Genomic DNA, 115343 nt, shown 5'->3' on the forward strand with positions numbered 1-115343 from the left:
AATTATATAAATGCCCTAGGGAAAATAATTAAATGCCCTAGGGGAATTGGTTTTATTCTAGTTTATATTGGATTTTGTTCATTTCATGTGTGTAGAAATAGTTCGATGAAAATTGTGATTTAAAAATATTTTCTATATTTGTATTATATAAGCCATTCATTATGAATTACAAAGCCAAAACAATACTACACAAAGGAACGCCAAGAATTGCCGTTTACTTTGAAAAAAATGCTGCTTTAATTGCACGTATTAAAACTTTTGAAGATGCGCGCTGGAGTGCTTCTAAACAATATTGGCACTTACCCGACACAGCAGCCAACCGCTTGCATTTTAAATTACCCTTAGCCCATACACTAGTGCCTAATGCCGAAGGAATAGCGAGTATTGAAACTTTCAAACGCTACCTTTTATCTAAAAGATACAGTCCCAATACAATAAATACCTATAGTGATGCTTTAAAATCGTTTTTAACGTTTTGTAATACCAAAGCTTTAAAAGACATTAACAATCAAGATGTAATTGCCTACAACAACGATTACATTTTGAAGAACAAATTTTCTTCTTCCTTTCAGAATCAGACAGTCAACGCCATCAAGTTGTTTTTTAAGATAGTAAAAGAGACCTCGATTGAAACAGACAAAATACATCGTCCTAAACGAGAAAAAGTGTTGCCGAATGTTTTGAGTAAAGAAGAAGTGTTTAGAATACTAGATGCTACCGAAAATTTAAAACATAGAACTTTACTAGCTTTAGTATATTCTGCTGGGCTTCGCATTAGTGAAGCATTAGAGATGAAGCCAAAAGATATCGATAGTATTCGCATGTTGATACATGTAAAAAATGCCAAAGGAAAAAAAGACAGGTATACACTTTTATCAGAAAAGGTGTTGTTGTTACTTCGTGAATATTATATGGTTTACAAACCTAAAGAATACTTATTTGAAGGGCAATTTGGAGGCATGTATAGCAGCAGAAGTGCTCAAATTGTATTAAAAAAAGCTGCAGAACGAGCAGGAATTAAAAAATCTATCACCCTACACACCTTACGACATAGTTTTGCTACCCATTTATTAGAAAGTGGTACAGATTTGCGCTACATTCAAGACTTATTAGGACATAGTAGTCCAAAAACAACTATGATTTATACACATGTTAGTAACGATAGTTTAAAAAAAATAAAAAATCCTTTTGATGTGTAAGTTTTTTAAGTTAGCTTTGAATTTATATAAAACGAAACAAAACATGAAAAACTTTCGCCAATCTTGCCAATAAGGTATAAAAGTGGTTTGAAAGTTTCGCATATAAACGAGTTATGCAACAGTTAGCTCACTTCCTGTTAAAGCGAAATGTAAATTTTGAAGTTGATGAACGTAATTAATACTGTTTAAAAATTCTAAATATTCGTCATCGTGAGAAACACCTAAATTAAAAACATCAACTTTATTATTAATAAATCTCAACACTATAAAAGTGTTAAAATAACGTTCGCGTTCTTTTTTAAAACCTAATTTTAATAACCATTCTTCTGTTAATGGTATTGCTCTGAAATATTCATCTTTTGTATCAACTTTTGATAACCAATGAATATCTTCTGCATCTATTTCAGAAACTTCCCACCATTCTTTTCTTTCATCTAATTTGTCGGTAATTCTATATTCTACTAAATTACCAATTCTTAATTCTTTTGCGTTTATCATATTTTTTAATTTAAAACCGTTGCATAACAAGTGTTTGTGTTAATAGCTACGGCAGTTATTTATTTGATGTTTTTTTGTGTCTATGAGTTATTTCCATTTCGGAAACAAGTCGCTTACTTGTACGCTACTGAACACAAGCACTCGACCGTTAGCAGTAATTTTCCATAAAACGAGAACCAATGGAAATCAAGAACTTTAGTTATATAATCTCATCCGACAATTTTGACATTATTCATAGAGAAAAAATATATCTTAATGAAGAAATAACACAATCTTCTGAAGTGATAATGGAAAATAATGGAATAAAAACTCGGATAAAATTTGAGCTTGCAACAGGGCATGAAATTGACAAAAGTGATTTTTTATTTATTCCAGAAACTAATTTTTTATTCTATCGTGGAAACATCGAATGGTGTGCCTTTGATTTAACAAATAAAAATATTTCGAGAAATGAAAGTGCAACTCAATTACCCTACATAGAAAAACGAAATAATATAATCTTGATATTCGACGATTTGTATGCAGAATGCACTGATTTAAAAGCAGAACGAATAGACAATGTTCCAATTGACCCGCCAACTGAATCAGTAGAATATGAAGATAGAATTGAATTTAACAGTCCAATTTTTGGGAAACAAACTTTGAAATTAAACAAATAAAAACTACTGCTAACAGCGGTTTACTTCAATGGCTACTTCCGGATTTTCCTACGGAAAATCCGCTGCTGAATGGAATGTTTTATTATATTTGTAATGGCTTGGTGTTGGTGCAACGCCACTGAGAGCAAGCCGCAGAACGTTAGGTGTAATTTAATGACAGACATTCAAACCATATTGACGAGCAAATTTCCGAAGACAGAAGAGCGGGTTGAAGGTCGACTTGTTTTTCTAGACCAACATGAAATTATTAGACTAGACAGTCCGAGACTTCAGGCAATTACAAAGCTCGCCTTTTATAAGACGAAATTTTTTACTGGTTATCGCAAATTTACAATAATTGACACTGTAGTTGGACTCTCAAATGATAACGAAGTGTTTTTATTGACCAACCCACTTTTCTCAGACAAATATTCAGACCTTATCAAAATATTTGAGAACGTAAAATCCGCACACGTTGACAAAGGCTTCGTTTCTGACTTAGTTGACTTGTATCGAGCGACCGGAGCAAAGATTACTGAGATTGGTGCTGACAAGTATCAAATTTGGTTTGGCGACAACAAGTGGAGAATACTAGATTTTGAAATAAACGGATCTTTGAAAATAAAAACTACACCTAACAGCACCTTGCCAAAAGCGGGGCGTTCGTGGTGGCAGAAACTTCTCGGCTCCGAATAAACTTTAATCGTAGCTTGACAGATGGTGCTCCGAAAGCCCCGCCTTCGGCAAGCTGCAAAACGTTATAAACAATTATTCAGAAACTTCACGCTTAAAAATACGATTTGCGTCTGAAATAATTTTAGCAGCATCTTTTAAGTCAAATTTGCCTTTTTTCTTTTTGAATAATTCTAATGCTTTATCAATTTTGTAGTAAACTTTTTTACTTGTAAACCCTACTTCTACCATTCTTAAAACAAGCTCTATTTCTTTATATCTTTCTTTTGCTTGTATTTCTTCGTCTGTTTCAGGATATAGTTCTTTTTCTAATCTTCTACACTCAGCTCCTAATTCGTATTGCCCTAACTTAACAGCAAGGTTTTTTAACTCGTTAAGTGTTTTCATATCTTTTGAAGCACTTTCTAATAAATTTTGTAATTCCATAAAATAACTGTTTATAACAATGGTTTGTAGCAAAACTACTTTAGGCTACTTTGCCATTGTTGGTTAATAATTCTTTTGTGTTTGTAATCTTTGTTTATAATTCTACGTTCTGCTACAAGCCACCAAACGTTATAAGAAATATCTACTATTTGTTTTTATAAGAATTTATAGCTTCCCTTACTTCAACCCAATATTCTTTATTAAATATTAAATTATTACTATCAAGAATTAAATCAACTGATATTAATGCACACTCTATCGCTTGTTCATAATCATCATCATAATCAAAACCAACTTGCCAAGTAAATGGATATAGTTTTTCAATTAATTCTTTAGCTTGTTCTTTTGGTGTATTTTTCATAATTACTTTTAGTGTTTATACCCGCTACTTCTTATAACAGCAATTTGTATAAATGGCTTGTTTAGTGTGTGTCGGATAGTTAGTTAATATTATTTTTTATTTGTTGTGTTTTCGCTTAATTTACGCCACTTATACAAGTTGCAAAACGTTAGTAGCTATGTTACTAAATAAGCTGTTCAAGTTCATTTTTCGGTAAATCAGTTATTCTTTTTGAATTATTTACGCTTAATATTTTAGCACGAAAATTATCTGAAGAAACATAACCATATTTTTTATATTTTGAAGCAAATAAAAATAAAGTATTGTAAGTTGATTTATCTTTTTGAGTTCCCATCCAAGTAGCTGTATCAAACATACTTCTAACTACTTCTAACTCTCCTTTTTTCACTCCTTTTTTATACGCATTATCTTTGATATACCAAATGATAATATAGTTTAAAAAAAGTAAACCTATAATAATAACTGATAATTTTTCTGAAATCATAATTGTTAATTTTAAAAACACAGCTACTAACAAGTGTTTTGTTCAATAGCGGTGTATGGTTAATATTTAATGTTAATTTTGTACTTGTAAGCGGTTTTGTTTAATTAAAAGGTAGTGAGTCTTTGACCGCTACTAAACAAAGCACTCGAACGTTGTATGTCATTATGAAAGAAGAAACGCAGAAAAACCCAAACGAAGTTGCAAACGAAATATTAACGCAACATCTCGAAGGAAAATCGTATGGGTTTATTAAGGCAACTTGTAAAAGTATATTATCAGTTTTTGACGAAAAAGAATTAACAAAAACTGAAATAGAAAATCACAAAACTACTTCAGAAAGTTTGTTAGCACTTCATCAACTTGTTCACGGGAAAGTTTTAACTCAAGTAAAATAGGTTTAAGTTTCTCTGCTTCATCTAATAAATGATTATGATAAACTTCTAATTGTTTATCTGTTAAAGTTAATTTTAAAGCGTTAAGTTTTGAACCTATTAAAATTTGATTGATTAATGTGTTTATTTCTTGTGTCATAGTAAATTAGTTCTTTGAAATTTTACGTTTGTTAAATTTGTTAATAAAATTTGGTAGATATAAAAATGTTTATATCTTTGCACCCTAGAGAAACAAGAAACCCAATACTAAGTGCTGAGTTTCAAGTTTTTAAGAGGTTCTTAAATTAGTGTTGTGAATATCCACTTTATCAATTCAGTTATAGCTTGCCCGCTTACTTTAATGAAAAGTTCAGAATCCCACCACTTTTTAGGTTTTGGTTTTTCTTCCATTTCTGATTAAATATTAGAAGGTTATAGAAAAGTTTACCGAAGCCACCTCGGTTGGTGTGTAATAAAACTACATTTTTCATAATTAATTAGTTTTAGTTATACATAATTTATCACTCAAAGTTTAGCCCTCTTCCGTTAGGAAAGTTTGGGCAATAATTTTTTCAAATGCAAAGAAACGAAAAAATACCGAGTCTACAAAGCAATTTAACAGTAAGTTATTAACAAACGTAAATTTCACCGAACTGAGCCGAAAAAACGAAGTGGATACAATAACGCCATACAACAATCGTTTGCTTCAATGGCTACGCTTGGGAATTGTAAAAAACAGTAGAGAAAAAACAAACAGAAGGAAAAAATTAAACATCAGTGCTGATTCAACGCCACTGAAAGCAAGCGATGGAACGTTAGCGGTAATTATAACGGACGACACTACAACACATAATTTGACAAATGACACTACCGAAAGACAGAGTAATAATTGCTAGTGATGTAAGCGACAGAGACGGAGTTGGCGTTGAAATTTACCGTGACGACAAATTAGTAATTGAAATATTCCGTGACGACACAAAACGCACAAGGACTGTTACGCTTTACCAACAAGACATTTCATTAGACTTGCTTGAAGAAAGTATTCAAACTTTTAAGAAAGAAATTCCTTGGGACTTTATTGATTATGACAACTTAAAATAACTCGACCAATGCCTTTTCCAGTAGACATAAAATATATTAATGAAACGGAGCAAGAACTCGGACTAATGTTTCCAGACAAATTCAAGTCGAAAATGACAAAAGAAAATGGTGGAGAATTAATGACAGAAGATGATGATTGGCAATTATTTCCGTTTTTTGATAAATCAGACAACAAAAGAATTAGTAGAACTTGTAACCATATTGGCTTAGAAACAAAACAAGCAAAAGAATGGGAGAACTTTCCGAATAATGGTGTTGCAATTGCCTCAAATGGTTGTGGTGACTTTTTAGTATTACTGCCGACAGAAGAAAATGGGAAAAAATTAAGTGACGAAATTTTTATGTGGTTTCACGAGACTGGACAAACAGAAAAAGTAGCAGACAATATTGACGAACTAAATGAAGACTGAAAGAATAACTACCGCTAACAGCACCTACACGCAAGTGGGGGTTCAGTACTTCTACGAAAGTGAAGTGCTAAATCCAAGTTCTGTACATTTAATGAAGTTCAGTGCTAAAAATCCCCACCTGCGTGTAGCTGCAAAACGTTGTATGTAATTTTAAAAAATCATCATGAAAAAAACACTTTTAATTTTATTTTTGAATCTTAATTTAGCTTTATTTTCTCAAGAATCGAAACTTAGCATTGAACTTAATTATCCAATTCCTGCAGACAATAATTTTATTGGAAAAAATTACACTGGAATAGTTGATATTGGGGGAAAATATAAAATTATTGACAAAGACGTTTTAGATTTTGGAATTGCTTTAAATGCTGGACTTTTGACATTTAATAATTCGCAAATTAATTCACCACAGAATTACAAAATTTATGCTTACCCAATACAACCAAAAATATTTTGTGAGTTTAACATCAAAAATATTAAAAAGCTTCATCCATACACTTCTCTTGGATATAGTTTCATAATATTTAAAGCAACTGGAACCAATAATGGATATGATATTTCAGACCTAAACGATACTCAAGCTGGGATTAACTTAAATTTCGGTTTATCTTATGATATTACAAGTAAATTTTTTGTTAATGGACAATTTGACTTTACAAAACTTCAAGAAGAAAATGGAATTCCAAATACTACATTTAATACAAATGTTAATTTAGTAAAACTTGGTGTTGGTTTAAGATTATAAAAAACTACATACAACAGCGGTTTGCTTCAATGGCTACTTCCGGATTTTCCTGCGGAAAATCCGCTGCTGAATGGAATGTTTTGTTATATTTGTAATGGCTTGGTGTTGGTACAACGCCACTGAGAGCAAGCCACAGAACGTTAGCTGCCATTAATAAAAACTAATCGCTTAAAAATGAAAAAGTTTATAATTATTAGTTTACTTTCAATTTTATTTTTTTCATTCTCAAAAGATTGTCAAAATTGCAATATAGGAACTTTTGAATGGAAAGATAAAAATACTATTTATACTATTATTAGAACCAAACACAAATTAATTTCAAAAAGTAAATACGGAATTGTAAAAAATAAATTAAAATGGACTTCAGATTCTACTTACATACTTTATGATATGAAAATTGTGAAGGGAAAAGTAGAAAAGAGTGACTTAAAAATTGGAAATGAAAAAGATATGGATACTCTTTACGTTCAAATTATTCAAATTGATAATGAAAAACATAAATTACTTTCAAAATTTAAAAATTCAGAATTTGTAACCGAATATATTCTGACAAAAGTAAATCCAAAAAATAAATTTTAACGTCAGCTAACAGGCGTTTGGCAAGATTGCGAATTTTGTAGTAAATTCACGTTTACTTTTCGCAAGAAATTTTATCTTTAACAGAAAATAATCGGTTCCGAAGTTCGCAACCTCGCCAAGCGCCGGAACGTTGTGTGTCATTTTAGCCGAACGAAAACAGAATTAAATGAGAAACATTCTCCTACTTTTTATACTTTTTTGTGGAAATTATATATTCTCACAAAACTTTGAAAATATAAGCAAAATTAAATTTTCATACATATACGGAGGTTCTTCTTGGGGGAAAAATGGTATTTACTCAAGAAGTGAAATATTTGAATTAACTAAAACTGAGAATGGAGATTTTAAAATTTCACAACATCTTAAAATAAACCAAAAAGTATACAATAAAGTCTTCTCAGAAGATTCAATAACAATAAATACATCAAATTATAAAACCATTCCAAAAAGTGATGTTGATTATCTTTTAACTTCACTAAACACAAACAAAGAAAACTTTACTGAAGAATTTTTAATACAAAATTTCACAAAACCAACTAAAAAAGAAATTTTAAAAATTGCAAAGCAAAATGGTGATAAAAACTATTTAAAAAATGATTACGACGAAAAAAATGATACTGAAAAAAAATATTCTGAAATTCAAAACTATAAATATTTTGATGAATATTTAAAACTTAACAAACCTATTTTAAATGTAATTACTTTAACATTGGATGCATGGAATAGTTTAGGAATTATTACTTTTTCAAAAGAAGAAACTAAATTATATGATTTAGATTTTCCTAAATATTGCGGACATCCGATTTCCGTAAATTATATCGAAATTAAAGAAAAGGATAAAAAAATAAATATCATAGAAAACAAAAGTTCTTCAATAATTAATTTAAATGTGAATTTAATTTTATTGAAAATATTACCAAAAAACACAAAATTAAGTGTCGAGTTAAATTTAAATAATATTCGAGATGAATATATAAATTGGTTTTTAGAAAATAAAAGAACCGAATTTGAATATTAAAAAACGAACACACAACAGGCGTTTGGCAAGATTGCGAATTTTGTAGTAAATACACGTTTACATTTCGCAAGAAATTTTATCTTTGATAGAAAATAATCAGTTCCGAAGTTCGCAACCTCGCCAAGCGCCGGAACGTTAGCAACAATTTTGTGATGAAAAGACTTCTTACAATATTATTATTTTTGAAAGTTACTTCAAATTTTTTAATTGCTCAAACAAATGAAATTTTTGAAGAAAAGAATGTTAAAGGTGTAATATTCTCTAAAGACTATATTAACAAAGCTCATAATTGGCTGGATAACAGCTACAGATTTACGCCAACTCGTGAAGAAATTAAAGCATTTGAAAAAAACTTAAAATTAGATTTAAAAAGAATAAACACTAATCGTTGGAACCAGAAAGGTTCTTGTCCTATAATCCACAAAAACTTAAAAAAATACGTCAGACAATATCTAGGTTTTATTGATGATTCTGGAAAAAAATATCTATTGATAAATTTCCTTTGGCAGGATAATGTCGAAGAAAATGAAAATGATGAATTTTATAACGAATTGGGAGATTGGAAAAAACATTGGCAAGTTTGGTTTGACGGTTGCAGTCATTTTTGGAATGTAAAATATTATATAGATTCGGAACTTTTATTTGATTTACAAATAAACGGATCGTCATAAAAACTGTTGCTAACAGCGGTTTGGCGCCATTGCGGGTTTTGCGAATATTTGGAAAGTTATTCGTTAAACCAAAATTTGTTTATATTTGTCATGTTCCGTGTACTAATGCCGCAACAGCAGGCCAAGCCGGCGGGACGTTAGCAACAATTTTGAAAAAAAATATGGTAAAATCAATTATAATAATGGTCAGTGTATTTTTTATACTGAATGGTTTCAAAGCATATAAGTTCATCCAAGAAAATGTAAAAAAAATACCAAAAGCAACATTTGAACAACAATTGGATTCTTTTCAAAAGTTAGGTTTTAAATTTAATAATGGTATTACCAAAGAAAGTCTATTGGAATCTTTTGATAAATCAGAATTTGAAAATGACCCGTGGAATTTGATGTATGTTTGTTTAGGTTCTACAATTGAAAAAGAACCTTACACTCCTATTACTGACGATTGTTGGCATTTTGATGCAGAATGTATTGAAGACCATGGTTCGTATGTAGATATTCTTGAAAACTTAAAAAGAATTTCAAAAGGACAATTAAACCTTGAAAATATAAAAGATTACGTTGATATAGAAAATGAACAAGCTTGGGTTTCTTTTGATTTTGAAGGTAAAAGTTATAAATGGAATTTGAGAATTGACAATGATTGGGTTGACGGAGAGTTATTTGACAAAATTCAAGAAGTAAATTCCGTAAATAAAAACACTAAAAAATTTACAGTTTATGTTCTCGGACAAGATGCAGTAATCGGATATATGAATGATAAAGAAATATCTGAATTCAAAAAGACAACTAAAATTGAATTAAAATATCTCGAAGGTATTAATGATATTGGACAATAAAAAACTGTTGCTAACAGCGGTTACAAGTAATGGCTAGTTCAGTACTATTCCGAAAATTCTCCGAATTTTCTAAAATAAGTTTATATTTGTTATGGCTTGGTTATGGTTTACGCCACTACTTGTAGCCGCAAAACGTTGTGTGCAATAATAACAAAATTCTAATCAAGAATATAAATAATTTAATCCAGATGCAAGAAGAAAATCAAGAATTAGAAAAATTAGAAGAAGAGTTATCTTATGAAGATAATTATAACGAATTACCTCCAAATGATATAGTTGCATTTAATGAATTACGTTCTTGTGCAGATTTATTGAGAATGTATGAAACCAACCAATTAGAAATCCAACCTGATTTTCAAAGAGATGTAGTATGGTCTAAACCAGACCAAACTAGATTTATAGATAGTTTAATTAAGCAACTTCCTATTCCAAGCATGTGTATTAGTTTAGACTATAAAACGGATAAACGTCAAATTATTGACGGTCTACAAAGGATGAGCAGTATTATTAATTTCCTATCAAATGATGAATGGAAATTATCACAACTAGAAGATATTGACGAAAATTTATCAGGTAAAACTGTACATACTATAAAAACAAAATTCAAAGATTTATATTCAAGAGTCCAAAATGTTGTAATTCCTATAACTGTAATTCGATGTGATTATTCTAAAAAATCGCATTCAGAATATTTATTTACAATATTTCATAGATTAAATTCCGGAGGAATAAAATTGAATAATCAAGAAATTAGAAATTGTATTTTCAATGGTAATCTCAACACTTTATTAAAAGAACTTTCAAAATCAAATATTATAGTTAATACTATTGGTGAAAAATCAAGATTTGCAAATGAAGAATTATTATTAAGGTTTTTTGCTTTCAATGATAATTTGAATTCTTATTCTGGAAAATTATCTACTTACTTAAATTCTTACATGCATACAAATCGCAATTTAACTGATGAAAATATAGAACAAAAAAGGAGTTTAGTAACTGAAACCTTTACCATAATTTATAATCAAATTTTTGATGAAAAATCAATTAAAGGAATTGGAAAAACAGTATTAGAAGGATTATTATTTGGGATTTCACAAAACATAGAAACTCTAAAAATTAAAGATAAAGAACACATTAAAAATTTATATGCTCAATTTCTACAATTGGAAGAATTTAGTTTAGTAAACTTAAAAGAAGGTTTAGCACAAAAAGAAAAACTAACTAATAGATTAATAGCCTCAAAAAATATATTTTCTAATTAATGTTGCCAAAACAGCCAATAAAAGATTTACTAGATGAATTAAAAACACTTTATGATTCAACAACCGACACTAATCATAAAGTATATTATTCAAAGTTAGCTCTAATGGAGCTTTGCGGATGGATTGAGCTATGTATTGATGAAATACTGGAAAACTATATTGATACAAAATTAAGTCTTGCAACTAATTTAAATCTTGCAAAAACAATTTATGTTAAACAAACTTATGGTTTTGAATATGATAAAAACCTTCGACCATTATTAATTAAGATAATTGGATTAATTAATGTTGAAAAAGTTGAAGATTTATTAGATTTTGACGGTGGAACTTTTACTTTATTAAAATCACAGTTAAACAATTTAGTTTCATTAAGAAATGCAGCAGCACATACTACAATTGTTGGTGTAACTCACACGTATCAAGCCCCACATTCAATGTTAACAAACTTAAATAATATTTACAATCATTTATCTAAACTTGAATTAACATTATCAATGATATAATTACTGCACACAACAGCGGTTTGGCACAATAGCTGTTTTTATCTTAAATAGAACTTTTGATTTTCCGCAGGAAAATCTTATCTTAGCAAGAAAATATACGTTCACGCAGCCGCTACTGCGCCAAGCCGCGGAACGTTACCAGCAAGTTTACCGCAGACTCAAGAATCTAGAATGATGTCAGAAATATGAAATACTTAATAAAATTAATAATATTCTTAATTTCATTAAATCTAAATGCCCAAATAGAAGGCAAATTCAAGCATAAAATATGTAAGCACGGACCCAATTGTTTTGTTTTTAAATTTGACAAAAACGGTACTTTTGAATTTATTTACAATCAAGATATTTTAGGTAGTGGATCTTTAACTGGCAAATATACAGTAGTAAAAGACACCATTAAATTGACAACTGACAAAGTTTTTTTTTCGCAGCCAACCAGAATAATAGAAACAGAAAATTCGGATTCAAAGACAACTAAAATAGCCGTAAAGATTCAAAGAGCATCAAAAAAAGGAGAAGAAGAAACTGAAAGTATGGAATGCTATATATCAATAAATGATGGAGATTTTTTTAAAACTGACCACAACGGGATGTTAATCATCCCTAAAATGAAAATCAACAAAATCCAAATAAAAGATATTTTCGAAATAGAATTAAAAAGTGAGCCTTTAATAAAATTAACTGAAACAATTTTTTATCCAAAATTCGATAAAAATAGTATTGAAATATTTACTTCTGAAAATGACGAAGGAATTGATTTAGCAATGTCAAGTTGGATGACAAAATTGCTATTAATCAAAGGGAAAAAATTATTTCCTTTAACTTTTGAACCTGAAGAAGTATATTTAGGTAAGGAAAAAACATACTATGAAAAATTTAATTAGTAATCTGTGAAAATAAAACCTGCTGGTAACAGCGGCTTGCTTCAATGGCTATTTCCGGATTTTCCTACGGAAAATCCGCTGTTGAATGGAATGTTTTGTTATATTTGTAATGGCTTGGTGTTGGTGCAACGCCACTGAGAGCAAGCCGCAGAACGTTGTAGGCAATGTTACTCCAAAAAACGAATTAGATGAAAAAGACATTAATTTTCTTATTTTTAGGTTTAATTAGTTGTAATTCAACCAAAGTAATTTCGAATTCAGAAAAAGAAAATATAATATCTGAATTGAATTATATATTTAATATTGACCAAAAATATGCAGGAGGTCCTTTTGATTACCTATTTAAAAAACATGAGAAAAAGGAAGCTTGGAAAATTTTTGAAATGATGAGAGATAGTGTTGGTCTTGAGAATCAAAAAAAAATAAAAAAGATATATTCAAAATATGGTTATTTGGGATATGATAAAATTGGTAAAGAATACTCTCGAAAATTTTGGATTACTATCCAACACGCAGACAATGATATTAAGTTCCAACAGAAAATGCTTAAAGAATTAGCAAAAGAAATCGATAAAAATAACGCAGAAAGATCTAATTATGCAATGCTCGAAGACAGAATTGCAATTAACCTAAACCAAAAGCAGAGATTTGGTTCGCAAATTACTTACAATAAATCAGGACAAGCAATTCCAAAAAACGGATTAATTGACTCATTAAATGTTGACAATTTGAGAATTAAATATAATTTACCTCCTTTTAAAGAATATTATAATTCGATGACAACTGATCATTTTGAAATGAACAAAGATTATTTTATCAAGCAAGGAATGAAAGAACCAAAACTCTATGAATAAAAACACTGCCTACAACACACGCTACAAGCAATTTGGGGATTTGGCTTTATGGAAAAATTGGTTTGTATTTGGAAGATTTGGCAAATCCGAATAATGGGCTTAATTTAACCCCAAACTGCTTGTAGCGCGAGAACGTTGTAGGTAATTTTATAAAAAATGTCAACAGACCTAATAAGTAGAATACATTTTAATGAATCTTTAGGAAATTCAGAACCTAAAGAAAGAGTTTATGAATGGTTAAAAGAATCTGAAAAAAAATTTACAACAGAATTTTATGTTAATGATGAAAATTTTCATTGGAGAATAATTTCGTCAAAAGATTTTGTGGATATAATCCATGAAGACGTAACAGATTGGTTATACATTAATTCAGAAAATAATGAATTTAAAGCAATAGGTAAAATTCAAAACGGATTTGAAAATCTAATCGGAGAAAAAAATCAACTTGGTGTTTTTACAATTTGGATATTGAAATCAGATATTGAAACTCTAAAAGTATCTGAAAAGCCAATTTTGATCTGGACACCTCATAATTTTGAATCTAAAATCGAAAATATTGAATATGATTTAAAAAAACTTATTATGAAACTTCAAAATCCTAAAATAAAGATTACCGAATTTGTTAGTTATAAAGAATCAAAAGAATTGAAAAAACGAATTAGATAAAAAAACTACCTACAACAGCGGTTTGCTTCAATGGCTACTTCCGGATTTTCCTACGGAAAATCCGCTGCTGAATGGAATGTTTTGTTATATTTGTAATGGCTTGGTGCTGGTTCAACGCCACTGAGAGCAAGCCGCAGAACGTTGTAAACAATTCTATGATCGACGAAAATAAATACAAATTTAATTGGGGTGACAATTTAGTCAACATAAATACTTTAAGCCCAAATAAAAAATATTTTTACCAAATTCAAAAACCATTTGACTTTTATTGGGGTTGGTTTGTAGCAAAAATTTCATTTCTAGATATTAAAAAAGAAATTATTTACTACAATAACCAATATTACGCATGTCCTATAAATTCTTCAGAGGAAAATGATTTTAAATATGTCTCTTATTCTGAATGTGGAAATTACGCATACTTTTGTGAATTTAAAGATTTTAAAAATGTTTATCATATTTTAATTAATTTCAAAGAAAGGAAGTTTAAACGTATAAAAAAGAAATCCGAAAAAGAAATAATTACGACAAACTTGACAAAAGACGGATTTAATACAGAAGACTTAAAAATATTCGAATACACGAAATGGGAATTAACTCAAATAAACAAAAGATTTGAAAGGAATATATTCTTTTGTAAAATATGGTTTCCGAAAATTTAAAAACTGTTTACAACAGCGGTTTAAAAATATGGCTGGTTTCGGGAAAATCCAAAATGAAGTAGTTGTTTAATTTAAAGTTTTGGTTATATTTGTGAAGGCTTGGTGTTGCGTTTTCGCCACATTTTTAAGCCGCGAAACGTTAGCCGTAATTTTAAAAAAAATAGTAATGAAATCAATTTCTCTCTTTTTAGTTTTCTTTGTACTTTTTGGATGTGATAAATCTCGAACTAATAATGGTCAAGATTTTATTGGAATTTGGGAAAGCAATGACGAACTTAAAATAAAATTAGAAATTAAAGAACAGTATAGAGGAGGAAAAAAAGTTGAAGATAGGTATGAATTGAAAATCATTAAAGGTAAATCAAAACTACCAAAATACTATATTCAAGAAGGGCAATACAATTACCAACTCGTTACAGCAGATCCGCAGTACAATTTCCATCCTTTTATGGAGTTCATTCATAAAAACTCTTTTGGCGATACCATTCCCTACTTAGGACTTGACAAGAAAAATAATGTCTTAAAAAGAAGATATCGCATAAAAGAGATTCCTGAAATTGAATTTAACAGAGTCGAGTAGTTTCATTTTGAAATTTATAAAATAATCAAATTAAAAAACTACGGCTAACAACGGTTTGCTTCAATGGCTACTTCCGGATTTTCCTACGGAAAATCCGCTGCTGAATGGAATGTTTTGTTATATTTGTAATGGCTTGGTGCTGGTTCAACGCCACTGAGAGCAAGCCGCAGAACGTTGGTGGTAATTTTGACCAACGAAACGAAAAAAAACTTAAAACAATTAAATAAATGAAAAAAATAATTCTTCTAATTACTATTCTATTTAATTATAACGTAATGGTATCGCAAACTTACACTTCGAATAGTGGTTTAATAAATTTAAATTTAGGCAACAAATATGAAGAAGCAGAAATTACATACTCTGACAATACAAAAGTCAAGGGTTATATTAATGGCTTTATCGAGAATAATTCAATAGAAGTTGGTTTGGGTTTAGATTATTTTGACAAGCTTGAAGACCAATTAAACCTTGATGACAAAAAATTTCATTTTAAAAAAGAAATTAATGACAAACCAATTATATTAACCCAAGATAAAATAAAAAGCATAAGTGTTGTTGTTAACAATGTTACCAAAACTTACTATTTACTTAAAATTAAGAGTGTAGATAAGAAAAAAAATATTGTTGATTTAGATAGAAAAGTTTGGTTGCCATTGTTAAAGGATAGTGAGAAAATTAAGATTTTTGGTTTTAATCTGTTTATAAATAATAGATATGTACATACTTATACGTATTTGAGTAATGATGATGAATACGCTTTAAAGCCAACAGACAAATCATTTATTAGTTCTGATGCAATAATTGAATCTTATCAAATTATGTTAAAATTTATTTTTAACGATTGTGACAAAATAAAACCCTTGATTGAAGAATTTACCAACAAAGAAAATGCAAAGAAAAAATATGCAGAATTGCAACTTCAAATTAAAGCAGTCAAAAAGGAAAAAGATTTAACAAAAGTTGAAGAGAAAAATAAAATATTAAAATTAAACGAAGATTATTTTACAGAACCATATGTAAAAATGATTGAAGAATATAAAAAATCTTGTAAATAAAAACTACCACCAACACAGGTTTTACGCTATTGCGGGTTTCGGGCTAAATTTAAAGTTAGTTTTGTATCTTTAAAGTCAGTGCAAAACCGAAAGTTTCGGCTTACTTAATCCGCAACAGACGTAAAGCCTGGGAACTTTGTGCGTAATTATAACAAACTAAATCAAATCAAAATGGGATTATTTGACAGAAAAAAAGAAGAAAAATTAACAGGTGAACCAGCATTATTTTTAATGGCTGCTTCTTTACTTCAAAATGGCGAACACCAAAAATCGCTTGAAGTTTTCAACAAGTTGATTTCGGAATATGTTTCAAATCGAGTAAATTTTAATGACGCTGAAATTGCAGAGCAAGATGCTATGATTTATTACAACAGGTCATTAGCAAAATATTATCTCAATGATATGCAAGGAGCAATTGATGATTTAAAAATTTCTGTAAGCATAAGCGAATTAAATCAAGCATATTACCAGTTATTTGTGATTTACCACAATCAAGATAAACCACAAGAAGGAATTGACTATTTGGTAAAATCATATAAGCTCGGGAATAAAGAAGCGGAGAACATTTTAAGGCAAAACACTAATTATTTCAATCAATAATGAGAATAGATTTAAGAAATCAGCTTGCAGAAGGAATGAACAACTTGCAAGCTTGGCGAAGTAGATATAGTAAAAGTGAATATGGAGAGAAGGTACTTCTAAATGTATTCTACAGAAAGTATTCAACTTTATTTATGTGGGACAAAATTCAAAATTCATTTCAAAAGAAAATGTTTGGTGGAAATAAAGTTTTGTGGAGTGACTTCAATGAGGGCTTTCGTGAAATGATGACTTTATACCAAAATCAATCAATGAAAACACAGCCAATATTGTTACAATTGCTATCTGAAAAAAGCAGCAATATGGTTGGTAGTGTTTCCTATGCTGGATTCGCTGATAAAATTAAAGGAGCAAGACAAGGTAACAATTCTGACATTGAAGAAATAGAATTTACATATTTACACTACCTATTGAATGACCAACTTATTTTGATGTGGAGTGCGTTTGGAGGAACAGGACTTTCTAAAATAGATGCTTTGGCTCAAATGTCAGGAGTTATAATTGCTGAAACCGATATGTCAGAATATGGAAAAGTTGAAAACATAATTGGTCAATTATGTACAGGTCCATATTTACACGAAAATTATAATCCATTACCACCATTATAATGGATGAAACAGTTGACAAAGGTCTAAAATTAAGTCTTGGACTACTCTTCTCGATTCCAGAATTTGAGGATTTCTACAAAAACTATTCTCAAGAAAAAAAGATTGAGGGTAAAAATGGTTTTTATTTGTTAATTGAATTTTTTAGAGAAAATCTATCCCAAAAGAGAGAGTTATCGCCAGAAGAAGATATACTGCTAAAACATATTTTTGAATGCACGGAAAATGAAATTTATGCGAATAGTGCTTTAAAAATTTCAATTGTAAATAAGTTGCAAATACCCAATGAAGATTTTCTAAAAGAATTTCAAACTGACTTTCAAGCAATAAAAACAGGCGACTTATCTTTTGAAGAAATAAATAAAGGGAAGTACAAAACAGTAAAAGAATATATTTCTTTACACGGTGTTGATGGAAAAGGATTGTCAGAATTATATGAAAAATATAAGGACTTTAATCACCCATATATTTATGATTTAATCTCAGAACCAATTATTCAAGCAAAAAACTACTCGAATGGAATAGCGGTTCTAAAAAAATCTCTTAAATACGCTTTACGTTATCCAAATTATTTTTGGCATAGTTTGCGAGGTGTAGATGCGTGTGCTACGTCTTTATATCGAATTCAGTTTTTATTGGGATATGACGGTTTTAGGGAAATTGAAAAGTCAATTGAAAACTTCGAAATCAAATTATTAAAATTAATCTTCCTATACCTTTCAAGAGTTATCTATATGAGTGAGGGCAATTTACTCTCTATTGATGCATATTCAAACAGGGCAAGAATTGTAAGGGATTATGGCTACCAATTTATGGTAATTTTTGGAATAGGTGTGATACCAGATATTCAATATATTTCTGATAAATATTTGGCTTACACAACAGCAACAAAAAATAATTTAGTCGGACAACCCTTTATTCAACTAATGTGGGACAGTATGAAAATGTATCGACACGGTTCACATATTCCAAATAATTCAGGAGGATATCAAGAAACTGAAGATGCAACGTGGATGCAGTTAGTACAAAGAGGACATTTGAGAAGTATAAATCTTTCCGAGAAAATTTTGAAAGAATTTGAAAATTTTGAACTGAATTTTACGAACTCAGAAATTGATTTAATCTGTGAAGTAGCACTAAAAAAGAATATAATAACTACGCACAACAGTGGTTTTGCGTAATGGCGGGTTTAGTGCGAAATTCAAGTTCAGTTTTTCAATTGAACTTTAGTGCGAAATCGAAAGTTTCGTCTTCGAAATCCGCCACTACGCAAAGCCACAAAACGTTATAGGGCATTATAAACCTACACACAGATAATGAGCTTGAAAGGACAAACGGTTAGAATAATAGTAAGTGAACCTTGGGATTGGGAAGAAAATCTTTTTGGGACTATCTTATCTGACCGTGGCGGTGATAAGTTATTGGTTAAGTTAACTAAACCTATAAAAGGCAACAAATTGACAAGCGACTTAATAGAACTTAAACCAAGATATGAAAAGGAAACATTTAAACCGCTTGGTCAATATTATTCGGTGACTGTCGGTGGTTCATTAGTAAGAGAAGAGAATGATGAATTTGACTACATAATTATTGGCAGTGTAACACTTGATTAAAATGACAATACTTGAACTACATACAAAATTGAAGAGCGTTGGAATTAATGATAACCAATACTTTCTTCACGGACTTTATGGTTCAGCGGACGACAATGAAAAATTATCCTTGACTATAAAGAAAGGAAAGTTTACACTTGAATATGAAACCTATTTCAAAGAGCGTGGCGAAAAGCATTCTGTAAGAACATTTTATTCAGAAGAAGAAGCTTGTGAGTACATTTATAAAAAGCTAACTAACGAGCAGACTTATACTCGCATTCAAAATATTGAAGGCCTTTCAGGAATGACAGTTAATGAAAGACTTTATGTAAGTGGTTTAATGGATGAATTTGACAAAGTAAAAACCACGAATAAAAGTAGGGCAAAAGAAATATTAAGATGGTTAAGAGTGGACGAACCTTCAATTGAAATGATTATAAAATGACCATTGAAGAAAGAAAAACGCCCTATAACAGCACCTACCCAAAAGTGGCGGATCAGTGGTTAAATCAAGCTTTGTACTTCTATGAAAGTTTGTGCTTAACAGAAAGTGAATCGCTTCAAAACCGCCACCTTCGGGTAGCTGCAAACCGTTATAGCCAATACTTCATCAGGACGAAACCATAAAATGAGCATTGAACAAAAAGATAAAATAGACTTCATTAGCACAACTCCAGAAAATAAAGTTGAGTTAACAATTTCAGATCATTTAGAATGGGATGTGGAAAATAAGCATTTGCTCTTTTTACAAGATAAATTGAACGCATATTTAGATTTTATTCAAAACGGTCAAATTTTAGAGCATTATCCGAATGTGGAAAATAATGGAATTATTATAAGTGTTGTTATGAAGTATCAGCCAAAAGAAGATTCACTTACTTTTCTATATCATTGTGAAAAGTTTATGGAAAAACAAGGTTTAGAATTTAAATGGAAAGTTATAGAAAAATAATAAAGAAACTCATTTGTTCAAGAACAGAAAAACATGACAAAACAGAAAGGAATAATTTTATCATTTTGCTCAATAATATTGGGATTTGTATTGAATGGTTTAGCATGGACAATATTACCTGGACCAACATTTAGTACAATGGGATTATTAATTGGATTAGGTTTATTCATTTTTGGTATTGTAATGTTTATTGCAAGTGTAAACAAAAATTAAAGCCGAAAATAACAGGAAAGTAGAAAAGGTAAATCGAAGTGGAAACAGAAAGTAAAAAAGTACTGGCTATAACAGCAGTTTGGCAAAATTGCTAGGCTTGGTTTTTATCTGTAAGCGTCAGTGCTTGCACTTCTTCTTCGAAGTAAGGTTTTTTCTTTCAAACTTTTCGGTATATTTGTGACCGTAACTAATTAATTGTCGCAACTTTGCCAAGCTGCAACACGTTGTGCGTCAGCTTATCCGAACTAAATGCGAAAAAATAATAATTAATAAATGGAAGTGCTAGGTCATTTTATATTTGAACTTTTAAAAATAACTTTTTTAGGATTTGTTTATTCAACAGTTTTATATTACATATTTAAAATAATTCCAGAAAATAAAAAACCTCAACCCCTAAAATCTAAAAAAATACTTTGGTTATTTATTTCATCATTTCTTTTGTTTTATATGTTTACACCATATGGTAATCATGGACTTGGAGATAGCGCAAGAATTCCTATAAGTTATACTAAAGAAATAAATAACATAAATTGGACGAAATATGGAATACTAAAAGGGATAAGAACAAACGATGGAAATGAAGTTGAATTGACTCATTTTAAAGTTAAAAACAATACTTTATGTGGTAATTTAAGTAGTGATTTTTATGATTTTGAAAATGATTATTTCGTTTATGAAATTGATTCAGAAAAAATAGTTGAATTTAAAAATGAGATTGATTATAATAGATACGCTCAAAAAAATAAATTACCAAAGTCAAACGAATTAAAAAGCTTTGAAGATAATTACAGAGATTATTGGAGTGGTTGGAGGTTTTTCCTTTTACCTTAATAATAAAGCCGCGCGCACAACAGCGGTTTGCTTCAATGGCTACTTCCGGATTTTCCTACGGAAAATCCGCTGCTGAATGGAATGTTTTGTTATATTTGTAATGGCTTGGTGCTGGTTCAACGCCACTGAGAGCAAGCCGCAGAACGTTATGCCTCACCCTATTAGACGACATTTGAACAAGATAAAATGACTGATATAAAAACAAAATATTTATTCTTTACTGGAAAAGGCGGAGTTGGAAAAACATCTCTTGCTTGTGCGACAGCAGTGGAAATGGCCGATGCAGGAAAAGTAGTTCTTCTCGTGAGCACCGACCCAGCCTCCAACTTAAAAGACGTATTAGAAAGCCAAGTTGACGAACATATAAAACAAGTAAATGGGACTGACCGACTTTTTGCTATCAATATCAACCCTGAAAATTCAGCTGAAGAGTATCGAAATAGAGTCACACAACCTTTAGAAGGAATTGCAACAAAACCTGAAATTAAAAAAATCAGGGAAGACCTTTCCGGAGCATGTACTACTGAAATTGCATCGTTTGATGAGTTTTCCCGTTTTGTATCAGGAGAAACTGAAGGGGAAAAATTTGATGTGATTATTTTCGATACGGCACCCACAGGTCACACCTTGCGACTACTTGAACTGCCTGCTGCCTGGTCGAGCTTTACTGAAGAAAATCCTGATGGAGCGTCTTGTTTGGGTCCAACTTCTGCATTGAAAAGCGGAAAAGAGAGATATCATACCGTAGTAAACAGACTAAGAGATGCATCTCTAACTAGTTTTTATATCGTTGCAAGGGCAGATAAAGCTTCATTAAAAGAAGCTTCGAGAACGAGCAATGAATTGAAAGAACTAGGGATGAGTAATCAACTCTTATACATTAACGGCGTTTTCAAAGCAATAGACAAAAATGACTTGCTTGCTCAAAAAATCGAAGCAATGGGCAATGGGCAACTCAATTCAATTCCTGACAATTTGAAGACTTTGCCATTAAAGACCTTTCCGCTTTTGCCCTACAATGTGTTGGGAATTGTAAAACTACGTTCACTATTTAACTCAGAACTACAAAAATACATTTCAGAAAATAATCTACTGAAATCAGAAACGTCCATTCAGGTATTAAAGGGAATAGACCAACTCGTGGATGAACTTTGCGCAAATCAACAATATGGCCTCATTATGACCATGGGCAAAGGTGGCGTGGGCAAAACAATTGCCGCTTCTGCAATTGCAGTTTTACTCGCAAAAAAAGGCTATGAAGTTCTATTAACAACTACTGACCCTGCAGCACATATTCAAGATTTTATTGAACAGTTGGGTGAACTGCCTTCAACATTAACCGTGGAACGCATTGACCCCAAAGCAGAAACACAACGGTACACAGAAAAAATATTAGAACATAAAGGGCAAGGACAATCCGATGAAGCTAAAAAGTTAATTCTCGAAGATTTAAAATCTCCCTGCACAGAAGAAGTTGCTGTTTTTCACGCATTCTCTAAAGCCATTTCTATGGCAAAAAGAAAATTTGTTATAATGGACACAGCCCCTACTGGTCATACTCTTTTGTTATTAGACACGGCTGGTAGCTATCACCGCGACATTATGAGAAACAATATTAATGCAGGTCGACTACGAACTCCGTATATGTTGTTGCAAGACCAGACATTATCAAAAATAATTCTAGTTTCCTTACCAGAAACAACGCCAATGCGTGAAGTAGGAGACTTACAAAACGATTTAAAAAGAGCGAATATTCGACCTTACGCTTGGTTAATAAACCAAAGTCTTTCTATGCTTTCAGGAATTAGTGACCCTTTACTTAAAAGTCGTGCAAATGCTGAAGTAGAAGTCATCAAAACAATAAAAACCGAATATGCTGACAGGACTTTTGGGATTCCATTTATTGCAGAAAAAAAATTACTTCCAGCGTTGTTAGACGAACATTTAAACATAGTAATAATTTGACATGCTGAAAGAAGGGCGAAGGCATAACACACGTTTGGCGTCATGCGGGGTGACGTGCTTACATTCAAGTTCAGTTTTTCAATTGGGCTTTAGTGCTGAGCTGACAGTTTTGTGCCCTGAAATCCCGCACGAAGCCAAGCGTGGGAACGTTAGCAGTAATTTTTGCGTGACGAAAAGGTAAGACATTCAGGGATATTTATTTAATTTGTAGAAAAAAAACATGATAAATATTTACTGTTCAACAAAACTTTCAAACATTATAAAACCTGAAAAATTTACATTGAGAAATTCTGATGCAGAAAATGATTGGAGTGCTCATTTATTTCCAGTTGCAGGAAGAAAATGTGTGATTTTTGTAAACAAAGAAACTTTATATAGTGTTGTATTAATTGATATCCTAAAAAAGGACTTACTAAATCTACAAGTTATTTTTACAGAATTTTTAATTAAACAACTTGAGATTAATAAAATGCTTACTCCGAAATATGAAAATTTCATCAGGGAAAACAATAAAATCATGAATATCTATACAACGGACAATGATAGAAAAACAATGGGATCTTTAAATGATTTCATTTCACATATTAAAGCTTCTTATGATTATTCTGGAGACTTAGATAAAGCAAAAAAATATGTTGTAAAATATTTAAACACAATGCCAAGCAAAGTTTTAAAGTTTCACACACCAAATGATATGATGATTCAAAAAATAAAAAACTACGGCTAACAGCGGTTTTATGCAATGGCGGGGCTTGGGATTTTTTGGGGAAGTTTTTGCTCGCACTTTTTGTATTAAAATTCACGTTTTTCTTTCACTCTTTTCGGTATATTTGTAAACGTCAGTAATAAAAAATCCGCCACTGACATAAAGCCGGCGGGACGTTGTGTGCTATTTTATGGCAAACCTCTTAAAATTTAACCTTTAGCAATGATTTTATGAAAAATATAATTTACTTATTTATGATTATTTTTTCTTCTAGTTATTCGCAACAGAATAACAGAAAGTATTGGATTGGAAAAGAAATAAAAAGTGAAAGTGGATTTTTATTACAAAAGGAAAATTTTGATACTGATTTTGGCATAGCTTTTTCTTATTCTGATACTAAAACTTTATTATTATTTTTCAAAATTGAAAACACAAAAAAAATCATAATTGATATTTTAGAAATTGATAAAAAAGAATTACAAGGAAACAAACTAACTGAATATTGCCATACAATTAAAGGTGCTGATGCAGAAATTATTGCTCTTGTAAAAGAAACAGATAACAATGCCGAATTTTACACTAAAATTAAAAAAGCTTGGCGTGCGAATAGGAAAATTGGTAAATTTGAGAAAATAGCCAAACGAAAAGTAAAAAAATGCAGTAACGAAAATTACGGAAACTAAACTTTGAAAAAACTCACTTACATATTTATTATTCTACTTGTAGCAAGTTGCAAAAATGCAATACAAAATAATTTGACTGTAGATAAAGTCGTTGTTGCTGATACTGTTGCTACCGAAGCTCTACCCGAACACAAAGCCGATACTCTTACTAAAAAAAGTAATCCATTTTTGTTAAACAAACTTTTGTGTTATTGGGAACATTTTTTTGTTGTTGACAATAATGATGGACTTGAAATTACAATGAAATTGTACGATTATAAAACAAAAAAACTACTTTTAGAATATGAGTATCAGCCAAAATATGAAGATAACTATGATTACAAATCTGCAACCTATTTTGATAGCATAAACAAACGTCATTTTGAAGATTATAATTTTGACGATTTTAAGGATTTTACTCTTTATGAATATGGCAGTATGCCAATGACAAGTGCAACTGTTATTATGCTTTTCAATAATGAAACCAAAACTTTTGAACATTCTGAATTATCTGCCGCATTTATTGACGAAATAGATAATGTAAATAGAATTTTGACAACACACGATTGGGATATGGATAACGTATATTATAAAAAATACCATTTCGACAAAAAAGGGAAAATAAAATTTAGAGAAGAAATAACAGAAAGGGATTATTACCCTAATGACACAACTGCGATGAAAATTAAAAATTATCAAAAAATAATAAATGAAAGAGTTGTAAAACAAAGAACTGACACACTAAAAGAATAAAAAAACAGCACACAACACACGTTTGGCGCAATTGCGAATTTTGTAGTAAGTTCACGTTTACGTTTCGCAAGAAATATTATCTTTAACAGAAAATCATCAGTTCCGAAGCTCGCAACCTCGCCAAGCGCCGGAACGTTGTGCAACATTTATAAAAGACAAAACTATGAATTCCCGATTTCTTTTTATTACCTTTTTATTTTTTGTAATGTTAAATGCATGTAAAAATTATTATAATGATACTATAGTTTGGGCGGAAAATATTAAAATTGGGACTGACTTAGAAACTGTAAAAAAAACTCAGCCTAGCTTTGTGGAAATTGCATGGGATAAGCCAATTGAAATTGAAAACCAAGCTGGACCAAATCAAAAACTCTATCAGATAACTGAAATAAGCGGAGATAATGACGTATTAAATATGTCAAAATTTTTAGTTTTTGTAAATGGTAAATATCAACATTTGGAACTCAAAAAGTAATGGATATTTAAACGTTGCACAACAGCGGTTTGCTTCAATGGCTACTTCCGGATTTTCCTACGGAAAATCCGCTGCTGAATGGAATGTTTTGTTATATTTGTAATGGCTTGGTGTTGGTTCAACGCCACTGAGAGCAAGCCGCAGAACGAACGTTAGCAGAAAATTTCGACAAACTAAAACTTAAATTTGACAAATCATTAACGGATACAATAGAATTCACGTTAAGAAATATGAATGATTATTTTTTTATTGCTATTTTTTCTGTGAAAAGTCGGAAATGCTGAAACAGCGACATTAAATTTCTGTAAGTAAGCTAATTTAATTATTTTTACAATGAAAAACTTTTTAAAACTATCTATTGTAACAGTAAGTCTATTATGTACTTTTTGCTCATGTGAGAATGACGAAAATAATTCAATTAAAGAAAATGTTGAATTTTCTAAAATTGACTTTTCAAATCTAAAATTAGAAATTGATTTCAATAAAATTGAGCCAATTAAGAAAAATTTTCCAGAGAACATTAAAAATAAAGAAATAGAATCGATATTAATATCGGATATTCAAAATTTGAATAGTGAGATTGAATTTAGAATAAATAATGATAAAGAGACTAGTTTTATAGAGTATTCGATTACCATAAACAAAGATTTCTATGTTATTAATAATTGGAATTTTATCCCTTCAAATTCTAATATTGCAGCAAAAGGAGGTCCTTATGAAGATATAGGTTGGAAATGTCCAAACGGTCAAACTTTAGTCAATGTTTGTTGGAGTGAAAGTTGTGTAAAAGAAGCTTTAGCTTCTGCTTTAAGTGACATAAGTAGTGGTGATACTGTTAATTTAAAGGTTCATCATGGTGGTGCGCTAGGAGGTGTTTCTATTTGTTCAAACTAATAATCTTCTGCTAACACTGTATATATTCAATAGCGGCTTTTGTGTAAAAATAAAAGCCGCTTTGTTTTTCTAAAAGCTTGTTATAAAGGGAAAGTTTAGTTACTTTTATTCCGCTACTGAAATATATACGAGAGCCGTTAGCGGTCAGGCTAAAAGACGACATCAAACAAAAATAAATGGACAAACTATTAGATAAACTAAGAGAATGGATTAAAGTAATACAAGCTGCATTACTTGGGACAATAATAATTGAAGCTATTCTTGTAATAGTAATTGGTATTGCTTCAAATAAAATTAATGACACGTTCGACCACTGGACTGGAATACTACTAGCTTGTAGTGTATTTTACATTTTTTTGATTGTTATCAAAGCCGCTTACCAGTTTAAATTCCCAAGTTCAATTGTTGATGAATTAATTTCAAAAAGACAATTGGAAGAAAAAAACAAGTTATTCGAGCGACAAAAGGCGATAAACGAGTATATCAATTCTGCAATACAAGGATTAAATAAGCAAACTTGCTCCATTGACACGGTAGCCGATAATGAGCATTTATGCGACAAAGAATTAGAAGTTAGACTTACAGAACTTTTGCAACCTATTGTATCATATACGGACGTAATTCTAGATACATCCACAGAGAAAAAATTTACAATAGGTATTCACTTAGATGCATACCAAAAGTTTCCGAGCAACTACGAAGAAGTAGAAATAAATGAAGTCGAATGGGGAGTTTACATTTCAGATTATGACCCAATTTCAGACAAAGGACTTTTAATCCTTAGAGACGAGTTGGAACTACTTGAAATATTGCCAAAGAACCTTGTTGATGAAGAACGAATCAGCGGAGCTGCTTATGAAATTCAGACAGCAATAAAAAGAACTCTCAATAATCTTACATTTAACACTCACGATTTTTCATATAATGACAAAAAATATTCAATCATTTGCTCTGAGATACTTGAAGTTTGCTCTGATGATTATGTCAATGGTGTTCTTTTTATTATTCACCATCAAGGGATAAGTTTCCCTACGGATGTTTCAGAAATATTAGGAATTTTTAATCGAATTACTGCTAACTACGTCTCGAAATACAACTCTTGCATAGTGGACGAGATAATATCAAAGAAGAAAAAAAATAATATCGCTTCTTGATAAGCAAATAAAAGAAAATAGAATGAGTAATACTTCGTCAAACAATTTTTTAGAAAGATTTCAGAAATATAAAAATGAATTAATTCGTGCTACAACAAATTCAATTTTGGATTCTACAATCCAATTTTTTTATGACAATGCTAAGGGCGAACCAGCTCCGACAGGTAGTGGACTCTTAATCTCAATTGCGGACAGATTTTTTATGCTTACTGCTGCTCACGTCATTGCAGAAGATTACAATAGCATTTTTATAATTCTACCAGATAAAGAATTAACACTTGGTGGCAAATTACATTTTACGCCATTACCTCTAAGTGGTAAAAGGGAAGACGACAAAATTGATATTGCAATAATGGAATTAGAAGATAGTGTTGTTTCTGACATTCTTTCATCTTTCAAATTTATTACACTTGATAATATTGAAATAGGGCATAAAGTAGATGAATTACCATATTATCTTTCCGTTGGTTATCCTGCTACAAAAACTAAAAAAGTTTGGAAACAAGATGAAATTTCTGCAATTCCATATCCCTACCAAACCGAACCTGAACCAAAGTTTGAATTTGAGAAATTTGGGTTTAATAAATTTTCACACATAGCTGTAAAGTTTGATGGCAAGGTAACTTCCGAGAGCAATAAAAGTGTGCATAGTGCCCCAAAAATGAACGGAATTAGCGGAAGTGGATTATGGTATTTAAAAGACTTTGCAACGCCAAATATGATAGATAACAAGCAACTTGTGGGGCTTGTAATTGAACGAGTTAACACATCAGGTAACCAAGCAATAATTGCAACACGAATTGATTTAGTGACAGAGTTTTTACGACAACATTTTAATTTAGATGTTCCTAAATCAACGACAGTAAAAGTAAATTTGAAATGATAGAGAACTTAAGTATAATGAACAAAAGCCCGAACCGCTAACAGCACCTTGCCAAAAGCGGGGCGGACGTGGTGGCAGAAACTTTTCGGCTCCGAATAAACATTAGTGGTAGCTTGACAGGTTGGTGCTCCGAAAGCCCCGCCTTCGGCAAGCTGCGAAACGTTATGCGGCATTTTAAAACAGACACCTTAAACGACATTATATGATTTTTCAAAGAGACGCCCTTGGTAATGTAATTTGTAACATTAGAATTCCTAATGCTCAAGGAGAAGAAGTTGGAACGGCTATTTTTATCGAGAAAAATAACGAACCATATTTACTAACGGCTGAACATGTCGTAAAAAATATCAATCCCCAGACCTACGCTGTACTTTCCGACCAAAATGGAGTACCGACAAAGGTTATGCTAAATGTACTTTTAGGTGGGGCGACATTTACTTATCATGGACAAGCAGATTTAGCAAAAGCAAAAATTGTTATTACGGCAGCTAACTCCTCCTTTCTTCAAGGACGTTGTTTTCCATACAATCAAATCGACACAAGTACAAACCCAGTTTCAAAAGACGTTGAACTAACAACTATTGGATTTCCCTTAGGACTTGGAGCAGTCGGTGCAAAATTTTCTCCTTTATCCTATAGGACTTATGCTGCAGCCCCATCAATAACGTTGCCTCGATTTGACAATCAAGTTCAATGCGATTTTATAATCTTAGAGTTACCTAGCATAGGTGGATATAGTGGTGGACCTATGTTTGACTTAGGATATATGATTTCTGGAATGATGACTCAGACTAAAGAAAAAACAATATTACATGGTTTAGTTCACGGAACAATTTCTGACCCGACAGGCGGAAAACTTGCTGCAATAACACCTTGTAAATATTTGAATGGTTGGTTATAAAAACAAAAAACGACCGCATAATCGAGTAGACGGCTCCGCCAGAAACTGACGGAGTGCGCCTCTCAAATGTTTACATTCACGAAATCCTATAAAAACAAACTAAACTTTGAGTACACCACCGAGTCCTTCGGCAAGGCTCAGGATAAACCAAGCGGGTCATCCCGAAAATACGGGACAGGCTTTACTCGGCGGTTTCCCGAAAATACGGGACAGGCTCCAAGAGATGGGTTAAGTTGTAAATGTAATTCGGTTAAGGAAACATATCCTCTTTTCTTCAAGCGTTGTAAAGTAATGGTAGTGCCTAAAATAGGTCTTTCATTTTCAATAAAACTCACAAACACCCCTATAAATCTAAAAAGATTACCCAAACTAATCTTATCTTCTAAACTACTCATTTGGAACTGATGAAAGAAAATTCCTTGGACATATTGCCTAATTCAAAATACAACTTATCTACTTTTCTTACAACTATTTAGCTATATTTGTTGTTAGGATTACTTCGTCAGTTCGCTGTCGCTCGGGTGTGCAGTTTTTTTACAATCTGATGTTAGCAGCCCTACTAACTCAACGCGACGAGAAAAAACACGAAATAATTTTCCCGTTTTGGGAACTTTTTTATCTTTGTCAAAAATTAAGACATTTGAGAGTAATAGCTAAAAAAATACTGAGGGATTTTTGGGAAATACATGCTGATTGTGAGCAACAATTAAAATCGTGGTTTCACGAAGCAAGTAAAGCGGAATGGAAAAATCCAAACGAAATAAAGCTAGATTACCCAAGTGCTAGTATTTTAAATAATAATAGAGTAGTTTTCAATATTAAAGAAAATAATTATAGATTAATTGTTAAGCTAAATTATGATTATCAAATGATTTGGATTCGATTTATTGGAACGCATGCAGAGTATGACAAAATTAACGCTAACGAAATTTAAAAGCTATGGAAATTAAACCTATAAAAAACGAGAAAGATTATAATCAAGCTTTGGAAAGATTAGAAACTATCTTTGACGCCAAGCCCGGAACACCAGAAAGTGATGAACTTGAAGTTCTTGGAATTCTTATTGACCAATATGAAAATGAGCATTTTCCAATTGGATTACCTGATCCAATCGAAGCGATAAAGTTTAGAATGGAGCAAATGGGTTATAACCAAAACGACTTGGCAAAAATTGTTGGCTTGAAAAGTAGAGCTAGTGAAATCTTGAATCGAAAAAGAAAACTTTCTTTGGAAATGATACGTCAACTTCATGAAAGGCTTCACATACCAACAGATGTTTTAATTCAAGCTTACTAATAAAGTACGGCAGCTAACAGCCGTAACTGTTGCACAACTCCCATTTTTTAAAAAGATCCCGAAGTTTCGGGACAAAAAACATAAAACTCAACCTCTTTTAAAGTAATTTAAGAGCGGTTTATTTTTTAGATGTAGTTCAAAATCATAAAATTTGAATAGCTTACATTGGAGTTTTTGAAGTCTGTAACCATTGATTTTACAAAAGCAAAGCATTTCCCTTGTTTTAGGGAAATTCATTTAATGTGTTGCATACATAAAATACAGCTATTCTATTTTTCTTACCACTATTTAGCTATATTTGTTGTTAGGATTACTTCGTCAGTTCGCTGTCGCTTGGGTGTGCAGTTTTTTTACAATCTGATGTTATTGGCAAGCAAAAAAAACAACACGTGCTTTAAAAACAAAAATTGCACGTATCGAGAAAACTTCTTAACTTTGCACGTATAAGTTTAACTTAAAAAGGTCGTGTATCATGAATACTAAGCTAACATTAACAATCGAACAATCTGTAATTGAAAGGGCTAAAAAATATGCTAAAGAAAAAGAAAGCAGTTTATCTGATTTAATTGAAAATTATTTGAAAGCATTAACAAAAGATAATGCTCAAGATGATATTGAATTAACTCCTATCGTAAAATCGTTAAAAGGTTCGTTCAATGCTCCAAAAAATATCGATTATAAGAAGGATTTAGTAAATAGATTAGCTGAAAAATATTTATAATCTATGGCGAAAATTCTAATCGATACTGATGTTATTCTTGATTTCTTTTTTGATCGAGAACCATTTTCGGAAAACGCAGCAAAAATTCTATCTCTTTGTGAATCAAAAGAAATTAAAGGATTTGTCACTCCTGTAATTATTAGCAATGTCTATTATTTACTAAGACAAACTGCGAAACACGAAAAAGTAATTGAAAAGTTAAAAATGTTAGTTTCAATTACAGATATTCTTGTAATTAATAAAGACTCAATATTGCAAGCATTAAATTCAGAGTTCAAAGATTTTGAAGATGCTTTACAAAACTACTCAGCGGAACTAAACAAAGAAATTGATATTATAATTACACGAAATACAAAAGATTATAAAAACAGTTCTTTAGGAGTTATGACACCGGACAATTATCTAAAAATGAGAATTGCCAGCCTATAATCGTGTAGACTGCCCTGCCAGAAACTAGCAGGGAGAGCCTCTCAAATGTTTACATTCACGAAGTCCTGTAAAAAAACAAAATAAACTTTGAGTACACCACCGAGTCCTTCGGCAAGGCTCAGGGAGTTATTCCGAAATATCATTACTTTTATTTATAATAATTGTATTAAAATCATACAAACTTATAACAATGAGTCATTTATTTTCAAATAAGTGTTTATACGTATTTGATTTGTAATTTTTTATGATACATTTGTTTCTTAACTTTTAAATTTAAAACATGAAAAAAATTACTACCTTTTGTTTGATTGCATTATTTGCTAGCAGTTTTGCAGTTGCTCAAAAGAAAAAAGTAGCGGTTGTTACTTTTTATGCCAACAAAATGGTTGAGTTTAATGAATTAGGTGCAGGATTTGATTTTTTATTACAAGATATTCTACAACTTCGTGATGACCCGAATTTTAATTTGACTCCGATTTTAAATACATATCATGACAATTTTTTTAATGATTACTCTAAAGAATTTCCTTTTGAATTACTACCTGAATCAGAGGTTTTAAACAATGCTGATTATCAAAATTTTACTCCTAAGTTTGATGTAAAAAATTATGATGCTGCCAATTATTTAATGCACGGAAATTATAAATATATTTATGAAGGTTTCATGGGACAAGCGAATGAAGTAGCTATGGCTAAAATGTTTGCTGATAAAGCAGATGGAGTGATGTTTGTATATGTTAATTTTGCTTTTGAAAAAGGATTTGGAATAGGGAGTACCATGACCATTAAAATGAGAGCTACAACTCGAGTGGCTTTATACAACAAAACAGGAGAGAAAGTTTTTGCTTTTTATGAAAACGAGCGTTCAAAGAAAACCGGTGTAATGGTAGGTGGAGTTCCTGTGGTAAAACCAGAGAAAATTCTTCCTATGTGTGAAAGTGCTTTACAAGAATTAATGGGCGATTTGAGAAAACGAATAGCTAAGATAGTAAAGAAATCTGATGTTAAATTATAAATATAAAGCCACTTCTTAGTGGCTTTTTTTATAGGAAGTTTGAACCAAGGGGATTATTTTTTTGAAAACTATAGTCATCAATATGTTGGTTGCTATGAATGATGAAAAAAAATCTCTTAATGATATATCATTAATCCTAATATAAAATGTAAGAAAGGTATATTTAAAAGGTGCGATTCATCAGATTTTAGGATGTTTTAACCCAAGTATGTTAAAAATAAACTACTCACAACTGCGGTACCTGTTGCACAACTAGTGTTTTTTAAAAAAACTTCTCTAGGTTTAGGGATAAAAAACTACTTTCATAGTAATTTAAGATATTATATGTTAATTTCTACAGTGGTGTAAAGACGAGAGATAAGAAGCAGGTTAGTGTTTTCATGTTTTTACTTTACAATTACAAAAAACAATTCGTAAAAACATAAATTTACTATTTATATTTGGGGTTTAGCAATAAAAGAATAAAGCAAACAAATTAACCTATTAGAAGCAGTAAAATGAAAACAAAACAAAATATCTTATCCCCAAAAATGATAGTTGAAGTTTGGAGTGATATCCTATGTCCTTTTTGTTATATAGGAAAACGCCAATATGAAACCGCGCTGGCCCAATTTGCAGATCGCAATCACGTTGAGCTTGTCTGGAAAAGTTATCAATTAGATCCTACGGCTAGTGAAGTAGCTTCAGAAAGTCAATTGGATTATCTAGTAAAACGAAAAGGGATGAGTGTAGAGCAAGTAAAAGGAATGTTGGATAATGTAATTGAATATGCAAAACAAGTTGGTTTAGAATATGATTTATATAATGCTGTAATTGTAAATTCATTTAAGGCTCATCGACTTATACAGTTTGCTAAAACAAAAGGTTTAGGTGATGCCATGGAGGAGCGATTATTCCGTGCCTTTTTTACAGAATGTAAAAACGTAGCCGATTTAGCTATATTGACACAATTAGGAACAGAAATAGGTTTAGATGAAACGGAATTACAAGCCGCCTTTACTGACGACTTGTATGCTTATATGGTAAATCAAGACATACAAGAAGCACGACAAATTGGGGTTACTGGTGTGCCTTTTTTTGTGTTTAATCGCAAGTATGGGGTATCGGGAGCCCAACCAGCAGAAGCCTTTTTACAAACACTGGAAACTTCTTTTGCTGAATGGCGTAAAGAACATTTAGTCACAAAATTAGAAATTATAGAAGGAAACGTTTGTAAACTAGACGGGGAGTGTGAATAAAAAGATGAGATGAAAAATATTTATCTTGATAGTAAATTTCTAGCTTATGAAAGCTTTCGCGTATTTAAGTTAGAGGTTAATTTAATTTATTTTAAAACAAAAGCCGTTACAAAATTTTGTAACGGCTTTTTAACTTAATCTAACTAAAACAATAAAATTTGAACAAATCCGCCTACATTATTTTCATTATGTTTTAGTGGACCGTAGTATTCTACATTAGAGCCAACACCAAAAGCAAATTCTTTATAACTTAATCCCAATCGGGCTCTGAAATAACTTCTAGCGTGTAAATCTAGTGACATTGTATGCGTATACACCCCTTGAAGACGGGTATATAAATTCCATTTATCATTAATTTTTGGTTTGTATTCGATTAGCGCTAAACCTTCTAAATTAGCATCTTTGGATAAATCTACTCTAGGCACTGCAATAATAAGCCAGTTGTTATTTTTAAATGTATAAATCAAACTAGCTGACGGACGTATTCCAGTTACAGGCGTATTGTGAAATCCTGCTGCCACTTTTAATCCATTAAAAACTTTATATGTTAGGCTGGCTTGCGTCATGTGATCTTGTAGGTTTTGTTCGCTCCAATCGGAATTGATATCGGTAACACTAAAAAATCCTAATTGCGGAATGCTTTTGATTTGTTTATCTATAATCATTTGGAACGAAACGCCTCTGTTTCCAACTAAGGTTTCAACATTGATAGGAGGATTTTGAAAAGTATTTGATTCTTGTGCTAGTAGAGCCGTTGAACAGAACATACTTAACAGTGTTGCTTTTAAAAGATTTTGCTTTAATTTTTTCATTTTAATTTTGATTAAATATTTTTTTTACTAATTTTTTTTGATATTAAATATTATTTGAGTGATATTTTGACAAAAATAGAATGCTTAAATATTTTACAATAGGATAAATGTTTATTAAATAGAATAAATATTGCAAGTTGTTCTTATAGCACTATAGGATAAGCTATTCTAATTAGTATAAAGGCGGGATATTTACATTGTTACTACTTACTTATAATTGTTGTATTTCATTTTCCATATTTTCTCGAGCTTTATCCTCGAAAAGCGATTGGAACTCTTGGGTTTGATAAATAGAAGGCTGGGTTAAGAAGTGATGCAAAGCCTTTTTTCGGGCAGGATTATACAGGATATCGGGATAGATTTTGTACTCGTCTCTAATTTCTTGGGTGTATCTTTTATATTGCTCCTCATTTTTAGATAAAACTTTTAAATCAAAATCGATAAGCCAATTGCAATCTTCTTCTATGTGGTGAAGATGGTTTTGGGTAGCCAAAATCATATCAAAAACCAATTCTTTATTGATTTTATAATCAGGTTTTAATAGTGAAATGGCATATTGAGCACTTTTTAATTCATTGTCGGTTTTCGTTACCTTATAAATGTAGTCGTGGTAAAAAATGCTATAGAGTACTTCGTTTGGATGCTCTAGCTCTTGCTTATACAAAGAAAAACTAAACACCATTTCTTCTAAGTGGGTAAGGTTATGATAGTATCTCGATTTTTGAGTATAGTTTTTTTCTAAAGCTAGCCACAGCGTAGGAATTTCTGTAGACGTAAAGCCGATTTCTAATAGTAATTGGGTATAGGTTTCTTGGAGATTCATGATTGGTATTTTCTCAAAAGTACGATAGTTTTTTGGGGGTAGCAAACAATCTAGAACAGCAACTTGTTTTATTTCGATTGATACTTTTCAAGTTTATATAAAAGATTTGAAGATGAATACATAAGAACCTGTGTTTAAAAAATCAAAATATATACTTTTTTCTCATAAAAAGGCAATTTTTACAAAATTATCAAAATTAAAAATGAAATAAATTCTACTAAAATTTACACTTTTCTTAATTTTAAAAGACAATAATTACATTAAATAAAAAAAATAATTAAAATTTTTATTATATTATTTTTTGTGATTTTTGCAAAATTAGTATATTTATGCAAAAATTATATATATGGAGATTTTCTCTTGTCCCAAATGCCAAAGCGATACTATTGTTAAAAGTGGAATTATTAAAGATAGACAGCGCTATTTGTGCAAATCATGTAATTATTACTTTACCGTAAACAAGCTGGGAAAAAAGATTGATGATTATTATGTAACTAAGGCGTTACAGTTGTATTTAGAGGGCTTAAGTTTCAGAGAAATTGAGCGTATTATAGGAGTTTCGCATGTTTCTATTAGCAATTGGGTAAAAGAGTTTAAAATAAAGAAACCACCACATCCAAATTACCATCCTACTTATAAGATTTTCAAACATAATGAGTTAGTAGATTACTTGCAAAACAAAGACCAATTATCGGGAGCTGGTATGATTATAACAGAGTTAGGAGATAAGTTTATGTTAATTAAGTGGGAACGCTTTAAAGACTAGCTATACATTTTTACAAAAATATAGATTGTAATTTTTTTCGTTAACATAATTTTAGAATTTGGTACTGCAAAAATGTACAACTAACCAATTTTAATTATGAAAAAATTACTAACTATTTCAGGATTGCTTTTATCGCTACTGGTATCCGCTCAGGGTTCTCCTGACTACGGAGGAGGGTTAAAGTTCAATCTCAATCCGGAAGGAAGCAAATACATGCGCTTCATTGCTTGGAATCAGGTTTGGCTTCGTTCTACGAGTTTAAATCCGGGTTCTATGATAGGAGATGAATCGGTTTCTAGCTATGAAGATGCTGGTTTGCGCAGGCTACGTTTATTGGCGTATGCTCAAATTACTCCACGCTATATGATTTTAACTCATATAGGAATTAACAATCAAACTTTTATTAATGGCGGTGCTGCTAGTTCGGCAGGTACAGGAGGTTACGGAGCTGGCAAAAAACCAGGTTTGTTCTTTCACGATGCTTGGAACGAGTATGCGGTGGTACTTCCTAAAGAATCGAAACCATTTAGTTTATCGGTAGGGGCGGGGCTGCACTATTATATGGGATTATCACGTATGACCATGTCGTCTACTTTAAACTATTTAACGGTTGATGCTCCTATTTTTAACTGGCCGTTGATCGAAAATTCGGATCAGTTTGCAAGACAAATTGGAGTTTTTGCTAAAGGAAAGTATAATAAATTTGAATATCGTTTTAGCATTAACAAACCTTTTGCTACGAGCCAAACTCCAACTAATGTTACCAACGCTAGCTTGGCTAAAGCAGTGGATAACAACAACAGCACCCAATGGTCTAAAGCAGGTTATGTGGAATATCAATTCTTTGATAAAGAAGCTAACTTGTTGCCTTACAAAGTGGGGACATACTTAGGGACTAAAAAAATGTTCAACATTGGAGCTGGTTTTTATAATGCTCCTAAAGGAACTCAAACTTTAGTAAATAACGTAACCAAATCGTATGATATTAATTTATTTGCTGGAGATGTTTTCTTGGATATGCCTATTGGTCCTAAAGAGAAAAAGATGGCTATCACGGCTTACAGTGTTTTCTATAATTATGATTTTGGTCCTAACTATCTAAGAAATTTAGGAATTATGAATGAAAGTGTTGCTGACCCTTCATTTACTGGTTCTAATGCTTTGGCTGGAGCTGGTAATATGCAACCGATGATAGGAACTGGAAATATTTGGTACACACAAGCTGGGGTTTTATTACCTACCAAGAGTGAAAAACCAAAAGTACGTATCCAACCTTTTGGGGCATACACTTACAAAAACTTTGAAGCCTTAGATAAGGCGAGTAGTCAATTTGATTTAGGGGCAAACTTTTTCTTAGATGGTCATCATGCTAAAATTACAACACAATATTCTACCCGTCCTGTATATACTGCTGTTGACAAAATTGACAAATACAAAGGTGAATTCATCGTACAATTACAAATCTATTTATAAACAAACTAATACAATTACATTATGAGTGATAAAAAATCATCAAAAGGAATCTGGAAGGTTATTTCGGCTTCTTCAATGGGAACAATGATTGAATGGTATGACTTCTACATTTTTGGAAGTTTAGCTGTAGTATTATCAACTAAATTTTTCCCTTCTGATAATCCAACCGCTGCGTTTTTATCTACGCTAGCTACTTTTGCTGCTGGTTTCGTAGTACGTCCGTTTGGAGCCCTTTTCTTTGGAAGACTGGGTGACATTATTGGTAGAAAATATACGTTTATGGCTACCTTAATGTTGATGGGAGGAGCTACTTTTATTATAGGTTGTATTCCGAGTTTTGAAACAATTGGTTACGCAGCACCTGTAATCGTATTGATTTTACGTTTGTTACAAGGTTTGGCTCTTGGAGGAGAATATGGTGGAGCTGCGACTTATGTTGCAGAACATGCTCCTAAAAACGAAAAAGGATATTGGACTTCTTGGATTCAAACTACCGCAACTGTAGGTTTGTTTATTTCCTTAATGGTTATCTTACTTACCAAAGGTTTAATGTCTGAAGAGGCATTTGATGAGTGGGGATGGAGAGTACCTTTCTGGGTTTCAATTGTAATGGTTTACGTTTCTTTCTTAATTCGTAAAAACATGCACGAATCACCAGCTTTCGCTAAGGCTAAATCAGAAGGTAAAACTTCTACTAATCCATTAAAAGAGAGTTTTGGTAATAAATTTAATTTGAAATTTGTTCTTTTAGCTTTGTTTGGAGCTACTATGGGACAAGGAGTGGTATGGTACACTGGACAATTTTATGCGATGAACTTCTTAAAAACAGTTCAGAATATTGATTCTTCTCAAGTTGATACGTTATTAGGAATTGCATTGTTATTAGGAACTCCTTTCTTTGTTGTATTTGGATGGTTGAGTGATAAAGTAGGTAGAAAAGTGATTATGATGAGTGGTATGTTAATTGCCATCTTAGCTTATCGTCCTATTTATAGAGCTATGTATGAATCAACCGATTTAAGCTTAAAAACTGAAATTGTAGCACAAACTAAAGTGGTTCCTACGGCTAAAGTAATTGACGAAACGAGAACAGATTCAATTTTTACTACTTCTAAAGTTTATACTGATGGGACTACTGCTCAAGAAACCAAAACTATTCATTTTGAGAATGGTAAAGTAATGGTTGATGATAAAGGAAAAGATAAAGTAGAGACTAAGATTTCTAAAATGATTAACAATAGCGACAAATGGTTTTTAGTGTTAATGGTTTTTATTCAGGTAATTTTTGTTACGATGGTTTATGGTCCAATTGCAGCCTTCCTTGTAGAAATGTTCCCAGTTAAGATTCGATATACATCAATGTCGTTACCTTATCACGTAGGAAATGGTATATTCGGAGGATTGCTTCCAGCCATTTCAACCTATTTCGTTACCACTTCAAAAGAAGCGGGAGATGTAGAGTTCTACTTAGAAGGACTTTGGTATCCAATTGGAATAGCTGCCGTTTGTTTTATCATCGGGATGATTTACATTGACAGAAAAATTAATACACTTCACGACTAATACTATATGCTATGAATACATTAAAAAAATATTTAGGAATCGTTTGGATTGCACTAGCCATTGCTATCGCTTATTTTTCAATTGGAATTTTTGGATCTAAGTTAACTTCAGGAAAGCAAGATGATTTGGTTTTTGGAATCATTATATTCTTCATACTTTTACCAATGATTGTTACCGGTTTAACTATCTTTGGATGGTATGCCTTAACGGATGAATATGAAGATTAATACTATATAATCTGAAAAAATCAGAAGCTCTTATGAATATAAGGGCTTTTGGTTTTTTACACCAAAAAATAATTGTAGATTAGTTGTCATGAAAAAACGACACCAACAAAAGCTTGTAGTACTATCGATGTTACTCTTATTGGTACTCAATTTACCGATTCTTCTCCTGTTTGACAGTGCTGATAATGTAATGGGGGTACCTGTTATTAATATTTATATCTTTTCTGTATGGTTATTTTCGATTTTAATGTCTTGGATTGTATTACAACGTTATTATGAATAGTATTGTTCTTTTACTAATTTTACTAGGTTATTTAGGTATTCTTTTTTTTATTGCATACTGGGCTGAAAAAAAAGAAAACATCAAATGGACCAACAATTCGTACATCTATTCTTTGTCGTTGGCAGTGTATTGTACGGCATGGACGTACTATGGAAGTATTGGGGTAGCCGCTAAATCTGGACTTGGTTATTTGCCAATTTATATAGGCCCAATCATTATTATACCGGCTTGGATTATTATTTTGAAAAAGATTATCCGCATTTCAAGAGTAAATAAAATTTCAAGTATTGCCGATTTTATATCGCTTCGTTATGGAAATAGCCGTTTTTTAGGAGCTATCGTAACTGTGGTGTGCGTAGCTGGAATTTTACCTTACATAGCGCTACAACTAAAAGCTATTTCAGAAACTTTTCATATTGTAACCCAAACCCAAACTAGCTCTTATGTGCTTGATGATACAACTACTTATGTTGCTATTGCACTAGCTCTTTTTGCGTCGTATTACGGAACACGTTATGTGGATGCTTCAGAAAAACGAAAAGGGGTAGTTACAGCTGTTGCTATTGAAAGTATTTTGAAATTGGTCTTTTTTATCATCATTGGAGTCTATGTTACTTTTTTTGTATTTGATGGGTATAACGATATTTATGAGAAGGCTTCGTTGTTAGAAAAGTTTAGAGAGAAAAATACTATTGGGGGATTAGAGCAAGGTATTAATTGGTTTTTCTTGAGTGTGGTTTCGCTTTTTGCTATTTTCTTATTGCCCCGACAATTTCAGATGGCGGTAGTAGAAAATAATAGAGAGCGTCATATTAAAAACGCCATTTGGTTGTTTCCACTTTATTTGTTGTTGTTCAATATTTTTGTATATCCAATAGCTTGGGGTGGAAATGTTTTATTTGAAGGTCAGAATGTAAATGCCGATACGTATTCGTTATTAATACCTCAGTTTTTCAATAATCAAACTTTAACAGTTTTGGTATTTCTAGGTGGATTTTCCGCTGCTATTTCTATGATTGTAGTATCTAGTATTAGTTTATCCACTATGCTGAGTAATAACTTGTTAATTCCGTATACTTTCCTCGGAAAATTAAAAACTGAAGATCAAATCATCAACAATAAAAAAATTGTCAACATTCGTAAAATCGGTATTTTTTCATTAATTATTTTAGCATACTTTATTTATCGATTCTTTGCTTTAAATTATAGTTTAGTTTCCATTGGATTGATTTCGTTTGTTGTGATAGCACAATTAGCACCCGCGTTTTTTGGAGCTATATTTTGGAGAAGAGGGTCTAGATTAGGAGCTATTTATGGTATTTTAATAGGATTTGTTATTTGTATTTACACTTTGTTGTTACCCTATGCTATAGGATTAAGAAATAATGAAAGTTCGTTTATTTCGGAGGGCTTTCTTCAAATGGATTTATTAAAACCTTTTGAACTTTTTGGATTGGATTATTTAGAGCCCGTTCCACATGCTTTCTTTTGGAGTTTATTATTCAATAGTTTAACTTATTTTGGAGTTTCTGTAAGCTTTAAGGGTAACTATCGCGAGCGCAATTATGCAGAAATGTATGTGGATATTGATAAATATAGTACCAATCACGAGAATGCTTTTGTATGGAAAGGAACCGCTTATACTCGTGATATTGAGAAAGTGTTGATTCGGTTTTTAGGAGAAGAACGAACCAAACGCGCCATGAATATCTTCAATGTAAAATACAACGTAGATAAAGATCAAGAATTAGCTGATGCGAGATTAGTCAAATTCGCCGAAAATTTATTAACAGGACATATTGGTACGGCTTCGGCACGAATTTTAATTTCGAGTGTAGTGAAGGAGGAAAAAGTTACACTGCCTGAAGTTCTCAAAATTTTGGAAGAATCCAAGGAAAATATCACCATCAATAAAAAATTAACGGAAACTTCGAACCAACTTCAAAAAATTACTTCCGAATTGCAAAAAGCCAATGAAACCTTGGTGCGAAAAGATATTCAAAAAGATGAATTTTTAGATACGGTAACGCACGAACTTCGAACACCAATTACCGCTATTCGAGCTGCGAGTGAGATTTTGCATGATGATGACGAAATTCCAGAAGAGTTAAGAAAACAGTTTTTACAAAATATCATTTCGGAATCCGATCGTTTGAATCGTTTGATAGATAAAATTTTGGATTTAGAGAAATTCGAAACAGGAAAACAAACCATTCATCCGAGTTACAACAATTTAATTAATACGATAGAAAATTCGATTGTTCCTTTGCGCCAATTGATAAAAAATAAAAATATCAGTGTTTATATCGAAAGTAAAGATGATATCATGGCTTATTACGATGAAGATCGAATCATACAAGTCATAACTAATTTGTTATCTAACGCTATTAAATTTTGTCCTGAAACGGATGGTTTAATCATTATTCAGGTGAAAAAGAAGGATGATTTTATTGTAACATCTGTTCAAGATAACGGTAAAGGAATTGATCCTAACGATTTTGAAGTTATATTTGACAAATTTTACCAGGCTTCGAATCAGAATTTCAAGAAACCTGTTGGTAGTGGATTAGGATTGGCCATTTGTAAACAAATTATTGAACATCATAAAGGTAAAATTTGGGTTGAACCTTGTGTAAAAGGAGCTTATTTTGTATTCACTTTACCCGCATATAATTTAGAAAATTAAAAACCATGAAAAAAATATTAATTGTAGACGACGAACCTAATATCGTAATGACACTTGAATATACCTTCAAGAAAAGCAATTACGAAGTTTTTATAGCACGCGACGGACAAGAAGCTTTAGATATTTTAAAAACCAATTACCCAGATATTATCATTTTAGATATCATGATGCCGATGGTTGATGGTTTTGCTACACTAGAACAAATTAGAAAAGACGACAATTTACAACATACCAAAGTCATGTTTTTATCCGCAAAAAACAAAGAAAGCGACATTGAAAAAGGATTAGCACTTGGAGCTGATGCTTACATGACGAAGCCGTTTTCGATTAAAAAAGTGGTGGAAAAAGTGGAGGAGTTGTTGGGATAAATTTCAACTTTAGTTTAGAAGCCAAAATACTTGTTTAAAATTCGTATAATTTAAAGACAATTTTATAAAGCTTCAATTGTTTTGAATACTCAATTTTATTTGTGCTCTATAGTAAGAAGTTGATTGAACATTAAACAACTATATTTATTTAGCAATATTAATTCATTTGGCATTATTTTATTTTCTACATTTACTAAACAAAATAAATAACACAAATTGAATAATACAAATGAATTATTGCGATATTTACAATAAAAGCATCAATTCTCCTGAAGATTTTTGGGCAGAACAAGCAAAAAAATTAGAATGGTATAATCAGCCTGCTACAATTTTATCTACCGATGAAAATGGGTATCCTTTATGGTTTGCAGATGGAAATTTAAACGCTTGTTATTTGGCGATTGATAAACACATTCAAGATGGCTATGGCGATCAAGTGGCTATCATTTACGATTCTCCAGTAACACAAACCGTAAAAAAATACACTTTCAATGATGTTAAAACCGAAGTGGCAAAATTAGCTGGAGGTTTGTTATCTTTAGGATTAGAAAAAGGCGATACGGCAGTTATTTATATGCCTATGATTCCACAGGCAGCATTTGCTATGTTAGCTTGCGCTCGAATTGGAGTATCACATTCGGTTGTTTTTGGTGGATTTGCACCTCATGAATTAGCTATCCGTATTGATGATTGCGAACCAAAAGCTATTATTACGGCTTCATCTGGTATTGAAATCGATAGATTAATTGCTTATAAACCTTTAGTAGATGAAGCTATCGAATTAGCCCATCACAAACCAGAAAAAGTAGTGGTTTTCAATAGAAAATTAGGCGCTAGAGTTCCCTTTAAAAAATATGATGTCGATTATGATGCTTTAGTTTATGGTTCGGAAGAAACACCTTGTGTTCCAGTGAATGCGACACATCCGTTATACATTTTATACACTTCGGGAACTACTGGAAAACCAAAAGGAATCGTAAGAGATACAGGAGGTTATGTCACTGCACTTAAATATTCAATGCAACACATTTATGATGCTAAAGAAGGAGAAGTTTTCTGGGCCGCTTCTGATGTGGGATGGGTTGTAGGACATAGTTATATCGTTTACGGACCATTAATTAATAGAAACACAACCGTTTTATTTGAAGGAAAACCAGTAAGAACTCCAGATGCCAGTACTTTCTGGAGGGTAATTGCAGAGCACAAAGTAAGTGTGATGTTTACGGCACCAACTGCCATTCGCGCAATTAAAAAAGAAGATCCAAACGGTGAGTTCATCAAACAATACGATTTAAGCAGTTTACGAATTCAATTCTTAGCGGGAGAACGCTGCGATGTAGCTACATTAGAATGGTATCGCGAACATATTCCAGTTCCAGCTATCGACCATTGGTGGCAAACAGAATCGGGTTGGCCAATGATTGCTAACATGATGGGAGTGGAGTATTTACCAATTAAACCTGGTTCAGCAGGAAAAGCAGTAACAGGTTATGACATACGAATCTTTGGTGAAAACGGGCAAGAGTTAGGCCCGAACGAAGAAGGTTACGTAGTAATTAAATTGCCATTGCCTCCGGGAACACTCATGGACTTGTGGAAAGACAACGATCGCTTTAAAGCGGGATATTTGAACAAATTCCCAGGGTACTATTTCTCAGGCGATGGTGGATTTAAAGACGAGGAAGATTACATTTATATAACAGGTAGAGTAGATGATGTAATTAACGTAGCTGGACATCGCCTTTCAACAGCAGAGATGGAAGAAATTGTATCTTCTCATCATTCTGTTGCTGAGTGTGCTGTTATTGGAATCAATGATGATTTAAAAGGACAAATTCCGTTAGCATTAGTAGTAGCAAAATCAGGAGAAGATATTGAGCATTTTCAATTGCAATATGAAGTGGTACAATTGGTTAGAGAGCAAATCGGAGCCGTAGCTTCATTGCGTGATGTTGTGGTAGTACAACGTTTGCCTAAAACACGCTCGGGTAAAATTCTTCGAAAAATGATGCGAAGTATTGCTGATGGAGAACAATTTCAAGTACCTTCAACGATAGATGATGAAGCTATTATTGATGAAATCAGAGAGGTTCTTGAGCATGGAAAAATTGGATGTTTTAAATAAACTATAAGTCAATGTTATTTTCTTTTTAATAACGAAATAACTATATCTATTTAGCAATAAAAAATCAGATTCTAAAAATAGATTCTTTATTTTTACAATATCAACCAAAAAAACTAAAAAAAATGAGTTATTATAAAATACATGATTTAGAAAACTATTTCAAGATGTATAAGAAATCGGTACGCGAGCCCAGAAAGTTTTGGGATCGTATAGCCGATGAAAATTTTACTTGGTATCAAAAATGGGACAAAGTATTTGAGTATGACATGCAAGAAGCAGAATTCAAATGGTTCTTAAATGCTAAAGTAAACATTACCAAAAATTGCATTGATAGACATTTAGCCAAACGTGGTGATAAAACGGCTATTATTTTTGAGCCTAATGATCCGAGTGAAGCTGCTCAACATATTTCGTACAATGAATTATATGTACGAGTATCAAAATTAGCCAACGTTTTGCGTGAGCAAGGAATCAAAAAAGGAGATCGAGTTTGTATTTATTTACCCATGATTCCAGAATTAGCTATAGCTGTTTTAGCTTGTGCACGAATAGGAGCAATACATTCTGTAGTTTTTGCAGGATTTTCATCTTCTGCTGTTTCAGCTCGTATTAATGATAGTGAATGTAAAATGGTAATTACATCAGATGGAAGTTATCGTGGAAATAAAGCTATTGATTTGAAAGGAATTGTGGACGAAGCCTTAGAAAAATGTCCATGTGTAGAAACGGTATTGGTAGTTAAAAGAACGAATACTGAAGTTAACATGAAAGAAGGCAGAGATTTGTGGTTACAACCCTTAATGGATGCTGCTATTGGTAACAATGTTGCCGAAATTATGGATGCAGAAGATCCTTTGTTTATATTGTATACATCAGGTTCTACAGGGAAACCAAAAGGAATGGTGCATACCACTGCAGGATACATGGTTTATACTGCATATACCTTTAAAAATGTCTTCAATTATGAAGAAAATGATGTGTATTGGTGTACTGCTGATATTGGTTGGATTACAGGACATTCCTATATTTTATATGGTCCGCTTTTAAATGGAGCCACCACCGTTATTTTTGAAGGAGTTCCTTCTTATCCTGATTTTAGCCGTTTTTGGGAAGTAATCCAGAAACACAACGTAAACCAATTCTACACGGCTCCAACTGCAATTCGCGCTTTAGCAAAAGAAAGTTTAGATTATGTTCAAAGATTCCAATTGGATTCTTTAAAAGTTATTGGTTCGGTTGGTGAACCAATCAACGAGGAAGCTTGGCACTGGTACAATGACCATGTAGGTGGAAAGCGTTGTCCGCTTGTTGATACCTGGTGGCAAACAGAAACGGGTGGTATTATGATTTCTCCAGTTCCTTTTGTAACTCCAACGAAACCGACTTATGCCTCGTTGCCACTGCCTGGAATTCAACCTGTTTTAATGGATGAATTGCGAAATGAGATTGAAGGAAATCAGGTTACAGGTGCGCTGTGTATCAAATTCCCTTGGCCATCGATGGCTCGAACTATTTGGGGCGATCACCAACGTTATAAAGAAACGTATTTCACTGCTTTCCCTGGAAAATATTTCACGGGTGATGGTGCTTTACGAGATGAAGTAGGATATTATAGAATTACGGGTAGAGTAGATGATGTTATTATTGTTTCTGGACATAATTTAGGAACAGCTCCTATTGAAGATGCTATCAACGAACACCCAGCAGTTGCAGAAAGTGCAATTGTAGGATTCCCTCATGATATAAAAGGGAATGCTCTTTACGGTTTCATTATTTTGAAAGAAACAGGAGAAGGTCGTGATAGAACCAACTTAGCAAAAGAGATTAATCAGTTAATTTCAGATCAAATTGGTCCAATTGCTAAGTTAGATAAAATACAATTTGTAAGTGGTTTACCTAAAACACGTTCAGGTAAAATCATGAGAAGAATATTAAGAAAGATTGCTGAAGGAGACTTCTCTAATTTTGGAGATATCTCTACTTTACTAAATCCTGAAATAGTGGATGAAATTAAAGAAGGTAAGCTCTAGTTTTTTAGTTTTATTGGTTATTAAAAACTGCTCAGTAATGGAGCAGTTTTTTTTACCCATTTTAAATTGCTAATTTCTTTTTTAATTTTAAAAAAACTAAAGCTGTAATAAAAGCATCGCCACTAGCGGTATGACGATCCGACTTTTTTATCTTATAGATTTCACACAGATCATCCAAAGAAGTTTTTTCTTCCTCTGATAGATTTTTTAATTTTTGATACATAACATCAGTATCCATGACTTGATTTTTAAGGGTACCTACATTTAAACGATCTAATGCTTGATTAATCATTTCAATATCAAAATCAACATGATGTCCAACAAGTGTTGCATCTTTAATGAAATCTAAGAAACGAATAACTGCTTCAGCCTCCACAATTTTTTCCTCTTTTCCTTCTTTTAAAATACCATGTAGCGTAACCGTTTCTGGATTAAAAATATCTTGTTGTAAAAATATTTCCATAAAATCACCAACGATAATTTGGTTGTTCTGAATGGCTACTGCTCCGATAGATAAAATTCGATCTTTTTTATAATCCAAACCTGTTGTTTCACAATCAAAAACTACAAAACGTTGCTCTTTACTTTGATTTTCATCGAAGTAACTCAGATAGGTTTCCCAAAATTTAGGATAATCTTTAACTATTTTTTTGAACCAATTTAAATCCATGTTTTAGGTGAAATAAGTTAATTGAAATTTATTCTTAATCACTTCTTGAATATCGTTAATAGGTTGAAAATCATTTTTAAGTTTTACTTTATCTAATTTAGATAACTCAGTTAAATTCAAATACCTACCGTCTGTTTCGTTTTTCAAACCTTCTTCAGTTCTGAACTTTAATAGTTCAGCAAAAGCATCAGCACAAGATTCATAAATAGTCGCATTTTGAGGCTCTAATTCAGCTAATTTTGAATATCTTGAAATCGTATTAGAGATATTCTTGATTCCTTTGCTCAAGGATAAAATTCGAGCTGCATCAATTAATGGCATTAAAGCTCTTCCTTTTAAATCGAAAGTATCTTTATGTTCGCCATCATTTTCTACTAAAAACTGTCTAAAAAAGCCAAGTGGAGGTGGATTTTTTAAAGCATCGGCTCCTAAATAAGCAAAAAATAATTCATTTTTATCTGTTTCTTCAACGATAGTAGTACTGATTGTATCAACTAAATCTTCATTTCCATAAACAAAATCATAATCGAAGAAAATAGTATTGTTAAGAACTCCTTTTTCTGCAGGAGCATTAATCCAACCTTTGAATTGATGTTGCCAATCTGAAACCGATTTACACCATAAAGGATTGCTCGCCATCATTTGATTCGGGCAATATTCGTAGCCAATTTTATTGAGTGTTCTCGTTACTTTTTCAGCAAGATCTATAAAATAATTCTTAACTGCATCATATTTTTCTTCTTCAACATCTTCAAAAACAATAGCATTATCTTGATCAGTAAGCAAAAGTTGTTCTTTTCTACCTTGGCTTCCGATATTTATCCAAGCAAACTGGGCAGGAGGAAGAGTGTCCATTTTTTTTATGGCCAATTCGATAGCGCGTTTTGTTATTGCCAGATTGATTTCGCCAACAATCGAAGTTATATGATTGATAGGTACATTTTTATCTAAAGAATGCTGTATTAAATCAACTAATTTTTCTCTAACTTCTTTCAAATCAGCTGATTTTTGAGCTCGTTTTGATTGCTTTAACAATACACCAGGGTTGTTTGCTTGAGCCACCACAATATCATGTTCTGTAATTATCCCTGTTATTTCAGAATCATTTGTACCGTCTTTAGTTACACATAAGTGAGAAACATTATGTTTTAGCATCATTATCTGAGCCTCTGCAATCGAAAGATTATCAGCCACGGTAATTACAGGTGATGACATAATTTTATCAATTGTAACATCAATAGAATAAAGTCCGGTTGCGATTTTAGAACGTAAATCTTTATCCGTTACAATCCCTATAGGTTTTCTATCTTCATGAATAATAATACTACCGATTTTACTGCTTGCCATTGTTTGAGCAACGAACTTTACGATATCGACCGGAGTAGCTGTTATAGGGTTTCGAGTATATTTTATAGGTTGATAATATTGAATTTCCGCATTTTGATCGTTATAAATCACATTTTCAGAAATTAATTTTCCTTTATTATTTTTATCGTAAGGATTTCTCGTATTAGATGCAAAACTTTCTAATAGAAAACTCAAAACAGCAGGATTTTCTGCTACATAAGGCTTAAACGTCTCAATTGGAATAGCATATACAATACTTTCTTCGCGAGCCTTGGCCGTCATGAGATAATTATTTTTTGCAAAAAAAGGTCGAAGACCTAAAATATCGCCTTCATCACATTTATCAATCAAAACATCATCAGTGTCAGAAGTAACAGACAAACCAATGGCACCAGAAGCTACAACATAAAAAAAGGCATGTGTGGGATCATTAATTTTAAATAAGGTTTGATTTTTTTCCAAATATAATACCCGGCAAGTTTTAGCAATTTCTAAAAGTTTACTGTATTCTAAACTTGAAAAAGGAGGATAATGTTTTAAAAAATCGGTGATACGTTCTGCAATAGGGTTTTTCATGACATACTAAAATTTCATAAACGAAGATACGAAGTTTGAGTGGATATTGAAACTATAATATAAAAATACTATTTTACATAATGTATATTATAAATTAAAAATATAGCGTTAAAATTACAAAATACTCCTTAAAACGTTTGTGTAAAATGCCAATAAAGATTAGTTTTGCAAACATTATAAAAGTATCATGGAAAACAGACAAGCCCTTAAACTAATAGAAAAAATTCAGAAAGAATTATTTAAAGAAAATTTTGAAGTAGCTGAAATTGTTGAAAATTTAAAAAAGCTAAGAGAAATTACATTAGAATTAAATAATCCGGTTGTTACTAAAGCGCTACGTTTAGCTTATGAACACATTGAAAATAACAATGGCTTTTTTATTGGTATCCCTGATGATGAGCCTGTAGATAGCAAAGATGCTTTTATTGAAGCAAATATTTCTGAAGAAAATAATGTGGATAGCTTTAATTACTTTTTATCGTTGCTAACCGATTTATCAAAAAAGAATAATTTACTAGATTTAAAAGAATACAACAAAGCTTTCTTAGCTTATTAATTCAAGAATCTATTTTACATAATATTTAAGGCTGCTTTTAGAAGCAGCTTTTTTTATATAAATATTAACTATTACTAATAATTTTACTATTAATTTTGTTTAAAATTTATTTCAATGTTACGTACGTTTAAAATTACAGCCATTTTAGAGGGAATTTCATATTTACTTTTATTTGCAAATATGCTTATTGTTAAGCCTACTAATTTAGAATTGTATAAACAATTTTTATTCCCAATTGGGATGGCTCATGGGGTTTTATTTATAGGATATGTTTTGTTAGCTTTTCTATTACAAGCCTCACAAAAATGGAATTTTAAAGTCTTTTTTTTGATTTTAATTGCTTCATTAATACCTTTTGGAACCTTTTATATTGAGAAAAAATATCTTCAAAACACATAATGAAAATCTTTAATTGGGCATACGATATCTTTAAAAGTCTTGACTTTAGCAATGATGTAGCTTCCTACTTAAATTTAGGAATAAACATTATTATTTTAATTGTTATTTCCTACTTATTAGATTATGTCTTTAAAAAAGCATTCATTATTGTTTTAGCGATTATAGCTACTAAAACCAAGTCTTCTTTTGATGACTTTTTAGTAGCCAATAAAACGGCTAAATACTTGGCTCATTTATTTCCTTTACTATTTATTTATAAGACAGTTCCTGTAATTCTTAGTAATTTCACATACTGGGAATACATTTTTGAAAAAGGAGTAAAAATTTATATCATAATCTTATCGCTTTTTATTACTCGAAGTATTTTTAATTCTCTTCGTGATTATTTAAAACAAAAACCAAGATTTAGTGACAAACCAATAGATAGTTATATTCAGGTTATTATGCTTTTTTTATGGCTATTTGGTATCGTTTCTTTTGTATTGATATTATTTGATGTAAGTAAAACTACATTACTAACAACTTTTGGTTCGATTTCAGCTATCATCATTTTAATTTTTAGAGATACTATTTTAGGTTTTGTCGCCAGTATATCCGTATCTGTGAATGATATGGTTCGTATTGGAGATTGGATTACAATGGAAAAATTTGGAGCAGATGGTAATATTATAGAAATCAATTTATCAACTGTAAAAGTTAGAAATTTTGATAATACTACTACAACAATTCCAACCTATAGCTTAATTTCTGATAGTTTTAAAAACTGGCGAGGAATGATTGATTCAGAAGGAAGACGCATCAAACGTTATATTTTGATTAAAGCGAATTCCGTAAAATTTGTTGAAAAGGATGAATTGGAAAAGTTTAAAAAAATTCACCATCTTACTTCTTATATAGAACATCGTCAATCTGATATTGATAAATACAATTTTAATAATGGAATCGATAAAAGTGTGATTGTAAATGGTCGAAATTTAACTAATTTGGGGTTGTTCCGAAAATACATAAATCAATACATTCTATCACATCCTGGAATCAACAAGGATATGCCTCTAATGGTGCGCCATTTACAACCAACTGAGAATGGTATTCCAATTGAAATTTACTGTTTTTCAAAAGACAAAACGTGGATAAATTATGAACATATAATGGCCGATGTTTTCGATCATATTATAGCTTCACTCCCCTACTTCGATTTGGAGGCTTTTGAAAATATGAGTACCACCAAATAATTAACAACTGATTATTAATAACTTATACTAACCTTCGGATATTTGGAGGTTATTTTTTTTAATTTTATACAACAAATTCATAAATAATGAAATCAAAAGAGGAATCACTTCTTGAAATTAGGGGTGCTAGCATTGGAACTATCACAGAACACTCAAGTTCAGAAGAAAAGTTTCAAAATCAGACACTCCGACCTATTTTAAAATTTCAAAACGAATTATTTATTGAGGTTTTTAGAAATTACGCTACTAAACAAAAAGGAGTATTTTTTACACTTTCTCCTGAAAAGAAAATCCAATATATCGATAATGCCATTCAACGCGATATGAAGCTTCGAAATCTATTGGAAGGGATGGTTATTGGAATGTTTACTGTAACTGAATTTAAAGATTACACTCAAAATTCCTCAAATTTGAATAAGCGAATGATGAATCTATTAATGGAACGATTAAAAAGTCAAATTCAAATAATTTAATGTGGCAATATTAGTATCATCACAAATCGCCACATTAAAATAAGTTATTCATAAAGAGATTCTCCATTTAAATCGGTACTTAAGACATCACTAATGTAGTCGAAAAACGGTCGCATGGATTGAAAGGTTGCTATCACTTCTTTCTGAAAATCAGGTGCTAACACTTCTTCATCTGAAAAGTTTCGTGTTAGTAAATATTGTTTTTTACGAATTAAATCAATAGCAGGATGCGTTTTATCGAAACCCTTTGGGGCTGTCTTTAACTCTTCGCCTTTTAATTCTCCAAAGTATTTTTGAAAATTATCTTCGGCAATAATTGCTCTTACTTCTTCATCATCCATTTCAAATTCCTTTCTAATACGATGTAAATCAGCCGCATTAGGTTCCCAAAATCCTCCGCCTACAAAACTTCCTCCCGGTTCTATATGCAAATAATAACCACCTCTAAATAAAGGTTTTGTTCTTGTGAATCCAACACTAAAATGATTTTTATAAGGAGATTTATCCTTTGAAAAACGGACATCGCGATAGATCCTAAAAATTTGAATACGTTCAATACTATCAACTTTTCCTAACTGTTCCCCTACTGAATTGAAAAAAGTTTTCATTGATTTTTGCTCAAGATCAAACTCCTTTTTATGTTCGGCAAACCATTCACGATTATTGTTTTCTTTTAGTTTGTTTAGAAATTCAATTGCAGATTTTGGTATCATAGTATTTTTTCAATTATTAATCTAAAATAAAAGTAACGTTTACATTCGATACAATTTCAATCTCTCCAATAGCTAAAGTTTCTTTCGGCAAAGATGTATCTGAAATAGCCATAGTTTTAAATTCAGCAAAAATTGGAGTAGGATAATTTGTATTGGAATTATCGGAAATTACTAGGGCCTTCCCAACTTTTTGTCCCTCTAAAACTGAAACATAATCGTCGGCTTTTTGCTTGGCATTCTGCATCGCTTTTTTACGAGCTTGAGTTTCTAACTCTTTAATTTTAGACGATTTAAATTCTACTCCTTGTATCGAATTAATACCACTTTCCACTAAATCCATCATTAATTTATCATATTTTGATAAATTTTTTAAGTGAATTGAAAGGGTTTGATTAGCTACATAATTGTACTTTTTCGTATCATAATCATAGTTTTTATATAAATTGATACGTTGGGTTTGAAAATCTGTTATAGCAATACCATTTTGCTTAATTAATTTTAAAACTTTATCTACTATTTCATCATTTTTCTTTTTTACTTCAGTTGCCTCTTTACCCGAGTTTTCCACTGCAACTGTAATTAAAGCTTCATCAGGAATTACTTTGATTTTTCCTTCACCTGAAACACTAATTTGTGAAACTGTTTTTACATCTTGTGCGTTCATTAAAGCTGTAGTGAATAACAACACCATTACAATTTTTTTCATGTCATTAAATTTAATAATTCACAGTATTCAAGATTTGTGCCAAATCACCTAGTACCTAAATTTTCTTCATTTTTGCCAAAATAAATAAAATCAAAATAGGAACCAATAGTGCTAAAACGATTTTTGGTTCTTCAGTTATAAGAGTAGGAAACTTTGCCAAAGTAATTCCAAAACCACCAATAGCGCCTCCAAAATGTGCCACGTGCCCAATATTATCATTTTTAGCTTTCATCCCGTAGATTGAAAATAACAAATACACAAATCCGAAGATATATCCTGGAATGAATCCGTACATGTATAAATTGGGTTCTAATAGAATAGCGCTATAAATGATCCCAGTTACAGCTCCCGAAGCTCCAACGGCTCTATAATAGTAATCCTCCTTATGAAAATATAATGTAAGTAGATTTCCAGCCACTAAACTTCCAAAATACAAATAAGCAAAATAAATAGGTCCTACAATATTAATAACAAATGGGGCAAACATATATAGGGTAAACATATTAAATGCCAAATGCATAAAATCGACATGTAAAAAACCAGACGAAAACATCCGAAATTGTTCACCTGAACGAATACTTCCTATATGAAATTCGTATTTTCTAAAGAAATAAGTATCATTAAAAGCTTTGTAACTTATCAAACCATTAGCTACTACTATTACTAGTAAAATAATATTCATTTGTTTTTTTTTGTAAATTTAGGAATACTTTGCCAAATTTACTTGGAACGAAAGAAGTATATTTGTAAAAATTTTAAGTAATGCAATTATTAATATATATCATTATTTATCCAATACTTTGGATAATTTCTATATTACCTTTTCCTTTATTTTATTTGTTTTCTGATATTGTTTGTTTTTTGGTCTACAACGTTATTGGATACAGAAAAAAAGTAGTTCGTTCTAATATTCAACTTGCACTTCCACAATTATCACAACAAGAGCAGTTGCAAATTGAAAAAAAATTCTACAGTCACATGTGTGATATGTTTTTAGAAATGATAAAAACAATGAGCATTTCGCAAAAAGAAATGGAAAAGCGCTTTTCATTCACTAACATGGATACATATTATGAACTAGAAAAAAAGAATAAAAGTATTGCCTTAATGTGTGCTCATTATGCAAGTTATGAATGGGTTATATCCATGAATTATTATACAAATTTTAAAGGAGTTGGTATTTATAAAAGGTTAGCTAATCCATATTTTGATAAATTGGTGAAACGCATACGATCTAAATTTAAAGCGCAATTGGTTACTACCAAAGAAACAATTCCTTACATTGAAAATAACTTTAGAAAAAACATTTTAAGTTTGTATGGATTTGCAAGTGATCAATCTCCAAGGGCAAATGCTGCTTATCATTGGACTTCTTTTATGGGACATGTAGTGCCTGTTCATACCGGTGCCGAAATGTTAGCTAAAAGATTTGATATGAATGTAATTTTCTTGAAAGTTAAAAAAGTAAAACGTGGTTACTATGAAGCTAGTTTTGAAATTTTATCAGAAGATGTCAAATCAGTACCTAATTACGAAATTACAGATACATTCATGAAATTAGTGGAAGAACAAATTTATGAAGCTCCAGAATTTTACTTATGGACACACAAGCGTTGGAAACACATTAAAGAAAAAGCTCAGTAGAAACTGAGCTTTATTTTTTTATAATTTAAACCAATTATGGACCATCTCTTTAATTTGATTGTTAGCTTCTTTATGAACAAATTCGTTTGTTTGAGGATTATACTCATAATCAACTGACCAATCTTTATGATGAACCGCTAAATCTTTAATTTTTTCGCAAACAAAAGCTATTTCTTCCGTTGTTGTGGTAGGATGAATCGACATACGTATCCAACCTGGTTTTTGAATCAAATCTCCCGAGCTAATTTTACAGACCAAATCATGCGACGTTTCTTGATCTACATGCAACAAATAATGTCCGTAAGTTCCTGCACAACTACATCCCCCACGGGTTTGAATTCCAAATTTATCATTCAAGAGTTTTACCCCCAAATTATAATGTAAGTCATCAATATAAAACGAAATAACACCCAGTCTATCTTGATGTTGATTAGCCAGAATATGAAGATTAGATACGTTTCCTAGAGCATTAAAGATATAATCTATCAGTTCGTGTTCACGGTCTAAAATGTTCTGAACACCCATTTTTTCTTTCAACTGAATGGCTAATGCAGTTTTCATCACTTGTAAGAAACCAGGAGTTCCACCATCTTCCCTATCTTCTATGTTGTCAATATATTTGTGTTCGCCCCAAGGATTAGTCCAACTCACCGTTCCTCCACCGGGACAATCAGGCACGTTGTTTTTGTATAAGTTTTGATTGAAAATTAAAACTCCCGAAGTTCCAGGACCACCTAAAAACTTATGTGGTGAAAAGAAAATCGCATCCAAATAACTTTCAGAATCTTCAGGATGCATGTTAATTTCTACATACGGTCCTGAACATGCAAAATCTGCAAAACAAACACCGTTATTTTGATGCATTAGTTTTGCCACTTCATGATAGGGAGTTTTAATTCCTGTTACATTAGAGCAAGAAGTAATTGAAGCAATTTTAAAACTTCTTTCTTTATATTTTTCTAATAAAATTTTTAGATTTTCGATACTAAACAAACCATTTTCATCGGCAGGGATGATGACAACATCCGCAATCGTTTCTAACCAAGAGGTTTGATTCGAATGGTGTTCCATGTGAGAGATAAAAACTACTGGTTTTATAGCATCAGGAATAGTAGTAAATTCTTTTAAATTTTCAGGAATACGAAGTCCTAAAATACGTTGAAATTTATTCACAACTCCAGTCATTCCCGTGCCATCAGTGATTAAGATATCATTATCATTTGCATTTACATGCTTTTTAATGATATGACGCGCTTCATGATAAGCCATAGTCATAGCAGTTCCCGTTACAGAAGTTTCGGTATGTGTATTGGCAACAAAAGGACCAAATTCATTCATCAACTTTTCTTCAATAGGACGATACAATCTACCACTAGCTGTCCAATCCGTGTAAATGATTTTCATTTCACCAAAAGGCGATTGAAATTTTTGGTCAATTCCAATTATGTCATTTCTGAACGTATCAAAGTAACATTCTAATTGGGTTTTCATAATAGTAGTTGACATTGTGATGTTATTTTTTAGTTATTCTTTTGTTGCTTTTCGTATAAAACGGTTTCAACTGTTTCAAAATCGGTTGGTTTCCCTTCGGTAACAAAGTATTTTATCAACACTTGTCCCCACAAATCTCCACAAGAAAATTCAGCAATAATCCATCTGTGATTCAATATTTTTGTGGTATTGATTAAAAATGGAATGCCATCAATGGGTTCATATGGAATTAGAGGGTTGCCATTTTTATTAGTGTTTAAAGATAATAAATCTTCTTTTACTTTAACAGCTACTTTTTGATAATCTAAATTATTAGAAAAGAAATATTCTTGTGCATCTTCATCCGTTTCTAAAGCAAAATAATTAGCATCTGTAAGTTGTGAAATAGAATCTCTTGAAGTTTTTAAATTTGCTTTTACTTTGTCTACTTCTTTTTGTTTTGCATCTAATATTTTAGTAGAATTCACGTATTGAAATACATTGAATAACAATGAGAAAATTAAAGCATACAAAATTACGTTCTTCATAGTTTTTAAATATTAATTTCTAAATTATCGTAAGCAACAAAAACGTTAACAGGTAATTTTTTTTGAATCTCTTCATGAAAACCAAATAAATGACTGATGTGAGTTAAGTATGTCGTTTTTGGACGCACCAAAGATATAAAATGTAATGCTTCTTCTAAATTAAAATGTGTAGCATGAGGCTCTTCTCGTAAACAATTAATTATCAAAACTTTACAATCTTTTATTTTTTCTATTTCAGAAGATTCGATTGTCTTTACATCAGTTAAATAGACTACATCTTGAATTTTGTAACCAAAGACTTGTAAAGATCCATGCAAAGCATCAATTGGAATAATTAATTCATCATTTACTAAAAAAGGTTGGTCTACCTTCACTTCATTTTCTATAATAGAGGGAGCGCCTGGATATTTATTTTCGGTTTCAAAAATATAATCAAAACGTTTTTCTAAATTTTTAAGTACCCTTTGATGTGCATAAACAGGAATTGGACCTTGCTTGAAATAAAAAGGACGAATATCATCTAATCCAGCTGTGTGATCTGCATGTTCGTGTGTAAACAACAAAGCATCAACTTTTTGACACATTGAGTTTAACATTTGCTGTCTGAAATCAGGCCCGCAGTCAATAATGATAGAAGCTTTTTCGGTTTCAATCCAAACCGAAACTCGCAACCGCTTGTCTTTTTCATCAGAACTTAAACAAACAGAATGATGGCTCCCTATAACAGGGATTCCTTGCGATGTACCAGTGCCTAAAAAATAAATTTTCACAGTTTTATCCTTTCGCACAAAAATAACAATAATTATGGTAGTTTTTATAAATTGATTAACTTTGCGAAAATGATTTTAGAATCCCAAACATCCTATTAAATATTTCATAAAAAAGCATGGTTACAAACATTAAAGTTCGAGGAGATAAACAAATTGAGCACGTTCCTTCAATTAAGGATAAAGCATTAAGAATTAATCTTAATGAAAACATATATGGTACCTTTGCTGAAATTGGAGCGGGACAAGAAACGGTTCGTAATTTCTTTAGAGCTGGTGCATCTTCTGGAACTATTGCTAAAGCCATGTCTGCCTACGATAAAGACTTTAGTGATGCTATTTATGGAATTGAAGAAGATGGTCGTTACGTTACAGAGAGTCGTTTACGAAAAATGTTAACGCACGAAATTAATTTAGTTGAACAGCGTTTAAGCAGAGATAAACATCCCAATAAGTTATTTTTTAGTTATGCGAATACCGTGGCAACTATCGACTTTGCAAAACAATACAAAGGTCATGGTTGGGTTGGAATAGTTTATCAAGTTGAGCCAGATGAAGCATACAACGAAATTATTCTTCATATTAGATTTAAAGAAAACGATGCTAAATTACAACAAGAAACTCTTGGAATTCTTGGTGTTAATTTGATTTATGGCGCGTTCTATAAATACAATGATCCCAAAAAACTATTACGTTATTTGTATGACCACTTAGACAAAGACCAAATTGAAATTGATACCATTAATTTTTCTGGTCCCCGTTTTGCTGAAGTTGACAATCGTTTGATGAGTTTGCAATTGGTAAAAAATGGGATGACGGATGCCGTAATGTTTGGTCCTGATGGAAAAAATATTTTACCTGCTGCTGTACTTTACAAGAAAAATATTTTAGCGTTAAGAGGAAGTTTTAGACCCGTTACTAAAGTAAATATGGACATGTATGAACGTTCCTACGAAATGTTCATTCAAGAAAATAAAGTAGATAAAGATAATACATTTGTTGTTTTTGAAATCACTCTTTCCAATTTAAAGGCAGAAGGTGAAATTGATGAACGTGATTTCTTAGATAGAGCTGAATTGCTCTGCAAACTTGGACAAACCGTTATGATTTCTAACTTCCAGGAATATTTTAAAGTAGTAGAATATTTTTCTAACTATTCTAAAGCTAGAATGGGATTAGCCATGGGTGTGAGTAACTTAATCGAAATTTTTGATGAAAAATATTATCGCCATTTATCCGGTGGAATATTAGAAGCTTTTGGAAAATTATTTTATCGTGATTTGAAAGTTTATCTTTATCCTATGAAAGATGAAAATGGAAACATCATCACATCCGAAAATCTAAAAGTGCATCCTAGAATGAAAGAACTTTATAAATTCTTTAAATTCAATGGAAAAGTAATCGATATTAAAGATTTCGACGAAAAGAATTTAGACATTTTCTCTAGAAAAGTACTAAAAATGATTTGTAATGGTGAGGCAGGATGGGAAAATATGTTACCGGAAGGAACTGCCGAAATCATCAAAAAAGAAAAACTATTCTCTTTTGCTTGTGAAGTAAACTTTAAACAACAACAAACAGAAGAAATCAATTAATATTAAATCACTCCTTTGCGAGTGATTTTTTCTTTTAACTTTTAATCTATGAATATTCGCCTTTTAGCCATAGGAAAAACTGATAATAAAGCGCTTCAAACTTTGATTGAAGATTATACTAAACGATTATCTTTTTATGTAAAATTTGATTTAGAAATTATTCCTGACATCAAAAATGTAAAAAACTTATCCGAAACCCAACAAAAAGAAAAAGAAGGAGACTTAATTCTATCAAAAATTGGCCCAACCGATCATCTAATTTTACTTGACGAAAACGGTAAAACATTTAGCAGTGAAGGGTTTTCAGATTTTTTACAAAAGAAAATGAATTCCGGTATAAAATCTTTGGTTTTTGTGATTGGTGGCCCTTACGGATTCAGTGAAACTGTTTATCAAAAAGCCCAAGGTAAAGTTTCTTTATCTGAAATGACATTTTCGCACCAAATGGTACGCCTATTTGTGATTGAGCAGATTTACAGAGGATTTACGATACTTAAAAACGAACCTTATCATCATCGATAAAATTACAATTTATAGTGCTTCATCAGCATTTTTTCGAACATCAAATCTGGTAAAATAAACTTCAGAAAAATGGAAAACTTTTGCATAAAAGCTCCTACTTTATAATGAATTTTAGGTTCTGATGTTTGCATAATCTTGTGAATAGCTTCCGCCATTTCAATAGGATTACTTCCAGAATCTACATGAGAATTTATTTCCTCTAAAGTTTTACCATAAGATTTTTCATAAGCTGAACCTTGAATTAAAGGAGCATGAAAACGCCGAGATGCTATATCAGTGGCAAAATCACCGGGCGCAACATTAGTAATTTGTATTCCAAATTGCTTAACTTCCATACGAAGTGACTCTGTTATCAACTCCAAAGCCCCTTTAGATGCAGAATAAACACCACGAAATGGTAATCCCATATAACCAGCAATCGAAGTAACATTAATAATTAATCCCGATTTTTGTTGGCGCATTTGAGGTAAAACAGCTTTCATAACTTCAATAGGTCCAAATAAATTCGTTTGGAAATTATTCATGATTTCTTCCGTAGGAATTTCTTCTAATGGTCCAGTAATACCAACGCCTGCATTGTTAATGAGAACATCAATTCTTCCTGATTTCTGTATAACTTGATTTACGCATTTTTTTATACTTTCAACATCACGAACATCAAGCTGTAATAGTTCAAAAACAGAATTTGAAATATTTTCGGGATTTCGACTCGTTCCATAAACAATATTGCCTTTTTCATGAAGAAAAGTACCAATTGATTTTCCTATTCCCGAAGAACCTCCCGTAATTAAAATAACTTTTTTCATATTCTGTATTTAATACAACAAAAATACTTTTTTTATTGATTTTAGAAAGATTAATCAGAAGTATAATTTAGAAACTTATTTCTCTCTTCTTTTCAAAACCTCTACTACATCTTGTAATTGAAAACCTTTCGCTTGCAATAAAATCAAATAGTGAAACAATAAATCGGCACTTTCAGATAAGAACAAATCGTCATTGTTGTCTTTAGCTTCAATGACTACTTCAACGGCTTCTTCTCCTACTTTCTGTGCTATTTTATTGATCCCTTTAGCGAATAATGAAGCTACATAACTCTTTTCCGCATCGGCATTTTCTTTGCGATTTGCAATGGTATTTTCTAATTTTGATAAAAACCCAAATTCTTGATTATTAGTTTCTTGCCAACACGTATCTAAACCTGTGTGGCAAGTTGGACCAACAGGTTTTACTTTCACTAAAAGCGTATCATTATCGCAATCTTCTTTAATAGAAATTAGTTCTAAAAAGTTGCCACTCTCCTCGCCTTTTGTCCATAATCGGTTTTTAGTACGACTGAAAAAAGTTACTTTTTTTGTTGCTATTGTTAGGTCTATAGCTTCTTGGTTCATGTAGCCCAACATTAAAACATTTTTCGTTTCGTTGTCTTGAATAATGGCTGGAATTAGGTTGTCTGGGTTTTTGTTGAAGTTTATTTTCATGATATTTTGTTACACAAAGTTCCACTAAGTTAAGCACGAAGTTTCACTAAGTTTTATTTTAAATTAATTCTTATTTCTATAATCTGATGTTAATTTCTTTTCCTTTTAAATATTTTTTTAATTTAGGAATTTCGATTTCTTGATAGTGAAAAACACTAGCGGCTAAAGCGGCATCAGCATTTCCATTGATAAAGGTTTCTGCAAAATGTTCCATAGTTCCCGCACCTCCAGAAGCGATGATAGGAATGTTTACGATTTCAGACAATTTGGCTAAGGCTTCATTGGCGAATCCGTTTTTGGTACCGTCATTGTTCATGGATGTGAATAGAATTTCTCCTGCACCACGTTGCTCGACTTCTTTTGCCCAATCGAATAAATTCAATTCAGTAGGCACTTTTCCTCCAACCAAATGAACTATCCATTCGCCATCAATTTGTTTCGCATCGATAGCTACAACAACACACTGACTTCCATATTTGGCTGCAATCTCGTTTATCAAATTTGGATTTTTAACGGCTGAAGAATTAATCGAAATTTTATCCGCTCCATTGCGAAGCAAAACATCCACATCAGCAAGGGAAGAAATGCCACCACCAACTGTGAATGGAATATTAATTGCAGCTGCAACTTTTCGAACTAAGTCGATTAAAGTAGCGCGACGTTCTTCTGTAGCGGAAATATCTAGGAACACAAGTTCGTCTGCACCAGTTTCAGTGTATTTCTTTGCTAATTCCACAGGATCACCAGCATCTTTTAAATCCACAAAGTTGACCCCTTTTACGGTTCGTCCGTTTTTGATGTCTAAGCAGGGAATGATTCTTTTTGTGAGCATATAGTATTAAGATTTGAGTATTAAAAATTAAGACAAAATGTACTTTTCTAATTGCTTTAAACTGATTCTGCCTTCGTAGATGGCTTTTCCTATAATGGTTCCTTCGCAACCTAGTTCGGCTAACTTTGGTAATTCATCGAAAGTGGAAATTCCTCCTGAAGCGATGAGTTTTAAACTCGCTTCTCGAATTCGCTCGAAATGACAAACTTGATTTGACAAATCGGAATCTAAAATTCTTTTGTATAATCCAAAACTTGGTCCTTCTAACATGCCGTCTTTTGAAATATCGGTACAAATCACATATTGAATGCCTTCTTTCTGATAATTTTGAATAAACGGAATTACTTCTTCTTTTGATTCTTCCAACCAACCTGAAATCACTACTTTTTCATTCATAGCATCCGCTCCTAAAATAATTTTATCAGCTCCATATTGTTTGATCCAATTTTTGAAAACTTCTGGTTGTTTGATGGCAATACTTCCGCCTGTGATTTGATTAGCACCACTTTCAAAAGCATTTTTTAAATCGGCATCGGATTTTAATCCTCCACCAAAATCGATTTTTAAACTCGTTTTTGAAGCAATTTGTTCCAATACTTTGTAATTCACAATTCGACTGGATTTTGCACCATCTAAATCGACTAAATGCAAATACTGAATTCCATGTGCTTCAAACGATTTGGCTACTTCAAGCGGATTTTCGTTGTATATTTTCTTCGTGTCGTAGTCGCCTTTGGAAAGTCGGACGCATTTTCCTTCGATGATATCTATAGCTGGGATTATTCTCATATCAAGTTCAATTTCAAGAGCAATTTCAAGCTCAAATTATAAGTTTAAAAAGTTTTTCAAAATTTGTTCTCCGAGGATGCCACTTTTCTCAGGATGAAATTGTACTCCGAAAAAGTTATCGCGTTTCAATGCTGTGCTGTATTCGTGTTCATAATTCGTGGTAGCAATTGTATTTTCAGACAAAGACGCATAAAAACTGTGTACCAAATACATGAATTCGTTTTCTTTAATTCCTTCAAATAATGGCGTTTTCAGATTATAAATCGTATTCCAACCCATTTGAGGAACTTTTACTTCTTGAGAAAATTTCACAACATTGACATCAAAAATTCCTAATCCGTTGGTATTTCCTTCTTCTGAATGTTTACACATCAATTGCATACCCAAACAAATTCCTAAAACCGGTTGTTTCAGGGTTGGAATCAATACATCTAATCCACTATTAACCAACATTTTCATAGCACTACTAGCCTCTCCTACACCAGGAAAAATTACTTTATCAGCTTTCTTTATCGTTTTCCAATCATTTGTGACAATTCCTTCAAAACCCAATCGTTCCAAAGCGAATAAAACACTTTGAACATTTCCAGCTCCGTAATCTATTATTGCTATTTTCATATTTATATAGTCGCAGTTTTCAGTCGCAGTCGCAGTTCAAATCGAGTTATTTCTGCCAACTGAGACTGTGACTGATTACTTTTTTTTATAACATTCCTTTTGTACTTGGTAAAATCATTTTTTCTGTATCTCTTTTTACCGCTACTTTAATTGCTTTTGCGAAAGCTTTGAAAATCGCTTCAATTTTGTGGTGTTCGTTTGTGCCTTCTGCTTTGATGTTCAAATTTGCTTTTGCTCCATCAGTAAACGATTTGAAGAAGTGAAAAAACATTTCGGTTGGCATTTGGCCAATCATTTCACGTTTGAATTCTGCTTCCCAAACCAACCAATTTCTTCCTCCAAAATCAATCGCTACTTGTGCTAAACAATCGTCCATTGGTAAACAAAATCCGTAGCGTTCGATGCCTAATTTGTTGCCTAAAGCTTTTGCGAAAACTTCGCCTAATGCAATTGCTGTATCCTCAATTGTGTGGTGTTCGTCAACTTCTAAATCGCCTTTCACTTGAATATCTAAGTCCATTTGTCCGTGACGCGTAATTTGGTCCAACATGTGATCGAAAAAGGAAATTCCTGTGTTAATGTTGCTTTTTCCTGTTCCGTCTAAGTTTAAAGTGATAGCGATATCCGTTTCATTAGTAGTTCTTTTGATAAAAGCTGTTCTTTCCTCCAATTTCAAAAACTCATAGATCTTTTGCCAATCTGTTGTTTGTAAAGCGATTACATTTTGGAGTTCTTCCAATGAAGTTGCAATTTCATTTCCGCCCAAATTTTCTTCATTTTTGATGAAAATCGCTTTCGAGCCTAAGTTTTTAGCCAATTCCACATCGGTAATTCTATCGCCAATTACGAATGAGTTTTCTAAATCGTATTCCGAATTGTTCAAATACTTCGTTAACATTCCCGCTCTAGGTTTTCTAGTAGGCGCATTGTCTTCTGGAAAACTTTTGTCAATAAATATTTCATTGAATGTTACACCTTCATTTTCAAATGCTTTCAGAATAAAATTTTGGGTTGGCCAAAACGTTTCTTCCGGAAAACTATCTGTTCCTAAACCATCTTGATTGGTGACCATTGCCAATTCAAAATCCAATTCTTTTGCTATTTTACTCAAGAATTGAAACACTTTTGGATAGAATTCTAATTTAGTTAGACTATCTAATTGGTAATTTTCTGGTTCTAAAACCAAAGTTCCATCTCTATCGATAAATAATACTCTTTTCGGCATTGTTGATGGTTTTTAATAATTCAATAATTTGTTCGGTTTCTTCTTTAGTTCCAACACTAATTCGCAAGCAATTTTCGCATAAAGGTTGATTACTTCTGTTACGAACCACTACTCCATTATCGATAAATTGTTGGTATCTAAAATTCGCATCATCTACTTTAATTAAAATAAAATTCGCATTCGAAGGATATATTTTCTCAACAAATTCGTATTTTGACAATGCCTCTATTAGTTTGTTTTTCTCTACCAATATTTTTTTAACTTGAGCAGGCATAGTACTTTGCAGCAATTTTTTGATTGCGGTTTCTTGGGAAACTCCATTAATATTATATGGCGGTTTAATTTTGTTTAAAACTGAAATAATTTCCTTAGAAGCAAATAAAATTCCAATTCGTAAACCCGCCATGGCATAGGCTTTTGACAACGTTTGTGTGATAATCAGATTGGGGAAATCTTTTAATACGGTTAACCAACTCACTTCATTTGAAAAATCGATATAAGCTTCATCAATTACGACCAAACCTTTAAATTGATTCAAAATCTTTATGATAGCCGCATCATCAAAAGAATTTCCTGTTGGATTGTTTGGCGAACATAAAAAGATAATCTTGGTATTGTTATCCACAGCATTTAGAATCGCTTCCACATTCGGTTGAAATTCCTCATTTAGCAATACTTCACGATTTTCGATGGCATTAATATTTGCCAAAACTCCATACATTCCATACGTTGGTGGCAATGTTATGATATTATCTCGATTGGGTTCACAAAACGCTCTAAAAATCAAATCTAATACTTCATCACTTCCGTTTCCTAAAAGAATATTTTCTTTTTGAACGTTATTTTTGTCAGCAATAATGGCTTTGAGTTCCTTTTGTTGCGGATCTGGATAACGATTTATACCATTAGAAAACGGATTTTCATTGGCATCCAAATAGATCATAGGCTTTGTAAATTGTTCAAATTCATCGCGTGCTGAAGAATAAGGACTCAGTTTTTTGACGTTTTCTCGGATTAAGTTTTCTAAATTCATAGTTTTTTATTTTAATCTTAAAGTAACAGCGTTTTTGTGTGCTTGTAAACCTTCGGCTTCTGCCATAATTTCTATTGCTTTTCCAATGTTTTGAATTCCGATTTCTGATATTTTTTGAAAGGTCATCGCCTTCATGAAACTATCTAAATTTACACCACTGTAGCTTTTAGAATAACCATTTGTTGGTAGCGTGTGATTGGTTCCAGAAGCATAATCGCCAGCACTTTCTGGTGTATAATTTCCAATGAAAATCGAACCTGCATTTTGAATTCCATCAACAAAATAGTCTTCATTTTTAGAACATACAATGAAATGTTCTGGACTGTATTCATTAATTAATGATAATGCTGTTTTTTCAGTTTCAACAAAGATTAATTTAGAATTATTAATAGCCACTTGTGCAATTTCTTGTCTTGGAAGTTCTTTTAATTGTTTGTAGATTTCTTCTTCTACATCATTTAGTATGTTTTTATTGGTAGTAACCAAAATCACCTGGCTGTCTTTTCCGTGTTCGGCTTGACTTAACAAATCAGAAGCCACGAAACTAGGGATAGCCGTTTCATCTGCGTAAACCAATAACTCACTTGGACCTGCAGGCATATCGATAGCTACATCATTTTGAGAAGCAAATTGTTTTGCAATCGTTACAAATTGGTTGCCAGGTCCGAAGATTTTATACACTCGCGGAATGGTTTCCGTTCCGAATGTCATTCCAGCAATGGCTTGAATTCCACCTACTTTGTAGATTTTAGTTACACCACACAAATCGGCTGCGTATAGAATTGCGGCATTAATTTTTCCATTTTTATCCGATGGCGAACACAAAACAATTTCTTTACAACCTGCTAATTTAGCCGGTACCGCCAACATTAAAACCGTTGAAAACAAAGGAGCAGTTCCGCCTGGAATATACAAACCGACTTTTTGAATCGGACGTTTTTCTTGCCAACACGTAACTCCGATAGTTGTTTCTACCACAATTTTATCTGTTTTTTGACCGGCGTGAAATTGTTCAATGTTCGACTTTGCCAATTGAATAGCTTCTTTTAGTTCCGTTGAAACTTCATTTTTAGCAATTTCAATTTCTTCTTGTGTAACTTGAATATTTTCTAAAGTAACGCCATCAAAGAAAGAAGCATACTTTGCAATGGCCTTGTCTCCTTTTTGTTGTATTTCTTTGAAAATTTGTTTTACCGTTTCTTCTACATGAGAGAACGTTTGCGTTGGTCTCTTGCAAATTTCTGACCAAATTTCGGGTTGTGGATTGTATATTTTTTTCATGATTCTTTTCTCTTTTTTCTATTCTCTATTCGCTATTTTCTTTTAAAGGACCATTTTTTCTATTGGGCAAACCAAAATACCTTCAGCTCCCGCTGCTTTTAATTGGTCAATAACTTCCCAAAATTGATCTTCATCAATTACAGAATGTACGCTACTCCAACCTTCTTCGGCTAATGGCATCACTGTTGGACTTTTTAAAACAGGAAGAATTTTACTGATTTTTGCAATTTTATCATTCGGAACATTCATCAAAATATATTTCGATTTTCTTGAACGTAAAACGGCTTGAATTCGGAATTGAAGTTTTTGCAATAATTTTTCTACATCTTCCGAAATCTGAGGTGAAACTGCTAAAACAGCTTCACTTTTTAGAATCACTTCGACTTCTTTTAAACCGTTTTTAAATAAGGTACTTCCGCTTGAAACAATGTCTACAATGGCATCTGAAAGACCAATGTTTGGTGCAATTTCAACCGAACCTGAAATTTGGTGAATGTCCACTGAAATTCCTTTTGAAGAAAAATAATCTACAACAGTTTTGGGATAGGAAGTAGCCACTCGTAATCCGTTTAAATCTTGGATTGAATTGTAGTTGAAATTCTTTGGAACCGCTACTGAAACTTTGCATTTGGAGAAACCTAATTTTTCCGCAATTTGAATGTTTTGCCCTTTTTCAACTAGAAGATTATCTCCAACAATCGCAATATCAACCACGCCATCAATCAAATATTGTGGGATATCCGAATTGCGTAAATAATAAACTTCTAATGGAAAATTGGAAGCAGTAACTTTGAGTTGGTCGTTACCATTATAAATTGAAATGCCACAATCTTTTAAGATTTGGATACTTTCATCGTGTAATCTACCTGATTTTTGAATAGCAATTTTTAATGTGTTCATTTTTAAATTTTGTTTTAAAAAAGCACACCAAGGGATTTTAAAAATGCTTAACAATAAAAAACCCGCTTGATGTACTCAAACGGGTTTTTAGTTTATATGATTTTATTACATATCATCACTACCTCGCTTGAGCGTGGAAAAAATGATGATGATGATGTAATTGATTTAAAAACATAATTTCTGTTATTATTTAACTGTGCAAAGTTAACAACTAAAATTTCGAATAAACAAAATGTTTTTAAAATTTTATGTTTTGTTTAATGATCGTCTCCTTCTGTTTCATTTCCATTGTTTTCAGCAGGAACAGCAACACTAGCAGCATTTGCTCTAATTTCGGTGTGACGAATTTCACCTCCAGTAGTTCCTGTTTGTTTTCCTATAAAAACTCCAGCAATAGCAATTACGGCAGCTAAATAAGAAACTAAATTTGCTTTTGCGTGATTTTTTATATTCAAATACAATCCAATTAATGAAACTAATCCAAGAGCATATAAAACAATAGCTAACTTCTCAGCCATTTCTTCATGTTCGTGAATAAACTGTTCTGTTACAGAAGGTAAATTTTCTGCGATTTCTTCAGCTCCCTCTCCAGTAGCCATACTTACAGCACCAAAAATAGCTGCAACGATAAAAAGTACATAAGCTACATTTTTAACAACATTGTTTTTTAAAAAAATTCCTGTTACTAAAACTCCTAATCCAAAAATGGTCCCAATTATCGGAAAATGGTTAACGACCATATGTAAATGCGCTTCATTCATAATATTTTGATTTTAAAATTAAACACTAACTCCAAATAGATAGCCTACTGCTGCAGAAATTACCATAGCAATTGTTCCCCAAATAGTAATTCGTAAAATTGCCTTTATGATGTTCGATCCTCCAGCTTTTGCAGCTGTTGTACCCAGAATTACCAAGAAAAAAATAGTGAAGCCGTAAAGCCAATATTCCATTCCTTTAACGGGTGAAAAAAGGACTACTAAAAGAGGTAAAACGCCTCCAACAGTAAAAGCGGCACCAGAGGCCAAAGCTGCTTGAATGGGTTTAGCTTGGCTTATTTCGTTGATTCCTAATTCGTCTCTAACGTGTGCACCAAGAGCATCAAATTCTGTTAATTCTTTCGCTACCAATTCAGCTGTTTCCTTTTTTAAACCTCTTTTTTCATAAATCTGAGACAAAATCTTCAATTCTTCATCTGGTGATTCTAGCAATTCTCTTTTTTCTCTCTCAATATCCGCTTTTTCTGTATCCGTTTGAGAACTTACAGAAACATATTCACCGGCTGACATAGATAATGCACCAGCTACTAAACCAGCAATTGTTGCTAGTAAAATAGGTTCTTTATCAGAACTAGCAGTTGCAACACCAACAGCCAAACTTGAAATAGAAATTATACCATCGTTTGCACCTAAAACAGCTGCTCTAAGCCAATTACTTCTGTTGATGTAATGACTATCTAAATAGTTGTCAATTGTTACCATATATATTCAATTGTATTTTAAAGATAGTTATTTTTTTATTTAGTTCAAGTCGAAAACACCTTTTACTAAAATTCTGGATTCTTGATGTACATTTTCATCAGATTTAATTTCAGTAAAATTTTCAGAAACTTCACCTAATTGTACTAAAGTTTTCTTGAAACTGTATGTATTATTGGCTTCTTCAACTAATAATAACACAAAATTTTTGTCACCACTTTTAAGTACTGCATCATTAGGAACACTTAAACCTCTTTTTGTTGTCAGAATTATTTTAGCTTCTACAAACATACCTGATAAGAGTTTTTCTTTTAATTCAGGTTGTAACAAACCTAATACCGAAATACTTCTGTCTTTATTCTCGATAGATTTACCTACTACTTTTACTTTTGATTTATAAACTTCTTTTGAAGCCTGGGGAATCGTAAATTCGATATTTTGTCCTTCTTTAATTTTTAAAATATCACTTTCAAAAACGTTTAGGTTTAATAATAAATGTTGGGTATCCACTACTTCCATAATCACATCTGAAGGCGACATAAACATTCCTACATTGGCATTCATAACTGTAATATCTCCAGAAATTGGTGCAGTTAAAGTAATTACCGAAGTAAATTTACCTTTCTCAACATTTGATGGATTGATATTTAATAGCAATAATTTTTCACGCAAACCTTGATACATTCCTTTTGCCTGACGATAATCACTTTCTGCTTTTAAATAGTTTTTTTGCGAAGTAATTTTCTCATTGTACAACGTTTTTTGACGCTCAAATTCAGATTTTAAGTAATTGATTTGTTCGGCTACTTCTACATAATCTTTCTGAATGTCTAAGTATTCTGTATTCTCTAATGTTACTAAAACTTGTCCTTTTGAAACTTTATCTCCCACTAAGAACTGAGATGATTTTACATATCCACCAATGAAAGGTGTAATTTTTGCGCGGTATTGTGGGGGTACATCTATCTTACCTGCAGCAGAAACGGTAACATTAAATTCATTTTCGGTTAATGTCGCAATTTCCATTTTGGAAGATTGAAATTGTTCTTTGGTAACTGTTATCAATCCGTTGGTTGGAGTTACAACTTCGGCTTTTTCTTCTTTACAAGAAATGAATAATCCGATTAAAGCTATTAAAATACTATTTTTTATCATTAGTTCTCGATGTTAAGGTAATATAAATCTAATATGGTTTTGTTGTGTTGCATAACAGCATCTAAATAATCAACTTGAATAGTTGAGGCATTTTCCAAACTTAAAATAAATTGAAAAAAGTCGATTTCTCCTTGCTTGTAACTATTATTCGCTACTTTGATGATTTCTTCAGACACTTTTTTGCCGTACTCTGTATAATACAAAATGGCCTGCTGTTGTTGCTCTAATTCTTGTTGCTTTTGTTTAATATAAGCTTCTATTTTTGTCTCCTCTTGTTTCTTTTGAGATTCCCAAGCTTGTGATTCTAATTTAGCAACTTTAGATTTTGCAAGATTGCCGTTAAATAAAATAGGAACGGCTAAACCTATTTGAAATCCATACAATGATTGTGATAACCCACTATTTTTTCCTTGAAAGTATTGCAAACTTAAATCGGGTAACCAATTTTGATTTTGCAATTTTTTATTAGAGCTATAAATTTTTGTAAAAGATTCTAAATGTGAAAAATATAACTCTTTACTTGAATTTAAACTTACAGCAGAAATTGGGGTTGCATTTGAATTTAAAATTTCAATTTTATCATCACTTTGCACTAAAGATTGTAGCAATTCTAATTGTGCTTTCTTTTCTTTTTCTAGTTGCGACAATTTAGTTTTAATTTGACGGAATTTAGCTTCTGCAGTAATTTTTTCTAGATAATTGGTTTCACCTAATTCAAACTTTCGATTGCTAGCTTTTGAAAAATTTTGGTACAAACTATCTAAATAACGATACAATTTTTCTTGATGTTGTACATTTACAATTTGATAGTAAACTTGAGAAATTTGCAATTTGAGCTTATTTTGCTGGATATCAAATCCCGTTTTCTCTTTTTCATATTCTGCATTGTATAATTTCTTTTTAGCACCATAAACAGTGGGAAAAGCAAATGTTTGTTGGGCTCCAAAAACCTTCAAGGGTAATTCATTTAAGGCTAAATTATTTTGGTCATAGCTATAATAAATAACGGTTTTATCAAAGTCGTAAGCCAATTTTGTTGCTTGTTTCGCTTTTTCAATTTTTAATTGACCTGCTTTAATTCCTGCATTATTAGAAAATGCTTTTTGAATTAGGTTATCTAATTCTGGATTATTTTGTTGTGAAAAACCAATTATTGGTAATATCAGCAATAAAATCATCATAAAATCTGATTCTTTCACTTTTTTAAATTTAGGACGTTTGAATTCTTTTTCATCTAAAATTTTAAATAAAATAGGAAGCACTATCATGGTTAAAAGTGTTGCAGTGAATAACCCTCCAATAACTACCGTTGCTAAAGGACGTTGTACCTCCGCGCCCGCAGAAGAAGAAATTGCCATTGGTAAAAAACCAAGAGCTGCTGCCGAAGCCGTTAATAAAACCGGACGTAAACGATCTGTTGTTCCTTTTAAAATAAGTTCATTCATATTCGTCATTCCATGATGTTTTAATTCTTTGAAATGTTCAATTAATACGATTCCATTTAATACGGCGATTCCGAAAAGCGCAATAAATCCGACTCCTGCAGAAATACTAAACGGTAAATCGCGTATCCATAAAAATAAAATTCCTCCTACTGCTGATAATGGAATAGCTGAATATACCATCAAGGCTTCTTTTATAGAACCAAAAGCAAAATGTAATAATACAAATATTAAGAATAGTGCAATAGGAACTGCAATCATCAAACGCGCTTTGGCACTTTGTAAATTTTCAAACTGACCACCATACGAAATACGATAACCATCTGGTAAATCAACTTTAGCTTCAATAATTCGTTTGGCATCATCTACAACACTTTGCAAATCGCGGTTACGAACGTTGATTCCTACCACAATTCTTCGATTGGTATTGTCTCTAGAAATTTTAGCGGGTCCGTAAGTGTATTCGATTTTAGCAAGTTCACGTAAAGGAATTTGTTCGCCACTTGGAGTGGTAACATATAAATTTTGTAAGTCTTCTAAATTTTTTCTGTTAGTTTCATCTAAACGAACAACCAAGTCAAAACGTTTCTCACCTTCGAATACATTTCCAGCTGTTTTTCCTGCAAATCCTAAAGCGATCATGTCATTCAAATCGGCAATATTTAGTCCAAATTGTGCTATTTTACTTCTGTCGTATTGTACATACATTTGAGGTAAACCTTCTGTTTTTTCTATAATTATGTCGGAAGCCCCTTCTACATTTTTAATTGCTTTTTCAATCTCATGAGCTTTTTGAGCCAAAATATCTAAGTCTTCACCAAAAATTTTAATGGCTACGTCTGAACGAGAACCTGAGATTAACTCATTGAATCGCATTTCGATAGGTTGAGTAAATTCCACTTCCATATTTGGAATTTTTTTCTCAATAGCTGCTTTTATTTTATCGGCTAATTCATCTTTTGTTTCTGCTGAAACCCATTCCGATTTTGGTTTTAATTTTACAATTACATCACTTTCTTCCATACTCATTGGATCTGTCGGAACTTCTGCAGCTCCAATTCTTGATACCACTTGGTCTACTTCAGGAAAGTTTTTTAAGATAATAGATTCAATTTTAGTTGTAGTTTCAATGGTTTTTGATAATGATGTTCCCGTTTTCAAAACAGGTTGAATTACGAAATCTCCTTCATCTAATGTTGGGATAAATTCTCCTCCCATGGTACTAAAAACTCCTACTGCAGTTAGTAATAAAATAACGGCACCATAAATTACTTTTTTGGTATTATGCAAAGCCCAAGTAATTACGGGTAAGTAATACGAATTCAATTTATTTATTAAACGATGAGAGAATGAATTCGGATTTTCTTCTTTTGGTTTTAAGAAAATTGAAGAAATAACGGGAACATAAGTAAAACAAAATATCATAGCACCAACCAAAGCAAAACTAAAGGTCATCGCCATTGGTTTGAACATCTTACCTTCTACTCCAGAAAGAGATAAAATAGGAATAAAAACAATTAAAATAATCAACTGTCCGAAGATAGCCGAATTCATCATTTTTGAAGCACTTTTGTAAGTGATTTGGTCAATTTCATCCTGTTGCTCTTTTTTACTCATACCAACTAATGTGCTCGATTTTGCAGCAATTTGAAAGGCTATAAATTCGACAATAATTACGGCTCCGTCGATTATAATTCCAAAGTCGATAGCACCTAAACTCATTAAGTTCGCATCGATTTTAAAAATATTCATGAAAGAAATAGCAAACAACAAACACAATGGAATTACAGAAGCTACGACTAATCCAGAACGCCAATTTCCTAATAAAAGAACCACTACAAAAATTACAATCAAACAGCCTAAAATTAAGTTTTCGGCTACTGTGAATGTGGTTTTGCCTACTAATTCGCTTCGCTCTAAAAAGCCGTTGATATGAACACCTTCGGGTAAGGTTTTTTCAATTTCTGCCACTCTATGTTTTACGTCATCAATCACTTGTTTAGAATTGGCACCTTTAAGCATCATTACTTGACCCAACACTTTTTCGCCTTCTCCATTTCCTGTAATAGCACCAAATCTGTTAGCGTGACCAAATTTTACTTCGGCAATATTTTTAACGTAAACAGGAATACCATTTACATTTTTAACAACTATGTTTTCTATATCTTCTAGTTTCGCAACTCTACCTTCACCACGAATGAAATAACTTTGATTGGTTTTTTCTATGTAAGAACCACCTGCAATACTGTTGTTTTTCTCAATGGCATTAAACAATTCAGTTACAGTAATATTCATAGCTTTCAAACTAGAAGAATGAATGGCGATTTCGTATTGTTTTAAATAACCACCCCATGTATTTATTTCTACAACACCTTTAACTCCAGATAATTGTCGCTTTACAACCCAATCTTGAATGGTTCTTAAATCAGTAGTCGAATAACGATCTTTGTATCCAGGTTTTACTTCTAAAGTATATTGATACACTTCTCCTAAACCCGTTGTAATCGGACCCATTTCAGGAGTTCCAAAACCTTGAGGAATTTTTTCTGTAGCCGTTTTAATTTTTTCAGCAATTAACTGTCTTGGTAAATAAGTTCCCATATCTTCTTCAAAAACAATGGTTACAACAGATAAACCAAATTTTGAAATAGAACGAATTTCTTTAACTCCTGGTAAATTTGCCATTTCTAACTCTACAGGATACGTAATGTATTGTTCAATATCTTGAGTTGAAAGATTTCGAGAAGTAGTGATAACTTGAACTTGATTATTCGTAATATCAGGTACTGCACCGATTGAAATTTGGAAAACAGAGAAAATTCCGTACCCAAAAACTCCCAAAGTAAAAAGGAGAATAATTAGTTTATTACGTAAACTAAAAGCAATTATTTTTTCTAACATTTTATAAATTTTAAAGTAAACAAAATATATTTATCTCATTTGTAGATAAATACAAGTAGATCATTAAAAATGATACTTTACAAAAAACGTTAGGTTAATTTGGGTGGTAACCAAATGGTTGAAATCAAATGGGATTTGAGAGAGATGTTATAAAAAAATTTATTTTTATTAGAATTAATAGATTTTAATAATTCTAATTGAAAAATAGTAGAATGAACTAACAAAAAAACATGAGAAGATATTTCAAATGTTTTAAATGGTAAATGATGGTGTTCGTTCGTATTATCATCTCCATTTTTTGAATAATGTAATGAAATGAAATCAATAAAAGATATAGGATCTGATTTTACTTCATCTTGATGCTCTATGTAATGCTGAATTAAATTAGGTATCTTTAACAATTGCCCTACAGATGTGTTTGCACACAAAAAAATAGTAACTAAAAATATGGCAATTGTTTTATTCATTTTATAGTTGAATTTTAAAACTACAGTACAAATATATAGAATAAAAATAATAAATAACTTAAGAACTACTTAAGTTTATTGACTGCAAAGTACAAACTAAATTGTGTTTCTTCATTTAACTTACTTTGTACTTCTACTCTAATATTTAATAAATCACAAAGTCTTTTAACTATAGACAAACCAAGTCCAATACCTTTAATTTCAGGATGTTTAGAGGCATCTGATCGATAAAAAGAATTGAAAATTTTATTTAAATCTTGTTCTGAAATTCCTACCCCATTGTCTTGAACAGTAAAATTTATTCCAGATTCATTTTTTGTCAAAATCAAATTAATTTCGCCTTCTTCATAAGAATACTTTATTGCATTAGAAATTAAATTGCTAACAATTATCGACAACAAATAATTATCTGAGGAAATAGAACAATCCTCCACAAAATCAGTATTTATTTTTAATTTCTTTTTTTCAATCTTTACAGAAAAACGCGATAACGTATCTAAAACTAAAGCATTCAAATAAATAGACTCTTGCTTTATGTTTTGCTTTTGATTTTCAAATCGGGCTAATAAAAGTAATTGATCAACAATATGATTTAGTCTATCTACTTCAGAAATACAGAATAAAATCTTTTCTTCATACTCTTGTTGAGTTCGAGGCTTTCTAATTAATACCTCCATGGTTCCTTTCATAATGGCTAGAGGAGTTCGTAATTCATGTGAAGCATCAGAAGTAAATTGTTTTTCTCTAGCTACAGCATTCTCAATACGATTTAGAAGATTATTTATGTTTTTAGAAAGCTTATATAATTCATCTTTATTTTTAGGTAAAGGTATTCTTGTTCTTAAATTATCTTTAGTAATTTGAGTTGAAGTTTCTATTATAGTTTTAACTGGCTTAATACTTCTACCTGCAAAAAATCTAGCTACTAAAAACAATAAAATTAACGTAATTGGAAATGAAATAAGTAGTACTTTTTTAAGTATATAAACAATTTTAAAATCTTCTACAGACATGGCTACTAAAAGGTAACCCACTATTTTATTTTTGTTATAAATAGGAGTCTGAATTTGTCGAATAGGAATAGTATCTATTTTAGAATCAACAAATTCATTATTTTTTGAAGTATCAAATAACTTTAAATCGATGTTATTTAAATTAGGTGATTTATCAACGAATTTTTTTTCACTATCATAAAACTCAACAAATACGGGATTAACATTTACAGTATTGTGTTCGCGAGCTCTCCATTGATCTACTTGTATAAAAAAGGTATCTTTTTCATCAGTAGTAATGTCTTGCAAATGTTTTTCTAATTCCTCACTGATTTCATCGTTAATATGTTTGTTCACGCTATATTTAACAATTTGAAAAATAAGCATAAAAACAATAGTAATAAATATAGAGCTACTAATTAAATAGTAAAAAGCAATTCTATTTTTAAATGAAAATGAGAACATAATTAACGTGTTATTGATTCAAAATCGGGTTCAATGTGAATTAAAACATGACCCAATTCTATAAGTTCGGTACGTAAAGTATCTTTTAAATGATGTGCAATGTCGTGACCTTCTTTTACTGATTTATTTCCATCTACCATGGCATGCAAATCAACATGATATTTCATTCCTGCTTTTCTAATAAAACATTTTTCTATGCAAATTACACCAGGTACAGTTAATGAAATTTTTTTTATCTTATCTTCTAATTCATGATATAAATGTTCATCCATAATTTCCCCTAAAGCCGGGCGAAAAATTTTGTAACAATTAAATAGAATAAATCCTGAAGCTAACAAAGCGGCCCAGTCATCAGCAGCTTCATAACCTTCCCCAAAATATAATGCAATCGAAATTCCTATAAAAGCAGCAACCGAAGTTATGGCATCACTTCTGTGGTGCCATGCGTCTGCCTTTAAAGAGCTGCTATTAGTTTCTATACTTTTTTTCATTACAATTTGAAAAGAAATTTCTTTCCAAAGAATAATAGCACCTAAAACAAAAAGTGTAAAAGGTTTTGGTAAAGCATGGGGTGTTTTGATATTTTGTATGCTCTCGTGAGCGATTATAGTGGCAGAAATAATTAAAAATCCTACCACTAAAAATGTTACTAAAGGTTCTGCTCTACCATGTCCGTATGGGTGATTTTCGTCTGCGGGTTTATTAGAGTATTTAATTCCAAATAATACTAAAAAAGAAGCAAAAATGTCAGCTGTAGATTCAATGGCGTCGGCTATCATAGCATACGAATTTCCAAAATATCCTGTTGCACCTTTAATTAAAGCTAATAAAGTATTTCCTACGATACTAAAATAAGTTGCCTTGATGGCTTTTTCTGTGCTTGACATGTTAAATTTCGTTAGCGATATATCCTACACCTCTGATAGTTTTAATCAACTCACGTTCTTTAGTAAGGTTTAATTTCTTTCTAATTGAATTCATGAAAACATCAATAACTCCCGTATCATAATCAAAATGAATGTCCCAAACATCCTCGATTATGTGGGTTCGAGTACAAACTTTACCTTTATTTTTAATTAAATATTCAAGTAATTCAAATTCTCTTTGAGTTAAAATCACTTCTTTCTGATCCACAAAAGTTTTATACTGAGATTTATCAATAGTAATATTTCCCAGAGTTAAAGTTGTGATTTCATCCTTTGAGCGAAAATGAATTTTAATACGTTCTAACAATTCTTCAAAAGAAAATGGCTTTTTTATATAATCATTTGCACCTGCTTTTAAACCTTCAATAGTTTCTTGAACAGTATCTTTAGCTGTTAAAAAAATAATAGGCAGGTTTTGCTTTTCCAAACGGATATTTCTACACACGTCAATACCTTGCATTTTTGGTAACATCCAATCTAACAGAACCAAATCTACTGATAATTCTAAAGCCTTTTTTAAACCTTCTGCTCCATCTGTTGCAGTAGAAATGGTAAAATTTTCTTCTTCTAGACCTTGTTTTAGAAAGTCCATTATTCCTTTTTCGTCTTCAACTATTAAAATATGCATACTCCTGATTATTGAACAAATTTCACTCCGAAGGTAAAAATATTTGCTGACAATCCATCATTTCTATCGTAATGATTGTATCTAAAATCGATATTTTTTAAACCAAATTTCCAAATTTTCGTATTAGTGAAAATATCAGTATAACTAACTCCAAATCCATATTGATTCGCTTTGAATGTAGATAAATCATAATCAGAAGTATAGTATTTTTCTGTTGACACATGTTCTTCATAAGGCGCAAAATACTTAGACTGTTGCTGTGTATAATAACGATACATCGGATAAACTGTAAACTTATCAGTCAATTTATATGGAATTTCAACATTAAAAGTATGAGATGAAATATCCCAATCATCAAAGTAATAACGATAATATGTTCTTAGAGTAAATTTTTCGTTCAGATAGAAATTCCATCGTGTACCAATTGGCAACTTAAATCGGTTGTCTGGAAGACGCTCAATATCATCTGCAAGTTTAAATTCATTGATAAAGAAATCTCCTTTGTCGGCAAAATAAACTCTTTGGTAAGGTGTTGAAAGTAATCCATTTTGATACAAAACATCCATAAAAATAGAACCTTGAATCTTCTTAGTCATTACTTGCGAAAAAGCAAAACTTAAAGCAAAAGAATTTCTATTTTTCTTATCGTGCGCTTTGTAATTAACAGGGTTATAGACTTCTGATGAAATTTGTCCAGGTGTAATTACAAATTCATCATAAATACCCCCATTCGTGCCGTTATAATCTACAAAATCTTGTAATTCTTTAGGATAAATTGGTCTCCAAGTATCCAAATAAACATTGGCGTTAACTGAAACTTCAGAATTTTTACCATTGAATAGTCTTGAAACTCCTCCACCAAAACCGATAGAAGAATAATCATATTCAGCAGAACCCGAAATATGTCCGTTCCAAATCGTATTTCTATCATCAGAACTATGGCTGTAGTTTACTACTAATGAAGTTAAAACATCTTGAGCTGATGCCCCTGAACTGGCCTGCCACGGACTAGGGGTATTACTATCAAACGGATTGATATTTCCTGAAGAAGCAGATGAATACGCCGAGATTCCAGCATCAACCGTTAAAACATCGTCATCATTCAATGGAATAGCCACAATAAAAGTTGGAGTGATGTTGGTAAGTTTTTCCATACCACTTCCTCCTGAAACTGCTGAGTGAATTCCATCTTGTTTATAGTAGCTCATTAAAAAATCTACTTCAATCGATTCTAAAACTCGTTTTTTGTAGGTAACTTGAGTAGAATCTTTCTCTTGAGAAAACCCCATCACAGTTACAAAAAATAAAACTAATGCACTTATTTTTTTCATAAATCTTTTACCATTTACCCTTAAAATTTTAACTAATTACATCCACAACCACCACCGGTTTTTCCTCCATTTGCTCCTGAAGCAGCCTCACGATAAACCTGAAATGTAGTTTCAAAACGCTCTGAAGTTCTAGCAGATAACTTCATATCGGGATCATTAATATACTGTTTATCGTACTCTTTTACCGTATTACAAGAGGTGAATCCCGTTGCTATTACGATTAGTAAAACTATTTTTTTCATTATTGATATTTTTTAATGTCTATATTTTTAGAAGTGTGAATCACTCCTTTTTCATCTACTATAATACATCCAATTCCTTTTAACTGGTTTACTAAATCTAAACCAACTTCTACTCCAAGTACAAAAATACCTGTAGCTAAAGCGTCTGCGATTTCAGTTTGTTTTGCAAAAACAGAAACACTCACAATTCCACTAGCAGGGTATCCCGTTCTTGGATCTATTATGTGTGAATATCGCTTGCCATTAAAGGTAACATATTTTTCATAACTTCCCGAAGTTTCCACTGCAGAATCATCTAAAGGAAAAGTAGCAAAAACTTTGTTTTTATTTATAGGGTTAACAATTCCTACTGTCCAACTTTTACCATCGGGCTGTTTTCCCCAAGTATTAATATCACCTGATACGTTCACTAAACCCGATTTACACCCTTTTTCTTGAAGTAAAATTTTAATCTTATCTGCGATATAGCCTTGTCCAATACCGCCAAGACCTAGCTTCATTCCTTTATCTTTAAGAAAAATGGTAGTATCTTGAGGATTAAGAACAATTTTTTGAAAACCTACTTTTTCAACTGATTTTTTTATAGCTTCCTCAGTCGGCATAGCTTTCATACTTCCATCAAATTTCCAAATTTTGTCCATAGAAGCGTAGCTAATATCAAATGCTCCAGAAGTTAACTTGGAAATCTTAATAGCTCTTTCAACTAAATCAAAAACTTCCTGATCTACTTTTACGGGCTGAATTCCTGCATTCTGGTTCACTTTAGAAATTTGAGTGGTAGGAATCCAATCTGAAATTAAGTGTTCTACTCGTTTTACTTCGTCAATTGCTAAAGATGTAAAATAATCACCCTCTACAGAATCTTTTGCTACAACGGTAATCTCGAACGGACTTCCCAAAAGACTTTGTTTCTTTTTGAAAATCTGTTGGGAATATCCCAATTGACAGGCGAATAAAACAATTAATAATTTTCTCATTTTTTATCAAAAGTATGAATCATTTGGATGTATTCTTCTGGAGAAACGTTTTTGAATCCCATTTTTCCTTTAACTTTCCCATCTTTATCCAAAATAACAACTAAAGGAAAACTCCCCTCAACATTATATTTTTCTGCTAATTTTCTGTTGTGTTCTGTTTGTTCTTTAGATAAAGTGTTGGCTTTTTTTCTTGGAAAATCAGCTCGAACTACTATCCATGACTTTTTAGCTTCTTCTTTAAAAGCCTCTGATTGCCAAATATTCTTGTCTAATTTAATACATGGAGCACACCAATCCGATCCTGAAAAAACAACTATGATGTTTTTATCTTGTGCTGCTGCTAGTTTTTTGGCATCATCAAAATTATACTTCCAATCTTGAGAAAAGCTAAGAGAACTAAGCATAAGTGCAAATATTACGATTATCTTTTTCATATCTTTTATTTTAAATTATAATACAAAAATAACTACTTTATTACATGAATATTGTTAACCCTTTTGCAGATTAAGCAAAAATTAAGTTAGACTAGTTATTTTAGTTTATTATTTACATACAAATAATCAGCAACTTGATACCATGAAATTGCTTCTTTTTGTTCCTTTTGATTCATGGGTAAAATATTCAAAATATTTGACGTAGGTTCCCAAGAATAATAATGTGCTGTTTTTTTATTAGTTAAAATCATAACCTTGTCTTGTTTTTTGTAACCCAATTTTAAGTAGGTACCCACAAGAGCTCGTTCTTTATACTCTTGATTTAAAACATTTGTTCCAAAAAAATTAGAGGTATAATTCCAATGAAGTAATCCAAACAACGTTGGAAAAACATCAATTTGACTACATAATTTATTTATTTCTTGTTTTTGGATCAAATTTTTACCATAAATTATAGCAGGAATATGATAGTTAGCAACATCAATCTCGTCTTTACCTGCACTGCTTGCACAATGGTCAGCTACAAAAATGAAAATGGTATTGTTAAACCAAGGTTTATTTTTAGATTTTTGAATTAATTGTTGTAATGCGTAATCAGCGTATTTTACAGCTCCTTCTCTTCCTGTACCTGATGGAATATCAATTTTATTTGCGGGATACGTGTAAGGTCTGTGATTTGAAGTTGTCATTACAAAATTGAAAAAAGGCTTCTTTTTGTTGTGATATTCATCCGCTACTTGAATCATTTTATTGTAAATATCTTCATCGCAAATACCCCATGCATTCTCAAAGGTTACTTCATTATCATCAATATTATGACGTTTTGTTTTAATAGCATCATCTAAAATACTTCCTCTACCTCTGTCATAAATATCAAAACCATTACCTCCATAAAAGGCATTCATATTATCAAAATAACCATCGCCACCATAAAAGAAGTTGCATTTATAATTTTTACTTTTAAACACATTAGAAATAGTGTATAAATTAGAATTATTTGGTCTTTTTACTATACTTTGACCTGGAGTTGGAGGAATTGAAAGGGTAATAGCTTCCATACCTCTAACAGTTCTATTTCCAGTGGCATACAAATTTTTAAAGGTAAAAGCTTCCTTAGAGATGCTATCCAAAAATGGGGTAATATTTTCAGTTGATCCATAAGTTTTCATAAAACTAGCACTCATACTTTCCATTAATACAAAAACCACATTAGGCTTGACTTGGGTTTCTTGAGAATCCACTACTTTTCTTTTAATAGTAAAATCATTCGATAAAAAGGATTCATTTTTAGCTTTTAAATCATTACGTAAAATGGTAAACGCTTCCTGATCAGATATGGAAGCATAAAAAGTTTTAAAATCTAATTTGTTATTTCGGAACTCAGCGAAAAAGGAATAAATCCCTGATTTAGAAATTTCATTGTTATACCTGTTTTTTGACCACTCAGCATCGGAATTTTTAACAAAAGAAATGTAGAACAAAGCAAAAAAGCTAGCCACTACAAACATTAATAATCGATATCTAAATGAAGGTTTTGACTCCAAGGTGTTTTTAAGAAAATCTAGCTTTAGCATTACATAATAAATAATACTAGTTAGCAACAATATTCCAGGTATTAACAAGTACAACGGATAAGATTCGTGAATATTTTTTACAACCTCAAAAGTGTAAATTAAATAGTCTACAGCAACAAAGTTAAATCTACATCTAAATTCTTCCCAAAAAGTGATCTCAGCAAAAAAGGTAAAAACAAAGATAAAAAGTGTTACTACCGAACCAAAAATTAAGAAAAACTTATCTAACTTACTTCCAATTAATTTTGTAGGTATAATTAACAAATAAAAACTACTGATCAAAAATAAAAAAGAAAGCACTCCTAAATCAAAGATAAATCCCGTAAAAAGAATTTTAAAAAGAATTAAAATTGACAAATCCACATCATCAATTTGCCAAAATAAAAAAAATACTCTTAGTAATAATGAGAATAGTAAATACCAAGCAGAAAATCCAAAAAGCAAAGAATATCTCTTAAAGATCAAGTTTGCAACTTTCATAAAATTAAATATTAAAAAACAAATATGATAAAAATTAACAATTTGTAGTTATAAATTAACTTAAATCTTAATTAAGATTAGTTTAAATTTATAAAATATTCAAAATCTTTATATAAAACCAATTAAAGAGGTTGAATAATAGTTCTAAAAAAAAATTAATTTGTTTACTTTTTTTCTTACTAACCTCCAAGAATTTAATCAATCCAATTTCTTAAAAAAACTAAAAAAGTTTGGTAATAAAATAAATTCTATTTTACTTTGTATTTCAAAGTACTTTAAAATGAAAAACGAAAAATATCTAAATGACATTAGCGAAATCAAAAATTTGATGAACAAATCATCACGTTTTATTTCCTTAAGTGGTTTGTCGGGAATTTTGGCTGGCGTTTATGCATTAATTGGGGCATGGATGGCTTACAAAACGATTTACTTTGATACTTCCACAATGGGAACCTATCGCGATTTAGTAATTTCGGAAGAAGCAGTGATTCGTTTGTTAGTAATTGCAACAGCTGTTTTAGTATTATCCATAGTAACAGGAATCGGATTAAGCATTCGCAAAGCTAGAAAAAGCAATGAAAATGTTTGGAACACTGCTTCCAAAAGATTAGTTATTAATTTCATGATTCCATTAGCAACCGGAGGATTTTTCATAATCTTTTTGATCGAAAAAAACATGTTTGGACTCATCGCTCCCCTAACCTTAATATTTTACGGATTAGCTTGCGTAAATGCTAGTAAGTATACCATTGGCGATGTTCGTTATTTAGGAGTTACTATGATTGCTTTAGGTTTATTATCTACTTGGTTTTTAGGTTATGGTTTATTATTCTGGGCATTAGGTTTTGGCGGTTGTCATATTTTATACGGAAGTTTAATGTATTTCAAATACGAGAGAAAGTAAGCAACTTTTAACCTTTAAACCTTAAACCTTTAAACCAAATCATGCTAAATATCATCCAAAATATCAACAAAGCCTTTGATCACCGAATTCGTTTGGGGATTATGTCGATATTGATGGTCAATGAAAGTGCCGATTTTAATATGTTGAAAGAACTTTTGGGTGTAACCGATGGTAATTTAGCTTCACATACCAAAGCTTTAGAAGCTGAAAATTATATTCAAATTGAAAAACAATTTATTGGTAAAAAACCTAATACAAAATACAGTGCAACAAAAGAAGGTCGCGATGCGTTCACGGCTCATATTGAAGCCCTTGAAAAATTAATCAAGAAAAGCTAAACCTATTTTTTTATTCATTTACTTTGAAATTCAAAGTACTTTTAATTACTACTTATGAGAGATTTATTCATCGAAAAAATGTACGAAATCAGTAAGAAACCCTATCAAAGATTCTTTAAAAAAGGGAACGCTTGGGATATCAATGTTAATCAGTTGATACAACTTCCTAGTGATAGTTTGGGATTTCATTTGGGTTGCTTTTTATTGAAATACAACTTTGAAATCCAACCCAAATTAGAAGACCATGATATTATTCACGTATTAACGAATACTGGAATTTCAGTTTTAGAAGAAATTGGAATGCAATATTATTTACTTGGAAACGGAAAACGAAGCTTATACTTATGGATGGTAATTATAACAGGAACACTCTTCTATCCTACTCGATTTCCCTATTTCAAACAACAATATCTAAGAGGAAAAGGAGCACATGAATTCTATGGATTGGATTTTTTAAACATGCTTTCGATTCCTATCATAAACATTCAACAAACTTTTAATATCAAATAACTAAACAAATTAAATTCATCATGGAAACACAATTTCAACAAGAACCAAAAGTGCCGTTCTTTCAAACCACAACCGCAAAAATGATCATGGTTGGGATTCTAACTTTAGTATTAATTATTCCATTGGCTTTAGTGCAAGAATTAATTGTAGAACGAAGCCAACGCCAAAAAGAAGTCATTACCGAAACTACTGCCAAATGGGGAAATTCGGTTTATTTTTATGGTCCGATTTTAAAAGTGCCTTACAAAGATCCAATTTCTGGAGCGATTAATAATGCGTATTTCTTTCCAGAAACTTTGAATAACAAAACCGAAGTTACGATGGTAAAACCATTGGAAAGAAGCATTTACAAATCAAATGTGTTTACTACCAAAATGCAATTTGATGGAAATTATACCAATCCAAATTTTGCTTCAAAAGGAATTCCTGCCGAAAACATTTACTGGAATCGCGCCAAAATTTTAATTCGTACTACCAATTTGAAAAGTCTGAAAGACGAAGTAAAAATGAAAATTGACAATCAAAATTTGGCTTTTGAATCGGTAGCTAGCATTACAAATGACAGTATTGAAAGTCTGGAAACTAATTATTTTGATTACCAAAGTCTTCAAAACGAAGCGAAATTCAACCTCACGATTTCCTTTAACGGAAGCAAACAAGTAAAAATGGTTCCGATTGGAAAAACTACGGATGCTAAAATGACTTCAAATTGGAATTCTCCGAACTTTAACGGAAACTTCTCACCTATTTCAAGAGAAATTACCGAAAAAGGTTTTGAAGCGAATTGGAAAATATTACATTTCAATCGTCCGTTTGCCCAAAACTATTTTGAAATTTTACCCGAATTAGGTAAATATGCTTTTGCGGTTGATTTCATTACTCCAGTTGACGAATACCAACAAAGTGAACGCGCTTCTAAATATGGCTTTTTGGTTATTGGATTAACTTTTTTGATTTTCTTTTTGATTCAATCAATTAGTAAAATCAACATTCATATTTTTCAATATTCGATGATTGGAATTGCGTTAATCATGTTTTACACTTTACTGATTTCGATTACAGAACACAGTTCGTTTTCTTTTGCCTATTTGATAGCTGGAGCTTCCGTTATCGTTATGATTTCGTTGTATTCAATTTCGATTTTAAAAGATAAAAAGTTCCCAATGTTTATTGGAGCTTCGTTGAGTGTTTTATATACTTTTATTTATGTAATTATTCAACTAGAAGATTATGCGTTATTGGTAGGAAGTATTGGCTTATTCTTCATCCTAGCAGCCGTGATGTATTTCTCGAGAAAGATTGAGTGGAATAAATAACTATAAAAAAACCTCCGACTGATACTATTCAATCGGAGGTTTTGTTTTAGCATTTAAATATTAATGCCCACCTGAAATTTTACTTTCAAAACTAATACCTTGATCTTTTAATATTCCTTTTACTTTCCAAGCATAGAAAGCTAAATAAGCAAAACAAAGAACTCCAATGATATAACTCGCATGAATGGTAGTTTCATCTGCTACAACTCCTTGTAACCAACTCACTATTCCTCCTCCCATAATCATCATAATTAAAAAACTACTACCTTGACTCGTGTTTTTCCCTAAACCGCTAACGGCTAGAGTAAAAATACATGGCCATAAAGTACTACAGAACAAACCTACTGAAGTAAAAGCATAAACACTTGTCATTCCCGATGTAAACATTCCGATTAATAAGGCTAAAATTCCCAAACCTGAGAAAATGAACAACATGCGCGCTGGATTTCCTTTACTTGCAATATCAGCACCAATAAGTACTAAAATGATGAAAGCATATACATAAAAAGGAGTTAAATCATGTTTTGCAATGGCATTTACAAATAAAAACACTCCGAAAGCTAAATAAGGTGCAATAAAACGTAATATTTTCTGTAAATCCATTTTATCGGTGAAAGCTTCAACAGCTCCTGTCCATCGACCAATCATCAAACTCGCCCAATACAACGAAATATAAGGCGCAATATCTTTGGTTAAAAACCCTAAATCTTTTTCCATATACGCAGGTAAATTACTAGCTGTAGAAACTTCTACTCCCACATAAACAAATATGGCAATCATCCCTAAAATCAATTGCGGATATTTTAAAGCGTGGCCTCTATCATTAGAAATAGAATCATCAGATTCAACAACAGCTTCTGGTTTATCGGGTAATGATGAAAATTTTAGAAAAACAGCTACTAGTAAAAAAGCAGCACCTAAAATTAAATATGGAATTTTTACACTTTCAATATCTAATGTTGTATTACTAGAAGTAGCCGAACCAAAAATTGCAAAACTTACAATTAACGGACCAATAGTAGTTCCTAAATTATTAACTCCACCTGCCAATGTTAATCGCTGAGAACCAGTCGTAATTGGCCCCAATGCAATAGCTAGTGGGTTTGCAACTGTTTGTTGAAGTGAAAAACCTAAACCAACTATAAATAAACCAGATAGCATTAATTCAAAAGAACCTGAATTGGCTGCTGGATAAAACAATAAAGTTCCCAAAGCAGAAATTATTAAACCCAAAGCTAAAGAATTTTTATAGCCAATTCTATTGATTAAATCGCCTTTAGTTACATAGGAAACAATCATGTAAATAATTGAACCTACAGTATAAGCTACATAAAAGGCAACCGAAACTAATTGACTTTGACCTTGTGTTAAATCAAAAGCTTCTTTGAAAACAGGAATTAAAATATCGTTACTAGCAGCTACAAATCCCCAAAAAAAGAAGACCGTAACTAATGGAATAAATTGTGCCCAATTCGTTTTAACTTGATTTGTTTGCATATTTTAGTTGGTTTTTGTTACTTTTAAATCAATTAATAAAAGTTAAATATACAATTATTAAAATCTAAATTAAAAGTATATAGGCATATTTTTTAACGAAAACGTTTTCGTAAAAGATAATAAAAAAATCCCGATTTTAATCGGGGTTCTTGTTATTTAGTGACTAGAGCTTCTTGCTTTTCGTCGACGTAATCTTGTAAATATTTGAAACGTTGAGTGAGTTGACCATTTTCAGTAATTTTAGCTCTATGTAAAATTCCGTCTTTATCCCTATTGAAAAAAGCTGGAATTACATGTTGCATAAACATTTCACCAAAACCTTCGCTAGCATCTTTAGGTAATTCGCATGGTAAATTATCTACCGACATTACCATTATAGAAGCTGGATGTGTGTAAGGTACCTCTTTGTGTTCACTAGGTAAATATCCAAAAAACGGTTCTGCAATTGTAGATGCTTTGATGGTACAGGCAATTGGTCCATTTACATCGCATGAAATATCAGCAACTAATTGAATTTTATTATCCGCAGCACGAAGCATATCTCGAGTTAAAATATCTGGCGAACCATTGCCATGAAAATGTCCGGCAATATACATATCAGCTACTTTAGTAAAACGCTCAAAGTCGGAAACGTAATCTTGAGGATTTTTATAAAAATCATTATTATCTAAAACTTGTCCATCTTTGCGTTTATTGTAATCCAAGACATCTATTTGGGTATAAACAGGTTCTGTATATTTCTTATTTAAAAAATCCTCAACACTAACTTGCTTAATTTTAATTCCGTCTAGAATTTCTTTAGCCCCCATACCCACTTTTCCATGACCTGTAAGCACAATTTTTATGTTTGGAAGGGTTTGACGCTTTAAACGTGCAATTAAGTCATCCTTTCCATTTAATGTTTCAGCTTTAGGCACATTAAACAATTCATATTTGATTCCAAAACCTCTAAATCCATTATAAGCACCTACTAATCCAGCATAGCGACCAAATCCTATCAACCGTTGATTAGTAGCGTTAACAATAGTTTCATGATCATATAATTCAATATTTTTTGCCAAAATAGCTTGTAATAATTTTCTATTGTAAGGTTGTTTCTTTATCGTGTGAGAAAAGAAAAAATATTTTTTATTTGGAATTAAAGCCTCAATAGGCACTTCTTTAACTCCAAAGAGAACATCGCAATCTGACATGTCTGTTGTGACATTTAGACCAGCTGCATGATATTGATCATCCGAAAAAATTCTGATATCAGAACTTTCCACTTTAATTTCTGCTTCTGGATGTGCTGACTGCAGACGTACCAACTCTTCAGGAGTAAAGACCACTCTTCTATCAGGCGGATTTTTTCTTTCTTTGATAATACCAAACTTCATAAAAAATAAATTATATAACTGAAACTTTATTTAATGTTACAAATATAACTTTTATGAGATAACTTTTCAAAGTTTTTTTAATTGAAAAAAAGAATGTAATTTTGTATTACTTTTTGATTTTGTAGAAATGTCAGCACAGTAATTACTGCGGCGAAACATTCAAAAATTGGGGTCGACTGGTTTTGACAGCGAGTGGAATTGATTAGTAAGCACGTCGAGCATTGTATGTTTAGCTCGTAAATCCAAATGTACGAACTTATAAACGGCGAAAATAATTACGCTTTAGCTGCTTAATCTGAATTACAGTAAGATTTGCCTAGTTCCGACAAGGTCGGAAAGCTAGATTCTCCTCAAAAGCCTTGGTTTATGGCGGTTGGTTTAGGGGAACCGTAAAAGTAAACCTAGGAACGGTAATGCTTTAAATCCGTTCTGACACTGACAGAGCTAAGCAAAGAGTGGCAGTTTCTAGCCTTGCTCTTTGTCGAAAACCCAAGATGAAACTAAGCGTGTAGAAAGCTATTTGATTGCTTGTTTGGACGAGAGTTCGATTCTCTCCGACTCCACTAAAACAAATTCAAAACAGACTAAAAGCCCGTAAACCGTTTGATTTACAGGCTTTTTTTGTAAAATCTATATTCGTTAAAAATGCTGTACAATGTAAAAGTATATCGGCATTCCAATAGTAATATTTACAGGAAAAGTTATCGCTAATGCCATTGGTAAAAATAATCCCGGATTAGCTTTTGGAACCGTTATTTTCATAGCAGCCGGAACAGCGATATAGGATGCACTAGCAGCAAGTATAGAAAAGATAAATCGATTTGAAATATCCTCTGTAACAAAACCACTCAACCAAGCAAAAATACTACCGTTTACTAATGGAATCAGTAAAGCAAAAGCAAATGGAAACCAACCATGAGCAAAGAAGGATTTCAATTTTTTACCGCTAGTAATTCCCATATCTAACAAAAAAATGGCTAAAAAACCTTTGAATAAATCATTTGTAAAAGGTTGAATTCCTTGGGCATCTTTGGCATTAGTTAAGAAACCGATTACCAAACTACCTAAAATTAACAATACACTTCCATTGGTGAAAGAATGGCGTAAAATTTCGGTTTTATTAATTTTTTGAGTTTGCTCTTTGTTAAAAATGGAAATCAATACCAAACCCACTATAATAGCTGGCGATTCCATAAGCGCCATAATGGCCACCATATAGCCATGAAGTGACAATTGATGTGATTCTAGATATGAAACAGCTGTTACAAAAGTTACAGCACTAATCGAACCATAAGCTGCTGCAATGGCTCCCGCATCATATACATTTAATTTACGTTTCAAAATGAAAAAAGTGTATAACGGAATCACAATTGCAATTGATATTCCGAATAACATCGACCATATAATTTCACTATTTATGGTTTCATGCGATAATTCTTGACCTCCTTTGAAACCGATTGCAAATAATAAATAAAGAGAAATAAATTTAGAAGAATTATTAGGAATCTCTAAATCGCTTTTCAAATACACTGCGATAATTCCTAAAATAAAATAAAGTAGAGCCGGATTGGTTAAATTCTCAAATAGTAAACTAAAATCCATTTTTTAATTTTTAATTGTTGTGTTATTTTTTTGAAGCACGTTCTAATCTATCGTTGATAGAAACTCCTAAACCATATTCAGGCAAACGTTCTGCAAGTATTACATCCAAATTCATTTTATCCAATTGATGCATCGCATTATATAACCTGGATGCGGCAAGTTGTAAATCGCTTTCCTCCGATAGAACGATTTGATTGTTGCTATCACATTCTGGTAAAAAAGAATTAAAAAGTAATAATCCTACTTTCTTGTCTGAATACCATTCTAGCTCTTGATGAACATTTCTTGTAAGTATAAAATCTGTTTTGGGCGAATAGTGCTTAAGTAACATTCCGGGTGCCACCGGGTGCTTTTTTTTCTTGTTCAACAAGGCTACTTTTCCTGAAACTTTTTCAATTTCTTCCAAAGCTAATGCGCCCAAACGATATACCACCACGCTATTATCGTCAAATCCAACAATCGTTGATTCGATTCCAGCCAAACATTCGCCTCCATCCAAAACCATATTGATTTGATTTCCAAAGTAATTTTCAACATGTTCAGCGCTTGTTGGACTTATACTAGTAAAAGGATTCGCACTCGGAGCCACTAAAGGAAAATCTAAATGTTTTAAAAGCTCCAAAGCCACCGGATGATTCGGAACACGAATTGCCACTGTATCTTGATTAGCAGTTACCAAATCTGGAATGTGAGGTTGCTTTTTTAAAATCATAGTCAAGGGTCCAGGCCAAAAAGCAGTTGCTAATTCATAGGCTATGGGCGGAATTTCTTGCGCAACTTGTTCTAAATCTTCAATTCCTTTAATGTGAACGATTAAGGGATTAAAAGTAGGACGCTTTTTTACGTCAAATATTTTATGAATGGCTTCGGTTTCAAAAGCATTTCCTGCCAATCCGTAAACGGTTTCGGTTGGAAAACCTATGATACCATTTTCATTAAGATGCTGAACAGCTAAATTAATATCTGTACTTATCATTTCTTTTTAAGGATTACAAAAATCGCAATACATTGGGTCTTCCGTTTTCTTACCATTCGGATACAAAACTTCAGATTCATAATTGCAATGTTGGCATTTGTATATATATGCCAAAGTGGAGCGTGTTGGCATTGAACAACTGCTACATAATAAACCGGTTTCGGCTCCAACCACACCAAAACCGGGAAAGAAGCATTCGGAACATGTCGACTGTAACTTATCAATTAATTTTAAACCAACTTCTTTTATTACTTTCAAACGGGTTGGATTGAACAGTGCTCGCATGTCCGTTTCGATGAAACATTTCTTATGAGTAGCAACTATTTTATTGTACATGTTTTCTAACAAATCATAATCGGTAATACCTTTATAAATTTCAGTCCAATTTTCGGTAGCATCCTTTAAAATAACACCATGCGAAGGAAATTGTACTTTGTCTAAAAAAGCTTTTAATTCGTCTCGAGTTTGAAGTTCTGAACTATAAAAATTGGTTTCCATGCTTAGGACGCGTTCCACAATTTCGAGATTGTTTTTCTGATCTACTAACATAATTAACTCATCATTGGCCGGAGAAAAAAATACGGTAGGATGATTTCCAAACGAACCTTCAGTTGCTACCGCTAAATCAAATCCCTCAGCTTGCATTCCTTCCCAACATTTTTTTCTAAGCGTTGTTAAAGCATCATCTTTTCGAGCGATTTCACCCGAAAACGTTCCTAAACGATCCGTATCAAAATTTCTGGCAACAAAACAAGTTACGCCAAGGGCTTCCTCAAATAATGGAGCTAAAACTTCTTCCTTTTGATGTTTCGTTACGATAAGTAAACGTCGACCCGAAAAAAAATCAGGTTTAGTCTTCATACTCAATTTCAATGAATGATTTGATTTTCAATTTTTTATTTTGTGCTTTTGCTTCTTCTAAAATTTCAGCAATACTACTCACACTCTCTTTTAGTTGCGCAATTCTATTTAAAGCTTTTTCATCATCTTCTCCAAAGCGAATTTGAGAACTAAAATTTTGTATTTTATTAAAATTGATATTTTTATTGTATAAATCCATCAAAATTTCATTCGCTTCTGCCGAACTAAACTCATCATCAATCAAATTAATTTTCTTCACGATTTCCATATGTAATATCAGTTAAATTGTTTATCAATCGAATCATAGTAAGTAAAACCAAAATCAACAATCCTACACAAAGTTCTTGATATATAATTTCAAGATTTGTCATCAATTTAAAAATCAAAAAAGATGCTATCATGACACATGTAATCAGTAGGATTTGAATAAATATTTTTTTCATAACACTATTATTTACTGACCTTGTCCCATGGAATATGCTTTCACACCATTGAATTGATATAGATTTTCAGTTTTAATAACATCGATTCCTAAATCAATTGCCTTACCCAAAAGCGTTACAATTACAATTTTTTCTAGCGGTTGGTTCGACTGAAAACGGCATCTCCAATGATCGGTACAAAAGGTTTCCGAAAACCCATTAGGCCAAACTTTCACACCTCGGTTAGAAATCATAACCAAATCCATGCTTTCAGTTGTCAAAGCTTTTAGTTTTTCAGCTAAAACATTGGCATCTACTCCACTCCAGTGTACAAACAAATCTACCCCTAACAACTCTTTTGGAGAAGCTTCTTTTCTTTTGTATTCGGGCAACTGAATGACAGAATTTTTAGGAGGTGTTACCGCTTTTAAAATACTTGGTACTTTTTCGAAATTGGCAATTACAGCATCAGCGAATTCTGATGTTCCAACCAATTGTTTGCTCAATTTATCATTGTAAATATCTGCTGTGTGGATTCCTTCCTCTAACGTTTTCAACCAAGCATTTTGGATTTTAGTAGCTTCTGCTGCATAACCTAAGTGATATAACATTGCAATTGCAGCCTGTAATAATCCTGATGGATTGGCAATGTTTTGTCCCGCAATATCAGGAGCCGAACCATGAATCGCTTCAAACATTGAACATTCGTTTCCAATGTTTACCGAACCTGCTAATCCTACCGAACCTGCAATTTGTGCTGCTACATCCGAAATGATATCTCCGTATAAGTTCGAAGTCACAATGACATCAAATTTCTCGGGATGATCTGCTAAATAAGCTGTACCGATATCGATAATCATATGATTCGCTTCGATGTTTGGATATTCCATGGCAATTTCCTTGAAAACTTGGTGGAATAAACCATCGGTTTGCTTCATAATATTGTCTTTACTGAAGCAAGTTACTTTTTTGCGACCATAATTTTGAGCGTATTCAAAGGCATAACGAATAATTTTTTCGCAACCTGGACGACTGATTAATTTTAAGCATTGCACTACTTCATCCGTTTGCTGGTGTTCAATTCCGGCATATAAATCTTCTTCATTTTCACGAACAATTACAACATCTAAATTTGGAAAATTCGTAGCTACAAAAGGATGTAACGACACACAAGGACGAATGTTAGCAAACAATCCTAATGCTTTTCGCATCGTAACATTTAAACTCTTGTAACCACCCCCTTGAGGCGTGGTAATAGGTGCTTTTAATAGTACTTTGTTTTTTCGGATCACTTCCCATGAAGCCTCTGAAATACCCGAAGTATTCCCTCCTAAATACACTTTTTCTCCAATTTCAATTTCTTCAAAATCAATGGGAGCATTTGATTTTTTAATAATCTTTAGAACCGCTTCCATGATTTCTGGACCAATTCCGTCTCCTTTAGCAATCGTAACTTTTCTCATGTTTTGATTATTTTTATGCAAATCTCTATACTTTATTTCATATATTTTTATTTATATTTGCTATACATTATATAAAGTATTTTTATGAATTACACATTGAATCAGTTGCGAATATTTCTTAAAGTAGTGCAAAATCAGAGTGTTACTAAGGCTTCCGAAGAGTTGCATTTAACCCAACCTGCGGTGTCTATTCAATTAAAAAACTTTCAAGACCAATTTGAAATTCCACTTACAGAAGTAGTAGGAAGAAAAATATATGTAACTGATTTTGGTAAAGAAATTGCCGAAGCGGCCGAACAAATTTTACAACAAGTTAGTACCATTGATTATAAAACACTAGCGTATAAAGGGCAACTTTTTGGCAAAATAAAGATTTCTGTCGTTTCTACTGGTAAATATGTAATGCCTTATTTTTTAGCCGATTTTCTAAAAATGCATCCTGGAGTAGAATTAGAAATGGATGTAACCAATAAAAATAAAGTGGTGAAAAGTTTGCAAAACAATGAAGTAGATTTTGCTTTGGTTTCTATTCTACCTGAAAAAATGAAAGTAGAAAAAATTGATTTAATGCAAAACAAATTATTCTTAGTAGGCAATACAGAAGAAGATTTCACCAAGAAAAAGAAAATCGAAGCTATTTTAGAAAACCGTCCCCTATTGTTTAGAGAAAATGGTTCTGGAACACGTCAAATAATGGAGCGTTTCATTGTGCAACAAGATGTAAAGATTAGCAAGCGAATGGAATTAACCTCAAACGAAGCCATAAAACAAGCCATTTTAGCAGGATTAGGATGTTCAATTATGCCTTTAATTGGTATTCGTAAAGAAATACAAAACAACGACTTACAAATTATTCCATTAAAAGGATTGCCTATAAAAACCAATTGGAGCTTAATCTGGGTAAAAGGCAAAAACCACAACCCTGCCGCCCTTGCCTATTTGGATTACTTAAAAAAGGAAAAAGAAGCAATTATTCAATCCAAGTTTAGTTGGTATGAGACAATGTAACTAAAGTTTTAGAGCATCTGTTTTGCCATAACTAAAGATTGTTTCTCTTGTCATTCCTAGCCTGCTAGGAATCTCCTAACCTTAGGCAAACGACTAAACACAGTTTAGTCCACAACTTGAAACCTGAAACCATCTACTCCACCACCAACTTACTACTAGAAACCACCACAGCAACTTGCTTAACCAAAACCAGATACACCCCAGCAGGATAAGCACTAACATTCGCTCACTACTTCCTGAAACAGAATTTAAAGCCACATTTTGAATCAACCTAGCCGTTGCATCAAAAACTTCAACAGTTGCATTAGTATTAGTTAAATTATAATTTAAATTTACCACATACTTAACCGAATTACATTTACAACTTAACCCATCTCTTGGAGCCTGTCCCGTATTTTCGGGATGACCCGCTTGGTTTATCCTGAGCCTTGTCGAAGGACTCGGTGGTGTACTCAAAGTTGGGTTTGTTTTTTTATAGGATTTCGTGAATGTAAACATTTGAGAGGCGCACTCTGTCAGTTTATGACGGATCCGTCTAATCGATTTTAAGAACTGCTAATCTGGCAATAGATTTTCCACTTCACTTTTTAGGATTGGAAGATTGTTGACTATAATTCCCCAAATAACATCATCTGAAATTTCATCATATCCATGAATTATTTTGTTTCGTGCATCAACTATCTTTCTTGAGTTTGAAATTTCGATTTGTGGTTCAACTTTTAAAATTCTACTCATTGCTTCTCCAATAATTTCAATATTTCTTTCAACTGCACGTTTAGTTTTTAAATCTTCGTGATAATGTTGAAAAACTTTACCTGCTGGAAAATAACTTTCAATTTCTTCAATTGAAGTTTTTATATCATAAAGCCATGCATAAATGTAATCATCCATAAATCAATTGCTTATTTTTCTCGATAGCCTTTTTGAAGTAAGGATTTTTTATTGCTTTTTCTTCTAACAAATCCACAGGTCTTTTTAAAGTGTCTTCTAGAGAAAATTTCAGGTCAAAATAATTGTCGGCGTAATCAAGCAATTGAATATCATTAAAATCGACGATTAAATCCACATCACTTTGCTCATTAAATTTGTCAGTTAACACAGAACCAAACGCATATAAACGCTTTACTTTGTGTGATTTACAAAGCGCATTAATGAGTTCAATATTTTCTCTAATAAAATTCATAGGTTCAAATATACAAAATCGTTTTGTTCTTTCAATGCGTAGTCCAAGCATTTCTCAAAACATCAGATTGTAAAAAAACTGCACACCCGAGCGACAGCGAACTGACGAAGTAATCCTATCATTAAATATAGCTAAATAGCGGTAAGAAAAATAGAATAGTTGTATTATTATGTATGCAACACATCCAAGGAATTTCCCTAAAACAAGGAAAGTGTTTTGCTTTTATAAAATCAATGATTACAGACTACAAAACCTTGATTATAAGCTAACTAAATTTTATGATTTTGAACTACAACTAAAAAATAAATCGCTCTTAAATTGCTTTAAAAGAGGTTGAATTTTATGTTTTTTGTCCCGAAACTTCGGGATATTTTAAAAAAAGGGAGTTGTGCAACAGTTACCGTTGTTAGCAACTGGCGGTTTTTTGTATATAATTTTGTCGTCTTTTTTAGATTTTTTTCACAAAGTTTATAAAGTCATTTAATAAATTACTTTTTGTGTCATTTAAACTTTTTTCGTTTTCTATAATTTCCAATTCTCTTTTTGGCATTAAGAAATCACCATTATCTATTGTTATTAAAGAAATAAAGAAGTAGTTTATAAAAAATATTTTTAAAATTATGAATAGTTTCGAGACAAAATTCAAGTTCTTTTTTGATCTTTTTTCAAGAAAACATTTCCTAGAGAGAAAAAGCAAAAGAATTAAATTAAAAAATAGTATAATGTATACATTATCACGGCTTTGTTTTAGAAAAAAGAGTTGAAATAAAGTGAATACAAATGATAAAATGAAAGAATATAAAAAATAATAACTACCCCATTTTAATTCTGCTTCAAATTTTTCTTCTATTTCTTCTGTTTCCATATATAAACATTATTTTTAAATTTTAATTTTTAAGATATTTTTGTAACACGCTTGTTGCTAACTTGTTTATATACAAAACTTTAAAACCCCTTTTATCCCAAATTGGCAAGATTGTCGAAAGTTGCTGAGTTTTTTTTTGTTTACTCAAATATAATTATAAATTGGTACATATCAAATATGGTTCACTTTTTTTAGTTAGTAAATTAAAATAAATAGTAGTTTTTAGAAATTTTACATTACACTATTTTTTGTTTTTAGGTAGTATAATTTTATTTACCCTAGGGCATTTAATTATTTACCCTAGGGCATTTGTACAATTCCCCTAGGGAAATTTACCAATTACTGTACAGCAAATGAAAATATACTACTTACAAAACAAATTATTCTTCCTTATCTTTTTACTATTAAAATAGCACGAATTTCTTCCCATTGGTTGTATTTCTTTTTGCCTTTCTTCCTACGTTGTTCGAAGAACCATCCCATTTTACGAAGCGCATACGAACAACGTTCGAACAAACTACGAACAAAACCCCTATAAAATTAGAACAAACCTATCATAAGCTATCAAAAGAGGTCAAAACCTATCAAAACCTGTCATATTAAGTCATTTTACACAAATATTGGCCATTTGCTAAATAGCTGCTACTCCATACATATCCCATACATATCCCATACAATCCCAATAGATGTGGTAGGCTAAATTTAAATATTGGATATTGCTTTTTTTGCATTGGTAAAAATTTATGCCATAAAAAACGTTACTATCAATAACGTTCTTAGAATGGACTTATACTATTTATAAAAAAAGCCTGTAAACACAAGATTTACAGGCTTAAGTATTTGGAAAAAAAGGGTTTATTTTTTTACATCAAAGCGGTCTAAGTTCATCACTTTTGTCCAAGCAGCCACGAAGTCATTTACAAATTTTTGTTTGTTGTCTTCTTGCGCATATACTTCAGCAATAGCTCTTAATTCTGAATTAGAACCAAAGATTAAATCGGCACGAGTAGCTGTCCATTTTACAGCATTCGTTTTCATATCATGACCTTCAAAAAGTTCTTGGTCATTTGAAGTAGCTTTCCAAGTAGTTCCCATAGCTAATAAATTTACAAAGAAATCGTTGTTTAATTTGTTTTTATCAGCTGAGAAGATTCCGTGTTTAGAACCATCATAATTTGCATTTAAAGCTCTCATACCACCTACTAAAACTGTCATTTCAGGAGCAGTTAAAGTTAATAATTGTGCTTTATCTACTAATAATTCTTCTGTAGAAACAGTATATTTTGTTTTTAAGTAATTACGGAAACCATCTGCTTGTGGTTCTAATACTGCGAATGATTTTACATCAGTTTGATCTTGAGAAGCATCCATTCTACCAGGAGTAAATGGAACTTGAACATTGTAACCCGCATTCTTAGCAGCTTGCTCTACTCCTACATTTCCAGCTAAAACAATTAAGTCGGCAATTGAAACTTTTTTGTCTTTAGATTTCGCGTTAAAATCAGCCTGAATTTTCTCTAAAGCCGATAATACACGGTTTAGTTGTGCTGGATTGTTTACTTCCCAACTTCTTTGTGGCTCTAAACGAATGCGTGCACCATTAGCTCCACCTCTTCTGTCTGAACCTCTATAAGTAGAAGCAGAAGCCCAAGCAACCGTTACCATATCTTGAATCGTTAATCCTGAAGCAACAATTTGAGCTTTTAAAGATTTGATATCTTTATCATTCACTAATTTGTGATTTACAGCCGGAATTGGATCTTGCCAAATTAAATCTTCTTTTGGGGCTTCTGGGCCTAAATAAGTAGTTTTCGGTCCCATGTCACGGTGAGTTAATTTAAACCAAGCACGAGCAAAAGCTTCATTAAATGCTTCTGGATTATCTAAGAATCGTCTTGATATTTTTTCGTAAATAGGATCGTAACGTAACGATAAATCGGTAGTTAACATGTAAGGCTTGTGCATTTTATTTTTATCAAATGCATCTGGGATAATCTTATCGTCTGTTTTAGCAACCCATTGTTTTGCTCCAGCAGGACTTGTAGTTAATTCCCAATCGTATTTAAATAAGAAGGTTAAGTAATCGTGGCCCCATTTTGCTGGTGTTGATGTCCAAGTTACTTCTAATCCTGATGTAATTGCATCTGTACCTTTACCTGATTTGTAAGTACTTTTCCATCCTAGACCTTGCTCTTCAATAGGAGCTGCTTCTGGTTCTGGACCTACATTTTTAGCATCACCTGCACCATGTGTTTTTCCTAAAGTATGACCTCCAGCAATTAAAGCAACAGTTTCTTCATCATTCATTCCCATTCTTCCGAAAGTTTCACGAATGTCTTTTGCTGCTAGTACTGGGTCTGGATTTCCATTAGGACCTTCAGGGTTAACATAAATTAATCCCATTTGAACCGCTGCTAATGGATTCTCTAATTTTCTACCTTCAGAGTAACGTTTATCATCTAACCATTTAGATTCTGGTCCCCAATATACATGAGATTCTGGTTCCCAAACATCTTCTCTACCTCCTGCAAAACCAAAGGTTTTAAATCCAGTAGATTCTAAAGCAACGTTTCCTGTTAAAATCATTAAATCGGCCCAAGAAATCTTGTTACCATATTTTTGTTTGATAGGCCATAGTAAACGACGTGCTTTGTCTAAGTTACCATTGTCTGGCCAACTGTTTTGTGGTGCAAAACGTTGTTGCCCTGCGCGAGTTCCTCCTCTACCATCACCTGTTCTGTAAGTTCCTGCACTGTGCCAAGCCATACGAATAAATAAACCACCATAGTGTCCAAAATCTGCAGGCCACCAATCTTGTGATTGTGTCATTAATTCACGTAAATCCTTCTTAAGCGCCTCATAATCTAGCGATTGAAATTCTTTCGCATAATCAAATTTAGGCCCCATAGGATCAGACTTTTCTGAATTCTGACGCAATACGTTTAAATTCAATTGATTTGGCCACCATTGTTTGTTTTTGTCAACATTGGTACTTCCTGATGACGCTGGGGCAGTAACTGACTTGTTATTGCCACTCATGTTGTGATAATCACCACCATGAGGTCCACCTTGAGCATTTTCTTTAGAAATGGTCATTGTTCTTCCTGTTACAGGACAAGTAGCCGTCTCTTGTGCCATAGCAACTAGGCCAAGAAATAAACTGGTTGTTAATAAAACTTTTTTCATATTTAACGATTATTTATTTTATGTTTTATGATTTCAAATTTCGAATTAAAATCATTAGTATTTTATGGAGACAGAATGTTATTTCTTATCCAATCATAAGTATTTTCTATTCTTAATACCTTATAAAGATAAGAAATAACTATTGAAAATCATACCTAAAGTCCAATTATTGTTATTTATCAGCAAATTGAATAACGTTTTTTTAAAAAAAAGAGTACCCGAAATAATAAATATTTTCGAGTACTCTTTGTAATATTAAAACTATTAGATAGTGTCTACTAAATCTATTTGCGATGTTTAAGTATCAATTCCGTTGACGACAATTGCACTTTATCGCTATTGATTCTCCAAACTAAAATTTTATTATGAAGGTATTGTTTGTAAGTTAAACGATCATCAAAATGTAAACATACTACAATTGCTTTTCCAGGACCTACTGTAGTTGTCGTTTGCTTCTTGACAAAATCGATGAATTCGTTACGAGAAACCTCATTTCCATCCACAACAATTGAATTATCTTTCTTAAAATAAATGTTTAACTTTTGTGAATGATTCGTTTTTTCAACAATTTCTGAGGATAAAGTATCTTGTAATTGATTTCTGTATTCGAATTTTACATCTGTAAAAGGTAAAAAAGCCAAGTTCTTAGAAACACTATCAGAATACGTAAAAACATTCATCGTTCCTTCTTTAGCATGAGAACTTTTCTTCTTTTTATTTTGTAATACTATAAGTTCCGGAATCACTAACTTTAAGGGCAAGCGTTTATCAATATTAAACACCCAATTAGTTGAAGAAATGGAATTTTTTCGATTTACTTCAATAATAGTATCTGTTTTTTTCTTGTTATACTGATTCGATTCTGTTTTAAAAAACATATAAATAGGAGAATGATCCACTATCTCTCTCATAACCGAAACCTCTTCTTGAGGTAACAATACTTCTTTATCGCTACAAGAAAACAAAGACAATAAAGTAATTACTACTACAATTCTTTTCATTCTTAACTTAATTTATTGACTAGTTTAACACATTCCACTGCTTCTTTTACATCATGCACTCGGAGAATTTTTGCTCCTTTTTGCAACGCAATCGTATTCAAAACCGAAGTTCCATTTAAAGCTTCTTGTGGCGAACTTTCCAATACTTTATAAATCATTGATTTTCGCGAAACTCCGACTAATATTGGTAATTCTAATATTGAAAACAACTCCATTTTATGCAACACTTCATAATTCTGCTCTAATGTTTTGGCAAAACCAAATCCAGGATCAATTACAATATCCGAAATTCCAAAGCTTCTCGCCTTCTGAATGCGCTCCGAAAAATAGAAAATCATTTCTTTTACAATGTCGTTATAATCTGTCAAACTTTGCATCGTTTGTGGATTGCCACGCATGTGCATCATAATGTACGGCACTTTCAATTGAGCAACGGTTTCCAACATTTTATCATCTAACAAACCTGCGGCAATGTCATTTACCATCGCAACTCCATTTTCCACTGAAGCTTTCGCAACATTAGCTCGAAATGTATCTACTGATAAAATAATATTGGGAAACGTTTCAACTAATGATTTTACAATCGGCACCAGACGTTTGATTTCTTCTTCTTCCGAGACAAATTCGGCACTTGGCTTACTCGAATACGCTCCAATATCAACAAAATCAGCTCCTTCGGACAACATTTTATCTACCTGATGAATAATCGAATTGATTTCTTTGTGCTTGCCGCCATCGTAAAACGAATTGGGCGTCACATTCAAAATCCCCATAACTTTTGGAGTTGATAAATCGATTAAATTTCCGTTGCAATTGATATTCATCTTAATTTTGATTTCTTTTCACTTTTGACTTTTCCTTTTTGACTTAATTCATTACTTTTGAAAATTCTCACACAAATATACAGCAAATAATGTCGAATACTTCTCAACAATATGATAAAGTTATAGCGGTTTGTCGCGATTTATTTTCAAAAAAAGCACATGATTACGGAACCGCATGGCGTGTTTTACGTTTGCCTTCTTTAACTGACCAAATTTTCATTAAAGCCCAAAGAATTCGCAGTTTACAAGAAAACGAAGTGCGAAAAGTGGACGAAGGTGAAACTTCAGAATTCATCGGAATTATCAATTATTGTGCGATGGCTTTGATTCAAATGGAAAAAGGAGTTGCGAGTCAACCTGACATGTCAGCTAATGAAGCAATTAGACTATATGATGAGAAAATTGCAGAAACGAAAGCCTTGATGGAAAACAAAAACCATGATTATGGCGAAGCTTGGCGTGATATGCGAATCAGTTCGTTAACCGATTTAATCATTCAAAAGTTATTGCGCGTGAAGCAAATTGAAGACAACAAAGGAAAAACTTTAGTTTCGGAAGGAATTGATGCTAACTATCAAGATATGATTAACTATTCGGTTTTCGCCTTGATTTTAATGGAAAATAAATAACAAGTCGTTAACACATTACCTTTTTTGTAAATTGTATTTTTATCAAAAATCAAAAAAAGCATGAAAAAAGAAAACTTAAGTTGGATTTTACGCCTAATTATTTCTGCCTTATTTATTGTTTCGGCTGTAGCCAAATTATATCCATCGCCTTATTTTGCAATTTCCACTTTTGAAGTAAAACAATTGTATCCATTAGGATTTTCAGAGGGTTTTGCTCCTTATTTCTCTCGAATTTTAATCGGAATTGAATTCGCACTTGGAATTGCAATTTTATTAAAAGATTACTTAAAAAAAATCACGATTCCAGCTACGATTTTATTGTTAGCGGTTTTTGTAATTCACTTAAGTTACACCTCTTTTGTAAGTGGAAATGCAGGAAATTGTGGTTGTTTTGGAGAATTAATTCCAATGACACCAGTAGAAGCCATTATCAAAAATATCATTGCTATTGGATTGCTAATTTGGTTATTCAAAATACTACCTGCTGATGGAAAATCGAATTTTTGGTTATTGAAATCGGTTGCTTTAGGTTGTATTTTAGGCCTTTTTATGGTGGCTCCTATTCGACCAGTTGCAGAAGTTATGGAAGAACCAACTTCTGAAATTCTAGAAAATTTAGGAGTTATTGCAGATTCTAGTGCTTTATTAAATGTTGAAGAGCCAAAAGGTGAAATCATTAAAGATACTATTAAAAAAGCCGAAGAAAAGAAAGCCGAAGATGCTCCTAAAAAAGTAAAATCGGGTTACGAGAAATATTTTCCAGGTATTGATACCGATAAAAAGATTCTGTGCTATTTTGTTCCGGGTTGCGACCATTGTATGGATACGGCAAAAGAATTGAACGAAATGCGCAAAAAAGACAAAAACTTTCCTCCTGTTTACGTGATTTTCATGAATGAAGAACCAGAGAAAATTCCAACTTTCTTTGAATTCGCAGGAACGAAATTCCCATACAAAATGATTGATGTGATTCCGTTTTGGACTGAATTAGGTTCAGGAAGAGATACACCTGGAGTAAAATATTTATGGAATGGAAACGAATTCAAATACTACGACGGCATCAATGAAAATAAATTCAACGGAGCTGAATTCAAAAAATTAATTAAAAAACCGTATTCGGAATTAAAAAAATAAGCTATGAAAAAAATATTCGTTTTAGCTACTATGCTAATCAGCACTTTAGGATGTGCTCAAAAAGAAGAAACTGCATTTAAAAATGAAAGTCTTAATTATACTTTAAAAACAACAAATGATCAGCCAATTACTTTCCAAGAAGTAGTAAAAAAACATGAAGGAAAGACGATATTTATAGAACTTTGGGCTTCATGGTGTTCCGATTGTATTAAAGCAATGCCAGAAGTTAAAAAATTAAACCAAATTTATGGTAAAGACGTTGTTTTTGTAAACTTATCCTTTGACAAAACATTTGAAAAATGGATTCAAGGAATCGAAAAACATGAAGTAGAAGGTGAGAATTATTTCATTGGTGATAACATGAAAGGTCCATTTGGAAAATCATTAGATGTAGATTGGATTCCAAGATATTTAATTGTAGATAAAACCGGTAAAATTGTTTTATACAGAGCCATAGAAAAAGACTTTGACAAAATAAAAGAGGTATTAAACAAGGTTAAATAAAAGTCGAATCTTCGCAAACCTTTGCGTAAGTTTATTGAAATGAGGTGATCAAAAAGTACTAATTAAACAAACAAATTAGTACTTTTGGAATTAATAAAAATGAAAATTAAATGAGAAAAAATATCGTTGCCGGAAACTGGAAAATGCACAAAACGCAAAAAGAAACGGTTGCATTATTAGAAGAAATTATAGCGAAAAAACCAAATACTTCTACTGAAATTATTGTAGCACCCACATTTGTGAACCTATCAAAAGCTGTTGAGATTACAAATGGAAATGGAATTACAGTAGCCGCTCAAAACATGCACCAAGCAGAAGGTGGCGCTTTTACAGGAGAAATTGCAGCTTCTATGTTAACTGATATTGGAGTAAACACTGTCATCTTAGGTCATAGCGAAAGACGTGCGTATTTTCATGAAACGGATGCTTTATTAGCGAGTAAAGTAAACACTGCACTAAAACATGAAATGCGCGTGATTTTCTGCTTTGGGGAAGAATTGAAAGACCGTCAACAAAACAATCATTTCAATATTGTGGAATACCAACTTCGCGATGGATTGTTTCATTTAGAAAAGAAAGATTGGGCGAATATTGTTTTGGCTTACGAACCGGTATGGGCAATTGGAACTGGCGAAACCGCATCTCCAGAACAAGCACAAGAAATGCATAAATTCATTAGAAGGTTGGTAGAAAAAGTTTATGGCTTTGATATCGCGGACAATTTAACCATTTTATACGGAGGAAGTGTAAAACCAGATAACGCCAAAGAAATCTTTTCAAAACCTGATGTTGATGGTGGATTAATTGGTGGTGCTGCGTTAAAAGCAAATGACTTTTTAGCTATTGTTAATGGTTTTTAACTTTTAGGAACACAGATTTTAGAAAAATATAAAAACTCCGATTTTCATCGGAGTTTTTTATTACATTTGATTGAAACAAAATTCTTATGAATTTAGATGTACAAGCTTACAACAACTCTCAATCAACAGAAGACCAATTGATTTGCAATGCATTAGCAGAACAAATCAACTTCTATCTACCTGAAGCTGAAAATAAAATTTGGCATGCACATCCCGTTTGGTTTTTAGACGGCAATCCGATTGTGGGATATAGTAAACAAAAGAAAGGCATCCGATTACTATTTTGGAGCGGAAAATCGTTTGAGGAAGACAAACTGAATGTTTTAGGTGGCAAGTTTCAAGATGCTTCTATTTTTTATAATTCCGTTAATGAAATTAATATTCCTGATTTAGAAATTTGGGTTCAAAAAGCAAAAGAAATTCAGTGGGATTACAAGAATATTGTAAAACGAAAAGGCGTTTTGGAAAGGTTGAAGTAAATTATATTTAAAGGTTAAAAAAAATGAAAATAATATTGATAACTTTTTTATCAGTTTTACTAATTTGTTGTAATAAATCAAATGAAGAAAACAACTTTAAAAAACATTCAAATGAAGTTGAAAATATCGCAATTTGTGATACTATTGAATTTTATTCTGATTCTACCAACTTTGGAGCCAAAACAAAAAATAAAATAGACATCTATAAAATTGTTACAAATCAAAACACATTTATTAAATTGTTCTTATATAAAAAAGACAACAGTCTTTGGGTTCTAAATGATAGCCTTAAAGTAGATGGTGATTTTATAAACAAATTAAACTGCGAAATAAGTGATTTTAATAATGATAATTTAAAAGATTTACTCTTCGTATCAGGAACTGCTGCTCGTGGAGGAAATGTTGTTCAAACTTTAGTGTTATATTCAAATGAAAAACTAAAATGGATAAAAAATTCAGAAAATTATCCAAACTTAATGTACAATAAAAACCTTGATTGTCTAGATTCATTTATTTTAACTGGAGGAAACACAACTTGCTTTTTAAAAATAGAAAACGATAGTTTAAAAGAATTTGCAAGAGTAGAACAAAGAGATAGATTAATAACTTCTGAAGTATTAGAAAAAAATGGAAAATGGAAAGAATTATATAAAGTAAAAGACTATTCCGAAGATATGAAAAGATTTATTAATTATAATCCTTTACAAGAAAGAGAATAATTTACTTAACCTTATTTTCAAGTTTGTAAAGCTTTCAATAGCAAAAAATATTATCAAAATTAACCCATAAAAAAAACTCCGATTTTCATCGGAGTTTCTAATTTTATTCATTCATTGAAATTAAGAATTCTTCGTTGTTTCTGGTTTTCTTGAAACGGTCGTGGATGAAATCCATTGCTTCTACTGGGTTCATATCGGCTAAATATTTGCGCATAATCCACATTCTTTGAATGGTGTTTTCGTCTAATAACAAATCATCACGACGGGTACTTGAAGAAACCAAGTCGATTGCAGGGAAAATACGTTTGTTGGCAATTCTTCTGTCCAACTGTAATTCCATGTTTCCAGTTCCTTTGAATTCTTCGAAGATTACTTCGTCCATTTTAGAACCGGTTTCTGTTAATGCCGTTGCGATGATACTTAACGAACCACCGTTTTCTACATTACGAGCCGCTCCAAAGAAACGTTTTGGTTTTTGTAACGCATTCGCATCCACACCACCACTCAATACTTTTCCTGATGCAGGTTGCACCGTATTATAAGCTCTTGCTAAACGAGTAATCGAGTCCAATAAAATCACTACATCGTGACCACATTCTACTAAACGCTTTGCTTTTTCTAAAACAATGTTAGCAATCTTAACGTGTTCTTGTGGCTCTCTGTCGAAAGTAGAAGCAATAACTTCTCCGCGAACGCTACGTTGCATATCGGTCACCTCTTCTGGACGTTCATCAATCAATAAAACAATCAAATAAACTTCGGGATGATTGGCCGCAATAGCATTCGCAACATCTTTTAACAACATGGTTTTACCCGTTTTTGGTTGGGCTACAATCATTCCACGTTGTCCTTTTCCAATTGGCGAAAACAAATCGATAATACGCGTTGAAACTGTACTATTACGTTCTGCTAAATTGAATTTTTCTGTTGGGAAAACGGGAGTTAAATGTTCGAATGAGATTCTATCACGCACGACTTGTGGATCGTGACCGTTAATTTTTAATACCTTTACTAATGGAAAATACTTTTCTCCCTCTTTAGGAGGACGCACTACCCCTTTAACCGTATCTCCTGTTTTTAATCCGAACAAACGAATTTGGGACGTTGACAAATAAATATCATCTGGAGAAGCTAAATAGTTATAATCTGACGAACGTAAAAAACCATAACCATCAGGCATCATTTCTAAAACGCCTTCACTTTCGATTATACCATCGAACTCATAATCAGGTTCTCTGAAATTTGGCTTTTTATTTTGATGTGGATTTTTGTTGGTAGTTGGTGTGTTCCCAGTGTTTCCTTCAGAAGGATTACTTTTTTTGTAATCAGGATGGTTGGGGTTATTTTGATTAGCCTTATGATTAGGATTTTTAGGCTGCGTTTTTTCATTTGGAGAAGTTTCGGTAACAACTTTTTCTGTAGTTGCTATCTCTGGTGAAGGTTTAACTTCTTTTGTTGATTCTGTTGACGTTTTTTTTGTCTTGAAATCTTTTTTGGGTTGTTTCGGTGTTGGCTTTTGCACTAATTCAGAAACCGCTTCTGCAATTTTTTCTTCAGATTGTTTAACTACTTCTTTTTCAAGAGATTTTGCAGCCACCTCTTTTTTGAGTATTGGTGCTTTAGTAGTTTCTTTAGAAGCAATTCTTGCTCTTTTTTCTTTAGGTTTTTCTGTAGGTTGTTCAGGAGTCAAATCTGATTTAATAACCTCGGGCTGTGCTGCTTGCAAATCGAGTATCATATATACCAAATCATCTTTTTTGAGCGAACGGTATTTATTGATTTTTGCAACTTTAGCAATTTCTTGTAAATCAGAGAGTTTCATCTCCTTTAATACTTCAATATCAAACATGGATATAAGTTGAATAAATTGTTGATAGAATAAAAATAAAAAAATGATAGATTTATTTGAGACGTAAGGTGTCGAAGAATGAAGTACTTACGACTTATACATTGCAATATTACGAATAAATTTGAATATGACAATAGTTTTAATTAAAAAGAAATACTATTTTTGCTGAACAAATTACACTAAATAATGATACAAAGAATTCAAACGGTTTATATGGCAATCAGCGCAATTGTGATGGGAGCTTTGCCTTTTGCCTTTTCATTATGGACTACTTTTGACAAAAAGGAAGTGTTTTTTACCTCTTCTTTGTTGTACATTGTTTTATTTGTAGTTTCTGCTTTATTAGCAGTTTATAGTATTTTAAATTTTAAAAAGAGACAAAATCAATTTGTTTTAAACAGATTGAACATGATATTTAACTTTATTTTACTAGGATTTTTTGTGTATCGTTCACTAAACTTATCCGGAGAAACTATGGTTTCTGAGAAGGGTATTGGGATGTTTCTTCCTGCAATTTCTATCGTTTTATTAGTCTTGGCAAACAAGGCAATAAAAAAGGATGAAGATCTCGTAAAATCTGTCGATCGATTACGATAAACCTATCATCTTAGTTTATTAGTGCGAGAAAAATCCGATTCGAAAGTTTCGGATTTTTTTATTCCTTTCATTTAAATCCTTAAATTTACTATTCTATTTCACTACTAACTAATTACCTGCATTGCATGTCAAACATTCAACTCATCATAGAAGAAAGAGCAGCCGATATTGGAAACTTTTTAGTCGGACGCTTACTCCCTTTTAAAGAAAAAAGAGCGGTAGGTCCTTTTGTATTTATCGATCATATGGGGCCAGCAAAACTAAAAGAATACCAAAATTTAGATGTTGCTCCCCATCCTCACATTGGTCTTTCTACCCTAACGTATTTATTTGAGGGTGCAATTATGCATCGCGATAGTTTAGGAACTGAAGTAGAAATTCAACCTGGAGCCGTGAATTGGATGACAGCTGGAAAAGGAGTCGTACATTCAGAACGTACCCCTGAATATTTAAGAACCACGGATAAAATTTTGCATGGATTACAAATTTGGGTTGCTTTACCTAAACATTTAGAAAACTGTGAACCCTCTTTTACTCATATTGAGGCAAAAGAAATTCCTCAATGGGTACAAAACGAAGTTAATTTCAAATTAATTGCAGGAAAAGCTTTTGGAAAAAAATCTCCTGTACCCGTTCACAGTCCGTTATACTTGATAGAAATTAAAAATTCTAAATCAACTACGATAAATATTGGTTCAGCACTTTATGGCGAAGTAGCCTTGTATATTTTGGAGGGAAGCATCATTGACGATGGTAATAGATACGATGCTAAACAAATATTAATAGCAAAGGAAAGTTCGTTGTGTGCTTTTGAAATGACAGAGAACACTACAGTTTATCTTTTTGGAGGTGAAGCATTCCCAGAAGAACATTTCATTTTTTGGAATTTTGTTCACACAGATAAAAATGTAATTGAACAAGCCAAAGAAGATTGGAAAGCCCAACGGTTTCCAAAAGTACCCAATGAAACCGAATGGGTCCCATTACCAGAAATAAAAGGCTTTAAGTAGATTACAAATATAATTTATCAAGTAGGAAATAATCTGCCATTACAAGTGCTGTCATTGCCTCCACTATAGGCACCGCTCTAGGGACCACACATGGATCATGACGCCCTTTTCCTTGTTGCGCTATGATATCTCCTTGATTGGTTAAAACTTCTTGTTTTTGAAGTAAGGTAGCTACGGGTTTGAATGCGACTCTAAAATAAATATCCATTCCGTTAGAAATACCGCCTTGAATTCCACCTGACAGATTGCTCTTAGTGGTTCCATCCGAATTAAAAGAATCGTTATGTTCACTACCTTTCATCTTAGCACCACAAAAACCACTTCCAAATTCAAAACCTTTAACAGCATTAATCGATAACATGGCTTTACCAAGTTCAGCATGCAATTTATCAAATACAGGTTCACCCAATCCAATAGGAACGTTTTGTATGACACAAGTAATGGTTCCGCCTACGGTATCCCCTTGCTTTTTAATTTCTTTGATGTGTTGTTCCATTTTTTTAGCTGTTGCAGTATCAGGACAACGAACAGCATTACTTTCAATTTTAGAAAAATCCAAATCTTGATACGGTTTATCTATGAAAATATCACCTACAGATGAAACAAAAGCATTGATTTTGATGTTTGGAATAATTTGCTTGGCAATAGCGCCACCAACTACTCTAGTTGCGGTTTCTCTTGCCGAACTTCTGCCTCCACCACGATAATCTCGAATACCATATTTTTGTTCGTAAACATAATCGGCGTGACTTGGGCGGTAAGTATCTTTTATGTGGGAATAATCGTCTGACTTTTGATTGGTATTTGGAATTATGAAACCTATAGGTGTTCCTGTTGTTTTACCTTCGAAAATTCCCGATAAAAATTGCACTTCATCTTCTTCTTTTCTTTGAGTAACTATAGAAGACTGCCCTGGTTTTCTTCTTTGCATTTCTGATCGAATAAAGTCAAAATCTAAAGTAATTCCAGCAGGACATCCATCTAATATCCCGCCTAAAGCTTCACCGTGTGATTCTCCAAAAGTGGTTAACTTTAATAATTTTCCAAAAGTATTTCCCGACATATTATGATTTCTGAGAGATTATAAGAGTAACAAATATAAGTAATATATTGGTATTTCACTTTTGAAATCAGGTATGGTAATAGAAATAATTTCTTTTTGTGTTCAAAAAAAATGTACTTTAGCCATCATCAAATTAAATTTATGAAAAAATTTATCATTCCTTTATTCCTAAGCATTGCATTTTTGAGTGTTTCTTGCTCCTCTGACAGTGAAAATACAGAAGAAAGTAATTTTTCTATTCCAATTAATATAGGGGATTATTGGACCTATGATGTGGATACTGAAGGAACTATTTCAAGAGACTCTTTGTTTATTCAGAGCGAAGTACAAGTAAACAATTTTACTTATAAAAAGTTTGAAACAAGGAATAATACTGCAACAGGTTTCTATTCTTCTGTATTGCGTAATAACAAAGTTAGAAAAAATGGATCTAAATTATTACTTTCTGGTGATGTAGCGCTTTCGGCTCAACAAAATTTACCTGTAAACATTAATTTATCACTTACTGATTTTGTAGTTTTTAATAGCAATGCGCAAAATAATCAAGCATTGAATAGTTCAGCAGTTACAGGAACAATTAACCAAACATACAATAATTATCCGTTAACTATAACGTATTCCTTACAAAGTTATGGAGGAGAAACATTTACTAGCTATACAAGTCCAGATGGATCCAATTATAGCAATGTGAAATCTACAAAAATTAAATTAAATGTTGGAGTAACTACAGTTCAAAACGCGGGTGTTATTTCTATTCCTATTACTGTTTTGGCTCCACAAGATTTTATTATTTCCACTTTGTATCTTGCTGATGGAATTGGAGTTGTACATGTAAATACAGATACGTCATATACTATAAATCCTTTATTACCTATTAATCTTGGAATTCCATCATCTGCAACTCAAAATCAAAAAGAGTACTTAGATACTTACGTGATCAATTAATATTGGCATATAATTTGAAGAAAATTACCTAAATTTGCAAAAACTTATTAAAATGAAAAAATTAATTTTATCTGCTTTTATGCTACTAGGATTAGCATTCAGCACACAGGCACAAGACATTTCTAAAAACGCTTTAGGTTTACGTTTAGGAGATAACGATGGATTTGGTGGTGAAATTTCTTATCAAAGAGGATTAGGCAAAGAAAATCGATTAGAGGTTGATTTGGGATGGAGAAATAGTAATCATGTTGATGCATTTAAGCTAACAGGTCTTTACCAATGGGTATGGAACATAGAAGGTGGATTTAACTGGTATGCCGGTATTGGTGGAGGTTTAGGATCTTGGAGTGTTGATAAAGATTATGGCGATAACAGTGGTTCATTTTTATTTGCTGCTGGTGACATAGGAATTGAATATAATTTTCAAGAAGCTCCAATTCAATTGTCTTTAGATTTTAGACCTGAAATTTATTTTGGAGGTGATTATGCAGACTACAACGATTCATTTGGTCCAGATATTGCTTTAGGTATTCGTTATAGATTTAACTAAAAAATAAAAAAAATGCCTCAATTGAGGCATTTTTTATTCAATAATCGTCTTATTACCTTTCGGAATTAAAGCAATACAATAGGGAGTGGTAATGGCTGTAGTAGCTAATTCTCCTTTTTGAGGTCCAGTCTCTTTCTTTTTAACAATGATGGTTTTGTTATCATTTTGAACCGATTCTATGTTAATGGCATATCCTCCAGACATTTTTTGTCCTTGAAACAAAACTATTACATTATTTTTCTTAAAATCAACTTTAAGAAAATTTGCATATTCAGACTCGTCTAATTTTAATGATTCAATAAATTTTATATACGATTCATTATTTTCTATCAATAGAAAACCAGATTTTTCAGATCCTCCAAATTCCTTTGCATACAAAATTGAAAAATCGGTATCAGGAGTATTTTTCAAACTACTACATGACAGTATTAAGAACAATAAAGGAATAACTTTAATCATGTTTAAAATTTAACGCTTTATAATATATGTTTTCGTACATCGGTACAATGTTGTGTATGTCGAATAATTTAGCAGTTGCTAAAGCATTTACTTTAAACTGAGCTAACTTATCTTCATCTTTTAATAGTAAAATTGCATCTTTACTCATTTTTGTAATATCACCTACATCACTTAAATATCCTGAATATCCATCTTTATTTACTTCCGGTAAGCCTCCTGAATTACTTGAAATAACAGGAACTCCACAAGACATTGCCTCTAAAGCCGCTAATCCAAAACTTTCAGTTTCAGAGGGCAATAAGAATAAATCTGAAAAACATAAAATTTTATCAATTTCATTACTATTTCCGAAGAAAATCACCTTATTTTGAATACCTAATTGTTCGCACAATTGCTCTGCTCCTTCTTTTTCAGGACCTTCTCCTACCATCATTAATTTGGAAGGCACTTCTTTCTGAATTTCATAAAAAATACGAACAATATCTTCGATTCGTTTAACTTTTCTGAAATTGGAAATATGAGTTATGATTTTTTCATATTCATTTGCCATTAACGAACGATGACAAGGAATATTTTCTTTTAATTTATCTTTGTTTAACTCGATGAAATTTGGGATAACGTCAATATCTTTTTTAATATCAAACAATCGATACGTATCATCTTTTAAACTTTGAGAAACACTCGTTACTACATCTGATTTGTTAATACTAAAACTCACTGCAGGCTTATAAAAAGGATGATTTCCTACTAAGGTAATATCGGTTCCGTGAAGTGTGGTTACCATAGGAATATGAATACCTTCATCGG

Annotated in this window: 129 protein-coding genes and 1 other RNA gene (1 of these 130 running past the window's edge); 75 read left to right on the forward strand and 55 right to left on the reverse strand. The window is 31.9% G+C overall.

Going from position 1 to position 115343, the window contains the following annotated elements; all coding sequences use genetic code 11:
• Positions 1–161 precede the first annotated feature (161 nt).
• On the forward strand, positions 162–1199 hold the full coding sequence (xerA, locus tag NAT47_RS06990; protein ID WP_250581662.1) for a site-specific tyrosine recombinase/integron integrase: 1038 nt from the start codon (positions 162–164) through the stop codon (positions 1197–1199).
• A gap of 111 nt (positions 1200–1310) precedes the next feature.
• Here xerA and NAT47_RS06995 read toward each other — a convergent pair whose 3' ends face one another.
• Positions 1311–1697 carry a hypothetical protein gene (locus NAT47_RS06995; protein ID WP_250581664.1) on the reverse strand — a complete coding sequence of 129 codons (387 nt, stop codon included), beginning with the start codon at positions 1695–1697 and terminating at the stop codon, positions 1311–1313.
• A 179-nt stretch (positions 1698–1876) separates the two neighbouring features.
• On the opposite strand from NAT47_RS06995, the gene NAT47_RS07000 reads away from it, so the two are divergent.
• Entirely contained in the window at positions 1877–2356 is a 480-nt protein-coding gene (locus NAT47_RS07000; protein WP_250581665.1) for a hypothetical protein, read from the forward strand.
• 153 nt (positions 2357–2509) lie between these two features.
• Positions 2510–3031 carry a hypothetical protein gene (locus NAT47_RS07005; RefSeq protein ID WP_250581666.1) on the forward strand — a complete coding sequence of 174 codons (522 nt, stop codon included), beginning with the start codon at positions 2510–2512 and terminating at the stop codon, positions 3029–3031.
• A 72-nt stretch (positions 3032–3103) separates the two neighbouring features.
• Here NAT47_RS07005 and NAT47_RS07010 read toward each other — a convergent pair whose 3' ends face one another.
• The 3 genes from NAT47_RS07010 to NAT47_RS07020 all read right to left on the reverse strand — a co-directional run bounded on the left by NAT47_RS07010 (position 3104) and on the right by NAT47_RS07020 (position 4299).
• Positions 3104–3454, reverse strand: a complete 351-nt coding sequence (locus NAT47_RS07010; protein WP_250581668.1) for a hypothetical protein — start codon at positions 3452–3454, stop codon at positions 3104–3106.
• A 145-nt stretch (positions 3455–3599) separates the two neighbouring features.
• Positions 3600–3815: a hypothetical protein gene (locus tag NAT47_RS07015; RefSeq protein ID WP_250581669.1), complete on the reverse strand. Its 216-nt coding sequence runs from the start codon at positions 3813–3815 to the stop codon at positions 3600–3602.
• 163 nt (positions 3816–3978) lie between these two features.
• Positions 3979–4299, reverse strand: coding sequence for a hypothetical protein (locus NAT47_RS07020; protein ID WP_250581670.1), 321 nt, complete (start codon positions 4297–4299; stop codon positions 3979–3981).
• A gap of 164 nt (positions 4300–4463) precedes the next feature.
• On the opposite strand from NAT47_RS07020, the gene NAT47_RS07025 reads away from it, so the two are divergent.
• From NAT47_RS07025 to NAT47_RS07195, 35 genes are all read left to right on the forward strand, one after another.
• Positions 4464–4694, forward strand: a complete 231-nt coding sequence (locus NAT47_RS07025) for a hypothetical protein (protein WP_250581671.1) — start codon at positions 4464–4466, stop codon at positions 4692–4694.
• A gap of 647 nt (positions 4695–5341) precedes the next feature.
• Entirely contained in the window at positions 5342–5566 is a 225-nt protein-coding gene (locus tag NAT47_RS07030) for a hypothetical protein (protein WP_250581672.1), read from the forward strand.
• The gene (locus tag NAT47_RS07035; RefSeq protein ID WP_132120159.1) at positions 5532–5771 is read left to right on the forward strand and encodes a hypothetical protein; all 240 of its coding nucleotides are present in this window, start codon (positions 5532–5534) and stop codon (positions 5769–5771) included. The genes NAT47_RS07030 and NAT47_RS07035 overlap by 35 nt, the downstream gene beginning before the upstream one ends.
• An 8-nt stretch (positions 5772–5779) precedes the next feature.
• The gene (locus NAT47_RS07040; protein ID WP_250581673.1) at positions 5780–6181 is read left to right on the forward strand and encodes an SMI1/KNR4 family protein; all 402 of its coding nucleotides are present in this window, start codon (positions 5780–5782) and stop codon (positions 6179–6181) included.
• Between the two features lie 163 nt (positions 6182–6344).
• The gene (locus NAT47_RS07045; RefSeq protein WP_250581674.1) at positions 6345–6923 is read left to right on the forward strand and encodes an outer membrane beta-barrel protein; all 579 of its coding nucleotides are present in this window, start codon (positions 6345–6347) and stop codon (positions 6921–6923) included.
• 174 nt (positions 6924–7097) lie between these two features.
• Entirely contained in the window at positions 7098–7502 is a 405-nt protein-coding gene (locus tag NAT47_RS07050) for a hypothetical protein (protein ID WP_250581676.1), read from the forward strand.
• 166 nt (positions 7503–7668) lie between these two features.
• The gene (locus tag NAT47_RS07055) at positions 7669–8520 is read left to right on the forward strand and encodes a hypothetical protein (protein WP_250581677.1); all 852 of its coding nucleotides are present in this window, start codon (positions 7669–7671) and stop codon (positions 8518–8520) included.
• Between the two features lie 152 nt (positions 8521–8672).
• On the forward strand, positions 8673–9191 hold the full coding sequence (locus tag NAT47_RS07060) for a hypothetical protein (RefSeq protein ID WP_250581679.1): 519 nt from the start codon (positions 8673–8675) through the stop codon (positions 9189–9191).
• A 182-nt stretch (positions 9192–9373) separates the two neighbouring features.
• Entirely contained in the window at positions 9374–10030 is a 657-nt protein-coding gene (locus NAT47_RS07065; protein WP_140999467.1) for a hypothetical protein, read from the forward strand.
• A gap of 188 nt (positions 10031–10218) precedes the next feature.
• Positions 10219–11292, forward strand: a complete 1074-nt coding sequence (locus NAT47_RS07070) for a DUF262 domain-containing protein (RefSeq protein ID WP_250581681.1) — start codon at positions 10219–10221, stop codon at positions 11290–11292.
• Positions 11292–11795: a HEPN domain-containing protein gene (locus NAT47_RS07075; RefSeq protein WP_250581682.1), complete on the forward strand. Its 504-nt coding sequence runs from the start codon at positions 11292–11294 to the stop codon at positions 11793–11795. The genes NAT47_RS07070 and NAT47_RS07075 overlap by 1 nt, the downstream gene beginning before the upstream one ends.
• Positions 11796–11980: 185 nt before the next feature.
• On the forward strand, positions 11981–12679 hold the full coding sequence (locus NAT47_RS07080) for a hypothetical protein (RefSeq protein ID WP_250581683.1): 699 nt from the start codon (positions 11981–11983) through the stop codon (positions 12677–12679).
• Positions 12680–12867: 188 nt separating this feature from the next.
• Positions 12868–13533, forward strand: a complete 666-nt coding sequence (locus NAT47_RS07085) for a DUF6624 domain-containing protein (RefSeq protein WP_250581684.1) — start codon at positions 12868–12870, stop codon at positions 13531–13533.
• A 156-nt stretch (positions 13534–13689) separates the two neighbouring features.
• A complete protein-coding gene (locus tag NAT47_RS07090) occupies positions 13690–14199 on the forward strand; it encodes a hypothetical protein (RefSeq protein WP_250581687.1) in 510 nt (169 codons plus the stop codon).
• A gap of 155 nt (positions 14200–14354) precedes the next feature.
• On the forward strand, positions 14355–14858 hold the full coding sequence (locus NAT47_RS07095) for a hypothetical protein (RefSeq protein ID WP_250581689.1): 504 nt from the start codon (positions 14355–14357) through the stop codon (positions 14856–14858).
• A gap of 166 nt (positions 14859–15024) precedes the next feature.
• Positions 15025–15438, forward strand: a complete 414-nt coding sequence (locus NAT47_RS07100) for a hypothetical protein (protein ID WP_250581691.1) — start codon at positions 15025–15027, stop codon at positions 15436–15438.
• Between the two features lie 227 nt (positions 15439–15665).
• Positions 15666–16493: a hypothetical protein gene (locus NAT47_RS07105; protein ID WP_250581692.1), complete on the forward strand. Its 828-nt coding sequence runs from the start codon at positions 15666–15668 to the stop codon at positions 16491–16493.
• Between the two features lie 171 nt (positions 16494–16664).
• Entirely contained in the window at positions 16665–17093 is a 429-nt protein-coding gene (locus NAT47_RS07110; RefSeq protein ID WP_131541108.1) for a hypothetical protein, read from the forward strand.
• Positions 17093–17701 carry a hypothetical protein gene (locus NAT47_RS07115; RefSeq protein ID WP_250581693.1) on the forward strand — a complete coding sequence of 203 codons (609 nt, stop codon included), beginning with the start codon at positions 17093–17095 and terminating at the stop codon, positions 17699–17701. The genes NAT47_RS07110 and NAT47_RS07115 overlap by 1 nt, the downstream gene beginning before the upstream one ends.
• The gene (locus tag NAT47_RS07120) at positions 17701–18879 is read left to right on the forward strand and encodes a hypothetical protein (protein WP_250581695.1); all 1179 of its coding nucleotides are present in this window, start codon (positions 17701–17703) and stop codon (positions 18877–18879) included. The genes NAT47_RS07115 and NAT47_RS07120 overlap by 1 nt, the downstream gene beginning before the upstream one ends.
• A 135-nt stretch (positions 18880–19014) precedes the next feature.
• Positions 19015–19311: a hypothetical protein gene (locus tag NAT47_RS07125; RefSeq protein WP_250581697.1), complete on the forward strand. Its 297-nt coding sequence runs from the start codon at positions 19015–19017 to the stop codon at positions 19309–19311.
• 1 nt (position 19312) lies between these two features.
• Positions 19313–19738, forward strand: coding sequence for a hypothetical protein (locus NAT47_RS07130; RefSeq protein ID WP_250581698.1), 426 nt, complete (start codon positions 19313–19315; stop codon positions 19736–19738).
• Positions 19735–19920, forward strand: coding sequence for a hypothetical protein (locus tag NAT47_RS07135; RefSeq protein WP_250581700.1), 186 nt, complete (start codon positions 19735–19737; stop codon positions 19918–19920). The genes NAT47_RS07130 and NAT47_RS07135 overlap by 4 nt, the downstream gene beginning before the upstream one ends.
• Before the next feature lies 1 nt (position 19921).
• A complete protein-coding gene (locus NAT47_RS07140) occupies positions 19922–20245 on the forward strand; it encodes a DUF6572 domain-containing protein (RefSeq protein WP_250581702.1) in 324 nt (107 codons plus the stop codon).
• 33 nt (positions 20246–20278) lie between these two features.
• Positions 20279–20458, forward strand: a complete 180-nt coding sequence (locus NAT47_RS07145) for a hypothetical protein (RefSeq protein ID WP_250581703.1) — start codon at positions 20279–20281, stop codon at positions 20456–20458.
• Positions 20459–20905: 447 nt separating this feature from the next.
• Positions 20906–21289 carry a hypothetical protein gene (locus tag NAT47_RS07150; RefSeq protein WP_250581705.1) on the forward strand — a complete coding sequence of 128 codons (384 nt, stop codon included), beginning with the start codon at positions 20906–20908 and terminating at the stop codon, positions 21287–21289.
• Positions 21290–21475: 186 nt separating this feature from the next.
• Positions 21476–23254 carry an arsenical pump-driving ATPase gene (gene arsA / locus NAT47_RS07155; protein WP_250581707.1) on the forward strand — a complete coding sequence of 593 codons (1779 nt, stop codon included), beginning with the start codon at positions 21476–21478 and terminating at the stop codon, positions 23252–23254.
• Between the two features lie 220 nt (positions 23255–23474).
• Positions 23475–23981, forward strand: coding sequence for a DUF6933 domain-containing protein (locus NAT47_RS07160; RefSeq protein WP_023569861.1), 507 nt, complete (start codon positions 23475–23477; stop codon positions 23979–23981).
• Between the two features lie 209 nt (positions 23982–24190).
• Complete coding sequence (locus tag NAT47_RS07165) at positions 24191–24643, forward strand: hypothetical protein (protein WP_250581709.1); 453 nt, start codon at positions 24191–24193, stop codon at positions 24641–24643.
• A gap of 3 nt (positions 24644–24646) precedes the next feature.
• Positions 24647–25375: an XAC2610-related protein gene (locus NAT47_RS07170; protein ID WP_250581710.1), complete on the forward strand. Its 729-nt coding sequence runs from the start codon at positions 24647–24649 to the stop codon at positions 25373–25375.
• Between the two features lie 163 nt (positions 25376–25538).
• Positions 25539–25850: a hypothetical protein gene (locus tag NAT47_RS07175; protein ID WP_250581712.1), complete on the forward strand. Its 312-nt coding sequence runs from the start codon at positions 25539–25541 to the stop codon at positions 25848–25850.
• A 333-nt stretch (positions 25851–26183) separates the two neighbouring features.
• Complete coding sequence (locus tag NAT47_RS07180) at positions 26184–26744, forward strand: hypothetical protein (protein ID WP_250581714.1); 561 nt, start codon at positions 26184–26186, stop codon at positions 26742–26744.
• Positions 26745–26920: 176 nt separating this feature from the next.
• Complete coding sequence (locus NAT47_RS07185; RefSeq protein WP_250581715.1) at positions 26921–27898, forward strand: hypothetical protein; 978 nt, start codon at positions 26921–26923, stop codon at positions 27896–27898.
• 22 nt (positions 27899–27920) lie between these two features.
• Positions 27921–28781, forward strand: a complete 861-nt coding sequence (locus NAT47_RS07190; RefSeq protein WP_250581717.1) for a serine protease — start codon at positions 27921–27923, stop codon at positions 28779–28781.
• Positions 28782–28983: 202 nt separating this feature from the next.
• On the forward strand, positions 28984–29682 hold the full coding sequence (locus NAT47_RS07195) for a serine protease (RefSeq protein ID WP_250581719.1): 699 nt from the start codon (positions 28984–28986) through the stop codon (positions 29680–29682).
• A 137-nt stretch (positions 29683–29819) separates the two neighbouring features.
• Here NAT47_RS07195 and NAT47_RS07200 read toward each other — a convergent pair whose 3' ends face one another.
• Positions 29820–30077: a hypothetical protein gene (locus NAT47_RS07200; protein ID WP_250581721.1), complete on the reverse strand. Its 258-nt coding sequence runs from the start codon at positions 30075–30077 to the stop codon at positions 29820–29822.
• A 245-nt stretch (positions 30078–30322) separates the two neighbouring features.
• Between NAT47_RS07200 and NAT47_RS07205 the strand changes: the two genes are divergently transcribed.
• From NAT47_RS07205 to NAT47_RS07230, 6 genes are all read left to right on the forward strand, one after another.
• Positions 30323–30616 (forward strand): type II toxin-antitoxin system HigB family toxin, encoded by a 294-nt coding sequence (locus tag NAT47_RS07205; RefSeq protein WP_250581722.1) that lies wholly within the window; start codon positions 30323–30325, stop codon positions 30614–30616.
• Positions 30617–30621: 5 nt separating this feature from the next.
• Positions 30622–30978, forward strand: a complete 357-nt coding sequence (locus NAT47_RS07210) for a helix-turn-helix domain-containing protein (RefSeq protein WP_250581723.1) — start codon at positions 30622–30624, stop codon at positions 30976–30978.
• 472 nt (positions 30979–31450) lie between these two features.
• On the forward strand, positions 31451–31699 hold the full coding sequence (locus NAT47_RS07215; RefSeq protein WP_250581724.1) for a DUF6364 family protein: 249 nt from the start codon (positions 31451–31453) through the stop codon (positions 31697–31699).
• Positions 31700–31702: 3 nt separating this feature from the next.
• On the forward strand, positions 31703–32128 hold the full coding sequence (locus tag NAT47_RS07220) for a PIN domain-containing protein (RefSeq protein WP_250581725.1): 426 nt from the start codon (positions 31703–31705) through the stop codon (positions 32126–32128).
• A 280-nt stretch (positions 32129–32408) separates the two neighbouring features.
• The gene (locus NAT47_RS07225; protein ID WP_250581726.1) at positions 32409–33143 is read left to right on the forward strand and encodes a hypothetical protein; all 735 of its coding nucleotides are present in this window, start codon (positions 32409–32411) and stop codon (positions 33141–33143) included.
• A gap of 497 nt (positions 33144–33640) precedes the next feature.
• Positions 33641–34381, forward strand: a complete 741-nt coding sequence (locus NAT47_RS07230; protein WP_250581727.1) for a DsbA family oxidoreductase — start codon at positions 33641–33643, stop codon at positions 34379–34381.
• A 143-nt stretch (positions 34382–34524) separates the two neighbouring features.
• Here the strand turns inward: NAT47_RS07230 and NAT47_RS07235 are convergent, their stop codons facing one another.
• Positions 34525–35193, reverse strand: a complete 669-nt coding sequence (locus NAT47_RS07235) for a hypothetical protein (RefSeq protein WP_250581728.1) — start codon at positions 35191–35193, stop codon at positions 34525–34527.
• Positions 35194–35404: 211 nt separating this feature from the next.
• Positions 35405–36016, reverse strand: coding sequence for an HD domain-containing protein (locus NAT47_RS07240; RefSeq protein WP_250581729.1), 612 nt, complete (start codon positions 36014–36016; stop codon positions 35405–35407).
• A gap of 346 nt (positions 36017–36362) precedes the next feature.
• On the opposite strand from NAT47_RS07240, the gene NAT47_RS07245 reads away from it, so the two are divergent.
• The 8 genes from NAT47_RS07245 (at position 36363) to acs (ending at position 47537) form a co-directional block, all read left to right on the forward strand.
• On the forward strand, positions 36363–36782 hold the full coding sequence (locus NAT47_RS07245; RefSeq protein WP_250581730.1) for an IS1/IS1595 family N-terminal zinc-binding domain-containing protein: 420 nt from the start codon (positions 36363–36365) through the stop codon (positions 36780–36782).
• Between the two features lie 96 nt (positions 36783–36878).
• A complete protein-coding gene (locus tag NAT47_RS07250; protein ID WP_250581731.1) occupies positions 36879–38255 on the forward strand; it encodes a porin in 1377 nt (458 codons plus the stop codon).
• Positions 38256–38276: 21 nt separating this feature from the next.
• On the forward strand, positions 38277–39818 hold the full coding sequence (locus tag NAT47_RS07255) for an MFS transporter (RefSeq protein ID WP_250581732.1): 1542 nt from the start codon (positions 38277–38279) through the stop codon (positions 39816–39818).
• Between the two features lie 11 nt (positions 39819–39829).
• Entirely contained in the window at positions 39830–40045 is a 216-nt protein-coding gene (locus NAT47_RS07260) for a DUF6814 family protein (protein WP_250581733.1), read from the forward strand.
• Positions 40046–40320: 275 nt separating this feature from the next.
• The gene (locus NAT47_RS07265; RefSeq protein WP_250581734.1) at positions 40321–43014 is read left to right on the forward strand and encodes an ATP-binding protein; all 2694 of its coding nucleotides are present in this window, start codon (positions 40321–40323) and stop codon (positions 43012–43014) included.
• Between the two features lie 5 nt (positions 43015–43019).
• Positions 43020–43382 carry a response regulator transcription factor gene (locus NAT47_RS07270; RefSeq protein ID WP_250581735.1) on the forward strand — a complete coding sequence of 121 codons (363 nt, stop codon included), beginning with the start codon at positions 43020–43022 and terminating at the stop codon, positions 43380–43382.
• A gap of 229 nt (positions 43383–43611) precedes the next feature.
• Entirely contained in the window at positions 43612–45507 is a 1896-nt protein-coding gene (locus NAT47_RS07275) for an acetate--CoA ligase (RefSeq protein WP_250581736.1), read from the forward strand.
• Between the two features lie 122 nt (positions 45508–45629).
• A complete protein-coding gene (gene acs, locus NAT47_RS07280) occupies positions 45630–47537 on the forward strand; it encodes an acetate--CoA ligase (protein WP_250581737.1) in 1908 nt (635 codons plus the stop codon).
• Between the two features lie 61 nt (positions 47538–47598).
• Here acs and NAT47_RS07285 read toward each other — a convergent pair whose 3' ends face one another.
• Together NAT47_RS07285 and NAT47_RS07290 are read right to left on the reverse strand one after the other, a co-directional pair.
• Positions 47599–48207, reverse strand: coding sequence for a 3'-5' exonuclease (locus NAT47_RS07285; RefSeq protein ID WP_250581738.1), 609 nt, complete (start codon positions 48205–48207; stop codon positions 47599–47601).
• A gap of 3 nt (positions 48208–48210) precedes the next feature.
• Positions 48211–50130 carry a DUF294 nucleotidyltransferase-like domain-containing protein gene (locus NAT47_RS07290; RefSeq protein WP_250581739.1) on the reverse strand — a complete coding sequence of 640 codons (1920 nt, stop codon included), beginning with the start codon at positions 50128–50130 and terminating at the stop codon, positions 48211–48213.
• Between the two features lie 187 nt (positions 50131–50317).
• On the opposite strand from NAT47_RS07290, the gene NAT47_RS07295 reads away from it, so the two are divergent.
• The 4 genes from NAT47_RS07295 to NAT47_RS07310 all read left to right on the forward strand — a co-directional run bounded on the left by NAT47_RS07295 (position 50318) and on the right by NAT47_RS07310 (position 52790).
• Positions 50318–50686, forward strand: a complete 369-nt coding sequence (locus NAT47_RS07295) for a hypothetical protein (protein WP_250581740.1) — start codon at positions 50318–50320, stop codon at positions 50684–50686.
• A 114-nt stretch (positions 50687–50800) separates the two neighbouring features.
• The gene (locus tag NAT47_RS07300) at positions 50801–51085 is read left to right on the forward strand and encodes a DUF3817 domain-containing protein (RefSeq protein ID WP_250581741.1); all 285 of its coding nucleotides are present in this window, start codon (positions 50801–50803) and stop codon (positions 51083–51085) included.
• Entirely contained in the window at positions 51085–52317 is a 1233-nt protein-coding gene (locus NAT47_RS07305; protein ID WP_250581742.1) for a mechanosensitive ion channel family protein, read from the forward strand. Before NAT47_RS07300 ends, NAT47_RS07305 begins: the two co-directional genes overlap by 1 nt.
• A gap of 86 nt (positions 52318–52403) precedes the next feature.
• Positions 52404–52790, forward strand: a complete 387-nt coding sequence (locus NAT47_RS07310; protein ID WP_250581743.1) for a glyoxalase — start codon at positions 52404–52406, stop codon at positions 52788–52790.
• A gap of 44 nt (positions 52791–52834) precedes the next feature.
• Here NAT47_RS07310 and NAT47_RS07315 read toward each other — a convergent pair whose 3' ends face one another.
• The 3 genes from NAT47_RS07315 to NAT47_RS07325 are packed head-to-tail and all read right to left on the reverse strand — an operon-like array spanning position 52835 to position 54891.
• Complete coding sequence (locus NAT47_RS07315; protein WP_250581744.1) at positions 52835–53503, reverse strand: DUF2461 domain-containing protein; 669 nt, start codon at positions 53501–53503, stop codon at positions 52835–52837.
• Between the two features lie 16 nt (positions 53504–53519).
• Positions 53520–54209: an SIMPL domain-containing protein gene (locus tag NAT47_RS07320; RefSeq protein WP_250581745.1), complete on the reverse strand. Its 690-nt coding sequence runs from the start codon at positions 54207–54209 to the stop codon at positions 53520–53522.
• A gap of 55 nt (positions 54210–54264) precedes the next feature.
• Positions 54265–54891 (reverse strand): rhomboid family intramembrane serine protease, encoded by a 627-nt coding sequence (locus tag NAT47_RS07325; protein ID WP_250581746.1) that lies wholly within the window; start codon positions 54889–54891, stop codon positions 54265–54267.
• A gap of 80 nt (positions 54892–54971) precedes the next feature.
• Between NAT47_RS07325 and NAT47_RS07330 the strand changes: the two genes are divergently transcribed.
• Positions 54972–55853 carry a lysophospholipid acyltransferase family protein gene (locus tag NAT47_RS07330; protein WP_250581747.1) on the forward strand — a complete coding sequence of 294 codons (882 nt, stop codon included), beginning with the start codon at positions 54972–54974 and terminating at the stop codon, positions 55851–55853.
• Between the two features lie 18 nt (positions 55854–55871).
• Here the strand turns inward: NAT47_RS07330 and NAT47_RS07335 are convergent, their stop codons facing one another.
• From NAT47_RS07335 to NAT47_RS07345, 3 genes are read right to left on the reverse strand one after another with little or no spacing between them, the layout of a single operon-like run.
• Positions 55872–57359 carry an aminotransferase class V-fold PLP-dependent enzyme gene (locus NAT47_RS07335; protein ID WP_250581748.1) on the reverse strand — a complete coding sequence of 496 codons (1488 nt, stop codon included), beginning with the start codon at positions 57357–57359 and terminating at the stop codon, positions 55872–55874.
• 14 nt (positions 57360–57373) lie between these two features.
• Complete coding sequence (locus NAT47_RS07340) at positions 57374–57871, reverse strand: hydrolase (protein ID WP_250581749.1); 498 nt, start codon at positions 57869–57871, stop codon at positions 57374–57376.
• Positions 57872–57876: 5 nt separating this feature from the next.
• Positions 57877–58641, reverse strand: coding sequence for an MBL fold metallo-hydrolase (locus tag NAT47_RS07345; RefSeq protein ID WP_250581750.1), 765 nt, complete (start codon positions 58639–58641; stop codon positions 57877–57879).
• A gap of 116 nt (positions 58642–58757) precedes the next feature.
• Here NAT47_RS07345 and NAT47_RS07350 point away from each other — a divergent pair, with 116 nt between their 5' ends.
• On the forward strand, positions 58758–60233 hold the full coding sequence (locus NAT47_RS07350) for a TonB-dependent receptor (protein WP_250581751.1): 1476 nt from the start codon (positions 58758–58760) through the stop codon (positions 60231–60233).
• Between the two features lie 48 nt (positions 60234–60281).
• Entirely contained in the window at positions 60282–60755 is a 474-nt protein-coding gene (rlmH, locus tag NAT47_RS07355; protein ID WP_250581752.1) for a 23S rRNA (pseudouridine(1915)-N(3))-methyltransferase RlmH, read from the forward strand.
• Between the two features lie 2 nt (positions 60756–60757).
• On the opposite strand, the gene NAT47_RS07360 is transcribed toward rlmH, so the two are convergent.
• The 22 genes from NAT47_RS07360 to NAT47_RS07465 all read right to left on the reverse strand — a co-directional run bounded on the left by NAT47_RS07360 (position 60758) and on the right by NAT47_RS07465 (position 84406).
• Positions 60758–61561 carry an SDR family oxidoreductase gene (locus tag NAT47_RS07360; RefSeq protein WP_250581753.1) on the reverse strand — a complete coding sequence of 268 codons (804 nt, stop codon included), beginning with the start codon at positions 61559–61561 and terminating at the stop codon, positions 60758–60760.
• A 75-nt stretch (positions 61562–61636) separates the two neighbouring features.
• Positions 61637–62236, reverse strand: coding sequence for a bifunctional phosphoribosyl-AMP cyclohydrolase/phosphoribosyl-ATP diphosphatase HisIE (gene hisIE / locus NAT47_RS07365; RefSeq protein ID WP_250581754.1), 600 nt, complete (start codon positions 62234–62236; stop codon positions 61637–61639).
• 76 nt (positions 62237–62312) lie between these two features.
• Positions 62313–63068 carry an imidazole glycerol phosphate synthase subunit HisF gene (hisF, locus tag NAT47_RS07370; RefSeq protein WP_250581755.1) on the reverse strand — a complete coding sequence of 252 codons (756 nt, stop codon included), beginning with the start codon at positions 63066–63068 and terminating at the stop codon, positions 62313–62315.
• A gap of 27 nt (positions 63069–63095) precedes the next feature.
• Positions 63096–63857 (reverse strand): 1-(5-phosphoribosyl)-5-[(5-phosphoribosylamino)methylideneamino]imidazole-4-carboxamide isomerase, encoded by a 762-nt coding sequence (gene hisA, locus NAT47_RS07375; RefSeq protein ID WP_250581756.1) that lies wholly within the window; start codon positions 63855–63857, stop codon positions 63096–63098.
• Positions 63858–63893: 36 nt separating this feature from the next.
• Positions 63894–64475, reverse strand: coding sequence for an imidazole glycerol phosphate synthase subunit HisH (hisH, locus tag NAT47_RS07380; RefSeq protein ID WP_250581757.1), 582 nt, complete (start codon positions 64473–64475; stop codon positions 63894–63896).
• 85 nt (positions 64476–64560) lie between these two features.
• Positions 64561–65700, reverse strand: a complete 1140-nt coding sequence (gene hisB / locus NAT47_RS07385) for a bifunctional histidinol-phosphatase/imidazoleglycerol-phosphate dehydratase HisB (RefSeq protein WP_250581758.1) — start codon at positions 65698–65700, stop codon at positions 64561–64563.
• Positions 65672–66733 (reverse strand): histidinol-phosphate transaminase, encoded by a 1062-nt coding sequence (hisC, locus tag NAT47_RS07390; protein WP_250581759.1) that lies wholly within the window; start codon positions 66731–66733, stop codon positions 65672–65674. Before hisC ends, hisB begins: the two co-directional genes overlap by 29 nt.
• Positions 66734–66739: 6 nt before the next feature.
• A complete protein-coding gene (gene hisD, locus NAT47_RS07395; protein ID WP_250581760.1) occupies positions 66740–68014 on the reverse strand; it encodes a histidinol dehydrogenase in 1275 nt (424 codons plus the stop codon).
• Between the two features lie 42 nt (positions 68015–68056).
• The gene (gene hisG, locus NAT47_RS07400) at positions 68057–68914 is read right to left on the reverse strand and encodes an ATP phosphoribosyltransferase (RefSeq protein WP_250581761.1); all 858 of its coding nucleotides are present in this window, start codon (positions 68912–68914) and stop codon (positions 68057–68059) included.
• Positions 68915–69171: 257 nt separating this feature from the next.
• Positions 69172–69675 carry a hypothetical protein gene (locus tag NAT47_RS07405; RefSeq protein WP_250581762.1) on the reverse strand — a complete coding sequence of 168 codons (504 nt, stop codon included), beginning with the start codon at positions 69673–69675 and terminating at the stop codon, positions 69172–69174.
• A gap of 18 nt (positions 69676–69693) precedes the next feature.
• Entirely contained in the window at positions 69694–70395 is a 702-nt protein-coding gene (locus NAT47_RS07410; protein ID WP_250581763.1) for a VIT1/CCC1 transporter family protein, read from the reverse strand.
• Between the two features lie 39 nt (positions 70396–70434).
• Positions 70435–71547: an efflux RND transporter periplasmic adaptor subunit gene (locus NAT47_RS07415; protein WP_250581764.1), complete on the reverse strand. Its 1113-nt coding sequence runs from the start codon at positions 71545–71547 to the stop codon at positions 70435–70437.
• A complete protein-coding gene (locus NAT47_RS07420; protein WP_250581765.1) occupies positions 71547–75890 on the reverse strand; it encodes a CusA/CzcA family heavy metal efflux RND transporter in 4344 nt (1447 codons plus the stop codon). Before NAT47_RS07420 ends, NAT47_RS07415 begins: the two co-directional genes overlap by 1 nt.
• 89 nt (positions 75891–75979) lie before the next feature.
• Complete coding sequence (locus NAT47_RS07425; protein ID WP_250581766.1) at positions 75980–76357, reverse strand: hypothetical protein; 378 nt, start codon at positions 76355–76357, stop codon at positions 75980–75982.
• A gap of 65 nt (positions 76358–76422) precedes the next feature.
• Positions 76423–77706 carry a sensor histidine kinase gene (locus NAT47_RS07430; protein WP_317236586.1) on the reverse strand — a complete coding sequence of 428 codons (1284 nt, stop codon included), beginning with the start codon at positions 77704–77706 and terminating at the stop codon, positions 76423–76425.
• A gap of 110 nt (positions 77707–77816) precedes the next feature.
• Positions 77817–78701, reverse strand: a complete 885-nt coding sequence (locus tag NAT47_RS07435) for a cation diffusion facilitator family transporter (protein WP_250581768.1) — start codon at positions 78699–78701, stop codon at positions 77817–77819.
• A 1-nt stretch (position 78702) separates the two neighbouring features.
• Positions 78703–79368 carry a response regulator transcription factor gene (locus NAT47_RS07440; RefSeq protein WP_250581769.1) on the reverse strand — a complete coding sequence of 222 codons (666 nt, stop codon included), beginning with the start codon at positions 79366–79368 and terminating at the stop codon, positions 78703–78705.
• An 8-nt stretch (positions 79369–79376) separates the two neighbouring features.
• A complete protein-coding gene (locus NAT47_RS07445; RefSeq protein ID WP_250581770.1) occupies positions 79377–80699 on the reverse strand; it encodes a DUF3570 domain-containing protein in 1323 nt (440 codons plus the stop codon).
• A 32-nt stretch (positions 80700–80731) separates the two neighbouring features.
• Complete coding sequence (locus NAT47_RS07450; protein ID WP_250581771.1) at positions 80732–80941, reverse strand: DUF4266 domain-containing protein; 210 nt, start codon at positions 80939–80941, stop codon at positions 80732–80734.
• Positions 80941–81918, reverse strand: coding sequence for an FAD:protein FMN transferase (locus NAT47_RS07455; protein WP_250581772.1), 978 nt, complete (start codon positions 81916–81918; stop codon positions 80941–80943). Before NAT47_RS07455 ends, NAT47_RS07450 begins: the two co-directional genes overlap by 1 nt.
• Positions 81915–82352, reverse strand: a complete 438-nt coding sequence (locus NAT47_RS07460) for a thioredoxin family protein (RefSeq protein WP_250581773.1) — start codon at positions 82350–82352, stop codon at positions 81915–81917. The genes NAT47_RS07455 and NAT47_RS07460 overlap by 4 nt, the downstream gene beginning before the upstream one ends.
• A gap of 95 nt (positions 82353–82447) precedes the next feature.
• Complete coding sequence (locus NAT47_RS07465) at positions 82448–84406, reverse strand: LTA synthase family protein (RefSeq protein WP_250581774.1); 1959 nt, start codon at positions 84404–84406, stop codon at positions 82448–82450.
• A 280-nt stretch (positions 84407–84686) separates the two neighbouring features.
• Here NAT47_RS07465 and NAT47_RS07470 point away from each other — a divergent pair, with 280 nt between their 5' ends.
• From NAT47_RS07470 to creD, 4 genes are read left to right on the forward strand one after another with little or no spacing between them, the layout of a single operon-like run.
• Positions 84687–85310, forward strand: a complete 624-nt coding sequence (locus NAT47_RS07470) for a hypothetical protein (RefSeq protein WP_250581775.1) — start codon at positions 84687–84689, stop codon at positions 85308–85310.
• Between the two features lie 41 nt (positions 85311–85351).
• Positions 85352–85648, forward strand: coding sequence for a winged helix-turn-helix domain-containing protein (locus tag NAT47_RS07475; protein ID WP_026726800.1), 297 nt, complete (start codon positions 85352–85354; stop codon positions 85646–85648).
• Positions 85649–85702: 54 nt separating this feature from the next.
• Positions 85703–86158, forward strand: a complete 456-nt coding sequence (locus NAT47_RS07480; protein ID WP_250581776.1) for a hypothetical protein — start codon at positions 85703–85705, stop codon at positions 86156–86158.
• Positions 86159–86178: 20 nt separating this feature from the next.
• Positions 86179–87474 (forward strand): cell envelope integrity protein CreD, encoded by a 1296-nt coding sequence (gene creD, locus NAT47_RS07485; protein WP_250581777.1) that lies wholly within the window; start codon positions 86179–86181, stop codon positions 87472–87474.
• A gap of 60 nt (positions 87475–87534) precedes the next feature.
• On the opposite strand, the gene NAT47_RS07490 is transcribed toward creD, so the two are convergent.
• Together NAT47_RS07490 and NAT47_RS07495 are read right to left on the reverse strand one after the other, a co-directional pair.
• Positions 87535–88971, reverse strand: a complete 1437-nt coding sequence (locus NAT47_RS07490) for an MFS transporter (protein WP_250581778.1) — start codon at positions 88969–88971, stop codon at positions 87535–87537.
• Between the two features lie 152 nt (positions 88972–89123).
• Positions 89124–90347 (reverse strand): NAD(P)-dependent oxidoreductase, encoded by a 1224-nt coding sequence (locus NAT47_RS07495; RefSeq protein ID WP_250581779.1) that lies wholly within the window; start codon positions 90345–90347, stop codon positions 89124–89126.
• A gap of 168 nt (positions 90348–90515) precedes the next feature.
• Between NAT47_RS07495 and ssrA the strand changes: the two genes are divergently transcribed.
• Positions 90516–90913: a transfer-messenger RNA gene (gene ssrA / locus NAT47_RS07500) on the forward strand.
• A 73-nt stretch (positions 90914–90986) separates the two neighbouring features.
• Here the strand turns inward: ssrA and NAT47_RS07505 are convergent.
• The 5 genes from NAT47_RS07505 to NAT47_RS07525 all read right to left on the reverse strand — a co-directional run bounded on the left by NAT47_RS07505 (position 90987) and on the right by NAT47_RS07525 (position 95671).
• Positions 90987–91949 carry a sodium-dependent bicarbonate transport family permease gene (locus NAT47_RS07505; RefSeq protein WP_250581780.1) on the reverse strand — a complete coding sequence of 321 codons (963 nt, stop codon included), beginning with the start codon at positions 91947–91949 and terminating at the stop codon, positions 90987–90989.
• Between the two features lie 22 nt (positions 91950–91971).
• Positions 91972–92925, reverse strand: a complete 954-nt coding sequence (locus NAT47_RS07510; RefSeq protein ID WP_250581781.1) for an L-threonylcarbamoyladenylate synthase — start codon at positions 92923–92925, stop codon at positions 91972–91974.
• A 6-nt stretch (positions 92926–92931) separates the two neighbouring features.
• Positions 92932–93786, reverse strand: coding sequence for a DUF6671 family protein (locus tag NAT47_RS07515; protein ID WP_250581782.1), 855 nt, complete (start codon positions 93784–93786; stop codon positions 92932–92934).
• Entirely contained in the window at positions 93776–94054 is a 279-nt protein-coding gene (locus tag NAT47_RS07520) for a hypothetical protein (RefSeq protein WP_250581783.1), read from the reverse strand. Before NAT47_RS07520 ends, NAT47_RS07515 begins: the two co-directional genes overlap by 11 nt.
• 186 nt (positions 94055–94240) lie before the next feature.
• Entirely contained in the window at positions 94241–95671 is a 1431-nt protein-coding gene (locus NAT47_RS07525; RefSeq protein ID WP_250581784.1) for an NADP-dependent isocitrate dehydrogenase, read from the reverse strand.
• An 84-nt stretch (positions 95672–95755) separates the two neighbouring features.
• On the opposite strand from NAT47_RS07525, the gene NAT47_RS07530 reads away from it, so the two are divergent.
• On the forward strand, positions 95756–96679 hold the full coding sequence (locus NAT47_RS07530) for a LysR family transcriptional regulator (protein ID WP_250581785.1): 924 nt from the start codon (positions 95756–95758) through the stop codon (positions 96677–96679).
• Positions 96680–96772: 93 nt separating this feature from the next.
• On the opposite strand, the gene NAT47_RS07535 is transcribed toward NAT47_RS07530, so the two are convergent.
• The 7 genes from NAT47_RS07535 to folP form a co-directional block, all read right to left on the reverse strand.
• Complete coding sequence (locus NAT47_RS07535; protein WP_250581786.1) at positions 96773–97135, reverse strand: hypothetical protein; 363 nt, start codon at positions 97133–97135, stop codon at positions 96773–96775.
• Between the two features lie 99 nt (positions 97136–97234).
• Positions 97235–97570, reverse strand: a complete 336-nt coding sequence (locus NAT47_RS07540; RefSeq protein WP_250581787.1) for a HepT-like ribonuclease domain-containing protein — start codon at positions 97568–97570, stop codon at positions 97235–97237.
• Positions 97563–97862, reverse strand: a complete 300-nt coding sequence (locus NAT47_RS07545; protein ID WP_250581788.1) for a nucleotidyltransferase family protein — start codon at positions 97860–97862, stop codon at positions 97563–97565. The genes NAT47_RS07540 and NAT47_RS07545 overlap by 8 nt, the downstream gene beginning before the upstream one ends.
• A 448-nt stretch (positions 97863–98310) precedes the next feature.
• Positions 98311–98727 (reverse strand): hypothetical protein, encoded by a 417-nt coding sequence (locus NAT47_RS07550; RefSeq protein ID WP_250581789.1) that lies wholly within the window; start codon positions 98725–98727, stop codon positions 98311–98313.
• An 855-nt stretch (positions 98728–99582) separates the two neighbouring features.
• Positions 99583–101913, reverse strand: a complete 2331-nt coding sequence (gene katG, locus NAT47_RS07555) for a catalase/peroxidase HPI (RefSeq protein ID WP_317236587.1) — start codon at positions 101911–101913, stop codon at positions 99583–99585.
• 284 nt (positions 101914–102197) lie between these two features.
• Positions 102198–102914, reverse strand: a complete 717-nt coding sequence (locus tag NAT47_RS07560; protein ID WP_250581790.1) for a hypothetical protein — start codon at positions 102912–102914, stop codon at positions 102198–102200.
• 2 nt (positions 102915–102916) lie between these two features.
• Complete coding sequence (folP, locus tag NAT47_RS07565; RefSeq protein WP_250581791.1) at positions 102917–103738, reverse strand: dihydropteroate synthase; 822 nt, start codon at positions 103736–103738, stop codon at positions 102917–102919.
• 89 nt (positions 103739–103827) lie between these two features.
• Between folP and NAT47_RS07570 the strand changes: the two genes are divergently transcribed.
• The 6 genes from NAT47_RS07570 (at position 103828) to NAT47_RS07595 (ending at position 108063) form a co-directional block, all read left to right on the forward strand.
• Positions 103828–104367, forward strand: a complete 540-nt coding sequence (locus tag NAT47_RS07570; RefSeq protein ID WP_250581792.1) for a DUF1599 domain-containing protein — start codon at positions 103828–103830, stop codon at positions 104365–104367.
• A 60-nt stretch (positions 104368–104427) separates the two neighbouring features.
• Positions 104428–105501 carry a MauE/DoxX family redox-associated membrane protein gene (locus NAT47_RS07575; RefSeq protein ID WP_250581793.1) on the forward strand — a complete coding sequence of 358 codons (1074 nt, stop codon included), beginning with the start codon at positions 104428–104430 and terminating at the stop codon, positions 105499–105501.
• A 3-nt stretch (positions 105502–105504) separates the two neighbouring features.
• Positions 105505–106005, forward strand: coding sequence for a TlpA family protein disulfide reductase (locus NAT47_RS07580; RefSeq protein ID WP_250581794.1), 501 nt, complete (start codon positions 105505–105507; stop codon positions 106003–106005).
• Between the two features lie 110 nt (positions 106006–106115).
• On the forward strand, positions 106116–106865 hold the full coding sequence (tpiA, locus tag NAT47_RS07585) for a triose-phosphate isomerase (RefSeq protein ID WP_250581795.1): 750 nt from the start codon (positions 106116–106118) through the stop codon (positions 106863–106865).
• Positions 106866–106951: 86 nt separating this feature from the next.
• Positions 106952–107344 (forward strand): DUF1801 domain-containing protein, encoded by a 393-nt coding sequence (locus tag NAT47_RS07590; RefSeq protein ID WP_250581796.1) that lies wholly within the window; start codon positions 106952–106954, stop codon positions 107342–107344.
• A 23-nt stretch (positions 107345–107367) separates the two neighbouring features.
• On the forward strand, positions 107368–108063 hold the full coding sequence (locus tag NAT47_RS07595) for a hypothetical protein (protein WP_250581797.1): 696 nt from the start codon (positions 107368–107370) through the stop codon (positions 108061–108063).
• 103 nt (positions 108064–108166) lie between these two features.
• Here the strand turns inward: NAT47_RS07595 and rho are convergent, their stop codons facing one another.
• Positions 108167–109912, reverse strand: a complete 1746-nt coding sequence (gene rho, locus NAT47_RS07600; RefSeq protein WP_250581798.1) for a transcription termination factor Rho — start codon at positions 109910–109912, stop codon at positions 108167–108169.
• Positions 109913–110098: 186 nt separating this feature from the next.
• Here rho and NAT47_RS07605 point away from each other — a divergent pair, with 186 nt between their 5' ends.
• Both NAT47_RS07605 and NAT47_RS07610 read left to right on the forward strand, forming a co-directional pair.
• Positions 110099–110509 carry a DUF4293 domain-containing protein gene (locus NAT47_RS07605; protein ID WP_250581799.1) on the forward strand — a complete coding sequence of 137 codons (411 nt, stop codon included), beginning with the start codon at positions 110099–110101 and terminating at the stop codon, positions 110507–110509.
• A gap of 125 nt (positions 110510–110634) precedes the next feature.
• Positions 110635–111519: a pirin family protein gene (locus NAT47_RS07610; RefSeq protein ID WP_250581800.1), complete on the forward strand. Its 885-nt coding sequence runs from the start codon at positions 110635–110637 to the stop codon at positions 111517–111519.
• A gap of 1 nt (position 111520) precedes the next feature.
• Here NAT47_RS07610 and aroC read toward each other — a convergent pair whose 3' ends face one another.
• Positions 111521–112582, reverse strand: coding sequence for a chorismate synthase (gene aroC / locus NAT47_RS07615; protein WP_250581801.1), 1062 nt, complete (start codon positions 112580–112582; stop codon positions 111521–111523).
• Positions 112583–112723: 141 nt separating this feature from the next.
• On the opposite strand from aroC, the gene NAT47_RS07620 reads away from it, so the two are divergent.
• Both NAT47_RS07620 and NAT47_RS07625 read left to right on the forward strand, forming a co-directional pair.
• Entirely contained in the window at positions 112724–113527 is an 804-nt protein-coding gene (locus tag NAT47_RS07620; RefSeq protein WP_250581802.1) for a hypothetical protein, read from the forward strand.
• Between the two features lie 52 nt (positions 113528–113579).
• Positions 113580–114077 carry a hypothetical protein gene (locus tag NAT47_RS07625; RefSeq protein WP_250581803.1) on the forward strand — a complete coding sequence of 166 codons (498 nt, stop codon included), beginning with the start codon at positions 113580–113582 and terminating at the stop codon, positions 114075–114077.
• 33 nt (positions 114078–114110) lie between these two features.
• Here NAT47_RS07625 and NAT47_RS07630 read toward each other — a convergent pair whose 3' ends face one another.
• Both NAT47_RS07630 and bshA read right to left on the reverse strand, forming a co-directional pair.
• A complete protein-coding gene (locus NAT47_RS07630) occupies positions 114111–114536 on the reverse strand; it encodes a protease complex subunit PrcB family protein (protein WP_250581804.1) in 426 nt (141 codons plus the stop codon).
• Positions 114529–115343: the 3' portion of an N-acetyl-alpha-D-glucosaminyl L-malate synthase BshA gene (gene bshA / locus NAT47_RS07635; protein WP_250581805.1), read on the reverse strand. Its footprint extends 322 nt past the window's final position; the window shows 815 of its 1137 coding nt (coding positions 323–1137); its start codon lies off the right edge, out of view; it ends in the stop codon at positions 114529–114531. Before bshA ends, NAT47_RS07630 begins: the two co-directional genes overlap by 8 nt.

The organism is Flavobacterium fragile, assembly GCF_023634865.1.
In the GTDB taxonomy this organism is placed as follows: Bacteria; Bacteroidota; Bacteroidia; order Flavobacteriales; family Flavobacteriaceae; genus Flavobacterium; species Flavobacterium fragile.

Excerpts from the sequence above, each read along its gene's own strand:
- xerA (WP_250581662.1), top strand. The coding sequence starts at position 162 with ATGAATTACAAAGCCAAAACAATACTACACAAAGGAACGCCAAGAATT.
- NAT47_RS06995 (WP_250581664.1), bottom strand. The coding sequence starts at position 1,697 with ATGATAAACGCAAAAGAATTAAGAATTGGTAATTTAGTAGAATATAGA.
- NAT47_RS07000 (WP_250581665.1), top strand. The coding sequence starts at position 1,877 with ATGGAAATCAAGAACTTTAGTTATATAATCTCATCCGACAATTTTGAC.
- NAT47_RS07005 (WP_250581666.1), top strand. The coding sequence starts at position 2,510 with ATGACAGACATTCAAACCATATTGACGAGCAAATTTCCGAAGACAGAA.
- NAT47_RS07010 (WP_250581668.1), bottom strand. The coding sequence starts at position 3,454 with ATGGAATTACAAAATTTATTAGAAAGTGCTTCAAAAGATATGAAAACA.
- NAT47_RS07015 (WP_250581669.1), bottom strand. The coding sequence starts at position 3,815 with ATGAAAAATACACCAAAAGAACAAGCTAAAGAATTAATTGAAAAACTA.
- NAT47_RS07020 (WP_250581670.1), bottom strand. The coding sequence starts at position 4,299 with ATGATTTCAGAAAAATTATCAGTTATTATTATAGGTTTACTTTTTTTA.
- NAT47_RS07025 (WP_250581671.1), top strand. The coding sequence starts at position 4,464 with ATGAAAGAAGAAACGCAGAAAAACCCAAACGAAGTTGCAAACGAAATA.
- NAT47_RS07035 (WP_132120159.1), top strand. The coding sequence starts at position 5,532 with ATGACACTACCGAAAGACAGAGTAATAATTGCTAGTGATGTAAGCGAC.
- NAT47_RS07040 (WP_250581673.1), top strand. The coding sequence starts at position 5,780 with ATGCCTTTTCCAGTAGACATAAAATATATTAATGAAACGGAGCAAGAA.
- NAT47_RS07045 (WP_250581674.1), top strand. The coding sequence starts at position 6,345 with ATGAAAAAAACACTTTTAATTTTATTTTTGAATCTTAATTTAGCTTTA.
- NAT47_RS07050 (WP_250581676.1), top strand. The coding sequence starts at position 7,098 with ATGAAAAAGTTTATAATTATTAGTTTACTTTCAATTTTATTTTTTTCA.
- NAT47_RS07055 (WP_250581677.1), top strand. The coding sequence starts at position 7,669 with ATGAGAAACATTCTCCTACTTTTTATACTTTTTTGTGGAAATTATATA.
- NAT47_RS07060 (WP_250581679.1), top strand. The coding sequence starts at position 8,673 with ATGAAAAGACTTCTTACAATATTATTATTTTTGAAAGTTACTTCAAAT.
- NAT47_RS07065 (WP_140999467.1), top strand. The coding sequence starts at position 9,374 with ATGGTCAGTGTATTTTTTATACTGAATGGTTTCAAAGCATATAAGTTC.
- NAT47_RS07070 (WP_250581681.1), top strand. The coding sequence starts at position 10,219 with ATGCAAGAAGAAAATCAAGAATTAGAAAAATTAGAAGAAGAGTTATCT.
- NAT47_RS07075 (WP_250581682.1), top strand. The coding sequence starts at position 11,292 with ATGTTGCCAAAACAGCCAATAAAAGATTTACTAGATGAATTAAAAACA.
- NAT47_RS07080 (WP_250581683.1), top strand. The coding sequence starts at position 11,981 with ATGAAATACTTAATAAAATTAATAATATTCTTAATTTCATTAAATCTA.
- NAT47_RS07085 (WP_250581684.1), top strand. The coding sequence starts at position 12,868 with ATGAAAAAGACATTAATTTTCTTATTTTTAGGTTTAATTAGTTGTAAT.
- NAT47_RS07090 (WP_250581687.1), top strand. The coding sequence starts at position 13,690 with ATGTCAACAGACCTAATAAGTAGAATACATTTTAATGAATCTTTAGGA.
- NAT47_RS07095 (WP_250581689.1), top strand. The coding sequence starts at position 14,355 with ATGATCGACGAAAATAAATACAAATTTAATTGGGGTGACAATTTAGTC.
- NAT47_RS07100 (WP_250581691.1), top strand. The coding sequence starts at position 15,025 with ATGAAATCAATTTCTCTCTTTTTAGTTTTCTTTGTACTTTTTGGATGT.
- NAT47_RS07105 (WP_250581692.1), top strand. The coding sequence starts at position 15,666 with ATGAAAAAAATAATTCTTCTAATTACTATTCTATTTAATTATAACGTA.
- NAT47_RS07110 (WP_131541108.1), top strand. The coding sequence starts at position 16,665 with ATGGGATTATTTGACAGAAAAAAAGAAGAAAAATTAACAGGTGAACCA.
- NAT47_RS07115 (WP_250581693.1), top strand. The coding sequence starts at position 17,093 with ATGAGAATAGATTTAAGAAATCAGCTTGCAGAAGGAATGAACAACTTG.
- NAT47_RS07120 (WP_250581695.1), top strand. The coding sequence starts at position 17,701 with ATGGATGAAACAGTTGACAAAGGTCTAAAATTAAGTCTTGGACTACTC.
- NAT47_RS07125 (WP_250581697.1), top strand. The coding sequence starts at position 19,015 with ATGAGCTTGAAAGGACAAACGGTTAGAATAATAGTAAGTGAACCTTGG.
- NAT47_RS07130 (WP_250581698.1), top strand. The coding sequence starts at position 19,313 with ATGACAATACTTGAACTACATACAAAATTGAAGAGCGTTGGAATTAAT.
- NAT47_RS07135 (WP_250581700.1), top strand. The coding sequence starts at position 19,735 with ATGACCATTGAAGAAAGAAAAACGCCCTATAACAGCACCTACCCAAAA.
- NAT47_RS07140 (WP_250581702.1), top strand. The coding sequence starts at position 19,922 with ATGAGCATTGAACAAAAAGATAAAATAGACTTCATTAGCACAACTCCA.
- NAT47_RS07145 (WP_250581703.1), top strand. The coding sequence starts at position 20,279 with ATGACAAAACAGAAAGGAATAATTTTATCATTTTGCTCAATAATATTG.
- NAT47_RS07150 (WP_250581705.1), top strand. The coding sequence starts at position 20,906 with ATGTTTACACCATATGGTAATCATGGACTTGGAGATAGCGCAAGAATT.
- arsA (WP_250581707.1), top strand. The coding sequence starts at position 21,476 with ATGACTGATATAAAAACAAAATATTTATTCTTTACTGGAAAAGGCGGA.
- NAT47_RS07160 (WP_023569861.1), top strand. The coding sequence starts at position 23,475 with ATGATAAATATTTACTGTTCAACAAAACTTTCAAACATTATAAAACCT.
- NAT47_RS07165 (WP_250581709.1), top strand. The coding sequence starts at position 24,191 with ATGAAAAATATAATTTACTTATTTATGATTATTTTTTCTTCTAGTTAT.
- NAT47_RS07175 (WP_250581712.1), top strand. The coding sequence starts at position 25,539 with ATGAATTCCCGATTTCTTTTTATTACCTTTTTATTTTTTGTAATGTTA.
- NAT47_RS07180 (WP_250581714.1), top strand. The coding sequence starts at position 26,184 with ATGAAAAACTTTTTAAAACTATCTATTGTAACAGTAAGTCTATTATGT.
- NAT47_RS07185 (WP_250581715.1), top strand. The coding sequence starts at position 26,921 with ATGGACAAACTATTAGATAAACTAAGAGAATGGATTAAAGTAATACAA.
- NAT47_RS07190 (WP_250581717.1), top strand. The coding sequence starts at position 27,921 with ATGAGTAATACTTCGTCAAACAATTTTTTAGAAAGATTTCAGAAATAT.
- NAT47_RS07195 (WP_250581719.1), top strand. The coding sequence starts at position 28,984 with ATGATTTTTCAAAGAGACGCCCTTGGTAATGTAATTTGTAACATTAGA.
- NAT47_RS07200 (WP_250581721.1), bottom strand. The coding sequence starts at position 30,077 with ATGAGTAGTTTAGAAGATAAGATTAGTTTGGGTAATCTTTTTAGATTT.
- NAT47_RS07210 (WP_250581723.1), top strand. The coding sequence starts at position 30,622 with ATGGAAATTAAACCTATAAAAAACGAGAAAGATTATAATCAAGCTTTG.
- NAT47_RS07215 (WP_250581724.1), top strand. The coding sequence starts at position 31,451 with ATGAATACTAAGCTAACATTAACAATCGAACAATCTGTAATTGAAAGG.
- NAT47_RS07220 (WP_250581725.1), top strand. The coding sequence starts at position 31,703 with ATGGCGAAAATTCTAATCGATACTGATGTTATTCTTGATTTCTTTTTT.
- NAT47_RS07225 (WP_250581726.1), top strand. The coding sequence starts at position 32,409 with ATGAAAAAAATTACTACCTTTTGTTTGATTGCATTATTTGCTAGCAGT.
- NAT47_RS07230 (WP_250581727.1), top strand. The coding sequence starts at position 33,641 with ATGAAAACAAAACAAAATATCTTATCCCCAAAAATGATAGTTGAAGTT.
- NAT47_RS07235 (WP_250581728.1), bottom strand. The coding sequence starts at position 35,193 with ATGAAAAAATTAAAGCAAAATCTTTTAAAAGCAACACTGTTAAGTATG.
- NAT47_RS07240 (WP_250581729.1), bottom strand. The coding sequence starts at position 36,016 with ATGAATCTCCAAGAAACCTATACCCAATTACTATTAGAAATCGGCTTT.
- NAT47_RS07245 (WP_250581730.1), top strand. The coding sequence starts at position 36,363 with ATGGAGATTTTCTCTTGTCCCAAATGCCAAAGCGATACTATTGTTAAA.
- NAT47_RS07250 (WP_250581731.1), top strand. The coding sequence starts at position 36,879 with ATGAAAAAATTACTAACTATTTCAGGATTGCTTTTATCGCTACTGGTA.
- NAT47_RS07255 (WP_250581732.1), top strand. The coding sequence starts at position 38,277 with ATGAGTGATAAAAAATCATCAAAAGGAATCTGGAAGGTTATTTCGGCT.
- NAT47_RS07260 (WP_250581733.1), top strand. The coding sequence starts at position 39,830 with ATGAATACATTAAAAAAATATTTAGGAATCGTTTGGATTGCACTAGCC.
- NAT47_RS07265 (WP_250581734.1), top strand. The coding sequence starts at position 40,321 with ATGAATAGTATTGTTCTTTTACTAATTTTACTAGGTTATTTAGGTATT.
- NAT47_RS07270 (WP_250581735.1), top strand. The coding sequence starts at position 43,020 with ATGAAAAAAATATTAATTGTAGACGACGAACCTAATATCGTAATGACA.
- NAT47_RS07275 (WP_250581736.1), top strand. The coding sequence starts at position 43,612 with ATGAATTATTGCGATATTTACAATAAAAGCATCAATTCTCCTGAAGAT.
- acs (WP_250581737.1), top strand. The coding sequence starts at position 45,630 with ATGAGTTATTATAAAATACATGATTTAGAAAACTATTTCAAGATGTAT.
- NAT47_RS07285 (WP_250581738.1), bottom strand. The coding sequence starts at position 48,207 with ATGGATTTAAATTGGTTCAAAAAAATAGTTAAAGATTATCCTAAATTT.
- NAT47_RS07290 (WP_250581739.1), bottom strand. The coding sequence starts at position 50,130 with ATGAAAAACCCTATTGCAGAACGTATCACCGATTTTTTAAAACATTAT.
- NAT47_RS07295 (WP_250581740.1), top strand. The coding sequence starts at position 50,318 with ATGGAAAACAGACAAGCCCTTAAACTAATAGAAAAAATTCAGAAAGAA.
- NAT47_RS07300 (WP_250581741.1), top strand. The coding sequence starts at position 50,801 with ATGTTACGTACGTTTAAAATTACAGCCATTTTAGAGGGAATTTCATAT.
- NAT47_RS07305 (WP_250581742.1), top strand. The coding sequence starts at position 51,085 with ATGAAAATCTTTAATTGGGCATACGATATCTTTAAAAGTCTTGACTTT.
- NAT47_RS07310 (WP_250581743.1), top strand. The coding sequence starts at position 52,404 with ATGAAATCAAAAGAGGAATCACTTCTTGAAATTAGGGGTGCTAGCATT.
- NAT47_RS07315 (WP_250581744.1), bottom strand. The coding sequence starts at position 53,503 with ATGATACCAAAATCTGCAATTGAATTTCTAAACAAACTAAAAGAAAAC.
- NAT47_RS07320 (WP_250581745.1), bottom strand. The coding sequence starts at position 54,209 with ATGAAAAAAATTGTAATGGTGTTGTTATTCACTACAGCTTTAATGAAC.
- NAT47_RS07325 (WP_250581746.1), bottom strand. The coding sequence starts at position 54,891 with ATGAATATTATTTTACTAGTAATAGTAGTAGCTAATGGTTTGATAAGT.
- NAT47_RS07330 (WP_250581747.1), top strand. The coding sequence starts at position 54,972 with ATGCAATTATTAATATATATCATTATTTATCCAATACTTTGGATAATT.
- NAT47_RS07335 (WP_250581748.1), bottom strand. The coding sequence starts at position 57,359 with ATGTCAACTACTATTATGAAAACCCAATTAGAATGTTACTTTGATACG.
- NAT47_RS07340 (WP_250581749.1), bottom strand. The coding sequence starts at position 57,871 with ATGAAGAACGTAATTTTGTATGCTTTAATTTTCTCATTGTTATTCAAT.
- NAT47_RS07350 (WP_250581751.1), top strand. The coding sequence starts at position 58,758 with ATGGTTACAAACATTAAAGTTCGAGGAGATAAACAAATTGAGCACGTT.
- rlmH (WP_250581752.1), top strand. The coding sequence starts at position 60,282 with ATGAATATTCGCCTTTTAGCCATAGGAAAAACTGATAATAAAGCGCTT.
- NAT47_RS07360 (WP_250581753.1), bottom strand. The coding sequence starts at position 61,561 with ATGAAAAAAGTTATTTTAATTACGGGAGGTTCTTCGGGAATAGGAAAA.
- hisIE (WP_250581754.1), bottom strand. The coding sequence starts at position 62,236 with ATGAAAATAAACTTCAACAAAAACCCAGACAACCTAATTCCAGCCATT.
- hisF (WP_250581755.1), bottom strand. The coding sequence starts at position 63,068 with ATGCTCACAAAAAGAATCATTCCCTGCTTAGACATCAAAAACGGACGA.
- hisA (WP_250581756.1), bottom strand. The coding sequence starts at position 63,857 with ATGAGAATAATCCCAGCTATAGATATCATCGAAGGAAAATGCGTCCGA.
- hisH (WP_250581757.1), bottom strand. The coding sequence starts at position 64,475 with ATGAAAATAGCAATAATAGATTACGGAGCTGGAAATGTTCAAAGTGTT.
- hisB (WP_250581758.1), bottom strand. The coding sequence starts at position 65,700 with ATGCCGAAAAGAGTATTATTTATCGATAGAGATGGAACTTTGGTTTTA.
- hisC (WP_250581759.1), bottom strand. The coding sequence starts at position 66,733 with ATGAATTTAGAAAACTTAATCCGAGAAAACGTCAAAAAACTGAGTCCT.
- hisD (WP_250581760.1), bottom strand. The coding sequence starts at position 68,014 with ATGAAAAAAATATACAATCCACAACCCGAAATTTGGTCAGAAATTTGC.
- hisG (WP_250581761.1), bottom strand. The coding sequence starts at position 68,914 with ATGAACACATTAAAAATTGCTATTCAAAAATCAGGTAGATTACACGAT.
- NAT47_RS07405 (WP_250581762.1), bottom strand. The coding sequence starts at position 69,675 with ATGAATGAAGCGCATTTACATATGGTCGTTAACCATTTTCCGATAATT.
- NAT47_RS07410 (WP_250581763.1), bottom strand. The coding sequence starts at position 70,395 with ATGGTAACAATTGACAACTATTTAGATAGTCATTACATCAACAGAAGT.
- NAT47_RS07415 (WP_250581764.1), bottom strand. The coding sequence starts at position 71,547 with ATGATAAAAAATAGTATTTTAATAGCTTTAATCGGATTATTCATTTCT.
- NAT47_RS07420 (WP_250581765.1), bottom strand. The coding sequence starts at position 75,890 with ATGTTAGAAAAAATAATTGCTTTTAGTTTACGTAATAAACTAATTATT.
- NAT47_RS07425 (WP_250581766.1), bottom strand. The coding sequence starts at position 76,357 with ATGAATAAAACAATTGCCATATTTTTAGTTACTATTTTTTTGTGTGCA.
- NAT47_RS07435 (WP_250581768.1), bottom strand. The coding sequence starts at position 78,701 with ATGTCAAGCACAGAAAAAGCCATCAAGGCAACTTATTTTAGTATCGTA.
- NAT47_RS07440 (WP_250581769.1), bottom strand. The coding sequence starts at position 79,368 with ATGCATATTTTAATAGTTGAAGACGAAAAAGGAATAATGGACTTTCTA.
- NAT47_RS07445 (WP_250581770.1), bottom strand. The coding sequence starts at position 80,699 with ATGAAAAAAATAAGTGCATTAGTTTTATTTTTTGTAACTGTGATGGGG.
- NAT47_RS07450 (WP_250581771.1), bottom strand. The coding sequence starts at position 80,941 with ATGAAAAAAATAGTTTTACTAATCGTAATAGCAACGGGATTCACCTCT.
- NAT47_RS07455 (WP_250581772.1), bottom strand. The coding sequence starts at position 81,918 with ATGAGAAAATTATTAATTGTTTTATTCGCCTGTCAATTGGGATATTCC.
- NAT47_RS07460 (WP_250581773.1), bottom strand. The coding sequence starts at position 82,352 with ATGAAAAAGATAATCGTAATATTTGCACTTATGCTTAGTTCTCTTAGC.
- NAT47_RS07465 (WP_250581774.1), bottom strand. The coding sequence starts at position 84,406 with ATGAAAGTTGCAAACTTGATCTTTAAGAGATATTCTTTGCTTTTTGGA.
- NAT47_RS07470 (WP_250581775.1), top strand. The coding sequence starts at position 84,687 with ATGAAAAACGAAAAATATCTAAATGACATTAGCGAAATCAAAAATTTG.
- NAT47_RS07475 (WP_026726800.1), top strand. The coding sequence starts at position 85,352 with ATGCTAAATATCATCCAAAATATCAACAAAGCCTTTGATCACCGAATT.
- NAT47_RS07480 (WP_250581776.1), top strand. The coding sequence starts at position 85,703 with ATGAGAGATTTATTCATCGAAAAAATGTACGAAATCAGTAAGAAACCC.
- creD (WP_250581777.1), top strand. The coding sequence starts at position 86,179 with ATGGAAACACAATTTCAACAAGAACCAAAAGTGCCGTTCTTTCAAACC.
- NAT47_RS07490 (WP_250581778.1), bottom strand. The coding sequence starts at position 88,971 with ATGCAAACAAATCAAGTTAAAACGAATTGGGCACAATTTATTCCATTA.
- NAT47_RS07495 (WP_250581779.1), bottom strand. The coding sequence starts at position 90,347 with ATGAAGTTTGGTATTATCAAAGAAAGAAAAAATCCGCCTGATAGAAGA.
- NAT47_RS07505 (WP_250581780.1), bottom strand. The coding sequence starts at position 91,949 with ATGGATTTTAGTTTACTATTTGAGAATTTAACCAATCCGGCTCTACTT.
- NAT47_RS07510 (WP_250581781.1), bottom strand. The coding sequence starts at position 92,925 with ATGATAAGTACAGATATTAATTTAGCTGTTCAGCATCTTAATGAAAAT.
- NAT47_RS07515 (WP_250581782.1), bottom strand. The coding sequence starts at position 93,786 with ATGAAGACTAAACCTGATTTTTTTTCGGGTCGACGTTTACTTATCGTA.
- NAT47_RS07520 (WP_250581783.1), bottom strand. The coding sequence starts at position 94,054 with ATGGAAATCGTGAAGAAAATTAATTTGATTGATGATGAGTTTAGTTCG.
- NAT47_RS07525 (WP_250581784.1), bottom strand. The coding sequence starts at position 95,671 with ATGAGAAAAGTTACGATTGCTAAAGGAGACGGAATTGGTCCAGAAATC.
- NAT47_RS07530 (WP_250581785.1), top strand. The coding sequence starts at position 95,756 with ATGAATTACACATTGAATCAGTTGCGAATATTTCTTAAAGTAGTGCAA.
- NAT47_RS07540 (WP_250581787.1), bottom strand. The coding sequence starts at position 97,570 with ATGGATGATTACATTTATGCATGGCTTTATGATATAAAAACTTCAATT.
- NAT47_RS07545 (WP_250581788.1), bottom strand. The coding sequence starts at position 97,862 with ATGAATTTTATTAGAGAAAATATTGAACTCATTAATGCGCTTTGTAAA.
- NAT47_RS07550 (WP_250581789.1), bottom strand. The coding sequence starts at position 98,727 with ATGGAAACAGAAGAAATAGAAGAAAAATTTGAAGCAGAATTAAAATGG.
- katG (WP_317236587.1), bottom strand. The coding sequence starts at position 101,913 with ATGAAAAAAGTTTTATTAACAACCAGTTTATTTCTTGGCCTAGTTGCT.
- NAT47_RS07560 (WP_250581790.1), bottom strand. The coding sequence starts at position 102,914 with ATGAAAAGAATTGTAGTAGTAATTACTTTATTGTCTTTGTTTTCTTGT.
- folP (WP_250581791.1), bottom strand. The coding sequence starts at position 103,738 with ATGAATATCAATTGCAACGGAAATTTAATCGATTTATCAACTCCAAAA.
- NAT47_RS07570 (WP_250581792.1), top strand. The coding sequence starts at position 103,828 with ATGTCGAATACTTCTCAACAATATGATAAAGTTATAGCGGTTTGTCGC.
- NAT47_RS07575 (WP_250581793.1), top strand. The coding sequence starts at position 104,428 with ATGAAAAAAGAAAACTTAAGTTGGATTTTACGCCTAATTATTTCTGCC.
- NAT47_RS07580 (WP_250581794.1), top strand. The coding sequence starts at position 105,505 with ATGAAAAAAATATTCGTTTTAGCTACTATGCTAATCAGCACTTTAGGA.
- tpiA (WP_250581795.1), top strand. The coding sequence starts at position 106,116 with ATGAGAAAAAATATCGTTGCCGGAAACTGGAAAATGCACAAAACGCAA.
- NAT47_RS07590 (WP_250581796.1), top strand. The coding sequence starts at position 106,952 with ATGAATTTAGATGTACAAGCTTACAACAACTCTCAATCAACAGAAGAC.
- NAT47_RS07595 (WP_250581797.1), top strand. The coding sequence starts at position 107,368 with ATGAAAATAATATTGATAACTTTTTTATCAGTTTTACTAATTTGTTGT.
- rho (WP_250581798.1), bottom strand. The coding sequence starts at position 109,912 with ATGTTTGATATTGAAGTATTAAAGGAGATGAAACTCTCTGATTTACAA.
- NAT47_RS07605 (WP_250581799.1), top strand. The coding sequence starts at position 110,099 with ATGATACAAAGAATTCAAACGGTTTATATGGCAATCAGCGCAATTGTG.
- NAT47_RS07610 (WP_250581800.1), top strand. The coding sequence starts at position 110,635 with ATGTCAAACATTCAACTCATCATAGAAGAAAGAGCAGCCGATATTGGA.
- aroC (WP_250581801.1), bottom strand. The coding sequence starts at position 112,582 with ATGTCGGGAAATACTTTTGGAAAATTATTAAAGTTAACCACTTTTGGA.
- NAT47_RS07620 (WP_250581802.1), top strand. The coding sequence starts at position 112,724 with ATGAAAAAATTTATCATTCCTTTATTCCTAAGCATTGCATTTTTGAGT.
- NAT47_RS07625 (WP_250581803.1), top strand. The coding sequence starts at position 113,580 with ATGAAAAAATTAATTTTATCTGCTTTTATGCTACTAGGATTAGCATTC.
- NAT47_RS07630 (WP_250581804.1), bottom strand. The coding sequence starts at position 114,536 with ATGATTAAAGTTATTCCTTTATTGTTCTTAATACTGTCATGTAGTAGT.